General features: G+C 66.4%; 95 protein-coding genes and 2 pseudogenes (2 of these 97 only partly in view). 49 read left to right on the top strand and 48 right to left on the bottom strand.

The window, feature by feature from the left end; translation table 11 throughout:
- From E0H92_RS26945 to E0H92_RS26930, 4 genes are all read left to right on the top strand, one after another.
- Positions 1-1,414: the 3' portion of an ABC transporter ATP-binding protein gene (locus tag E0H92_RS26945; RefSeq protein ID WP_131498118.1), read on the top strand. The gene continues 473 nt to the left of window position 1, outside the view; 1,414 of the gene's 1,887 nt are visible here — the last part of the coding sequence; its start codon lies beyond the left edge, outside the window; it ends in the stop codon at positions 1,412-1,414.
- Positions 1,411-3,183, top strand: a complete 1,773-nt coding sequence (locus tag E0H92_RS26940) for an ABC transporter ATP-binding protein (RefSeq protein ID WP_131498117.1) — start codon at positions 1,411-1,413, stop codon at positions 3,181-3,183. Before E0H92_RS26945 ends, E0H92_RS26940 begins: the two co-directional genes overlap by 4 nt.
- Before the next feature lie 187 nt (positions 3,184-3,370).
- Positions 3,371-4,123 (top strand): class I SAM-dependent methyltransferase, encoded by a 753-nt coding sequence (locus E0H92_RS26935; RefSeq protein WP_165550018.1) that lies wholly within the window; start codon positions 3,371-3,373, stop codon positions 4,121-4,123.
- Positions 4,124-4,199: 76 nt separating this feature from the next.
- On the top strand, positions 4,200-4,922 hold the full coding sequence (locus E0H92_RS26930) for a nucleotidyltransferase domain-containing protein (RefSeq protein WP_165550016.1): 723 nt from the start codon (positions 4,200-4,202) through the stop codon (positions 4,920-4,922).
- A gap of 89 nt (positions 4,923-5,011) precedes the next feature.
- Here the strand turns inward: E0H92_RS26930 and E0H92_RS26925 are convergent, their stop codons facing one another.
- The 3 genes from E0H92_RS26925 to E0H92_RS26915 are packed head-to-tail and all read right to left on the bottom strand — an operon-like array spanning position 5,012 to position 8,378.
- Complete coding sequence (locus E0H92_RS26925) at positions 5,012-5,743, bottom strand: LmbU family transcriptional regulator (protein WP_131498114.1); 732 nt, start codon at positions 5,741-5,743, stop codon at positions 5,012-5,014.
- Between the two features lie 47 nt (positions 5,744-5,790).
- Positions 5,791-7,161: a condensation domain-containing protein gene (locus E0H92_RS26920; protein ID WP_165550014.1), complete on the bottom strand. Its 1,371-nt coding sequence runs from the start codon at positions 7,159-7,161 to the stop codon at positions 5,791-5,793.
- Positions 7,162-7,220: 59 nt separating this feature from the next.
- A complete protein-coding gene (locus E0H92_RS26915) occupies positions 7,221-8,378 on the bottom strand; it encodes a hypothetical protein (protein ID WP_131498112.1) in 1,158 nt (385 codons plus the stop codon).
- Positions 8,379-8,719: 341 nt separating this feature from the next.
- Between E0H92_RS26915 and E0H92_RS26910 the strand changes: the two genes are divergently transcribed.
- The 3 genes from E0H92_RS26910 (at position 8,720) to E0H92_RS26900 (ending at position 11,082) form a co-directional block, all read left to right on the top strand.
- On the top strand, positions 8,720-9,532 hold the full coding sequence (locus tag E0H92_RS26910) for a hypothetical protein (RefSeq protein ID WP_131498111.1): 813 nt from the start codon (positions 8,720-8,722) through the stop codon (positions 9,530-9,532).
- An 86-nt stretch (positions 9,533-9,618) separates the two neighbouring features.
- The gene (locus E0H92_RS26905; RefSeq protein WP_165550012.1) at positions 9,619-10,539 is read left to right on the top strand and encodes an FkbM family methyltransferase; all 921 of its coding nucleotides are present in this window, start codon (positions 9,619-9,621) and stop codon (positions 10,537-10,539) included.
- 198 nt (positions 10,540-10,737) lie between these two features.
- Positions 10,738-11,082 carry a hypothetical protein gene (locus tag E0H92_RS26900; RefSeq protein WP_131498109.1) on the top strand — a complete coding sequence of 115 codons (345 nt, stop codon included), beginning with the start codon at positions 10,738-10,740 and terminating at the stop codon, positions 11,080-11,082.
- Positions 11,083-11,279: 197 nt separating this feature from the next.
- Here the strand turns inward: E0H92_RS26900 and E0H92_RS45230 are convergent.
- The 4 genes and pseudogenes from E0H92_RS45230 to E0H92_RS26880 all read right to left on the bottom strand — a co-directional run.
- A pseudogene (locus tag E0H92_RS45230) lies at positions 11,280-11,618 on the bottom strand (transposase); the annotation flags it as partial.
- Positions 11,619-11,950: 332 nt separating this feature from the next.
- Complete coding sequence (locus E0H92_RS44745) at positions 11,951-12,682, bottom strand: LmbU family transcriptional regulator (RefSeq protein WP_202873829.1); 732 nt, start codon at positions 12,680-12,682, stop codon at positions 11,951-11,953.
- A 448-nt stretch (positions 12,683-13,130) separates the two neighbouring features.
- Positions 13,131-14,447, bottom strand: coding sequence for a condensation domain-containing protein (locus tag E0H92_RS26885; protein WP_131498107.1), 1,317 nt, complete (start codon positions 14,445-14,447; stop codon positions 13,131-13,133).
- A gap of 79 nt (positions 14,448-14,526) precedes the next feature.
- Entirely contained in the window at positions 14,527-16,137 is a 1,611-nt protein-coding gene (locus E0H92_RS26880) for a carbamoyltransferase C-terminal domain-containing protein (RefSeq protein ID WP_131498106.1), read from the bottom strand.
- A 741-nt stretch (positions 16,138-16,878) separates the two neighbouring features.
- Here E0H92_RS26880 and E0H92_RS45225 point away from each other — a divergent pair.
- Positions 16,879-17,554, top strand: a pseudogene (locus E0H92_RS45225) (IS3 family transposase); the annotation flags it as partial.
- Positions 17,555-18,060: 506 nt separating this feature from the next.
- A complete protein-coding gene (locus E0H92_RS26870) occupies positions 18,061-19,437 on the top strand; it encodes a helix-turn-helix domain-containing protein (RefSeq protein ID WP_165550008.1) in 1,377 nt (458 codons plus the stop codon).
- A gap of 234 nt (positions 19,438-19,671) precedes the next feature.
- Here the strand turns inward: E0H92_RS26870 and E0H92_RS26865 are convergent, their stop codons facing one another.
- From E0H92_RS26865 to E0H92_RS26855, 3 genes are all read right to left on the bottom strand, one after another.
- Positions 19,672-20,571 (bottom strand): nucleotidyl transferase AbiEii/AbiGii toxin family protein, encoded by a 900-nt coding sequence (locus tag E0H92_RS26865; protein ID WP_131498103.1) that lies wholly within the window; start codon positions 20,569-20,571, stop codon positions 19,672-19,674.
- Positions 20,568-21,149, bottom strand: a complete 582-nt coding sequence (locus tag E0H92_RS26860) for a type IV toxin-antitoxin system AbiEi family antitoxin domain-containing protein (RefSeq protein WP_131498102.1) — start codon at positions 21,147-21,149, stop codon at positions 20,568-20,570. Before E0H92_RS26860 ends, E0H92_RS26865 begins: the two co-directional genes overlap by 4 nt.
- A 514-nt stretch (positions 21,150-21,663) precedes the next feature.
- Complete coding sequence (locus tag E0H92_RS26855) at positions 21,664-23,232, bottom strand: hypothetical protein (protein WP_131498101.1); 1,569 nt, start codon at positions 23,230-23,232, stop codon at positions 21,664-21,666.
- A gap of 257 nt (positions 23,233-23,489) precedes the next feature.
- Between E0H92_RS26855 and E0H92_RS26850 the strand changes: the two genes are divergently transcribed.
- The 3 genes from E0H92_RS26850 (at position 23,490) to E0H92_RS26840 (ending at position 30,536) form a co-directional block, all read left to right on the top strand.
- Positions 23,490-24,602, top strand: a complete 1,113-nt coding sequence (locus E0H92_RS26850; RefSeq protein WP_131498100.1) for a restriction endonuclease-related protein — start codon at positions 23,490-23,492, stop codon at positions 24,600-24,602.
- Between the two features lie 77 nt (positions 24,603-24,679).
- Positions 24,680-27,937, top strand: a complete 3,258-nt coding sequence (locus tag E0H92_RS26845) for a pPIWI_RE_Z domain-containing protein (protein WP_202873828.1) — start codon at positions 24,680-24,682, stop codon at positions 27,935-27,937.
- Position 27,938: 1 nt separating this feature from the next.
- The gene (locus E0H92_RS26840; RefSeq protein WP_131498098.1) at positions 27,939-30,536 is read left to right on the top strand and encodes a pPIWI_RE module domain-containing protein; all 2,598 of its coding nucleotides are present in this window, start codon (positions 27,939-27,941) and stop codon (positions 30,534-30,536) included.
- 545 nt (positions 30,537-31,081) lie between these two features.
- Here E0H92_RS26840 and E0H92_RS26835 read toward each other — a convergent pair.
- Both E0H92_RS26835 and E0H92_RS26830 read right to left on the bottom strand, forming a co-directional pair.
- A complete protein-coding gene (locus E0H92_RS26835; protein ID WP_131498097.1) occupies positions 31,082-31,384 on the bottom strand; it encodes a hypothetical protein in 303 nt (100 codons plus the stop codon).
- Positions 31,385-31,915: 531 nt separating this feature from the next.
- The gene (locus E0H92_RS26830) at positions 31,916-34,315 is read right to left on the bottom strand and encodes a DEAD/DEAH box helicase (RefSeq protein WP_202873827.1); all 2,400 of its coding nucleotides are present in this window, start codon (positions 34,313-34,315) and stop codon (positions 31,916-31,918) included.
- Positions 34,316-34,964: 649 nt separating this feature from the next.
- On the opposite strand from E0H92_RS26830, the gene E0H92_RS26825 reads away from it, so the two are divergent.
- The 3 genes from E0H92_RS26825 to E0H92_RS44740 all read left to right on the top strand — a co-directional run bounded on the left by E0H92_RS26825 (position 34,965) and on the right by E0H92_RS44740 (position 36,161).
- Entirely contained in the window at positions 34,965-35,354 is a 390-nt protein-coding gene (locus tag E0H92_RS26825) for a hypothetical protein (protein WP_131498096.1), read from the top strand.
- A gap of 171 nt (positions 35,355-35,525) precedes the next feature.
- A complete protein-coding gene (locus E0H92_RS26820; RefSeq protein WP_131498095.1) occupies positions 35,526-35,756 on the top strand; it encodes a hypothetical protein in 231 nt (76 codons plus the stop codon).
- 171 nt (positions 35,757-35,927) lie between these two features.
- Entirely contained in the window at positions 35,928-36,161 is a 234-nt protein-coding gene (locus E0H92_RS44740; protein WP_202873826.1) for a hypothetical protein, read from the top strand.
- A 278-nt stretch (positions 36,162-36,439) separates the two neighbouring features.
- Here the strand turns inward: E0H92_RS44740 and E0H92_RS26810 are convergent, their stop codons facing one another.
- Positions 36,440-37,039, bottom strand: a complete 600-nt coding sequence (locus E0H92_RS26810) for a hypothetical protein (protein ID WP_131498094.1) — start codon at positions 37,037-37,039, stop codon at positions 36,440-36,442.
- A 185-nt stretch (positions 37,040-37,224) separates the two neighbouring features.
- On the opposite strand from E0H92_RS26810, the gene E0H92_RS26805 reads away from it, so the two are divergent.
- The 6 genes from E0H92_RS26805 (at position 37,225) to E0H92_RS26785 (ending at position 44,577) form a co-directional block, all read left to right on the top strand.
- Complete coding sequence (locus E0H92_RS26805; protein WP_131498093.1) at positions 37,225-38,220, top strand: expansin EXLX1 family cellulose-binding protein; 996 nt, start codon at positions 37,225-37,227, stop codon at positions 38,218-38,220.
- Positions 38,221-38,279: 59 nt separating this feature from the next.
- Positions 38,280-38,810, top strand: a complete 531-nt coding sequence (locus E0H92_RS26800) for a SigE family RNA polymerase sigma factor (RefSeq protein WP_131498092.1) — start codon at positions 38,280-38,282, stop codon at positions 38,808-38,810.
- On the top strand, positions 38,807-39,595 hold the full coding sequence (locus E0H92_RS26795; RefSeq protein WP_131498091.1) for a hypothetical protein: 789 nt from the start codon (positions 38,807-38,809) through the stop codon (positions 39,593-39,595). The genes E0H92_RS26800 and E0H92_RS26795 overlap by 4 nt, the downstream gene beginning before the upstream one ends.
- A 134-nt stretch (positions 39,596-39,729) precedes the next feature.
- The gene (locus E0H92_RS44735) at positions 39,730-40,752 is read left to right on the top strand and encodes an RICIN domain-containing protein (protein ID WP_202873825.1); all 1,023 of its coding nucleotides are present in this window, start codon (positions 39,730-39,732) and stop codon (positions 40,750-40,752) included.
- 18 nt (positions 40,753-40,770) lie between these two features.
- Positions 40,771-42,342: a WD40/YVTN/BNR-like repeat-containing protein gene (locus E0H92_RS44730; protein WP_202873824.1), complete on the top strand. Its 1,572-nt coding sequence runs from the start codon at positions 40,771-40,773 to the stop codon at positions 42,340-42,342.
- Positions 42,343-42,423: 81 nt separating this feature from the next.
- Positions 42,424-44,577 carry a hypothetical protein gene (locus tag E0H92_RS26785; RefSeq protein WP_202873823.1) on the top strand — a complete coding sequence of 718 codons (2,154 nt, stop codon included), beginning with the start codon at positions 42,424-42,426 and terminating at the stop codon, positions 44,575-44,577.
- On the opposite strand, the gene E0H92_RS45780 is transcribed toward E0H92_RS26785, so the two are convergent.
- Positions 44,474-44,974, bottom strand: a complete 501-nt coding sequence (locus tag E0H92_RS45780; protein ID WP_202873822.1) for a type I glutamate--ammonia ligase — start codon at positions 44,972-44,974, stop codon at positions 44,474-44,476. The two genes, E0H92_RS26785 and E0H92_RS45780, sit on opposite strands and share 104 nt — an antisense overlap.
- Positions 44,975-45,043: 69 nt before the next feature.
- Here E0H92_RS45780 and E0H92_RS26775 point away from each other — a divergent pair, with 69 nt between their 5' ends.
- On the top strand, positions 45,044-46,513 hold the full coding sequence (locus tag E0H92_RS26775; RefSeq protein WP_131498090.1) for a molybdopterin dinucleotide binding domain-containing protein: 1,470 nt from the start codon (positions 45,044-45,046) through the stop codon (positions 46,511-46,513).
- 22 nt (positions 46,514-46,535) lie between these two features.
- Here E0H92_RS26775 and E0H92_RS26770 read toward each other — a convergent pair whose 3' ends face one another.
- The 4 genes from E0H92_RS26770 to E0H92_RS26755 all read right to left on the bottom strand — a co-directional run bounded on the left by E0H92_RS26770 (position 46,536) and on the right by E0H92_RS26755 (position 48,771).
- Positions 46,536-46,757, bottom strand: a complete 222-nt coding sequence (locus tag E0H92_RS26770; protein ID WP_131498089.1) for a hypothetical protein — start codon at positions 46,755-46,757, stop codon at positions 46,536-46,538.
- A gap of 386 nt (positions 46,758-47,143) precedes the next feature.
- Positions 47,144-47,560 (bottom strand): CBS domain-containing protein, encoded by a 417-nt coding sequence (locus E0H92_RS26765; protein ID WP_131498088.1) that lies wholly within the window; start codon positions 47,558-47,560, stop codon positions 47,144-47,146.
- 148 nt (positions 47,561-47,708) lie between these two features.
- The gene (locus E0H92_RS26760) at positions 47,709-48,074 is read right to left on the bottom strand and encodes a PRC-barrel domain-containing protein (RefSeq protein ID WP_131498087.1); all 366 of its coding nucleotides are present in this window, start codon (positions 48,072-48,074) and stop codon (positions 47,709-47,711) included.
- A 385-nt stretch (positions 48,075-48,459) separates the two neighbouring features.
- The gene (locus E0H92_RS26755) at positions 48,460-48,771 is read right to left on the bottom strand and encodes a hypothetical protein (protein WP_131498086.1); all 312 of its coding nucleotides are present in this window, start codon (positions 48,769-48,771) and stop codon (positions 48,460-48,462) included.
- Between the two features lie 270 nt (positions 48,772-49,041).
- On the opposite strand from E0H92_RS26755, the gene E0H92_RS26750 reads away from it, so the two are divergent.
- On the top strand, positions 49,042-50,769 hold the full coding sequence (locus E0H92_RS26750) for a DUF2207 domain-containing protein (protein WP_165550006.1): 1,728 nt from the start codon (positions 49,042-49,044) through the stop codon (positions 50,767-50,769).
- A gap of 168 nt (positions 50,770-50,937) precedes the next feature.
- On the opposite strand, the gene E0H92_RS26745 is transcribed toward E0H92_RS26750, so the two are convergent.
- Positions 50,938-51,234 carry a hypothetical protein gene (locus E0H92_RS26745; RefSeq protein ID WP_131498084.1) on the bottom strand — a complete coding sequence of 99 codons (297 nt, stop codon included), beginning with the start codon at positions 51,232-51,234 and terminating at the stop codon, positions 50,938-50,940.
- Positions 51,235-51,413: 179 nt separating this feature from the next.
- Positions 51,414-52,760 carry a sulfatase family protein gene (locus E0H92_RS26740; RefSeq protein ID WP_131498083.1) on the bottom strand — a complete coding sequence of 449 codons (1,347 nt, stop codon included), beginning with the start codon at positions 52,758-52,760 and terminating at the stop codon, positions 51,414-51,416.
- A 177-nt stretch (positions 52,761-52,937) separates the two neighbouring features.
- On the opposite strand from E0H92_RS26740, the gene E0H92_RS26735 reads away from it, so the two are divergent.
- From E0H92_RS26735 to E0H92_RS26705, 7 genes are read left to right on the top strand one after another with little or no spacing between them, the layout of a single operon-like run.
- A complete protein-coding gene (locus tag E0H92_RS26735; protein ID WP_131498082.1) occupies positions 52,938-53,936 on the top strand; it encodes a carbohydrate ABC transporter permease in 999 nt (332 codons plus the stop codon).
- On the top strand, positions 53,929-54,756 hold the full coding sequence (locus E0H92_RS26730; RefSeq protein WP_131498081.1) for a carbohydrate ABC transporter permease: 828 nt from the start codon (positions 53,929-53,931) through the stop codon (positions 54,754-54,756). The genes E0H92_RS26735 and E0H92_RS26730 overlap by 8 nt, the downstream gene beginning before the upstream one ends.
- The gene (locus E0H92_RS26725; protein WP_131498080.1) at positions 54,753-56,114 is read left to right on the top strand and encodes an ABC transporter substrate-binding protein; all 1,362 of its coding nucleotides are present in this window, start codon (positions 54,753-54,755) and stop codon (positions 56,112-56,114) included. The genes E0H92_RS26730 and E0H92_RS26725 overlap by 4 nt, the downstream gene beginning before the upstream one ends.
- A complete protein-coding gene (locus E0H92_RS26720; RefSeq protein ID WP_131498079.1) occupies positions 56,111-57,460 on the top strand; it encodes a sulfatase family protein in 1,350 nt (449 codons plus the stop codon). Before E0H92_RS26725 ends, E0H92_RS26720 begins: the two co-directional genes overlap by 4 nt.
- A 50-nt stretch (positions 57,461-57,510) precedes the next feature.
- Positions 57,511-59,718 (top strand): arylsulfatase, encoded by a 2,208-nt coding sequence (locus E0H92_RS26715; RefSeq protein WP_131498078.1) that lies wholly within the window; start codon positions 57,511-57,513, stop codon positions 59,716-59,718.
- The gene (locus E0H92_RS26710) at positions 59,715-60,680 is read left to right on the top strand and encodes a nucleoside hydrolase (protein WP_131498077.1); all 966 of its coding nucleotides are present in this window, start codon (positions 59,715-59,717) and stop codon (positions 60,678-60,680) included. Before E0H92_RS26715 ends, E0H92_RS26710 begins: the two co-directional genes overlap by 4 nt.
- On the top strand, positions 60,681-61,496 hold the full coding sequence (locus E0H92_RS26705; RefSeq protein ID WP_131498076.1) for a ribokinase: 816 nt from the start codon (positions 60,681-60,683) through the stop codon (positions 61,494-61,496). It abuts the gene before it with no gap.
- On the opposite strand, the gene E0H92_RS26700 is transcribed toward E0H92_RS26705, so the two are convergent.
- A complete protein-coding gene (locus E0H92_RS26700; protein ID WP_131498075.1) occupies positions 61,485-62,489 on the bottom strand; it encodes a LacI family DNA-binding transcriptional regulator in 1,005 nt (334 codons plus the stop codon). The two genes, E0H92_RS26705 and E0H92_RS26700, sit on opposite strands and share 12 nt — an antisense overlap.
- 496 nt (positions 62,490-62,985) lie before the next feature.
- Here E0H92_RS26700 and E0H92_RS26695 point away from each other — a divergent pair, with 496 nt between their 5' ends.
- The 4 genes from E0H92_RS26695 to E0H92_RS26680 all read left to right on the top strand — a co-directional run bounded on the left by E0H92_RS26695 (position 62,986) and on the right by E0H92_RS26680 (position 66,218).
- Entirely contained in the window at positions 62,986-63,924 is a 939-nt protein-coding gene (locus E0H92_RS26695; protein ID WP_238173600.1) for a hypothetical protein, read from the top strand.
- Positions 63,925-64,009: 85 nt separating this feature from the next.
- Positions 64,010-64,741, top strand: coding sequence for a hypothetical protein (locus tag E0H92_RS26690; RefSeq protein WP_131498074.1), 732 nt, complete (start codon positions 64,010-64,012; stop codon positions 64,739-64,741).
- 92 nt (positions 64,742-64,833) lie between these two features.
- Complete coding sequence (locus E0H92_RS26685; protein WP_238173599.1) at positions 64,834-65,754, top strand: hypothetical protein; 921 nt, start codon at positions 64,834-64,836, stop codon at positions 65,752-65,754.
- 143 nt (positions 65,755-65,897) lie between these two features.
- Positions 65,898-66,218 carry an SIMPL domain-containing protein gene (locus E0H92_RS26680; RefSeq protein ID WP_238173598.1) on the top strand — a complete coding sequence of 107 codons (321 nt, stop codon included), beginning with the start codon at positions 65,898-65,900 and terminating at the stop codon, positions 66,216-66,218.
- Here the strand turns inward: E0H92_RS26680 and E0H92_RS45220 are convergent.
- Complete coding sequence (locus tag E0H92_RS45220) at positions 66,205-66,384, bottom strand: TraR/DksA family transcriptional regulator (protein WP_238173630.1); 180 nt, start codon at positions 66,382-66,384, stop codon at positions 66,205-66,207. The two genes, E0H92_RS26680 and E0H92_RS45220, sit on opposite strands and share 14 nt — an antisense overlap.
- Before the next feature lie 101 nt (positions 66,385-66,485).
- On the bottom strand, positions 66,486-66,656 hold the full coding sequence (locus tag E0H92_RS45215; protein WP_238173636.1) for a hypothetical protein: 171 nt from the start codon (positions 66,654-66,656) through the stop codon (positions 66,486-66,488).
- Positions 66,657-66,720: 64 nt separating this feature from the next.
- On the opposite strand from E0H92_RS45215, the gene E0H92_RS26670 reads away from it, so the two are divergent.
- A complete protein-coding gene (locus E0H92_RS26670; protein ID WP_131498071.1) occupies positions 66,721-67,251 on the top strand; it encodes a hypothetical protein in 531 nt (176 codons plus the stop codon).
- 117 nt (positions 67,252-67,368) lie between these two features.
- Here the strand turns inward: E0H92_RS26670 and E0H92_RS26665 are convergent, their stop codons facing one another.
- Positions 67,369-67,953 (bottom strand): TetR/AcrR family transcriptional regulator, encoded by a 585-nt coding sequence (locus E0H92_RS26665; RefSeq protein WP_131498070.1) that lies wholly within the window; start codon positions 67,951-67,953, stop codon positions 67,369-67,371.
- A gap of 61 nt (positions 67,954-68,014) precedes the next feature.
- On the opposite strand from E0H92_RS26665, the gene E0H92_RS26660 reads away from it, so the two are divergent.
- From E0H92_RS26660 to E0H92_RS26645, 4 genes are all read left to right on the top strand, one after another.
- Positions 68,015-68,884: an alpha/beta fold hydrolase gene (locus E0H92_RS26660; RefSeq protein WP_131498069.1), complete on the top strand. Its 870-nt coding sequence runs from the start codon at positions 68,015-68,017 to the stop codon at positions 68,882-68,884.
- 275 nt (positions 68,885-69,159) lie between these two features.
- Positions 69,160-70,206, top strand: coding sequence for a hypothetical protein (locus E0H92_RS26655; protein ID WP_131498068.1), 1,047 nt, complete (start codon positions 69,160-69,162; stop codon positions 70,204-70,206).
- Between the two features lie 145 nt (positions 70,207-70,351).
- Complete coding sequence (locus E0H92_RS26650; protein WP_131498067.1) at positions 70,352-71,356, top strand: TerC family protein; 1,005 nt, start codon at positions 70,352-70,354, stop codon at positions 71,354-71,356.
- 153 nt (positions 71,357-71,509) lie between these two features.
- Positions 71,510-71,899 carry a hypothetical protein gene (locus E0H92_RS26645; RefSeq protein ID WP_131459561.1) on the top strand — a complete coding sequence of 130 codons (390 nt, stop codon included), beginning with the start codon at positions 71,510-71,512 and terminating at the stop codon, positions 71,897-71,899.
- A 32-nt stretch (positions 71,900-71,931) separates the two neighbouring features.
- Here E0H92_RS26645 and E0H92_RS26640 read toward each other — a convergent pair whose 3' ends face one another.
- Complete coding sequence (locus E0H92_RS26640; protein WP_165550004.1) at positions 71,932-74,712, bottom strand: heparinase II/III family protein; 2,781 nt, start codon at positions 74,710-74,712, stop codon at positions 71,932-71,934.
- Positions 74,713-74,842: 130 nt separating this feature from the next.
- Between E0H92_RS26640 and E0H92_RS26635 the strand changes: the two genes are divergently transcribed.
- Together E0H92_RS26635 and E0H92_RS26630 are read left to right on the top strand one after the other, a co-directional pair.
- The gene (locus tag E0H92_RS26635) at positions 74,843-75,253 is read left to right on the top strand and encodes a hypothetical protein (RefSeq protein WP_131459563.1); all 411 of its coding nucleotides are present in this window, start codon (positions 74,843-74,845) and stop codon (positions 75,251-75,253) included.
- A 133-nt stretch (positions 75,254-75,386) separates the two neighbouring features.
- Positions 75,387-78,611, top strand: coding sequence for an AfsR/SARP family transcriptional regulator (locus E0H92_RS26630; RefSeq protein ID WP_238173597.1), 3,225 nt, complete (start codon positions 75,387-75,389; stop codon positions 78,609-78,611).
- 319 nt (positions 78,612-78,930) lie between these two features.
- Here the strand turns inward: E0H92_RS26630 and E0H92_RS26625 are convergent, their stop codons facing one another.
- On the bottom strand, positions 78,931-79,263 hold the full coding sequence (locus tag E0H92_RS26625; protein WP_131459564.1) for a hypothetical protein: 333 nt from the start codon (positions 79,261-79,263) through the stop codon (positions 78,931-78,933).
- Between the two features lie 23 nt (positions 79,264-79,286).
- Positions 79,287-80,258, bottom strand: a complete 972-nt coding sequence (locus E0H92_RS26620; RefSeq protein WP_131498065.1) for a helix-turn-helix transcriptional regulator — start codon at positions 80,256-80,258, stop codon at positions 79,287-79,289.
- A gap of 64 nt (positions 80,259-80,322) precedes the next feature.
- Here E0H92_RS26620 and E0H92_RS26615 point away from each other — a divergent pair, with 64 nt between their 5' ends.
- Positions 80,323-81,051 (top strand): 4a-hydroxytetrahydrobiopterin dehydratase, encoded by a 729-nt coding sequence (locus tag E0H92_RS26615; protein WP_131498064.1) that lies wholly within the window; start codon positions 80,323-80,325, stop codon positions 81,049-81,051.
- Here E0H92_RS26615 and E0H92_RS26610 read toward each other — a convergent pair.
- Genes E0H92_RS26610 through E0H92_RS26590 form a run of 5 tightly spaced genes read right to left on the bottom strand, consistent with a single transcriptional unit; the run spans position 81,048 to position 88,438 of the window.
- Positions 81,048-82,367: an alpha-L-fucosidase gene (locus E0H92_RS26610; protein WP_202873821.1), complete on the bottom strand. Its 1,320-nt coding sequence runs from the start codon at positions 82,365-82,367 to the stop codon at positions 81,048-81,050. The genes E0H92_RS26615 and E0H92_RS26610 overlap by 4 nt on opposite strands.
- Before the next feature lie 12 nt (positions 82,368-82,379).
- Positions 82,380-84,068 carry a type 2 periplasmic-binding domain-containing protein gene (locus E0H92_RS26605; protein WP_131459568.1) on the bottom strand — a complete coding sequence of 563 codons (1,689 nt, stop codon included), beginning with the start codon at positions 84,066-84,068 and terminating at the stop codon, positions 82,380-82,382.
- 44 nt (positions 84,069-84,112) lie between these two features.
- Complete coding sequence (locus E0H92_RS26600; protein WP_238152458.1) at positions 84,113-85,063, bottom strand: carbohydrate ABC transporter permease; 951 nt, start codon at positions 85,061-85,063, stop codon at positions 84,113-84,115.
- Positions 85,060-86,052 carry an ABC transporter permease gene (locus tag E0H92_RS26595; protein WP_131498062.1) on the bottom strand — a complete coding sequence of 331 codons (993 nt, stop codon included), beginning with the start codon at positions 86,050-86,052 and terminating at the stop codon, positions 85,060-85,062. The genes E0H92_RS26600 and E0H92_RS26595 overlap by 4 nt, the downstream gene beginning before the upstream one ends.
- A 25-nt stretch (positions 86,053-86,077) precedes the next feature.
- Positions 86,078-88,438 (bottom strand): glycoside hydrolase family 95 protein, encoded by a 2,361-nt coding sequence (locus E0H92_RS26590; protein ID WP_131498061.1) that lies wholly within the window; start codon positions 88,436-88,438, stop codon positions 86,078-86,080.
- 132 nt (positions 88,439-88,570) lie between these two features.
- Here E0H92_RS26590 and E0H92_RS26585 point away from each other — a divergent pair, with 132 nt between their 5' ends.
- From E0H92_RS26585 to E0H92_RS26575, 3 genes are read left to right on the top strand one after another with little or no spacing between them, the layout of a single operon-like run.
- Positions 88,571-89,887, top strand: a complete 1,317-nt coding sequence (locus E0H92_RS26585; RefSeq protein ID WP_131459571.1) for an L-fuconate dehydratase — start codon at positions 88,571-88,573, stop codon at positions 89,885-89,887.
- Positions 89,884-90,621, top strand: coding sequence for a FadR/GntR family transcriptional regulator (locus E0H92_RS26580; RefSeq protein ID WP_131459572.1), 738 nt, complete (start codon positions 89,884-89,886; stop codon positions 90,619-90,621). Before E0H92_RS26585 ends, E0H92_RS26580 begins: the two co-directional genes overlap by 4 nt.
- A 6-nt stretch (positions 90,622-90,627) precedes the next feature.
- Positions 90,628-92,679, top strand: a complete 2,052-nt coding sequence (locus tag E0H92_RS26575; RefSeq protein WP_131459573.1) for a glycoside hydrolase family 36 protein — start codon at positions 90,628-90,630, stop codon at positions 92,677-92,679.
- Here E0H92_RS26575 and E0H92_RS26570 read toward each other — a convergent pair.
- A complete protein-coding gene (locus E0H92_RS26570) occupies positions 92,637-95,186 on the bottom strand; it encodes a glycosyl hydrolase (protein WP_131459574.1) in 2,550 nt (849 codons plus the stop codon). The two genes, E0H92_RS26575 and E0H92_RS26570, sit on opposite strands and share 43 nt — an antisense overlap.
- A 4-nt stretch (positions 95,187-95,190) precedes the next feature.
- On the bottom strand, positions 95,191-97,953 hold the full coding sequence (locus E0H92_RS26565; RefSeq protein WP_131459575.1) for a GH39 family glycosyl hydrolase: 2,763 nt from the start codon (positions 97,951-97,953) through the stop codon (positions 95,191-95,193).
- Positions 97,954-98,055: 102 nt separating this feature from the next.
- Between E0H92_RS26565 and E0H92_RS26560 the strand changes: the two genes are divergently transcribed.
- Entirely contained in the window at positions 98,056-99,051 is a 996-nt protein-coding gene (locus tag E0H92_RS26560; RefSeq protein ID WP_131459576.1) for a LacI family DNA-binding transcriptional regulator, read from the top strand.
- Here the strand turns inward: E0H92_RS26560 and E0H92_RS26555 are convergent.
- The 5 genes from E0H92_RS26555 to E0H92_RS26535 form a co-directional block, all read right to left on the bottom strand.
- A complete protein-coding gene (locus tag E0H92_RS26555; protein WP_131459577.1) occupies positions 99,024-99,896 on the bottom strand; it encodes an NAD-dependent epimerase/dehydratase family protein in 873 nt (290 codons plus the stop codon). The genes E0H92_RS26560 and E0H92_RS26555 overlap by 28 nt on opposite strands.
- Positions 99,893-100,765: a carbohydrate ABC transporter permease gene (locus E0H92_RS26550; RefSeq protein WP_202873820.1), complete on the bottom strand. Its 873-nt coding sequence runs from the start codon at positions 100,763-100,765 to the stop codon at positions 99,893-99,895. The genes E0H92_RS26555 and E0H92_RS26550 overlap by 4 nt, the downstream gene beginning before the upstream one ends.
- A complete protein-coding gene (locus E0H92_RS26545; protein WP_238173596.1) occupies positions 100,762-101,604 on the bottom strand; it encodes a carbohydrate ABC transporter permease in 843 nt (280 codons plus the stop codon). Before E0H92_RS26545 ends, E0H92_RS26550 begins: the two co-directional genes overlap by 4 nt.
- 34 nt (positions 101,605-101,638) lie before the next feature.
- Positions 101,639-103,015: an extracellular solute-binding protein gene (locus tag E0H92_RS26540; RefSeq protein WP_131498058.1), complete on the bottom strand. Its 1,377-nt coding sequence runs from the start codon at positions 103,013-103,015 to the stop codon at positions 101,639-101,641.
- An 85-nt stretch (positions 103,016-103,100) separates the two neighbouring features.
- Positions 103,101-103,826, bottom strand: coding sequence for a helix-turn-helix transcriptional regulator (locus tag E0H92_RS26535; RefSeq protein WP_165550002.1), 726 nt, complete (start codon positions 103,824-103,826; stop codon positions 103,101-103,103).
- Positions 103,827-103,898: 72 nt separating this feature from the next.
- Here E0H92_RS26535 and E0H92_RS26530 point away from each other — a divergent pair, with 72 nt between their 5' ends.
- The 3 genes from E0H92_RS26530 to E0H92_RS26520 all read left to right on the top strand — a co-directional run bounded on the left by E0H92_RS26530 (position 103,899) and on the right by E0H92_RS26520 (position 107,536).
- Positions 103,899-105,422, top strand: coding sequence for an FAD-dependent oxidoreductase (locus tag E0H92_RS26530; RefSeq protein ID WP_131498056.1), 1,524 nt, complete (start codon positions 103,899-103,901; stop codon positions 105,420-105,422).
- A complete protein-coding gene (locus E0H92_RS26525; RefSeq protein WP_165550000.1) occupies positions 105,410-106,426 on the top strand; it encodes a glycoside hydrolase 5 family protein in 1,017 nt (338 codons plus the stop codon). The genes E0H92_RS26530 and E0H92_RS26525 overlap by 13 nt, the downstream gene beginning before the upstream one ends.
- A gap of 90 nt (positions 106,427-106,516) precedes the next feature.
- A complete protein-coding gene (locus E0H92_RS26520; RefSeq protein WP_131498054.1) occupies positions 106,517-107,536 on the top strand; it encodes a hypothetical protein in 1,020 nt (339 codons plus the stop codon).
- Between the two features lie 54 nt (positions 107,537-107,590).
- Here E0H92_RS26520 and legP read toward each other — a convergent pair whose 3' ends face one another.
- The 9 genes from legP to E0H92_RS26475 all read right to left on the bottom strand — a co-directional run.
- The gene (gene legP / locus E0H92_RS26515; protein WP_131498053.1) at positions 107,591-109,276 is read right to left on the bottom strand and encodes a Dot/Icm T4SS effector Zinc-dependent metalloprotease LegP; all 1,686 of its coding nucleotides are present in this window, start codon (positions 109,274-109,276) and stop codon (positions 107,591-107,593) included.
- A gap of 27 nt (positions 109,277-109,303) precedes the next feature.
- A complete protein-coding gene (locus tag E0H92_RS26510) occupies positions 109,304-109,603 on the bottom strand; it encodes a YbaY family lipoprotein (RefSeq protein WP_165549998.1) in 300 nt (99 codons plus the stop codon).
- 202 nt (positions 109,604-109,805) lie between these two features.
- Complete coding sequence (locus E0H92_RS26505) at positions 109,806-110,027, bottom strand: ANTAR domain-containing protein (RefSeq protein WP_165549996.1); 222 nt, start codon at positions 110,025-110,027, stop codon at positions 109,806-109,808.
- A 51-nt stretch (positions 110,028-110,078) separates the two neighbouring features.
- A complete protein-coding gene (locus E0H92_RS26500) occupies positions 110,079-110,855 on the bottom strand; it encodes a glycerophosphodiester phosphodiesterase (protein ID WP_131498050.1) in 777 nt (258 codons plus the stop codon).
- The gene (locus tag E0H92_RS26495; protein WP_131498049.1) at positions 110,852-111,664 is read right to left on the bottom strand and encodes an inositol monophosphatase family protein; all 813 of its coding nucleotides are present in this window, start codon (positions 111,662-111,664) and stop codon (positions 110,852-110,854) included. The genes E0H92_RS26500 and E0H92_RS26495 overlap by 4 nt, the downstream gene beginning before the upstream one ends.
- A gap of 114 nt (positions 111,665-111,778) precedes the next feature.
- Complete coding sequence (locus E0H92_RS26490) at positions 111,779-112,840, bottom strand: LacI family DNA-binding transcriptional regulator (protein ID WP_165549994.1); 1,062 nt, start codon at positions 112,838-112,840, stop codon at positions 111,779-111,781.
- Between the two features lie 65 nt (positions 112,841-112,905).
- Entirely contained in the window at positions 112,906-113,727 is an 822-nt protein-coding gene (locus E0H92_RS26485; protein WP_131498047.1) for a carbohydrate ABC transporter permease, read from the bottom strand.
- On the bottom strand, positions 113,727-114,620 hold the full coding sequence (locus tag E0H92_RS26480; protein WP_131498046.1) for a carbohydrate ABC transporter permease: 894 nt from the start codon (positions 114,618-114,620) through the stop codon (positions 113,727-113,729). The genes E0H92_RS26485 and E0H92_RS26480 overlap by 1 nt, the downstream gene beginning before the upstream one ends.
- Positions 114,617-115,343 carry the 3' portion of an ABC transporter substrate-binding protein gene (locus E0H92_RS26475; RefSeq protein ID WP_131498045.1) on the bottom strand. The gene runs 572 nt beyond the window's last position, so only the last 727 of its 1,299 coding nucleotides appear in the window; its start codon lies off the right edge, out of view; the stop codon is at positions 114,617-114,619. The genes E0H92_RS26480 and E0H92_RS26475 overlap by 4 nt, the downstream gene beginning before the upstream one ends.

The raw sequence follows: 115,343 nt of genomic DNA, 5'->3' as shown, positions 1-115,343 counted from the left end.
GGCGTTGGGGCTGATTCAACTGGCTGCCCAGATGATCGGCGCACTGATGGCGGCCGGCGTCCTCGCCCTGCACTTTCCGGTACTGGCAGCGGGGCTGCTGGGGGCGAGCCTGCTCGTCCGGGCAGTCGTCCGCCGCCAGTGGATGCAACTCGCCCGGGTGGAGGAATCGCTGGCCCGGGACGGCCGACGGGTGCAGTACTGGACGAGCCTGGCCGCAGGAATGGAGACGGCCAAGGAGATACGGATGTTCGGACTGGCCGACTGGGTGGTCCACGGATGGCTGAGGGTTCGCTTGGACACCGCGTCCAAGGTATGGGCCATTCATCGGCGGATGCTTCGCCGCCAGGCCGTGCCTGTCCTGCTCGGAGGGGGATCCGCGCTGGCGGCGCTGCTGGTGCCGGGACTGGCAGCGGCCGATGGCTCCCTCTCCGTGGGAGCATTGGCCACGTGTCTGGTCGCCGCATGGGCGATCTTCACAGCCGCGGACTTCGGCGAATCCGTCGACATCGAACGCGGAACACGCTCGATGCGTGCCTTGGAGCGGCTGACCGCCGGCTACGGCCCCGTTCGCCCGCTGAGCGTCGTTCGCACCGCCGAACCCGCTCGCGAAAGCGCTGCCCCGACGGTCGTTTTCGACGACGTGCAATTTCGTTACCAGGGTAGTAGCGATCGACCAGTGCTGAACGGTCTGAACCTGCGGATCGAACCCGGCCGGGTGCTGGCCGTCGTGGGCCGGAACGGAGTCGGCAAGACCACCTTGACCAAGGTGCTGGCCGGGTTGTACGTGCCGACGGCAGGCCGGGTGCTGGTGAACGGTGCCGGCCTGCCGGACCTGGATATCGCGGCCTGGCGGCGTCAGGTGAGCGTGATCTTTCAGGACTTCGTGCGCTATCCCGCTTCGGTACGCGACAACATCACCTTGTCGGTTCCGGAACGGCCGATCGATCACGGCCTGGTTGAGCAGTCGCTGCTCCAGGCCGGCGCGCACGAGGTAGTCGATCGGCTCCCCCGCGGACTCGACACACCGCTGTGGCGGGGCGGCGACCACGGGCGCGATCTGTCGGGCGGCCAGTGGCAAAAACTGGCGATCGCCCGCGTGCTGTACGCAGTCGCGCAAGGGCGCCAGTTGATCGTCCTGGACGAGCCCACCGCCCATCTCGACGTACGGGCTGAAGCGACCTTCTACCAAGACGTGGTGGCCGCTGCCAAAGGGGTGTCGGTGGTCTTGATCTCGCACCGGCTCTCCACCGTGCGGCACGCGGATCACATCGTCCTCCTGGCCGAGGGTCGCGTGTCGGAGTCCGGTACACACGAGGAGCTGCTCGCGCGCGGCGGCCGGTATGCCGACTTGTTCAGGTTGCAGGCCGCCCGCTTCGGCAGCGATGAGTCCGATGATGCGGCGGTATCGGAATGACCCGCCGGATCCGCACCACCTGGCATACGCTGGTTCTGACCTTCCGCGCGGATCCCGTGCTGGCGATCGTCACAACCTCCTTGGTCGTGCTGGCCGCCGGCACCGTTGCGGGGACAGCGGTGAGCCAGCGGTGGCTGATCGACGCTGCCGGTCTCGGCGATGTCGCAGGCGTGGTGGCCGCCGTGCTGGTCGGCGTGTTGGCTTACACGATTTCCGCCGCACTCAGCCGGGTGCAGATGAACCTGCGCCCCTATCTGGCTGACCGGGTCTCGGTACTCGTGCAGCAGGAAGTCCTCCGCGTCGCAGCACACATCCCTACGGTCGAACACCTGGAACGCGCCGAGTACCTCGACCGGTTGACGACGCTGCGGCGCGGTACGTTCGCCTTGTCGGCACTGTGCTGGACGGTTGTCGAGACACTTGCTGCCGTGGTGAGCCTGGGTCTGAGCCTTTGGCTGCTGGCTGCAGTCCACCCCTCGCTGTTTGTTCTCGCGCTGTGCGTCGTGCCGGTACTCGTCGCCAACAGCAAGGCCGAACGCCTCAAACGCACCGCCCGAGACGCGGTCGCACAGACTGTCCGGCGCGAAGAGGCCATTCACGCACTGTGTCTGCAGTCCGACTCAGCCAAAGAAGTGCAGATCGCCGGCAATGGCCCCGAGCTCAACCGCCGGGCCGAGCAACTGTGGGAGGAGATCACCAGGCAGCAACGGACCGCCCTGATGAAAGGAATCGCGTGGACGACGCTCGGCTGGGCATGCTTCTTCGCCGGCCTCGCTGGCGCACTGGCCCTGGTGGTCCACTTGGTGATGGAAGGTCGGGCCAGCGTCGGGGACGTCGTACTGGTCATGTCCCTGGCCGAGCGGCTGCGTCAACAGGTGTGGGGCAGCGTCACCGGAGCCGGCGCGATCGCCCAGGCAGGGCATATCGCGGACCACTACCACTGGCTGCGCGACTATGCCGCCACCCTTCCCAAGGGCAGAACCGCCGCACCCGATTCACTCACCAGGGGCATCGCGCTGCACGGGGTCACGTTCTCCTACCCTGGCGCAGAGACACCGTGCCTCAAGAACATCAACCTGCAGTTGCCAGCCGGCTCAACAGTCGGTCTAGTCGGTGTCAACGGAGCGGGCAAGACCACTCTGGTCAAGCTGCTCACCGGAATGTACCGACCCGGCCAGGGCAGGATCGACGTCGACGGCCTGCCGCTGACCGACATCGAAGCCGCTCAATGGGCAACTCGCTGCACCGGCGCCTTTCAGGACTTCGCCAAGCTCCAGCTCCGCGCTGGGCATGTGGTGGGTGTCGGCGACCTGAGGCATCTCGACGACCGGGACGCAGTCGAGAACGCCGTGGACCAAGCCGGGGCCCGGCATACCGTCGACCTCCTCCCCAACGGCCTGGATACCCAGCTCGGGACGGTCTTCGGTGGCGTCGATCTGTCCCATGGGCAGTGGCAGAAGCTTGCGCTAGGGCGCGCAATGATGCGTCGTTCACCTTTGTTGCTGATCCTCGACGAGCCCACCGCCGCGCTCGACCCCCAGGCAGAGCACGAGCTGTTCGAGAGCTTCTCCCGGCAGGCGCGAACGACCCGGCACCGTGGCGCGATCACCATCTTGGTGTCACACCGTTTCTCCACCGTCCGGGCGGCCGACCTCATCATCGTCCTTTCCGATGGACAGATCGTCGAGAACGGCAGCCATACCGAGTTGCTCGCTCTCGGCGGTCACTACGCCGAGTTGTACACCGCCCAAGTCGAGGCTCACAGGTGATGGATGCCCTGGCCTCCACCCTGTCGTCCGCTCGCTCGTACGATTGATCGGGAGATATCGCGTGGCAGAACACGGAGATGGTTCGAAGCTGTCGTGGAGCACCCTGGGCCGCGACCCGATGGGTTTGGTACGGGACCACAACGCCGTTGGCGCCTCGTCGCTGTTCCCGCGCGGGAGGTTGACCAGGATGGCTCGTTCGCTTCTGCGCAGGCTCGCCGGTCCCAGAGAACTCGACCTGCGGTGGACCTCGGCAAGGCTCGACCCGATCGCCGCGCCCGAGTCGTACATCAGCGCGATCCTGCGAGATGACCACTGCGATGGGTCCCAGTTGCGTCCGCTCGTCTCGCTGGCAAACCAGGTGGTCGAGCGAGCGATCGATCAGCCCCTGCGCCTGCTGCGTGAACGTCATGCAGCGGACTCGGTGTTCGTCTGGCCAGGTCAGCACTATCGGCTGCTGGCCTCGATCGTTGAAGTACTGAAACCCCGGACGATTATCGAGATCGGCACCTTCAACGGTGCCAGCGCGCTGGCTCTCCTGGAGAACCTCCCGGCGGCCGGGCATCTGGTGACGTTCGACATCGTGCCGTGTTTCCAGGTGGATCGGACTTTGCTCCGGGCCGAGGACCTGGACGGCGAACGACTGATCCCCGTCACCGCTGACCTGCATCGCGGTGAGGTGTTCGAGGCGTACGCCGACCTGTTGCGCACGGCTGATCTCATATTCATCGACGGTCCCAAGGACGGGCAGTTCGAGTCCGGGCTGATGTCAGGCCTCGGCAGGCTGGGGCTGGCAGCGGGAACGCCGCTGGTCTTCGACGACATCCGGCTGTGGAACATGCTGCACTTCTGGCACACGCTCGATCTGCCCAAGCTCGACCTGACTGGTTTCGGCCACTTCACCGGAACCGGCCTGGCCCTGTGGCAGGAGCAACACAGCTAGCAGCGTCCACAATCATTGCGCCGGCAACTCAGCCGATATGGAGGACCGGGCAGCCGCCAGGCTAGAGTCTGCCGCGATGAATACCAAAAGCGATGGACCCTCGGCTCCCCGCCTCGCCGCAATCCGAGCCCACTGGTTGAGCACCGCGACCGCGGCGCTCAACGATGATCTGTCAGTAGTCGGCGCTGCCCTGGTCGGCTCTTTGGGCGCCGGCCGCGCCGATGACTGGAGTGACATCGACCTCCTGATCGTTGTCGAGGACGCACACCTCGACGACTACTCGATCCCGGGTCGGCTGCCGCACGGTGCCGGTCTGCCGGCCTTCGCCATCGACGCCCGCCACAACGGTCCTCGCGGCACCAGAGCGGTCAGCGCTCAATACGTCGTCGATGGGCTTCCGCTGTGGGTCGACTGGTACGTTCACCCTCGTTCTCTGGCAGCCTGGCCTTCCGACTGCACGGTGATCTTTGAGCGGCAGGACGTCGGCCGAACTTCAGCCACCTTTTCGGAGTACCTCACGCGCGGCGAGTCCGAGGCCCCGACGTCGAAGAGCCCCGAGGAGCTACAGGCCATGCGGCTCGCGCTCGTCCCAATCGCAGGAAAGCAGCTGGTCCGCCGATCAGCGGAGACGGGCCGCACGATCGAGTTTCTCGGCGGTCCCGCTACACCTCCCGGCGACCGGACAGACCAGCTTGCAGCCCTGCGTCAAGTGCTCGGCCAATTCGCGGCGCTCGAGCGTCCGGACAGCCACGCAGCTGGCCACGCCTACCTCGAGTTGGTAGACGACATCATCGACTGACGGCAACGACCCGGCCGGTCTAGCGATCGAATCTCTGCACGGGCATCGACGGCCAGCTGACTCGGGTCCTCGCCGCGGTTGCCGCGACATCACACCTGGGCGTCCCCTTGATCGATGGTCGCGACATCGAGGCGATTGTTGGCCACGAAATCGAGAACCAGGACCACCCATTCCTCCAGGCTCAGACCATGCGAATTCGCTGCCAGGGTCAGACGATTCAACTGCTCACGAGGGAGCTTGAAGTTCACGGCTTCGACGTTGTCCATCGTTGCGGACGTCCGGCCGCCCGCGGGAACAGGCGTCACCTCCACAGAATCCTCGTCGGTGTCCGGCTTCGACTGGGCAAGCCGCCGTTCACGGAGGCTGGCCCGCACTTCCATGCGCAACTTGTTTCGTGACCAAGTGAACTCTTCGGCCTTACGCAGCCAATAGTCCTGTTCGGGCGGATCGAGCGCAGCCACCTCGGCATGGTGGCCAAAACTGAGATGGTCCCGTCGCCGCGGCAGCGCGAACTGCCGGGCGACCCAAACGTAGTTGCGCAGGGTTTGATAACTGAGCGAGGTCTTCCGCACCGCCTCCTGGTAGCGGTCTTGGAACGTGGATTCTCCGTAGGCGAGCCAATCGGCAATCCACCAGGCGGACGAATTCGCCGCCCGGAGCAGCTCCATTCCAACGAGCTCCCAGATACGAAAATTCGGGTCCCCCGGAAAGATCAGGCCGGACTTCTGCAGGCGGACCGGAGTTTCTTTCGACACCGACCCCTGAATTCGAATACGGATTCCATCACTGTGCGGCGACTCCCCACACGCTTGCGCAGACATGAAGTTGGATCACCTTTCGTCATCGTTTCAGGCGCACACGCCGGCTCCTACGTCACTTCTGAGGACAGCGGCTCATCCAGGATCGTGGGCAGCCGCAGCATCAGTCGCGCGATTCTTGTTGCGACCAGGGCGGCGGGAGCCGCGGCCAGCACCTCACTGTTGTAACGGATCACCCCACCGCCCAGGCCCGGCTGGTGGCCGGCCAGAGCGATCATCTCCAGGACCCGACCGTCCCAGCACTCCATCACGGGACTGTCCCTGATCGACCACAACCAGCGGACGAACGCCGGCGGCAACTGGGTCGCAGGTCCGGCATTGCGTTGCGGAATCACGTTGACCGCCACCTCCCACAGCGGAGAACCACCGCCCACAACGGCGCGGCCGAAGCCGAGCGACAGTGCCACTTCTTCCATCGGCACCTCGCCATAGGCGTAGCCTTCGAGCGATACGGCCCGAACTCGGCCGATCAGATCCCGGATCGTCGAAACGCCGGCCAGGCTGATCCGCAAAGGCAACACGTTGAATAGCAGCCCGACCACGCCCCGATCCGGCTCCGTGCTGCGGTTGCAGTACACATTCCCGATCACGACTTCGCCGACACTGAACTCGGCCAAGCTGGCCGCCAGGACGGCAATGTAAAGCATCGTGGGCGAGGCGCCGGTCGTACGCCGCGCCTGATACATGACGTCGTTCCACGAATGCGAGCGCAGCTCGATCGGAACATCCCGCAACGCCTCTCGATGCACATCCGCCTTGTTCCGGGCAGTCGGGAGAGAAAGTTCGGGCCGTACGCCGGCCAGCTTCTCCACCCAGTAATCGTGTTGTTTGGCGATGACCGGGTTCTCCAGCGATCGCTCGGCGACGACCTTCCGAAACTGCTTCACCGGACCGAGGTCCTTTCGCGCTCCCTGCTGCTCGGCTTCCAGCAGTTCGGACAACTCGTGCTGGACGATGCCGAACGACCAGCCGTCGATGATCGAGTGGTTCGTCACGACCAGAACGAACCGCTCGACTGATCGGGTGAAGGAGACCAGCACCACGCGGAGGATTGGCGCGCGGCCGAGATCGAACGACTCATCCATCGTCGACCGCAGCAGTTCGGTCTCGCCTGCTGCGGCAGCGACGTGCTGAGGAGTGCCATCCAGAGTGACCTCGTCGACCATTCTGTCCGCGGCGACCTCGACCACCTGCAGAAGGTCGTCACCGGTGAGTACGAATCTGGTGCGGAGGACCTCGTGCCGCCGGGTCAGCTGGGACACGGCAGCCCCGACGCCGCGCCGGGTCACCCCGTCCGGAACGGACAGCACCGCGAGCAGGTTGTCGGCGTTGGTCGCCGGATCAAGCTGGTGGACCTCCCAGAACTTTCGCTGTGCCGGCGACGCAGGTGCCGTGATGTCACGCCAAGTGCTACCGGCCATCATCTTCACCCCGTCCTCACTCGTGCGTTGTGAGTGCATCAATAGCGAATCGACCCGTTTCACTTCAGGTGAGCCGGGCCAGGAGCCTTTCGAGGACCAGCGCTTCTTCGGCCTTCAGGTCGGCGAGCTGCCCGTCCTGCTCGGCGGGGAACCGGGCTGCCGATCTGATTGAATACATCAGACTGCCTAGTCGCAGGCGTTCGGCCTTGGCGACGACCGACGAGTACGCGGACATGTCCGGGTCTCGTCCCGCGACGGCGACCAGCCGCAGCCGCAGCCGCAGCCAGCATCAGCCGCTTGTGCTCGGCAGGGATGTGGAAGACCTGATACCGGTACCTCTCTGCCCCTGCCCGCACGCGGTGCAGATGACGTCGCGCGTCTTCGTGGACATCCGGGCCGACGCGCACCGTTTCGCCGGACAGCACGTCTTCACGCCGCGAGTACCACCAGTAGCCGTCGAAGAGATCGAACGGGGTCGGCGGCATCGAGGCCGCGTAGCGATCCAGTCGCCCGAGGATCAGCCTGGGGTCCGGCTCCGCTGTGCGCTCACCTGGATTCAGCTCTTGGGCCACCGCGGTCATCTTCTGCCAGCGCGGCGAGTTCCGAATCTGGTCGAGGCCGCTGCGGACGGCCCGTTCGACGTCGTCGAACGGGAAGGCCATCTCGGCCTGCAACTGGTTGCCGTCGAAGCCCGCGGCCACGAAGCCTCGCCGATCCGGGTCGAACCCGTAGAAGAGCAACTCGTGGACGAAGGGACTGTTGTGGTGCCGCAGGTGCCCGTCGTCCACGAACAGCGTCACGTAGACCCCGTCGATCATCGCGACCAGATAGTCGCAGACCGAACCGATCTCCTCCGCCGCGGCCGACTCCACCTCGTGGGTGCCGATGACCTCACGGTAGGCATAGGTGTCCATGACGTCGATCCACGTCACACCGCTGTCGGCTGCGAGGTGGTACGAGTGGAGTTCGATGTAGTGCTCCGTGAACCAGGCGTCGAGGCCGTTACCCCGAACGACGCACAGCGGCAGGGCGCCGCTGAGGTAGTTGTTGAAATCTCGTTGGAGTGAAATCGGCAACTTGATCACAGTCACGAGATCGATCACCTGTCCTGCGGCGCGATCACAAATTTCTCGGCGCGAAGATTCATCGACGGCCTCCCCAGAACGACGCACAATTGTGGGCGGTTGTCGCACCTGCGATATCGCTGCGAAATACATTGGGCCGCCGGTCGACACCGACCGGAGCACTCAATTCCTGCCGAGAAGACTACGAGTGGCTCCCGGGAGCGTCAACCTCTACACATTGCACTAACCTGCAGGTTTACGATGCCCGAACAACGGACAGTCCGCCGGCACCCAGGGTTCCGACACGCTTCAAGTGGCCATTTTTCCGACGCTGAGTTATTGTCCCCGAGCAACGGCTTGACGGCCGCTCTCCAGGCGCATCAAGGTGTAGAGCCCGCCGTGCCATCTACCCTCCGGCCCGCCCGATCCTGACAATTCCGATCCGGCGTGATCATTAACGCCGATCCTGCCGCACCGACATTGAAGGGGATCATATGGAGATCGACAGGACGCGGGCAGGTCTCTACTCGCAGATCGGTGAACTCACCAGTCGATGGGCCAAGGTCTCCGGTGGACGTGGCGAGACACCACACTGGCTGGATCTCGCGCCGTATGAATACCGACTCTTCTCGCAAAACGGCGAGGACGGCGTTCTATGCGAAATCTTCCGCCGCATCGGCACCACTACCGAAACTTTCGTGGAGTTCGGCGTCGAACGCGGCCAAGAAGGTAACTGCATCTTCCTCGCAGACGTCCTTGGATGGCAGGGACTCTTCATGGAATCACATCCAGGCGAGTACAGGATTCTCGAGTCGAAATATCTGCCCAGCAGAGAAGTCATGACGATCGAGGCCGATGTGACACCCGATTCTGTCGACGATCTGGTCGCACGGACCCCCCTGCCGGCTGACCTCGACCTCATGTCAATCGATATAGACGGCCAGGATCTGTGGGTGTGGCGTGGTGTCCGCCGGTACCGGCCACGCGTCGTGGTCGTTGAATACAATTCCGCCATCAACCAGGAACTCCCGCTCACACAGAGCGCGGGCGACCGGGCGACCTGGGACTACAGCAACTTCTTCGGCGCCTCCCTTGCCGCCTTCGAGATCCTAGGCCGGGAAAAGGGATACCGGCTTGTGCATTGTGATCTGGCCGGCGTGAATCTCTTCTTCGTCCGAGCCGACATCGAAGCCGAGTTCCTCGATCCCGAGGCTGTACGACGACGTGGGCCGAACTACTACTTCACTTCGGAAGGTCATAGCGCCGACGACCGGGGGCGCCGATACACCAGCTACAACGGCGGATGAGAGCATTGCTTCCGTCTCAGCGAGGACTGTTCGAGCGTTGCCGCCTCGCCCGCACTGCGGGGCTATTTCGCCGATACGCCGCAGGCTTGAGCGAGGCACACCATCACCTCGCCGAACGCAGATTCATCAAAATGTTTCAACGAACCGCAGCGACTCCTGCCCACCTTCGAACAGGTCCTGATGAGGTGGTCGCCAGGTTGTTCACGGGCCAAAAGATCTACGTCGCTACGCAGGACATCTCTGTCGCCCCGCACCTGATACTCGACGGCATTTGGGAGCCGCCGATCACGCGCGCGTGGCTGTCCGTCACCGGTTCAGCGTCAACCGTATTCGACATCGGCGCGAACTTCGGCTACTACGGGCTGATAGCGGCCGCCCGTCCCGGCCGGACGCCGCCTACCATTCGTCTCTTCGAACCAAATGCCGGACTGTTGCCCTATCTGCGGCGCACATTATCCGTCAACTGGCTGAACGAGATTATCAGAATCGAGAACGTCGCGGTTTCGGACCGCATCGGGACCGCTCGCCTGCACATCCTGAAGGACTATGTTGGCTGTTCTTCGCTGCACACGATCGAACATTTGAATTCCTACCTGGAGGAGCAGATGGAGGTGGTTCTCGATCGAGAAACAACCGTTGACACCACCACCGTCGACGCCTATTGCGATGCCGAGGGCATCGAGCAGGTGGACCTGATCAAGCTCGATGTCGAGGGTTTCGAGGAGGCTGCTTACGACGGGATGACGAGCACCGTCCGAAGGAGCCCACGCCTCGTGCTCTTCGTCGAGTTCACCTGGCAGAGCTATCGCCAACCCGAGCAGCTCTTCGACCGGATGCTGCACGACTTCGGGCATATCGCGACGATCGATGAAGCTGGCCGGTTCGTCCAACACCGTCTGCCGCGATACCACGACGTCATCTCCCAGCACGACGACTGGACCATGGTGGTGTTCTCCAAACAGCCACTGACGAAGGTCCGCCGAGCGGCTGCACGTCCGTGGAGCTGACACCGAGGGCATCCGGTCGGCGATGGCCGAGAAATGCGCAGTGCCAGACCGTGAAAGTTGGGACAACGATTCACGAACGCAGGGCGGATTGGTCGGCGCGGTCAGGTTTACGAGCTCGTAGAGGCTGAGGGCGCCGACTGGTTCGAAGCCCATTCGGGTGTAGGGCGGGATGCTCGGTTCGGTTGCTTGGAGCTGGCGATGGGCAGGCTTAGTCGCGGCCCGCTCCCCAGCGCGGTGGTGGTCAGTGCGGTGGCGATTCCGCGGCGGCGGCCGTCGGCGGTCGCGACGACGAAGATGCCGACGATTCCGTGCGCGGCATACATCATCGCGGTGCCGACGCCCTGGCCGTCGATCCGTCCGATGAGACGGACGATGCGGTCGGCGTCGGCCCGGCCGGCCTGGACGCGGGCGGCATTGTCGTTCTCGCTCGAGGGGCGGTGGAAGACGGTCCATAGGTTGCACCCACTCATTGACGCCGGCGCGGTTGGTAACCGTTTCGACCTTGATCTCGGCGAACGCCTCACGTTGACGCTTGAAGTGTGAAGCCGCGATCAGATGCGCGGTCACGTTGCTCGCCTCGATCGTCTCAATCACCTTGTTTTGCGGGGGATTGCCCTGCCTCGCGCGCAGTGCTGCGGCTTGAGGCGATGGCACGGTCGACAAACAAGGCGTGCTTGGACGCCGACCACTCACTTCCAGCCGACGATCCGTCCGGGGAAGGCATCGATGACGAAGGCCGCGTCGGCGAACTCGGCGATGAACCGGCAGACCAACGTGGTCGCGGGTCGCTCTCCCGCACGAAGAAACTCGTCGCCTTAAGGATCTCGATCGTGCGTCCCACGTCCGCGCTCTTACGCGTCAACTCCCGGTCTTCATGAGTGAGCTGCGAGGACGCACCCTCGGCCTCGCCAGCGTCGACCGCGGCCTGGCGAACCCACCGGCGCAGCGTCTCCGGCGTCATCCCCAGCCGGTCCTCGACCATACTGATCGCCTCCCACTCAAAGGGCATAGTCGGCACGGTGCTCGGTCACCAATCGGACTGCCTTGGCCCTGGTCTGCTCGTCGTACCTCCTCGGCATGAGTGCCACATTCCCCACAAAGGAGGTGTACATCAAACCCCGGGGTGGTTCACCTTGATGTTCGGAGGCGGTGATGGCGAGGAAGCGCGCCTCCTACATGTGCGGTGTACGACGTCGACAGCAGGAATACGGCCTACCTGTTCTGCGCCGCCAGGGTGGTGGTCGCACGTTCGCCGACCGGGCTCAACTTGACGGCGTTGTGCCTGCATTCTGCCTTGACTCACTCCCTCGCGGACCATGCTCCGATCTATTTCGCTAATAGTGAACCACCGGACATGTGATGAGATCCTCTTCTCAGTCAACATGCCCACTCCTAACACGGCACCGCAACCTTAGTTGCGGTTGATCGCTCGCGCCATCGTCTCAGCCTGGACTGTATTGCTGGATACGAAGTTGAGAACCTGGATTACCCATTCCTCAAGACTGAACCCATGGGAGCTCGCAACGAAAGTCAAGCGACTAAGCTCCTTTTGCGAAATCTTGATTCTCAGGTCTTCGATGTTGTCGGCTGCCGAGGGTGCCCCGGTGCTTACGGAGATGCGCGTCGGTTCGGCTGACGCCTCGCCGACGTTAACCGTTGACTTCGGGCCTTGTCGCTCTCTGAGGCTGGCCCGCACCTCGGCGCGCAACTTGTTTCGTGACCACGCGAACTCCTCGGCGTTGCGTAGCCAATAGTCTTGCTCGGGAGGATCGAGAGCGGCCACCTCTGCATGGTGGCCAAAGCTGAGATTGTCTCGTCGTCGTGGCAACGCGAACTGTCGGGCAACCCAAGCATAATTGCGCAGCGTTTGGTAACTGAGCGATGTCTTCCGTACAGCCTCCTGGTAACGGTCTTGGAACGTAGACTCCCCGTAGGCGAGCCAGTCGGCTATCCACCATGCGGAAGAATTGGCCGCTCGGAGGAGCTCCAGACCCACGACCTCCCATACGCGAAAGGTGGGACTACCCGAAAAGACGAGACCAGATCTCCGGAGACAAATCGGGGCCTTCTTCGATATTGTTCCACGGATTCGACTGCCGATTTCCTCATTGTGCGGCAACTCCCCAGATATTCCCGCGTACATCAAAGTTACCCTATCCTTTCTCGTTGTGGAGAACTTCGTCGTGGCGCGGGCCGGCCGCCGACACCTCGCTCGGCCATGCGCCGTACCCGCATCACTAGCGCCGACTGCGCAATCTCTAGCCTCTGACGACCGCGACTGACCAACACCGCTGCGCACCGACTGTGGCCGCGACCCGTGAGAGTCCCCCGCGCAGATCTGAAAATGCGGTTCGTCGACCAGTTCCCGCTCGACACGGCCTCGACGCCTTCGCCCAGCGAAGCTTCGCCAACAGATCGGCCACCGCCAGGGCGCCCGTCGCTCGACGCTACTGACGGTCCCAGGCGAATAGCCGCCTCGATAAGGCTCGCCCGACCGTTCGCCGCCCACACTTCCACGCTTGCCCTTTCGACTACCCTCGCTCGGATCAATCGCCCAAACCCGCTTCCTCGGGGAATTCATCGAGCGGGCCTCAGACCCCGGTCGAAAGCTGTCTGGCGCGCATGAGTAATTCTTCGCCAACTGCGGCGGCAATATCACGAACGTCACCGGCGCTGATTACCGCAGCGCTCCCTCCGACCTCAACCTTGACGAAGTTGCGGCCGACTACAATGTTCGACTCGATACTCGCCGCCTGGAGAATCATGCGGTCCAGGATATGGATGGGCGACTTTGCCGGCGTCACCACATATGGCACATCGTCACTGAGCGCGCTTTCGAGGTCAGACCTGAACCGGCCGATAACATTGCATGCTCCAGCGACGGCGAACTCGCGACGCTGGTGCGATTCTCGCTGCTGCCGGCGCCAGGCCAACAACGCAGGATAGTGGTAGGACGCACGGGACATCGATGAGATTATGGAGCGGCTCATCTGCTGAACGAAATCGTCAAATCGAATGGCCTGAGGCACTGGAATCACGATCTCATTCGCGAGACATGCCACCACGCGGCCCTCCATCGCGGTCGACCTGTTTAGCACTACCGCCTGCATCAGCAACGGAGCCTGCCCCCAATAGGTGCGCAGGACGTGCGTCAGCGTCGCCTGGAGGAGCATTGGCACCGAGATGCGTAATCTACGCGCGCAGACTGCGAGGGACGAGCAAAGGGATGGCGCACATTGCACGCTTGCGCCGAACTGGCTGTCGTATTGATTGTCTTGTAGCCCAGGTGGAAGGCCAGACGCCGCGACGTGGCGCTCCATCAGACTCTTCCAGTACGTCAGATTAACTCGCTCAGCCTCAAGGCGGTCAGGAGACAAGAAGTCACTGAGTTGCGGAGCAGTGGCCGTTGGCTGTGCGCGGCCGTTGAGAATGTTCGTCAATTCAGCGACGAGCATCCGGCGCGAGTACTCGTCGCAGTACATGTGATGTACCGCGACGGCCAGGAACCGCTGATCGTCCGCCACGACGAAGCAGCCGCGGACAGCTCCCATGTCGAGTCGCATCGCTCTCGACAGATGCCGGCGAAGCCAGCTAGGAAAGCCGTCACGACCGATGTGCGTGTCGAGCCGGATCTCTTCGTAGTTCGCCTGGTGAACAAGAGCACGAGCATTGAGGACCTCCTGAGCGACTGTCCCGTCGTCAAGCGTAACCACGCGGCATCGGAGCGCCTCATGTCGGGTGACGATCCGATCGAAGGCCTCACGGACTTCGGATCGCGTGCATTGAGGCGGAACATCACACATGACAACGAGGACACGCCTCAGGTTGTCCGGATGATGAGCGACTAGTTTCCAATGCTTGCGTTGAATAGCAGTCAGGGGGAATATCGACGATACTGTGGCGGCCAAATCGTTTCGACCTCATTTCTGCGGCCCTAGGTTTCTGGCGATCGCCCGTAATCAGTTCGAAGCTACATGTGGCTGCTGATCACATGAGCGAATCATCGAGATCTTCTGGACGGGCGATCCCGGCAGCGCGGGACCCTTGGTCCGTGCGTGAATACATGATCTCACCAACGACCATTCGATCGACACCTCGAACGCTGCAATAATCCTCGAGATCTGACATTCTGTTGATGAATCCACGGCCGCTGAAGTTCAGACTGGTGTTGCAGAGGACGCCAGCACCAGAGACTTCACGAAACTCGCTCAGCAGGCGGTGGAGGGGAGGATTCGACGTCGAACTGACAGTCTGGAGCCTGGCCGATCCGTCAGCATGAATGACCGCACCGAGGGATCTGTTCTTGACTTGCCGAAAATACAACATATATGGATCTTCGAAGTCGGTTTCGAAATGTTCGCCAATATCCTCCGTTCGGCACACAGGGGCGATCGGACGATAGGCCTCGCGATTCTTGATCGCATTCAGCCTATCGCGGGTCCGGACCTCAAACGGTGCCGCAACAAGCGATCGGTTGCCCAGCGCCCGAGGCCCGACTTCTGACCGTCCTTGAACCCAGGCGCTCACTTCCCCGGCCTGAAGGCCAAGCGCCACCTTGCGAATATCAAGGCGCTCCTTCACCCACAATTTCCGATCAGGTTGACGATCCATTTCGAACTCAAGACCGCTGTACACACTCCATTCGATATGGGGATCACCAGTCAAGGCGAACAAAGCATCGATGCCCGTGCCCAGAGATGATCCTGAATCGTTTGGACACGGCGGCACGAATACGCTCGAGAATTGATCGTCCGATTGCCACATCCTGTTCCACTCGCAATTCAGCGCGCAGCCTCCTGCAATATGAAGCGGAATGCCATGCGGAAGAGAGTTCCGCGCGGCGGTTCGAAATACATTGAAGATCTTCCGTGTCAAGAGCGCGGCAGCTCCTCTGAACACGTCATTAGTGAGTCCGATGTTGTACAGGACAGAGTCCTGAAACCCGGCTTTTGACTGCCCGGTGACTCGCCTCATGGACATTATTCGGTCAACTGTCTCAACAGCGGGGCCGGGGACTGAACCAGGGTCCCCGTAGCCGGCGAGTGCCATGAGTTTGCCGGCTTGCTCCAGGCGCAGGCAGTCGCTGTCTGGCGTACCTGGATCACCGAGTCCGAACAGGAACTGGTAACGCCACCCAGGCTCACGCAGAACTGGGATCCGCTTGAGGATGCGATGTTCCTCATCCAATAGATAGAAGCAGCCGACGAGGCCTTCCCACACTAAAACGGCGCGCCGCGTCGAGAACGGTCCTCGGGGCGCCATCCCGACCGCGGCCATGATGTGCGACCGCTCGTGGGATGACGAGAAATAGCGGACACCAGCACCGAAGAAGCTAGACCGTTCGAGGGTCTGCGTGTCGCCCTCGTAGCCTGCCGCTACGTCGTTGATTTTGTGGCCAACGCGCCGCAACCATCCGCCGAGTGCAACAACGTCGGGAGGACGATGGACCATGGCGCTTATCCGGAGCAGAGCCTCAGGCGTGAACTTGGCATATCGCGGATACGAGTCCATTTCTGATGCAAGGCAATAGACAAGTTTGCGATCCTCGATAACTGTTACCGCGCTATCGTGACCGGGATTGAAGGCAAGGATCAGCATAGATTCTCCGGCCTGAGCGAAGGGTCGCGGATTGGCATCAAGACCTCCAGTGGCCTCATCGAGGGCTACGGCCGAACTACCGAGCGGTGTCATTGCTGGCGCTCGAGCGTCGCGAAGTTCAGTTGCGCGCTGACGGGACCTCGCCGTGCTCGCGAGTCTCCTGTGCAACGCGGCCCTCGCGGCTGGCCCACGATGCTTCATCGACTCCGCGGAGATCGATCGCCTACCAGATGATAGGCGTCCAGGGCGTCGATTCGTCAAGCTGCAATCGATTGCATGGCGTGCGCGGTCGGACGCCATCTCGTTGCTGGAGGCGCATCTAAATAGTCCGCGAGGTGTCGACTGAGCACGAGCTTCCAGTGATCCTGTGCTCCGGTGGCAAGGGTTCAATCCCATGCCGCTAGGTGGACCCGAACGGCTCCGCACCGGTCGGGATCCCCTCTCACGCTGCTGCATGTCGCCGCGCCGGGCTGGTCCCTCAAGTCCTCAACAGCCCTTCGACACTCCCGCCACTTGGGCTATGGCGGGAGATACCCAGCCTCGACGATTCGCGCCGTCGAGCGCCGACACGCGAGCGCTCCGATGACGCGCGCGAACCCATTGTGGATCCTCGCGTTCCACGTCGCCGTCAACGGCGCGAGCGTCGACGTGGTGACAGGGCGGACACCGCTAGGGACTGCCTCCGGTTCGGTTGACCCCTGATCTGTGTGGACTTGGGTCCTTGCTGGAAGGATGTCTGTTCTGCCGAACGCGTTTCCTGGCGAGTTCCGTCGTGACGCGGTCGCGGTCGCGGTCGCCCGTAAGGGTGAGACGCCGACCGGGCAGGTCGCGAAGGATTTCGGGATCTCTGTGTGGTGTCTGGCCGTTGGCCGAAGCTGAGGACGGCAACCGGCCTGGTGCTATTCGGGAGGAGCCGGCCGAGTTGCGCGAACTGAAGAAGGCGTAATCACCAGTTGGAGCAGGAGAACGAGATCCAGCGCCCGCGCGGCCGCCTACTTCGCCCGCGACATCAAACCAATTGCTATACCCGCTGGTCATTGATCTGGCCGCCGACGGTATCGCTGTCGCGCTGACCTACCGGGTGCTCGGCTTCACCAAGCAAGCCTTTTACAATTGGCGTAGAAACCCCGGCACACGACGCGATTGGGATGACGCACACCTGAGCGACGCGGCTCGTGACATCCACGGCGACGACCCGACGTTCGGGTACCGGTTGGTCGCCGACGAGCTCGCCGCCGAAGGCGTCGCAGTGGGTGAGAACCGGGTCGCGAGATTGTGCGGCCAGGAGCGGACCTGGTCGATCCACACCAAGAAGCGCGGCCTGCACCGCAAGGCCGACCCGTCGGTGCACGACGAACACGTCCGGCGGGTCTTCACCGCTCCGGCGCCGGAGCGGGTCTGGCTGACCGACATCACCACGCGTGGGGCAGGCTCTACCCGTGCGCGGTTCCGCAAGCCAGCCAGGCGGCGCGGCAGACCTCTTTACGCACCTCAATGGACGCGAGACGATGGTTGCCGATGAGAACTTTCGCGCAGCCGGCAGTCCCGAAGCCCCTGACCTGTAAGAGCTTTCGCGCACCATCGACAAACCCTGATCATCCTCAGTTGGAATTCAGCGGGTTCGGGGTTCGAGTCCCTGGCGGCGCACATAAGCCCAGGTCACGAGAGTGTCCTGGGTTTCTTCGTGCCCGCAGGACACCTTTTATTCGACGCTTTCAGCCACGAATCCCTCGCAGTGGCCCAACCCTGCGCCCTCAACCGACAATGACTGTGCGTCACATCACACAGGCAGCGTCATCACCGAACTAACCGATCCTCTACACCGGCGTGCGTTGAACAGGTAACGCTCACACCGGTTGGAGGCAACACATGCCGAGGACACCGCTGCCCATCGGAACCTGGGGAGAGATCTCCATCAGGACCATGAAGACCACCAAGAACGGCAAGCCTGCCAAGCATCTGGCACACGCCAGGTTCCGCGACCACGACGGCAAAGTCCGGGCCGTCACCGCCACCGGCACAACCAAGACCGCCGCCCGAACCACGCTGCTCCTCAAGCTGCAGAACCGCGCCAAGACCAACCACTCCGGCGATCTCACCGCCGCCCACAAGGTCAACCACCTCCTCGACCTCTGGGAGCGACGGTTCGAAGGACTGGTCGCCGACGGCACGCGATCGCCTACCTCCCTCGCCACCTACCGGCGCGCCCTCACCAACCATGTCCGTCCCGCCATCGGCGAACTCCACATCGGCGAAGCCACCACCCAGCGCCTCGACACCGTCCTCACCAACATCAAGCACCACGCCGGCGCCCCCACCGCCAGAACCTGCCGCGCCGTCATCTCCGGCGCGATGAAACTCGCCGTCCGCTACGGCGCCATCACCATCAACCCCGCTCGCGAAGTCGACGCCATCGAAGCCAAGCCGAAGAAGCCGCCCAGAGCCCTCACCACCGAAGAAGTCACTCTTTTGAACAGAAGTCTGACCGCTGACGAGCACGCCGTCCTCGCAGATCTCCCCGACCTCGTCACGTTCATGCTCGGCACCGGCGTCCGGATCGGCGAGGCTCTCGCCGTCCTCTGGAACCAAGTCGACCTCGAAGCTGGCACAGTCGAAATCACCCACACCATCGCGCGGCTCCCGGGCGAAGGATTGATCCGCAAGACCACCAAATCCAGAACCGGCGAACGCGTCCTCAGCCTCCCGACCTGGGCCGCCACAAGCCTCCGTGCCCGCCGCACCGCCGACATCCGCCCCGCTACCCCAGTCTTCCCCGACGCAATCGGCGGCTTCCGCGATCCCTCCAACACCCGCCACTCCCTCCGCACCGCCCTATCTCCTGTCGCCAGCAACGCCCGACGCGAGTTGGGGCAGACCATCCGCGCCCTTCGTCGCCAGAATCGCCTCAGCCGCAAGCAAGTCGCACAGACCCTGGGCTGGCCTCAAACCAGGCTCGAACTCATCGAAACCGGCCGCATCAAACCCAACCACCAACTGGTCTCCAGCCTCACCAAGACCTACAACATCGACCTCGACAACACACCTGATCTGCTCGCCCAACTCAAGGAGGCCGCCCTACCGGCCGAATCGGACAAGCTCGCCTGGATCCGCTGCCATGCCCTCCGCAAGACCACTGCCACCGCCCTCGACCGGGCCGGCCACACCGCCCGCCAAATCGCCGACCAACTAGGCCAAGCCAAAGTCTCCATCACCCAAGACACCTATCTCGCCCGTCAACCCGCCAACCCCGCCGCCGCCCAAGCCCTCGAACACGCCTTCGACGACCCACACCTCGTCTGACGAGACAGCGGTTCGCCGAACCATCCAGGACGTCGCGACTGGTGCGCATATCCGTGGACAGGACCGGGGACCGTCGACCAGACGAATGCAGCCAAGCCTGGTCGCGAAGGAGGACTCCACTGGCCGCGACATCGATCGCTGCCTGGAGTTCTCCGTCCCTACCGGACCCTGCCGCAGAGGCAATCAGCTACTCCCCCGGACCGGAATGCTCGCGATCTGTTAGCTAATGTCGGATCAGCTCTGCCAGCTCCCGGTGTCTGGATCCCAGGCCAGTTCGTTGACCTCTGCGCGGAGCGGTTGATCGGCGAACCGCAGGACACCGTCGAGCACCTCGACGAACTGCTCCGGCAGGTGATCCGCACCAATGCGACGCCGCCAAGCCGCCCACTTGGTCTGGGCGAACTCGGGGTATCCATCGAGAACCTCCGCAAGCGGCGCGAGGGCTACACCGCGAGCCTTGGCGACTTCGAGGATCGCGCGCTGAAGGTCGGAGCCAGCGATCGGATGCCGCCGGGCGAGGGTCCAGATATCGCCGAAATCTCGCCACCGGGTGTTGGCAATGCCTCGCTGGACAGCCGTGACGATCTTCTCGGCGTGAACCATGTGCATTGGATAGCCGGACAGGCGGATGGGCTCACCACCACGAAGCCGCGGGACCGCGACAGTTGCCGGCTCAGGCCAGATCGGGTCGCCGACATTGACGTCGACATGGAACGTCAGTCGCGCACTGGCCAACTGAGCCTCGGCATGAACCCGTACGCCTGAGTACTGCTCCTCGTCCCGGATGACGCCCGCGGTAGCGGTCTCGGGAAAGAACACGATGCCGTCATCGTCGGCGACCGAAACACGAAGTACGGTTTGAACGAGGTCCAGGACGGTCTCGGTAGAGTTGACCAGTTTGATGCCGGCAAGATCGACGTCCTTCGTCGGGCGACGCGTATCGAACGCGGCAAGCAACACACCACCCTTGAGCACGAAGCTGTCGCGCAGGTCGCTGGCAGCCAGCCGGGCCAGGAACCCTTCAAGGACATAGAGCTGAAGCAGCTCCTGGGTGGTCCGCCCTGTCCGCTGCGCCTGATTCTTGAGGTCGAGGTAGGCGTCCCCGGCGGGCGTTCCCCGAGAGATTCGGCTCAAAGAAGTATCTCCAATGTCTGCCGCAACGGCGTGATCGTGCGCGGAAACGCCTTCGCCACCCGCAACAGTTCCGACGGCTGACCTCCGCGGCGCAGCCAACGCTTGAGTGCCTCGTTGGCCATGTCAGCGCCATCGAGATGGCGCAGCCGATAGGCATCAACGATGCTCCGCTCGGCGGAGTAGATTCCGATACTACGGCCACCGCCGGTGTCCAGCCGTTCCCGACCGATAGAGAACGTGGCCGGATCGAAGCTCCGCCAGCGAACCGGGGCCATCGTCTCCGGCATCCATGATCCACGTGGGACCGCAATGTCCAACTCGGCCGGAATATCGTCGATCAGATCATGCCTGGCCAGGGCCGAACGCAAGCAGATGGTGGCCTGCGGCGACTTGGCGGCGATCTCGATCAAGCCGTCGTCGCCCAACCAATCACTCTTTCGGTACAGGCCACGCGACACGGTCGCGATCCGACCATCTGCGAGCAGTCTGCGAAGCTGGCGCTCGCTGATCTGCTCCAACGCCTCGGAGTAGCGGAAGGTGTCGGGCAACTCAGCCAGCAGCTCGTCGATCGTCGGCATCGCAGTAACACACCTCCCATGCAGGAAAACCTAAACACCAACATCTCAAGTGTAGAGGAATTCCGACCGAAGTCCTGTGTTCTCTCTCGAGTTGAGGCGGTCGCCGACTTAGCAAGCTGCTGCCGGTCCGAATGCGAGGGGCTGGCCAGGATCCGAACTGACGTCAAGCCGGTCTCGCCGTCTGGTTCGTTCTGGTGCCGGGCGGTGCGGACGGCTGAGCAACGGCTCTGACCGCGAGGACACTCAAGCGCTCCGCGCCCGCGGTTGCATCCCTGAGGTGGTGTAAGTCGGGAGCCTGCTCGGTGTAGGTGACCACGCATGCCGAGGCCACTAGATGAAGGTCAGCGAGGCCAGGCCGGTTAGACAGTGATGCCGTGACATGCGAAATCATGGGAGGAAGCCACTGTCTGCTCCGTGCAAGGACCTTCGCCGTCACCACTGTCCCCAGCGCCGCTGGTCTGTGAACGGCGGCATGGCCCGGCCGCAGTGCCGATCCGCTCCTCCTGCCTACGGCTCAGAGGTCGCGGAAGTCGAAGCTTCGAAGGTCGTGCACACGCGCCAGCAGATCCTCGATTCTGCGAGAATGCTCGACAGCATCGAGCAATGTAATCTGCTCGCGAAATCCCTCGGCGAGCCCCTCGTCGACGCCCATGAGCCGTTCAGAAACCTCGAACGCAAGCAGGTACGCCGTGGAGTCCAACGCGTGCCCGCGTGCCTTGTATGGTCTCTCGCTCTCGGCCACGTCTTCCGCCTGAATCGCCCCGAGCAACCGTCTGGCGCCGAAGACGGCCGCTCTTAGGTCGACGTGCGAGAACTCACCCAACGCCTGTCCCAGCACCTTCGCGCGCCTCCAGCCGGAAGCTTCGATCCAGCGCGCAGACGACGTCACCGTGCCTTTCAGTTCGCTGATGCGCTTCGCTCGCTGCGGCTTGGTTCTCCAGGCTCGCGCCTGACATGTCTGTTCGAGCAGGACGCGCACACACGCCATCGCGATATCTGTGTCTTCGAGCCACAGGTAGAAGGCGCTTCGCAGGGCACCCGCCGCAAGGCGCAGGCATGCTGCCTCTTCGGGTGATGACCAGTCGCTGATCACCTCGGCGGCTTCGGAGATGGCGACGTACCGAAACAGCCGAGCTTCCAAGGTGCCTGGCTGGTAGTCATCTCCGAGTACGCGGATCTCACGTTCCATGCTCATCCGGAAGCGGTCGATCGCCCTCCCTCTACGTTCGAGTACCGCGCCCATGACGTGCGAGGTCGGCAGGTCGAGGAGCGTGCCGTTCTGCCCGGCTGCCGTTACGACCAGTCGGTATCCGCGCGCGGCGCTCGTTGCGTTGTCGGCCCAACTGCTGTAGGCGTAGGCCGGATCCAGGGGCATGATCGCCACACGCCCAGGCTCCAGAAGGTCAGGGACTTCCCGGACTGAATAGTTGGACAACATTGCCATTGCCCAAGAGTCTCGCCCGGCCTGCTGAGCCAGGGTCCGCACGCCGCCGCGGACCTGTGTGAACACGGTACCGGCGATGTCAGCCATCCGTTGGTTCAGATCCAGCGTGGCTTGCGGGACCTGGATGGTGGCTGTGCGGACGTCGCCCGCAGCGGCCTCCCACGACTGCGCGGCGCCCATCGAGCCGCGACCGTGTAGGCACTCGGACAGTTCCGCCCAGGCCTGACCGATGTCCGCACGGAGCCATGGGTACTCGGCCCACACACGAGTGAAGTAGACGACCTTGTTCTCATCCTCGGCAGGTTCGACGCCGAAGTGCTGAGCGACGTTCAGCGTCCAGCGCTCCAACTGTCGCCGGACCATCGCCAACGCCGCGACCATCCGCCCCGCACGGAGGTGCCGAACAGTCTCCACCAGTTGGTCGGCGCCCCATTGAAGATGCGCCGGCCACGAATCCTCCGAGTGGTACCCGTCAGGATGCAGGGACCAGACGGATCCGAGCGTCGAGGTGATGGCATCGATCCGAGGAACGTGGATGAGGGCTTCGTACATCTGTTTCGGCAGCAGCTCACCGTGTTTCTCGGCCTGTTGCATCCGATGGACATGGCGAGCCATCGCGAGCGCCGCCCAGAAGGTCATCGGCGCCCGACGGTAGGCAGCCACAACACTCGTCGGCTCGGAGAACCGAATCCTCCCGAGCCGCCGCTGCGCCAGCTCAAACTCACGGGCCTGCTCAGGCGTGAACCCACCACCAAGACCGGCCAAGTCGCCATCGCGGTGCATGTGGCAGAGATTCCCACATCTGCAACGTCGCTTCCGAATGAGGCGCGCCGAATTGTCGGCGGTCTGATCCAGAATGCCGTCTACTGGATCTGGCCTCACAGAGAGCGACGAGCATGACCACAGCGGTACAGGCACCTTCGTGGTTGCCTGATGTGCGCATCACCCTGGCACAGCTTGCCTCCGGGATCCTCGAGTACGCCGAGGGCTTCACCGGCGGCACGTCCTTTCGGCTCCCCTATCCAGCGAACCTCCAGCTGGCCTTGGATCGGCTGACCTTACTGGCCTGGCATCAGAGTGTGCCGCCACCGGGCAGCGTCGTCGAGCTGCTGCAACTCGCACACACGCCGTTCGCGGAGTGGTCGCTGGTTCTGACAGATGCCGACGTAGACCCGGAGGAAAGCCTTCTCGCGTATGGCCGCCCGACGGTGACCTGCGAAGAGCTGGGGAAGCTGCGCGGCGACGTCGAGGCCGAGCTCCGTGAGAACGCGCTGATGCACGGGGTGCTGGACAAGTCGCAAGCACACGATGCACCGGAGTCCTATGTGGCTTTCCGGAAGCTGCTTATCAGCAGGCCTGCGATCACGGCGTTCGACCTCGACGCCAGGCTCGCCGATCCGCACCTGGCTCTCTTGGCAGAAGAAGTACGGCAGGCATACGCCGATGCGCCGCCGGAAGCGATCGCCGACGGCATCGTCCGTACCTGCGAGGGCTGCCACGGACTTCGCCTGCCACTCGACGATGACCGCACCTGGGCGTGCGTGGACGACTCGTGTCCGGATCCGAGTAGGGCCGGCCCGAACCATCGTGCTGCCGACGGCGTCCAATGGCTGCGCCGGGAGCTCCGGACCTTCATCGCCGGCCCTGGCCGTGCCGAGCTACGGATCGCTGAAGCCGTGTCCGAGCTGGGCGTGAGCGCACGCCTCTGGCCCGACTTCGACGCCTATGATCTGTCGGCCTTCGACCAGAAGCCCTGGGTCGCCGACATCAAGGCCTGGCGGAGCCCGACGCGGCTGGCTCGCCGCCTGCGGCAGGGCCTCTTCGCAATACCCGACGACGCGGATCGGGCGTTCATCGTGATAGCGCGCGAGCAGGTAAGAGCTCATCCCCGATACCTCGATCGGTTGCAGAGGGCCTGCCCGGCCGTCGGCCGCGGTCAACGAATCGTTGCCGTCTCCGAGGACCAGTTCCTCAGTGCGGTCAGCCGGCGTGCGGAGGCAGCGCGATGAGACATATCCGAGCCGCCCGCACCTGGTTCCACCGTGAGCTCGAAGGTCATTATCGTCCGACTCCGGATCAGCCGTCGGTGACCGAGCTGATGCATACCGAGCTGTGTCTGTACCTCTTGAACTCGGTTGCCAACGGGCAAGCAGCCGAGGGCGTACCCGCGCTCCTTGACGGTTACCGAGCCGTCTGGGATGCCGTGGACACCGTTCCCGCCGATGCCGAAGTACGGCTGGCAAATGCAAGGGCCATTCTGTGGCGGACCCAGCGACCGTACGGTTGGGAAGCGACCCTCCGCGCGTACCTCACGGCGCCGGAGGAAGTACGCGGGTACTCCCTCGACGAGGAGGGTCGACCAGTCGATCGGTCATGTCGCGTAGCTGTGGATCGGTGGCAATTATACGAACGGCTGCTCACCGAACCCTTGGCCTTCGAGTCGACCGCAGTGAAGTTCGCTGAGCCAGGCGACTATCGGATGAGCTCCACAGCGCGGGGAATCGGGATCCCCATCCCGGACGATCTGCCCGAGGCACCAATCCCGGCACACCACGACCTGTCCGTACGCCGCAGAGAAGTCGTGGAGGTTCCTTGGCAAGATCTAGTTGAGACCGCGAGCGGCATGGACGAAGAAGACCGGCGAGCCGGCCGACCGAACAGCCATTGGGCCGAGCGCCTGGACGATGTCACGTTGCAGGTGCGGATGTCCGACGACACCTTCAGCGACGACGTCGGCGTACTGCGCATCGATCGAATCCTGCATCTCGTCGGCCTGGTCAGCGTTGGCAAAAGCACGCTGGTGATGGTTCTGGCTGTCTGGGCGGCGCAGCACGACCGCCGCGTGACGATTGTCGCCGGGGACAATTCGGCCGCCATGCGGATGGCGCACCACCTGTCCGGGTACGACGCGGTGAAAGCCGCGCCGGTCATGGGACAGAACCGGACACGCCACACCGAGCGCCTGCACAGGCTGCAGCCGCCGCCATCTGGGCGTTTGATTCCGGTCGATGCCTTCGGCTTCGATCTGGTCAGCACGGCCTGTGCATTGGATGCAGTCCGCGGCGGCCCACAGCCACTGGCGGTCCGGGAAGCCCCGTGCCAGCACCTCATCGAGACAGATCCCGAGGCTCCGGTGGACGGCTGGCGGGACAAGCCGCGACGAACGTGCCCACTCTGGTACGGCTGCCAACGGCACGAGGCCTCCAGACAACTCGTGGAGGCGAACGTCTGGATCGCGACGCCTTGGAGCCTCGTTCACACCCCGGTCCCGGGGCCGCTGGCCGACGACACCATGCGGTACCTGGAGGCCGCATGGCGACGGAGTGATCTCGTGCTGGTCGACGAAGCGGATCAGGTACAGGCGAACCTCGACGAGATGTTCGCCGGCGCCCAGGTTCTGCTTGGCCCCAGCGACGATGCCTGGATCGACGAACTCAATGAACGGGTCAGCGAAAGGCTGCGGGCATCGGGTCGCGCGCAGGTCCGTTCGCATCAGGTCCGTCGGTTCACACTCGCACTCGGCCATGCCCGCACGGCGGCCGACGTCATCTATCAGTTGCTCCAACGCGACCGTGGGCGGGCAGGCAAACCGGTCCTGCGCTGGATGGACCCGGATTACTTCACAGCTTGGGGACTGTTCGACGACCTCGCCCAGGACTGGGCCGGGTATGGTCGGCCCAGCGGGGGCAAACCCAAACCGGGCTGGGACAGCGACCCGCTCTACGTGCGGCTCCGGGAACAATTCGACCTGTTCATCGACAATCCGTCCGGCGCGTCCGGAGACGTCGCGAGCGGGCTGACCCAGCTGGCAGAGGCGGCACTGTCGATCACCGAGGAGGATGTCCGGGAGCAGGCAGTCCGGCAATGGCTGACCAATCTGAGCGACCAGGAACTGGTCGCCGGCCGGAAGATCTCGCCCTCCACCTTCGACTGGACAGTCTGGCGACTCGAGCTCGCGATCGCGGTGGCGGTCGTCGCGGATCGGCTCAACCTGATGCTCGCGATCTGGCCGCAGGTGGCCGGCGAGCTCGACATGTACGACGCGCTGCCGACAGAGGCACGGCGCCCGCCCAGTGACCTCGCCGTTGCCGTCCCCGAGTCGCCGATGGGCAACGTGCTCGGATTCCAGTACATCGAGGACGAGACGAGATCGCGTGACGGAGAGCTCGGCGAGTTCCGGTTCTTCCGGTACGCCGGTGTCGGCCGCGCCCTGCTGACGGGGCTGCCGGACCTGTTTCCCGCCGATGGCCCCGGGCCGCAGGTGTTGTTGCTGTCCGGAACAAGCTGGGCCGGTACGTCGCCGAGGTACCACATCGACGTACCAGTCGGAGCAATCCTCAGCCCACCACGCGACAAGCTCACCGCGATCTCCAAGACAACCTTCGACCTCGACATTCAGCACACCGGCGAACGAACGACTCCGATCTGGGTCTCCGGTCGCTACGGAGCTGGCCGCACCGCGGCGCTGCGAGACATGGTGAAGGCCTTGACCAGGCCGGGTGCGGGACCGGGCAGACCCAACCGGCTCGAACGCGAACGCGACAGCTTGCCGCACGGACGCAGTAAGGTCCTCCTCCTCGTCGGCAGCTATCACGAGGCACGCTACGTCTACGAAGAGCTGCTGCGGCAGAAGTCTTCGTGGCAAGGCCAGGTGCGCTGCCTGATCCCGGACGACGAGCTCCAGACCGGCTGGGACGACGGTCACCTTCTCCGTCGAGGCGATGTCGCCGACTTCGGCACAGACTCCGGCTGGTTGCTGATCGCACCGATTCTGGCGGTGGAGCGCGGACACAACATCCTCAACACGGATGGTGTCGCAGCGATCGGCGCGGCCTTCTTCCTCGTCCGTCCACATCCGCGCCCCAAAGACCTCGCATACGTCACCCAACGCATCAACCAGTACGCCCTCGAGCAGCTTCGCCCACACCTGGTCGATGACGAATGGCCTGAGTACGAACGTCTGTCGCGCGCGGGGCAGCAGCGACGACGAGCCGCTCAGCGCCAGTGGCGCCGGCTGCTGCACGCCCTGGTCGCCTACAGCCAGCTGAGCAATGACGAGCGCGACCGGGTCGCGTGGACCCAGCTCGTGACGATCTGGCAGGTCGTCGGTCGACTCCTGCGCGGCGGCCAGGCGGCAAGGATCTACTTCTGCGATGCGGCTTTCGCGCCGAACACGGCCCTTCGCAACGACGATCTCGACGACGCGAGCACCAGCCTGCTGCACGGTATGCGCGGTGTTCTCGCCCCCTACTTCGACGACACCAGCACCGACACCGACCGACACCTCGTCCAGGCGCTCTACGAACCGCTGTACCAGGCGTTGACCACCATGGGAGATCGCTGACATGGCCCCCAAGTATGACGAACTCGCTGTCACCGTGATGCGTCTGAACCCGGACGCACCGATCGAGCGTGGGTACCACCTCATGCACTTCCCTGGACAGTGGAAAGAACCCCTGCGGCGGTTGGCAGCGACCAGGCGTGGCGGTGACTTCGCCAGCATCCCGATCCGGTCACTCAACGCCGCGATCACCGCTCTCGTTCCGGACTGCGTCGTGACACTGGAGTACGCCGGTCGCGGCGACGGCGATCAGGAATGGCTGCTCGCCCATCGCGACGTCAATCCTGCGGCCATCTTCAACATCGTCGCCGCGTGGGTACGGTCGCAGAAGGCGGCTCCGGATCAGATCGCACAGACGCTGTCCCAACTCCGCGCTTCCGACCTCGTCTGGGTGCCGGTGGAAATCAACCTGGCTGCTCTGGACCAGATCAGGCGCGCGATGCGGCTCTTACCGATGGACATTGCAGCCACACTTTCCCGGCCCGAGGCCCACTGCGAATACAACAATCTGCGCTTTCTGCGCTGCCCGACCGACACCGGTGCAGAGCTGATCTCGTGGCCACCGGAACAGATCGAAGACCAGACACCGTTCTCCGTCATGATCGGAATCACCGCGCAAACGCTGCCAACCAGCGGCGAGGTGCTGATCTATACGTCGTACGGCGTCCGTCGTTGGGTACCTGTGCGCCCGATGCTCTCCCTGTCCAACGCTCACTCCGTCTACATCGCCCCCACAGTCCCGTACTTGAGCGATGCCGGGAACTCGCGGCACTTCGGAATCGCCAAGATCCGGGCGTCCAGGATGAAGGGCGACGGCGGCGAGATGACGTACCCACCGCGGTGGGACGACAACCTCGCGGAGGTGCTCCGCCAGCTCGGCTGCCTGGACCGGCTGCCTGATCCACAGCAGCTGATCGACAAGCCGTTGGACTATCTTCAGCGCACCGGTGATGCGGCGGCTCTCGTGTTCCGGACGGGCATGCTGGGCTCAGAGCGGGTCAGTCCCGGTTTGTCCCTCGCGGATCGCGAGCCCCTGGTGGAGTGGGTCGCATCCGAGTTGAAGCCACACCTGGAGTTGGTCGCACCCCTTCCGCGGGAGAAAATCGTGGTCTACAAGGGCCTGAGCGGAATCAGTGACGGTGCGATCTCGCCGGAGTACCTTGGCAAGGTCGTCGGTCCCCGGCTGACCATCGAACTGCTCACCGACTTGGACAACGCCACCAGCTACGCGCTCGAACGGCTGTCGACCAGACTCGGGGTGGCTCTGCCTGAGGCCAAGGACCTCGGCGAAACCGAAACGCTGATCGCATTCGGACCGGTGACCGTCGGGCTTCGAAAGTTGAACCGGCCAACGATTGTCGCGGACCTCGACCGGTCCAGGAGCCAAGGCAAGCAGTCTGCGATCGAGCAGCGCGTCGACCATATCGCAGGCACCCTTGGCGACGTCGCGCATCCGACGGTCACCCTCGTCGAGATCGCGCCGGCGGAGGCGTACAAGAACGCGAAGCGTGGCAGCGATCCGAAGTGGGCCATCCGGCACGGGTTGGTCCGGACCGGCCGACTCAGCCAGTTCGTCAATCCAGTAGCAACGCCCAAGAAGCCTGGCCGTATGCGCCCGGACGGCACCACGTCGGACGCGAATCGAGAGCGTTTCGCCGCAGCAGTCGACGAACTGTTCCGTCACCTCGGCATCCGGCCGGCCCCACTGCCGGCTCCGCGATCCGGAACCCTCGCGCGGCAGCCCGCACTGCTCGCCTTGTGGATGATCAGGAAGAACAAGACCCGCCTCTGGGGCTTGGCCCGGCAGGTCCCAGTGGCAGTCCTTGTCGACCCGACTGGCCAGCACATCCAGGTTACGGCGCCAGGGATCGGCTGGCAGCCGTTGCACGAAGGGCTCGTCGAGATCGGCAAGCGCTACATCAACGAGATGCTGCAATGCGGACCCGAAGACGTGGTGCGGTTCGTCAAGGAGACCATCGGCGAGGCAACTGCGGCGTACCCGGACACCTTACTCCTGACGCATGCGCAGAACCTCCGGAGTGTGTGGGACCAACTCGGCAACAACCGTATCCGCCTCGACACCATCGCGTTCGGCGCCGCCGAAGCGATGCCGATCAGCAAGTTGCCGGGTCTGCGGCATGTGCGTGTCCGCGGCTCGGACGGCGGTGAAACACCAGAGTGCTACGGCGTCAACGAAGACGGCAGCGGTCAGCCGAAGGGGCTGTGGCGCTTCCTAAGGTCGCGAACCTTTGGCAGCACCAGCGGCAAGCCCAGTACACATTCGGGCGCGCTCATGGGAGTGTCGAAGCTCATCCCGATGGAGTACAAGGACAAGCGAACCGCCCCGAGGCCGAAGGCTCAGGTGTGGAACCCGCAGTTCATCGAACTGTTCGTCGCTGGCTTGCAGGACGGCGACCAGGCCGAGCACTGGGCCGCACTTGCCCACGACCTACGCGACGCCGCGCCGTACGTCCGCGACACCACGGCCCTCCCTTGGCCACTACATCTCGCTAGCAAGATCGAGGAATATCTCCTACCAAACCGAATCACCGTTGTCGGCGAGACCGCCCGGCCGGAGACGGACGAGGAAGGAGCCAGCTGACCTCGTGTGGTCGCCTCGCCGTCATGACGCACGAGGTCGAACCCCAGCGAATCTTTCTGCTCGACCCGTGACAGCTGGCCGGCAGGGATCGGCGCGAGCAGCGCAACCGCTCGTCGGCTGCGTAGCCAGAGCGGCACGCCACCGAGGCCCGCGAGCACGAAGAGCGCGACTCCGACGGCCACCTTGTGCGATGACGGCGCATTTCGCACCAGCAAATCGCCGAAGTACTCGCTCGCGCAGCCCAGCTACCGGGCCCAGGATGACGACTAGGGCAGCAGCAGCCGCCTGGTGACCCTGATGTTTCGCGAATAACAGAGGCGCTCTGACCAGCGCTTCCCTGGTCAGAGCGCCTCTGCCAGGAGCGGGGCAGGTGTTGTGGGGCAGGGATTTGAATCTGCGACTCCGGGCCCCTGCAACGTGGCAGTGATTTCCCCCGATCGGACCGTCGTGTCACCTGGTCACAAGGCAGCTTGATCACCACTCCGGATCGCTGCTCCTGAGCTGAGATTCCTGTTCTGACCGTAGTCTTGACCGTGGATTCCACATCATCTGCGGTGGCGCGGTTGGCCGCGATCCCACCAATCGATCGCCTCGCCGTCCTCAGCCATGCGCTGGATGATGTGAGCGGTGAATTCAGCCTGGCTGCCGGTGGTCTGGCAGAACGTCCACAGGTGCCGCGCGGCACGCTGATACTGGAAGATCACTTCGTCGACTTCGAAGACGTCCAGTTCACCGCCGCGGTGCCGATCGATCGCCGCAGCGACCCGCTGAACCAGAGCCGCTAGTTGAACCTCGTGATACGTGGCGACCTGCTGACGCGCAGCCTGACGCTCAGCCTTCGTGCTCACGGGCCCAACGTTACCCTCCATCCTTCATCCGGCGGTGGGGTACAAGGCATGGGTGGCTGTGCGTTTGTGATCGGTGGTTTAGGTGTGTCGGGGTCAACGAGAAGGCCCGGTTTGGTCCTGGGACCGCGTTGTCTACTTGGGGTTTCTGGTGTCCCGCTCTGGTTTGTGGGCGAGCAGAGACTGTCGTTCAGGTGCTGTCGCCTGGATCCGGACACGGCTGCCTGTGGTGGTGATCATGACGGGGATGTGCAGCACGCGGTCTCGGAAGCTCTGCGGGCTGGTTCGGGATCTCCCGGGTTGTCGGCGAATCCGAGACGTTTGGTCAACCCGCCGGTGGTCGAGCGCGATCTCGGCACCAGGAACGTGATCAGCTATTTCTCGACCGAGCCCGCCGAGCAACTGTTCGCGGGAACGGTCGTCGATCCACGTCGGCAGCGGTTTCATGAGCGGCACGGAGGGCCTGGCACATCGGCCAGCGCTGATGTGATGGTCTTGCGCATGACGACTGGCACCCTGTGCCGAAAGGCCTCATCAGGCCCGGTCGAATTGCAGCCGCTTGTACCCGGGCATGCGGCGCCGGAGCGAGGCTGCCAGCAGCGGGACGAGCGGGTCGTGGTAGTCGTGCACCTCGGCGATGCTCTTGCCTGGTGCGGGGCGGACGACTCGTCCGGCGCACTGGACCAGGAGTCCGTCGAAGGAGATCGGCGCCGCGAGGAACAGGGTGTCCAGGGCCGGTGCGTCGAACCCTTCGCCGACGAACGGTGTGGTGCCCAAGACCAGGACGCCGTCGCCAGCCTTGGCGTCGGTGAGTCGTTCGACGACGGCACGTCGGTCCTTGGCAGGCATACCCCCTTGGAGCACAAGCGGTTCATGGCCACGACCGGCCAGGAGCGAGGTGATCGTTTCGAGGTGGGCGACCCGGCGGGTCAGGACCAGGCAGTTGCGCCCTTGGCTGAGAGCGGCGTGGACATCGTCGAGGATCTGCTCATTACGGTCTTTGTCGGCGGTGAGCGCCCGGTGTGCCTCGGCGATCGGTGACGGGGCGTCCTGATCGATGTCTGCCGCGGTGAACGTGGTCTCATGCAGGTGCAGCAATCGTGCCGGTCCTGCGCTGGTGTCGGCTGCTTCGGCCAGCGTCCCGGGTATCGCGTCGGTCATCGTGTGCCGGACCGGTCCGAGCTGCCAGCGCAGGAGCTCGCCAAGGCCGTCGCGGCGCTCGGGGGTGGCGGTGAGGCCGAGCCAGTACCGGGCGGCGATCTTCTTGACCGAGTGGTCGTACGCGGCTGCGGCGATGTGGTGTGCCTCATCGACGATGACCTGCCCGTATCCGGCGGTCAGGTTCGCGACGTCGTCGTGTCTGGCAAGGGTGGGCAGCATGGCGACGTCGACGATCCCGGTCAGTTTGCTCCGCCCGCCGCCGACCTGTCCCGGTTTGACGCCGAGGAACTCGGTCAGTCGGGTGCGCCACTGGTCGGCGAGGGCCTTGCGGTCGACCAGGATCAGTGTGGACACCGCCCGTTCGGCGATGATTGCGCACGCCATGACGGTCTTGCCCGATCCTGGCGGGGCGACCAGGACGCCGTCATCGTGCGCGAGCAGCTCACCGACTGCCGCGGTCTGCCGGTCGGTCAGCTCGCCGATAAGCGCGACGTCGATCTCCGTGCCGGCGGTCCGGTTGTCGGTCACGTCGAGGCGGGCACCGCTGCGCTCCATGATGCCTGTCACCAAGTGCCGCAGTCCGCGAGGCAGGACGAGCTTCTCGTCCAGAGCCAGGTCGTAGCCAGTGACGAACCGTGGGGTGTCCCAGGTGGACTTACGCAACCGCTGCAGCTCGTAGAACTTCGGGTTCGCCATCGAGGCGGCGTGCTTGAAGGTCGCCAGAGCAGCAGGCGGGAGGGCGGTCGCGTCCAGGACCAGGCCGGCAGCGAGTTCGGCACGCACGACCGGTGGCATGGGCGGGTGCACCTTGGTGGACTCGGCGCGCGCCAGGGCCGTCACGTCGTTGCCGACGGCGGCGCGCGACGACTTACGGGCGAGCCGGGCGGCGTCACCGGGCGTTAGCCGGTCCAGCGTCGAGAGGAAGACCCACTGGTCGTCGTGGGGCTCCAGCGTGGCCGGGTCGAGGAACAGCGTGAGCCCGTCCTTACGGCGGTTGCCGTGGAGCGGTGCAGCGATCTGGTTGCCCGGGCCAGAGCCGGGCAATACGTCCTGGCTTGGGAACAGACGGTCGTAGGAACCCAGGTTCATGGCACCACGCTGCAGGATGGCCTCGTGAATCAGCGCGGTCCCCACCGCGCGTGCCGTCTGCGCAGGGATCGCCTCGGTGAAGAAGATCCACGCATGCGCCCCGGCGCCGGACTGTGAGATCTCCAGCGCAGCAGGGACGCCGGCAGTTCGGGCCGCCTTGACGTACGCCAGGGCGTCGAGCATCGCGGTCTTGCCGTCGAAGTCGGCAGCCAGCCACCAGCACGTGTTGTCCGGGAGCATCGGGTACAGGCCGATGAACAGGTCCTGCCGCGACCTCGCGCCCAGGTGCTCGGCGACGACATCCGGCGTCAGCGGGAGCAGGCGGGCGGTCGCGCGGGTCATGCCCTTGCGCCACCCACCCGCCGCCGCGGGCATCCACCCCTTCTTGCCCGTCCGCGGGTCCTCCCAGCGCCTGGCGTAGGTATCGGTCCTGGCACGAAACAGGTCCAGGTAGAGAGCGAGCTTCTGCTGCGGCGTCGAGCCCGCCATCGACACCAGCCCGCCAGGACCCACGGGCGCCGCGAGCTGCTCAGCCGCAGGCGTGGTGTCCTCGCCCCGCAGCTCCAGCAGACGGGACAGGCGCGCATTCTCGGCCCGCAGCCGATCCCGCTCGGCCCGCAACTCGGACAACTCACGGCGCAGATCCAGGCTGCCGCCGCCATTGCGATCGTCACGAAGACTCACGCGACCATCCTGCCAGGACGCAAGACCGCCATGCCCATCAACGCCAGCGTTGAGCTGCGGGATGGCATCTCCCGGCACTCGACCTCCCGTCAATTTGATCCATTGACCCAGCCCCACTCGGGCGCGACCCCTGCGCTTCTAGGGCGCGCGGTGATGTGCGATTCGCAGTCCGGTCAGAAGCCGACTTCGTGCTCCCGCGGACGGCTCCTACGCACCTCTTTACGCACCTCAATCAGCGCGAGAGGATGGTCAGCGATGAGAACCGATGCGAACGCAACCACCCGCGAGTCCCTTACCAGTAAGGGCTTTCGCGCACCATCGACAAACCGTGAGCAGCCTCAGCTGGAATTCAGCGGGTTCGGGGTTCGAGTCCCTGGCGGCGCACAAAAGCCCAGGTCACCAAGGTGCCCTGGGTTTCTTCATGCCTGCCGCGCACCACTTACGCACCACTTTCCCGGATCGCCGCACCGAGCTGATCAGCCGGCGCTCACCACTTCGCCTCCCTCCGAGGGTCGAGCCAGCCCGCGCGGCCTCCATGTGATCGTGACTGTGCGTCACATCACATCGGTTCGCATCGTCGCCGACTTCTCTGATTCTCGGTGCCGACAAACGTTGAGCATCCAGCCGTCGTACCGGTTGGAGGACTGACATGGCGAGAGCACCACTGCCCATCGGAACCTGGGGCGCGATCTCGACCTGGGTCGTGCAGACAGACGCCAAGGGCAAGCCGATCAGCACAAGTCGCAGGCAGCGCAGTACCAACCGCGACTGGGACGACCCGTCCGACGGTTTCAACGTAGAAACTGTCCACACAATTGCCGCTTATCCGGGTAACCCCGCGTCATCCAGAGCGCAGGACCGCCAGGACGCAGAGAGCTACGTCGTGTTCGTGCAGACGCCGCAGAGCCCTGCCGGACCCATGAAAGGCATCGGCAACGAGCCGACGCAGCCAAGGCTCAGCCTCGTCGGACAACAGATGGACGAGTGTGCCGAGCTGTTCCGCTCGGTCGACATGGACGCTGATACGGCAGCGGGCTGATCGGTCGCACCACTGAGATGCACGCCTGCGGGACACGTTCCACGGCCGCACCGCGGACGGCGCCTACGCACTCGACCCTGACACGAACTTCGCCATGCGCTGCATGGACTGGCGCCGCCAGACGCCCGAAGAAAACACCGCGCTCGCCCGCAAGGTCGGGAAGTAGCGCCGATGTTCGACCTCGACGTCTTCACGGCAGCTGACTACCACAGCGAATGCGCGGCGTGGCCCGCGCCGCCCACGGGCAAGGAACCGTGGCTCGCCGAGGTCGAGGACCTCCTCAAGACGCTCGTCGTCTCGGATTCAGTACCGTGGCGCGGCATCCCCGATGCCGCTTTTCACCGTCGATGCGCTGACCTCACCTGGCCGCGGCGGTACCGCAATGCGCCCCCGGTCCCGTAGCGGCGCGAGTCCGTCGGGCCTGCCCACATGATCATCACCAGCTTGCACGTGTCCACGGCGACGGCTCGAACAGTTCCTTCCCGCAGCTCATCCTCGACGGCCGCACGAACCGCCGACGCCACGCAGATCCAACTCCTCGGAGCCCACGGCGACATCCTCTTGGCGACAGCCGTGAAACAAGCTCCTGCGGACGCCGAAGCGCTGTGGCGGCCGGACATGCTGGATCCGGTGGTGCTGTCGGCGCTGATCGACAACGACGAGAGTCTCGGCGTACTCGACGAACTGACGGTCGTCCGGGCGAGCCTCGAGGCGGCGATGGCCGGTCTCGCTGATCATGCGGAACCAGCCGCCGAGGCTCGAGCCCTCCTCGCCGGGTCGGGTCCTGCAAGACCCCGTCGAGGGTGACATTGCTCGCCAGATCCAAGGGCGCCGAACTCGTCTTCGGGCCGGTCGATACCGACTACGGGATGCGATCAGCCGTCTTCAAGGGACCAGGCATGCTCCTCGTCGACGTCTGCTCATACGGCCGCGCCGAACAGATTGATGGCTAGTCCCCTCGCTGTGTGGGACCTGGTTGGTCAGGACTGCGGCTGGGTCTTCAGCATGATTCGCAGGTTCGCCTTCGGCTGGTGCAGGCTTCGCCGCCCTCCAGCATGATCAGGCCGGCGTCCTGGTTCTCACCATCAGCTGAGTGCTGCGAAGAGGGGCTGGATCAGGACTGCGTTCGGGTGGCCCAGGGGTACGGCGAGGACGGGCTGGTCGGAGTCGGTCGCGTAGATGTAGATGAAGCCGGCCTCTGACTCGGTTGGGTGGATCGAGTTCCAGTCCAGGGACAGCTTGGGACGCTGACAGCTGATGCCGTCCTGGTTCACCTTGATGCTGCCGCCGATCGTCACGGTCTCGCCATGGCGGACTCGGTTGACCAGGTCGGTGAGCAGGCGTGGTTCGACGACCTGCGTTGACAGGTTCACCAGGAACGTCCACCAGTCAGGCAGCTCGTCCCGGCGGCCCATCCGCGAGTCGGTCACCGTGACCGCCGGCGCCGCCTTGTGCGGGTACTTGCCGGCCTCGAAGTGCCAGTACGTCGTGTACGTGGTCGGGAACATGAAGCGTTTCTCGGTGACCTGCTCGACCCAGTAGCCGACCCACTCGATCTCGTCGAGCGGCATCGACCGTCGGCCGTAACTGATCTGCTGCCCGTCGGCGTGGAGCGAACTCCAGCCGACCTTGGTGTCGAGTACTGGGACCTGGCCAGGCTGCGGTTGCCGGTCGTGCTCGCTCACGCGATGAGCCTTTCGGGTCGGTAGGGCTGATCGCGCGTAAGACGCACACCGGGTACGTCTGGTTCCGAGGACCGCTGCCAGCTGACCGGTAGCACCTGCGCCCCTGGTCATACGGCTGGCAACCTTTTTGGGTTCGGCGGCAACTGGGGTGTGGAACGCGGTCTGGATCTACCGAACGGATGGACATGAGGACAACGAGGCATGGCGCGGCGGAGCCGTTGCGCCAGCGCTGGCGGGTTATCGGCATTCCAGTGGCGCTGCTGTCCGTCGGCGTTGTGGTCTGCTTGGCCGCAGCGCTCCTCATCGGTGGCGACGCTGATACCCGGCGTACGGCAACAGAGTCCGTTGCGGATGCACCGGCGAGCGTCCCGGCCGATTCCGGCTCACCGACCGCACCGGCCCTCGCCACGATGGCACCGACGCGCACGCCGGTCACGAGCCGGCCGCCATCGCCCCGCCGTGCCCCAACGCCGTCGGCCGCCGGCAGGCCGCGCACGCCTGCCAACAGCCCGCGCTCGCCTTCCAGCACCCCGCACCCCGAATCCGCGGCGTCGACAGCGCCTCTGGCCGGGCGGATCAAGCCCGGCATTCGTTACCGGGGCGTCGCGACCGCCTATGAGGCGGGCGACGGGAACGGTGCCTGCCTCTACGGACCTGCTGGCGACCTCATGATCGCGGCGATGAACCATACCGACTACGAGTCAGCCAAGGCATGCGGAGCGTACGTGCGGGTCCGCGCCGCCAATGGGGCCTCCATCACGGTGCGGATTGTCAACGAGTGCCCGCTGCCCTGCGCCCCCGGGCAACTCGACCTCAGCCAGCAGGCGTTCTCCAGACTCGCCAACCTCGCCGTCGGCCGACTCTCGATCACCTGGACGCTGCTGAGCCCCGCCGCCCCTGGCACGCTCTCGATCCGGTACAAGACCGGGTCCAGTCAGTGGTGGTGCGGCATCCAGGTGATCGGGCACCGTAACCCAGTGGCGACGCTCGAGGTCCGGACGGCCAACGGCTGGCGGAAGCTGCAGCGCACCGGTTACAACTACTTCCTCGCCCCCGATGGCAACGGATGCGGCAGAGCGATCAGGGTCACGGACATTTACGGTGAGCGGCTGACGATCGACGGGATCGTCCTGAAACCGGATGTCGCGCAGCCGGCCCGAGTCCAGTTCGCCCGACATTGACCGTTACGCTCGGCCCGATCGTCAACACGCACGTCGCAAGGAGAGGTCAACCGCGGGAGATGCTGGTCGACGACGCGTCCGCGGAGTTCCACGACTTCTTCGAACGCCACTACGCCGAACTGGCGCGTCTCGCCCACCTCCTGACCGGTGAGAAGGACGTGGCCGACGACCTCGCCGCCGATGCGCTGGTCGCTCTGTGGCACCGCTGGGACAGGCTGCGGGCAGCGCAACACCCGGTCGCTTACGCCCGCGGTGTCGTGGCCAATCTGGCGCGGGAATGGATCCGGAGCAGGGTCCGCGAGCGACGGCGAGTAGCACTGTTCTGGTCCCGCAGTACGGAGGTGGTGAACGGGCCGGACGTTGCGGCAGTACTCGATGTCCGGGCCGCGCTCACCCGGCTGCCGTTCCGTAAGCGGGCGTGCGTGGTCCTGCGGCACGCCTTCGATCTGTCGGAGAAGGACACCGCCGCAGCCCTGGGTATCTCGGTCGGTACGGTGAAAAGCCAGACCTCGAAGGGGATGGCGGAGCTGGAATCGTTACTCGGCGCGGAAGCGGTCGGCGAACTAGCGGCAGGAAGGAGGAACCGGTGAACGAGGAGATCAAACGACAGCTGCAAGAGGCCGCCGAGGCTCACGAGCCCAACCGCGCAAGGATTCTGGCGCGCGTGGAGCGCGGCGTGGCCGACCCCAGCCTGCGGCACCGCACACCTTCGGTCGCGAGGTCATGGCCCCGGGCGGCAGTCGTCGCTGTCATCGCCGCCGCCATCCTTGCGACCGGTGGTCTCGCCGCCGCTGTCGCCGCCATGGGCGGAGCTCCGACGCCGCCGGCCACCGCGCCCAAACACACAGTCCCGTCCCCGACAGTCCCGTCCCGGACTGTCACGTCCGCTCCGACGCCATCAACCCGCACCACCACTACCGGTCCGGCCCCGACCACCACCTCGCACAGCACGCGACCGACTCCGCCGGCCGACAGCCGGATCAAGGACGGGCCGTTGTGGTCCGAAGGGTCGCTGGACGTGCACAGCACGATCTATTGGGCCCAGAGCAACCTGACCCTCAAGACCACCGAGCCGCTCACCTCACTCACCGTCGAACTGCGCATCGCCCAGACCGGCGACGTACGGAGCACCGGTAACTGGCAGACCCTGCCGAGCGACGACTTCACCGTCACCGTTCAGGAGTCCGACGGTGCGCTGCTCTACCGCTGGGTCCTCAAGCCGGGCCGCACTGTGCCGGCCGCACAGCACGTATTCGCCGGCCAGTACAACCACGCCACCGGCGTCCGCAAGGTCAAGCAAGACAGCTACCACGTCCACGCCGAGAGCTCAGGCCGTTCCGCCGCGGTCTGGGGAGGGTTCGCCCCGACCCGGTGAGGACGGGCGCGAAAAGATCCCGGCCCGCGGCAACCTTTGCCGTGTCTGTGACCACTAGGGGGCGCGGGTCCAGGCCACCCCGTTGCCTGGACCCGCCTTCCTCCGGTGAATGACACGCAAGGAGTACACCCCCCATGGACAACCCCACGCGCCGCGGGCGTTACCGCGGCCGCTGGACCGCTGCCGGTCTGCTGGTCGGCGTGCCCGCCATCGCCGTACCGTGCCTCCTGTTCGCGCAGCAGGACTCGCAGGCCGCGACGATCGACGCCAACGCCTACTATCAGCTGGTTTCCGTTCGCAGTGCCAAGGTGCTCGACGTCAACGGCTTCTCCACCGCCGACGGCGCCCGTATCCAGCAGTGGACCGACCAGCACACCGTCAACCAGCAGTGGAAGCTGAGGGCCACCGGCGACGGCTACTACGAACTGGTGAACCGCAACAGCGGCAAAGTGCTTGGCATAGCGGGCGGTTCGACCGCCAACGCCGCGGCCACCGAGCAGCAGACCGACAGCTCGTCCACCTCCCAGGAGTGGAAGATCAACGAGGTGAGCAGTTCCGACGCCGTCACCTTCGCCAACCGCAAGAGCAGCCAACTCCTGGACGTCAACGCAAACTCCACCGCCCAGGGCGCGGCAATCATCCAGTTTCCGGCTACAGGCGGCGCCAACCAGCAATGGAAGCTGGTGAAGTCGGACCAGCCCGAGACGCCCGGGTCCGGCCCGTACGCCTGGAAGAACGCCCAGGTCGTGGGCGGCGGATACGTCACCGGTCTGGTGTTCAACCCGCGCGAGAAGGGCCTGCTGTACGCGCGTACCGACATGGGCGGCGCCTACCGCTGGGACACCGCGGCCGAGCAGTGGATCCCGCTGACCGACTGGGCCGGCGAGAAGGACTGGAACCTGCTGGGCATCGATGCGGTGGCCACCGACCCCGTCGATCCCGCCCGGCTCTACCTCGCGGCAGGGACCTACACCAACGACTGGGCCGGCAACGGCGCGCTCTTGCGCTCCACCGACCGGGGCCGAACGTTCCAACGCACCGATCTGCCCTTCAAACTGGGCTCCAACGAGCCCGGCCGCGGCGCGGGCGAACGGCTCGTGATCGACCCCGCGAACCACGGCACCCTGCTCCTGGGCACCCGCAAGAACGGCCTGTGACGCAGCACCGACTACGGCGTGACCTGGAGTCAGGTCTCCTCGTTCCCCGTCAAGGACGGGGCGAGCACCAGCGCGGGCATCTCCTTCGTGACGTACGGCCCGTCCGGCAGCAAGACGGTCTACGTCGGGGTCAACGACAAGTCCACCTCTCTGTACCGCTCTACCGACGGCGGCAACAGCTGGCAGGCGGTCTCCGGGCGGCCCACCGGCGAGATGCCGCAGCACGGTGTGGTCTCCGGTGACGGTTCGCTGTACCTGACGTACAGCAACAGCATCGGCCCCATGGACGCGACGACGGGCTCGGTGTGGAAGTACACCCCGTCGGGCGGGGTGTGGAAGAACATCTCCCCGTCGCAGGGCAGTTACGGGTTCTCCGGTCTGTCCGTCGACGCGCAGAAGCCGTCCACGGTGATGGTCACCACCCTCGACCGGTGGTGGCCCGAGGACGAGGTGTACCGGACCACTGACGGCGGCACGACCTGGAAGGCGCTGGCGGACAAGTCGCAGCGCGATGCCTCCGGCGCTCCGTACGTCGGCACCAGCACCGGGCACTGGATGACCGCGCTGGCCATCGATCCTTTCGACTCCGGGCACGTGCTGTACGGCACCGGCAACGGTATCTGGCGCAGCAAGGACGCGAACGCCTCCGACAGCGGCGCGACCAGCCACTGGACCGCCGGCGCCCGGGGGCTGGAAGAGACCTCGCTGGCGGACGCGATCGCCCCTCCCGGCGGTGCCACCGTCATCACCTCGATGGGCGACCAAGGCGGCTTCCGCCACGACTCACTGACCGAGGTTCCCGCCGGACGGCTGAAGAACCCGCTGATGAGCAGCAGCACCGACATCGATTTCGCCCAGTCGGCCCCCGCGATGATGGTCCGCGTCGGCACCGGCGGCGCGCAGGACGGCGCCTACTCCACCGACGGCGGCAGCAACTGGAACGGCTTCACGGCAGAGCCGGTGGGCAGCGCGAACAGCGGCCATGTCGCACTCGCGGACGGCTCCACCATCGTATGGACCGAGGCCGGCCAAGCGCCGTACCGCTCGACCGACAAGGGAGCGAGCTGGTCGAAGGTCAGCGGCCTGGGCACCGACGCCGTGGTTGTCGCCGACCGCTCCTCGGCCGGCACGTTCTACTCACTCACGGGCGGCACGCTCTACGCCAGCACCGACCGCGGCGCGACCTTCACCGCCCGCGCAAGCAACCTGCCCGCCGGCCGGCTCACGGCCGTCCCCGGCATCGCAGGAGACCTGTGGATCGCCGGCGGCGGCAGGGGCCTGCTGCACTCCACTGACGGGGGCCGCAACTTCACCGCACTCGCCTCGGTGCAGTCCGCCTCCGCCCTCGGCTTCGGCAAAGCCGCGCCAGGCACGACGTACCAGGCCCTTTACCTGATCGGCACTGTCCAGAACGTCACCGGTGTCTTCCGCTCCACCGACCAGGGCACCACCTGGGTCCGCATCAACGACGACGCTCACCAGTGGGGCAGCATCAGCGGACCTGGCGTCATCACCGGCGACCCCGACACCTACGGCCGCGTCTACATCGGCACCAACGGACGCGGTCTGCTGTACGGCGATCCGTCCTGACCCCCTCCCCCTGAGCTCCGGGTCGGCGAGCAGGCTGACCCGGAGCTCACTAAAGTGATCGCCGGATTCGAGGAGGACGATGTGGGACGCCTGATCGGGGCTTTGGTCTTACTCGCCGTTGTGGGGCTGCGCCCCGTGCCGGCGGCCGCCGCGGGGAACGGCGACATCACGCCCGACATCCTGGCGAACCGAAACGTCACCCTGACAGGTGACGCGGTGGTGAACCTGCCCGCCGGCACCACGACGTACGACGGGGTGATCCGCGGCGAAGGAACGCTGCGGATCGCGGGCAGCGGCACCTTGATCCTCACCAAGGACAGCGACTTCTCGTTGCCCAAGGCAAGGCAACGGCAGGCGGTCCGGATCCTCGGCGGCAACCATCCGTACGTCGTGGTCACGCACCCCGACCCGCCGGCGATCGTCGTCGACAAGGGCGCGACTCTGCAGTACGGCAACGGCGGCGGCACCGGACTGATCGGAAGATTCCCGTACGGCACGCCCGGCTACCAGCTCAACCAGGACAACATCGAGGTGAACGGCACCCTGCGGTTGTCGCTCGTCCGGTCCGTCAACCTCGGCACGATCAGCGGATCCGGGCTGATCAGCCAGCCACGGTTCCTCTGGGGCGCCCTTGATCTGGCCGGTACCAATCCGTTCTCGGGCGTGATCGACAACGGTACCCAGGCGTCCGCCGGCAAACCGGAGACCACGGTCGCGCTGCCGAACGCCCGGGCCATCCTCAACCAAGGCACCTGGACGATCGACACCCCGCTGGACCAGACCGTCACCATCCGGCAGAACTTCTACCAACGCGAGTACGGCAGCGACATCAACGTCCAGTCCCGCCCCGGCAGCACAGTGATCCTGACCGGCCAGTACAGCTACTCGAACCGTGGTGGCGACACCGATCCGTCACTGAGCGACCCCGCGATCAACTGGCGGAAGATCCCGCACAACCTGAACAAGCGCGGCACCAACATCAAGGGCGCCAACGTGCAGTGGGGTGACGGCAGCACGAACAAGATCTTCATGCCCGGCACCGCGGACACCGTCTACATCAACCTGCTGGCCGCACGATCCCGCTCCAAACTCACCTTCGCCTACAACGGCCCGGTCACGCTCGGCGCCCCGATCGGAGGCGGCGTGTTCCACGACACGCTGAAGTCGCCCGGCGCCGGTGACGTCGTGATCAAAGGGGTCCGTGGCAACGATGTGACGTTCGCCGCCGACCAGTACTACGACGGCTCGACGACGATCGAGAAGGGTGCGACGCTTCGCCTCGGAAGTGGACGGCCAGGAGGTGACGGCAGCCTGTTGACGAAGGCCGCGTTGTTCCGGATCGTCAACGAGGGTTCGCTGGTGGTTCGCAACGCCGGCAAGGCGATCACGCTGTCGAAGATCAGCGGGACCGGTTCGCTGACCCAGGCCGGCGCGGCGACGACTCGCCTCGCCGGGACACTGACCTACACCGGCACCACCACGATCTCGCGCGGAGCTCTGGCGCTCACCGGCGGCAGCCTGACAGCCAGCAGCGCCGTTACGCTCACCAAGTCCGGCGCCATGCTGGATCTGACCAAGGCGGGCAACCAGACCCTCCGAAACCTCAGCCAGGCCTCCGGTTCCACCGTCCTGTACGGCGATCGCGCGGTACTCACGCTGAACCGCCGGTCGAAGCTCTTCGGCACCTTCCACGGCGGCCGACTGGTCAATGCCGGCACCGCCGGCGGGGCGTTCACTGTCAAGGGCGATTTCGAGCAGACTCCCGACGGTCGACTGTCCACCCGAGCGGATGGTACGCCGGTCCGCGTGTTCGGCCGGGTATCGCTGGCCGGAAAGCTCGACGTCACCCCGCGAACCACGCTCACCAACGAAACCGTGCTGATCGCCAACGACGGCACCGACCCGATCACCGGCGCCTTCACCAACCTCCCCGAAGGCACCCGGGTCGCGGGCTACCAACTCACCTACAAGGGCGGCGACGGCAACGACGTCATACTGAAACCGCTCAAGGCGAAAGCAGCCCTCGATCAGCCCACCACGCACAACACGCCCCCAGCAACCACCACCCCTGCGGCCAACGACTCCTCCCTCCCGGCCGCCTTCGCAGCCGCAGCCGTCGCACTCCTCGCCATCATCTTGATCGTGCTCCGCCGCCGTCGCACCTTTCACCGTCAATCCGCCGATGCGCACCCGCACCGACGAGGACATCGGCGAGGACACGGTACCGACACGTGAGCTGCGCAGGCTCCGGCATACCGGGCAGCAGGCGGGAGCCCGCCCGGTCCGATCCCTGAACGACCTTGCGTGCGAGCTTGCTCTCAGCAAAAGCCACGATGGCCTCCGCAAGCGAACTGCGGAGCAACGAGTCGGTGTTCTCATAGGCGTTCCCAACGACCGCGGCAGGAAGTTCCAGCTCGGCCTCAAGGCCATGGACGGCGTCGGCCACGCATGCTGCCAGCGCGAGGTAGGGATTGGCATCCGCACCAGGAAGACGATTCTCCATGCGGCAGGCGGACTCTTCGCCGGCGATGATCCGCAACGCGGCGGTCCGGTTGTCGCCGCCCCACGCGGCCGAGACCGGGGACCACGAGCCAGTCACCAGTCGCTTGTAGGAGTTGACGGTCGGCAGCACAGAACGGAGAACTCCTACATCGGGTCGACCTGACCAGCGAGGACCATCGTTCCGCACGAGATCGTCGACATGGCCCTGTTCAAGTCCACCCCGACGAGCACGCTCAATCTCCAGGTGCGACCCGGCGGCGACCTCGCCCTGCTCCGCGGAATGGCGAAGGCCGTGCTGGAGGAGCACCGAACCGATCCGAAGGCGCTCGACGAGGTCTTTCTCGAGCGCTACACGCACGGCTTCGAAAAGTACCGCGAGCTGTGCGAGGCAACGGAATGGAGCGACCTCGAGCGCCAGTCCGGCCTGTCCGAGACCGACATCCGGCGCGCGGCCGAGATCTACTCCCGATCGAAACGCACTCTGATCAGCTGGTGCCTCGGCATCACCCAGCACGAGCACGGCGTCAACACCGTCCGCGAAATCCTCAACCTCCTGCTGCTGCGCGGAAACCTCGGTCGAGAAGGCGCCGGACCGTCGCCGGTCCGAGGGCACAGCAACGTCCAGGGCAACCGGACCTGCGGGATCGACCATCGCCCCACGCCGGAGTTCCTCGACCGGCTCGCCGAGGCCTGCCAGATCGAACCATCCCGCGCACACGGACTCGACACAGTCGACGTGGTCGCGGCCATGAACACCGGAACGGTCAAGGTCTTCGTCGGCATGGGCGGAAACTTCGCCCTCGCCGCACCGGACACGGCCTTCACCGCCCAGGGCTTACGTCAGTGCGACCTGACGGTCCACGTCAGCACCAAGCTCAACCGCAGCCACCTGACCCACGGGCGGCAGGCGCTCATCCTCCCGTGCCTCGGGCGAACCGAACTCGACCTCCAGCGCGGCGGACCGCAATCCACCTCGGTCGAGGACTCGATGAGCATGGTGCATCTCTCGACGGGCAAGAAGCGACCCGCCTCGCCGTACCTGCTGTCCGAACCCGCGATCATCGCCGGGGTGGCGCACGCGACATTGCCGGAGAGCTCGACGCCCTGGGCGTGGTACGTCGACGACTACGACCGGATCCGCGACGTGATGGCCAAGGCACTCGACGGATTCGAGGACTTCAACCGCAGAGTCCGCCGGGCGCTCGGTTTCCGACTCCGCCAACCCGCACGGGAACTCGTCTTCCACACCCCGTCAGGACGAGCCGAATTCTCCACCGCCGACCTGCCCGACGTGATCCCCGAGGCGGACGAGGTACTGGTGCTGCAGACGATGCGCTCGCACGACCAGTGGAACACCACGATCTACTCCGACAACGACCGCTACCGCGGCGTGAAGAACCTCCGCACCCTGATCTTCATGAACGCCGACGACATGCGCGCCCGCGGCATCAGCGAAGGCGATCTGGTCGACATCACCGCGACCGCACGGGACGGAACAACGCGCTCGCTGCGCGAATACCGAGCACTGACGTACGACGTACCTCGCGGCAGCGCCGCCGGCTACATGCCCGAGATGAACGTGCTGGTCGCACACAACGACTACAGCCAGCAGAGCGACCAGCCCTTGATGAAGAACATCAAGGTCCGCGTCACCCCGTCGCATCAGTGAGCACGGCGAAACCGCCTTTGGATCAGTCGCCTTCCAACACCTCTGCGGCACTCTTCAGGTTCTGCAGATCCGACTCGAGTGCTGTCGTCGCGGTCGGATCGAACGACTGCTCTTCGGACTCGACATCGAGCGCGTCGTCAGGCTCGCTGGCCATCGCGACACCGAGTTCGTAGTTCGCGTCGTCGGCCACGACACTCGGGTCGGTGGTGACGGCCTTGACCTCGTTGCTCGGATCCCTGGTCATGTTCTCAGGCTAACCGAGGACAACGTTGCGCACAGCAAGTTTCCGATCGATCCGATTGTGCCCCCGAACAACGCGGTCTGTTCGTCCGAACAGTCATCGTCTGAACGGCCACGTACTCGTAACGCCCGCTGCTGGAAGTCGTTTTGAACAGCGACGGGGAAGCTCGTCAGGGGCGGGATCAAGCGGGGGCCCGCCTCTGACGTTCTCCGGCTCGCGTGAACGTACTCTTCCCGCACCAGATCAGAACGTCTCGAGCGCGTACACCGAAGCCCCGATGGCCTTGGCATGCGGCTGAATCGTTCGGCGCGGTGACGTAGATCGTCATGACTGCATCCTGGTGTACAGGGCCAGCGAGTCCAGATCACCGCGTTCGATATCTGCTGCGGTCAGCGTGGTTCGGAGATTTCGCTCACCGTACGGCCGGCCCGGCCCGGTGTCGCTCGGACCACGTCCGCCTGCGCGAGCATCCCGACCAGTTCGTGACCGTCGATGACCGGAAGCCGACGTACCTGATGAGACTCCATCGTCCGCAGCGCCTCCTCGATGGAGTCGTCCGCGCCGATCGTCACCGGCTTTCCCTGGCCGAATGCGCCAGCCGTGGTCTTCGACGGGTCACCGCCGTCAGCGATGCACTTCACGACGATGTCCCGATCGGTCAGCATGCCTTTCAACCGGTTGTTCTCGCCGCAGACCGGGAGCGCACCGACGTTCAGCTCCCGCATCTTCCGCGCAGCTTCGACCAGGCTCTCCGCCTCGCCCACACACTCGGCACCCGGCGTCATGAGGTCTCGTGCGGTCTTCACGTCATCACCCTCCTCGGGAGTTCGCCGACACGGTCAGCCGGTGCCCACCCACGCCCGCGAGAAACACCAATGCCGCCGAGAGCTAGTCGCCCGCTCCAACCGCCAGCCGGCAGTCCGCGTGGCGCCAGGCGCGTCCGAGAGACGGTGGCTACAGACCGCGGTCGTAGTACTCGCCGTAGTAGCTGCCCAAGCGCTCGCGGTACTCGCGGTCGTCATAGTCGCCAGTACTGGGGTCGTACTCCGGGGAGTCCTTGATCTGATCCTTCGTGCGGTCGACGTAGACCTTCTCGTCCTCGGTGTCTACGCGCTGAACGACGCCGGCCGGCAGGAGGACCTTGCGGCCGAGGATCCACGGGCCGGTGTCGACCACAAGCGAGGCCGCGCCGACGTCGTACGTCGCTTCGTCCACCTTGCCGATGTCCCCGTCGACCGCGGCGATCTTGTACCCGGTGATGTCCGTGCCCTCGCTGTAGCCGGAATCCTTCCGGTAGTTCCACGGATCGAACATGCTCATGATCCTGTTCCTTCCACGCAGGGGTCCGGCCAAGCGGCCGGACCCCTGCTGTACCCGCGGATCCGCCGCCGAAGCGCGCTGCGGCTGCCTGACTTCAGGGCCGTCGCTCACGGGCAGCGTGACGTTGCAAGACCTAGTCTCCGGTTGCGAGCTGTGGCCGGAGGTCACCGACCGAGCGGGCGAAGACGAAGCAGACGACCGATCGAACTGACTGTCCTTGGCCGGGTAGTTCGGCGCCGCCGCGGTCAGTCCCGGTCGACCGCCGCGGCCGGCTTGATGGATGAAGTATCTGGCCGGATCTCCTGTGGCAACAAGCAGCGCGGTCCCTGGTACGCCGCGACGTACGGCGACATCGTGGTCTGACGAAGCCGTCGGCAGGGCGACCTTAGTCAGCAGTCGATCGCTGGAGGTTCCAGGCTGACCGCAGGGCGGACGTGACCAGATCGGGCTCGGCGTCCGACAGGCGCAGGACCACCTTCATGTGCGCGTCGAACCGCGGCGGAACGGAACACACGTCCGGATGCTCCGCCACCAGGCGCTCTCGTTCGCTGAACCGCATCCGCACCACAATCGACACAGAGTCGTACTGACGGGCCACGAGCCGACCACCAAGCGTCCACTGCAGCAGTCCCTTGACCCTCGACTCCTTCACCCCGTCGAGAGCAGCCGCGAGCCGGCTGACATCTGCCATCTCCACCCATCCAGCATCCCACCAACGCGATCGACCCACCGGCGCGCGAGCGGTACGCGGTTTCGTCAGCAGGCGTAGGACTTGGCCCAGCGGTAGGCGTCGCCGGCCTTGGTGTCGTGGCCCCAGAACGCGCGACCCAGTCGAGGCTAGGAGCCGCCGCTGTCGCCGCTCTGCCCGTACGGCGCCCGTACCGATGTGCTGGCGTGATGGGCCCCTGGGACTGGAAGGATGGTGGACGGTCCGTGCCACCGGGGGGTCACGAGAGGACGTACGACGATGGCAGGTTCGCTCGCTAGGCGCAGGAAGAAGGACGCCCTCTGGCTGGTCGCGGGTGTCCTGCTGATCGGCCTGGTCGGGCTGCTGGTCGGGCTCCTCGCACAGACGGGAGAGCAGGTCGCGCGGATGTGGGTCGGGGCCGAGGTGCACCCGGACGGAAGCGCGCGGATCACCGAGGTCATCGACTACGACTTCGCCGGCAAGGACAAGCACGGGATCTACCGGACCGTGCCACTGGACAAGCGCGGCGATCTGCGGGACGTCTCGATCACGATGGACGGCGCGGAGGTCCCGTTCCGGCTCAACGGGTCCCTCGTCACCGAGATGGTGATCGGCGACCCGGCTGCAACCGTGACAGGGACACATCGATACCGGATCGAGTACACCCTGCGGACGCTGGGAAACCTCGAGCGGTTGGCCTGGGATGCCGTGGGCACCGAGTGGGAGGTGCCGATCAGGCAGGTGGAGGTGCACGTCGCCACGCCGTACGCGCTGCGGTCGGTGCAGTGCAACGCCGGTTCGTACGCTTCGGGAGATCCCTGCGCGACGATGCGACAACCCTCGCCGGGACAGGTGGATGCCGCCCACGGCGGCCTGGACAAGGGACAGGGCTTGACCGTGTACGGCACATTCACGGAGGCCAGCGGTGGCGGTGCCACCCTGCCCGAGCCGCCGACCGGACTGGCACCCGCCGAACCCGAGGGGCACCTCGTACAGGGCTGGTTGTGGATCACCGGGATCGCCTTCCTCGCCGCCCTGGTGATCGCAGAACTCCTCCGGCTTGCGGGACGTCAGCGTGTCCGGGGCAACCGCCGGATGGACCTGGGCAAGCTGGCGCGGACTGTTCGGCCCTCCTCGGTCCCGCCGGCGGAGCTCGGCCCTGCCCAAGGCGGCATACTCCTGACCGGACAGGTTGGCAAGAACCATCTGGTCGCGTGGCTGCTCGGCGCCGCACTGGACGGCCACCTGCGCATCACCGGGGCGACCCGACCGGTACTGCGCAAAGCCCTCGAGGGGCCCGGCAACGCCGACGAACTGACCGAGCGAGTCGTCGGCACGCTGTTCGCCAGGAATCCGGACGTCTCGCTGCGCAAGTACAACAAGAACTTCGCCGAGGCCTGGCGCGAGTTGAAAAGTGGACTGAACGATTGGCGGCTGTCCGATGCCATGGAGCTGTGGGTGCCAGGTGCGGAGCGAGCGCGCCGCGTGGCTCTGATCGCCGGTGTGCTGGCCGCCGTCGCCGGTGTGATCGTCTTGATCTTGACCGCCGACGGTGCACTGGACTCGGGCACGGCCTGGCGCACGCCGACCGCCGTCGGCGCGGCACTGGCTGGTGGCGGTCTCGCGGCAGTGCTGAGGTCCTGGGAGCTGAGGGCCCGTACGGCGCGCGGCTCGGAGCTGTGGTGCCAGGCCGAGGCGTACCGCCTCTACCTTGCCGGCCTTGAGGGCTGGGACGGCCGCGACGAGGACCTGCTCACTGCCTGGGCGGCCGGACTCGGTGAAACCACCTCCTGGTCCATCGAAGCCGAGCGCGCCACGAAGCAGGGCGGTTCGGCCCAGTACCACCATGACCGCTGGAAGTTGGGCCTGTACCTGCCGATGGCCACCGACAGCGCCAGGTCAGCCTCCGGCGGCTCCAGTGGGTCGTCCTCCAGCAGCAGCTACAGCGGAAGCTCCAGCAGCGGTGTCGGCGGCGGCTCCGGCGGCGGAGGCGGCGGCTCCTGGTGACACAGGGCCTCCGCGCACGCCGAACGTGTGTACGCCGGGGAGCTCGACAGCCTCCTCGACCTCGCGACCGACACGGCGTCGAGGTTCAGCCAGACACCACAGGCTGACCCGGTCCGCCTGCTGACCCAGCCCCGAACCGGTAGAGGGCTGAAGCCGGGTTGCGTGAGGTCAGTCGGTCTCGCGGATGCCGACGGCCCGATCCTGGTCGACGTTCCGCCCAGCCTCTGGATCACCCGGCGCGGTCGCGGGGACGGAGACGATCGTGTCCTCGACCCGGATGGGCTCGGGCAGCGTGCGGACCCGGTTGTCCCGGGACTCGTTGCTGTCTGGTTCGACGACCAGGCCCTTCCGCGGCTGGCCGCGCACATCACGGTCACCGAGCAGGTCGAGGAGGTCGCGGCGATGAACGCCCTGGTGAACGTCGCCAAGCGCGCCGGCGACGACCCCACGGGCCGCGGGTGGCAACCTCTGGCTCCGGCTGCTTCCAGCATGATTCCAAGAGCACTACATCCCGTTGCGACTGGCAACGAGTGCACATTCGAAGTGTGCGCTGTTCGTCGATTGCGCGCTGAGCGCAGCTATCCACAGCTTGCGGCGATCCGTCTCATCACTGATCGTCACGACGACAGTCTCTCCGGCGAGTGCTACTTGGAGGTGGCCGCATCGTTCCAAAGAGCGTTGTCGCTGACGAGGGTGGAGTGGCCCCAGTTCCGGAAGTCGTCGGACTCGTAGTAGTCGAGGTCGCGGCCGCCGGTGGATTCCCACCACTCGTCGACCCGGAGGCGCAGGTCACGACGGGTGCCGGCGAGGTCCTCGCGATCGATCACGTTGTGCAGCTCACCTGGATCCGCGGCGAGATCGTAGAGCTCTTCCCACAGTGTGTCACCGAAGTGGCGTACGTACTTCCAGTCCCGTGTCCTGGCGACCCGGAACGGATGCAGGCCCCAGTAAGCCGCATAGTGCTCGAAGAACACGCACTCGTCCTCCGGTGGCGACACATGCGAGGCCCGATCAAGCACCGACCCGCCCGTCATCTCCGCCGGCACTGGTAGACCGGCTGATGCCAGCAGCGTCCCTGGTTGCGCCACGTTCACACAAAGGTCGTCGACGACCGCCCGCTCGGCCGGCGGCCCAGGAACCTTCAGGACAAAGGGGATCCGGTACAACTCGTCGTACGGCAGCACACCCTTCAGCCGGAATCCGTGCGCGCCCATCATGTCGCCGTGGTCGGATGTGAACAGCACGACCGCGTCGTCCCACATCCCACGCTCCTCCAGCGCGCGCCGTACCTGACCGACCAGCGAGTCGACGTGGCCGATCATGCTGTAGTAGCAACTCAGCTCCTCCTGGAGCCTGTCCACCTCGACCCCGCCGTGCGGCATCGCGCGACGCTTCGCCTGGTACGGCGGTTTGCCGACGAGGTCGTCGCCGTACGTCGATGGGATCGGCATCTCGTCCGGCGGGAAGTACTCGTCGAACGGGGCGACGTGCTCGAACGCCGGATGCGGCTCGTGCCACGAAACCGTCAGGAACAACGGCTGCGCGGCTTCGTGGTCGCCGATGAAGCGGACCGCGTCGGCAGTCACCGCACGATCGACGGACGAGAGCGGAGAGCCGACGCCGCGCTCCAGGGAGTGGTCGTAGCCGAGTGCGTCGAGATGGTGCCCGAGATGGCTCTTGCCGAAGTACGCCGTCGTCCAGCCGGCGTCACGGAACACCTTGCCGACCGTGAGCCGGTCCGGGCTGAGATGCCCGGTGTGCCCGCGGAAACCGTAGATCGCCAGGACACCTGCCTCATGCGGGTACAGACCGGTCTGCATCGAGACCCGCGACGGGGTGCACTGCGGGTTGGAGCAGAACATGTTCGTGTAGTTCACACCTTCCGCGGCCAGCTGGTCGAGATGCGGCGTCCGCGACACCGGGTCGACAGTACCGAGGCGCTGGTACTGGAACTGGTCGGCGATCAGCAGAACGACGTGGCGGGGTGACATCCGGTAACCCTTCGACTGGCGATTTGGTATCGATTTCAACCCTGTAGGCGAAGGAAGTCAAGGGTTTGGCGTGATCCCTTGACCCGGCAGCCAGGGAGGCCCTACGGTCGATTTGGTATCGATTTCAAATCGTCCACGCAAACCCGCCATCAGCAAGGGAGGCGCAGGGTGTCGATCATGTCCCCGCCCAAGTCGTCGCCGAGGGCAACCGCCGTCGAGAAGGTGCCGGAACGATCGCGGCGACGCCGCAGGCAGAGCGCGATCGGTCTGCTGTTCGCCCTTCCCGCCTTGGTGTTGCTCGGTGTGTTCCACATCTGGGCGAGCCTGTTCAACATCGCGATGTCGTTGACCGACTGGTCCCTCGGTGGGGCGTCGTTCGTCGGCCTGCGCAACTACGTGGAACTGCTCACCGGCCCGGAGTTCCGCAATTCGCTGGTCGTCACGCTGTTCTTCGTCCTCGGCACGGTGCCGCTGACGATCCTGATCGGCCTGCCGATCGCGTACGCGTTGCAGTACCGGCTGGCCCGTTTCCGTCTCTACCGGGTGCTCGTGTTCACGCCGTACGTCGTGCCCACGGTGGCGTCGGCGATGATCTGGGGCGTCATCTTCGGCTCGAACCCGAGCAGCCTGGCGAACTGGGTGCTGTCCTGGTTCGGCGCCGAGCCGCGGCAGTGGCTTGTCGACGGAACCGGTGTGCTGAACGTGTTGCTGCACCCGATCGGCGTGCACCTGCCCGGCATTCTCGGAGGGCCCAGCGTCGCGCTCTCGATCACGATGGTCGCCCAGATCTGGCACCTGCTCGGCTTCACGGTGATCGTGCTGCTGTCCGGGCTGACCGGTATCGGCGAGGACGTGCGGGAGGCCGCCCGGGTCGACGGTGCCGGCGAGTTCCGGGTGCTGCGAAGTGTCGTGGTGCCGCTGCTGTCGCCGACCATCTTGTTCCTCGCGGTGATCTCGCTGATCTTCGCGGTCCGTGAGTTCAACATCATCTACGTGCTCACCGGCGGCGGGCCGCAGGGCAGCTCGGAGACGCTGTCGATGCTGATGGTCCGGCAGTTCTACGAGGACAACGAGCTCGGCCGGGGCGCGACCACCGGCACCTTCCTGGCACTGACCGTCGCTGTGCTGACGCTGGCCCAGTTCTGGATCTCCCGGAGGCGAGTCCACTATGAGTGAGCCGAGACGTCACCTGAAGGCGCTCCCCGCGCACCTCGCGCTGATCGTGACCTGCTTGATCCTGATGGTGCCGCTGTACTGGATGGTCATCACGGCGGTGAAACCGCTGCAGGAGGCCCTCGCCTCACCGCCGACCCTGTGGCCGCACGACCTCGCCTTCTCGAACTTCGCGGAGGCGCTGCGGCAGGCGCCGTTCGCCCGGTACATCGCGAACACGGTGCTCACCGCCGGCCTGACCGCGATCGGCAACGTCGTGATCGGTTCACTCGCCGGCTACGCCCTGGCCCGTGGCCGCTTCCGGGGCCGAGGCGCGCTGCTCGCGTTCGTCCTGGCCAGCGTGATGGTGCCGGGCGAGGCGACGTTCATCCCGAACTACGTGACGATCCGGAACCTCGGCTGGTACGACAGCTACCTCGCGCTGGTGGCTCCGTGGCTGGTGGGCGCGTTCAGCGTCTTCCTGTTCCGGCAGGCCTTCCGGTCGCTACCCGAGACCCTCTTCGAGGCGGCCCGGCTGGACGGTTGCTCGGAGTTGCGGGTCTTCCGCGCGGTCGCCTTCCCGCTGGTCCGGGCGACGTCACTGACGGTGTTCGTGCTGAGTTTCGTGTGGACCTGGAACGCGTTCCTGTGGCCGCTGCTGGTCACCTCCCGCCCGGAGTTGCGTGTCCTTCAGCTGGGCCTCACCGCCTTCCAGACCGAGGGCGGCGTCTACGTCAACCTGCTGATGGCGGCGACAGTGCTGTCGGTGGTGCCGGTGCTCGTGCTGTTCGCGACCACCCAGCGCCTGGTCATCAGCGGCATCGGAGAAGGAGCTCTCAAATGAACGCACTACCGCACCGCCGATCGCTGGCCGCGTTGCTGGTTGCCGGTACGGCGTTGCTCGCCGGTGCCTGCGGCTTCAGCGGACCGACCACGCCGGCGTCCGGCAACCACGCCGCGATCCCGGACAAGGTCAGCAAGCCGACCAAGATCTCGTTCTGGCACGTCTACACCGGAGGCGACGGCGCCACAATCGACGCCCTGGTGAGGAAGTTCGAGGCCGCGACCCCGGACGTGACCGTCCAGGCGCAGTACGTCGGCGGCTTCAACGACCTGAACAAGAAGGTCGTGTCGTCGCTGCAGGCCGGCTCGCCGCCGGACGTCACGATCGCCTACCCGCCGAACGTCCTGGAGTACGTCAAGTCGAAACGGGTGCTGGACCTGACGCCGTACGTCGACAAATCGGGCGTCGGCCTGTCCAGGCAGGACCTGGCGGACATCCTCCCGAACGAGCTGCGCCGGAATCGGTACAGCACCCAGGACGGCGCCTACCTGAGCTTCCCGTTCGCGGTCAACGTAGCGGTCATGTACTACAACGCCGACCTGCTGAAGAAGGCCGGCATCAGCAGCCCGCCGAAAACCTGGCCGGACTTCGAGCGCGCCTGCAACGCGGTCAAGGCACTCGGCAAGACGTGCTACTCGGCGAACGCGAACGCCTCGACCTTGAACGCGATCGGATACTCCTTCGGAGCGTCTCCGGTGACCGCGGACGGGAAAGCGTCCTTCGACGCACCGAAATGGAAGGACACGTTCGATCTCCTCGGCCGGCTGGTCGGCTCGGGTGCGACGCGACTGGCGAGCAGCGGCGATGCCCAGACGGTCGACCAGAACGAATTCGTCTCCGGTCAGGCCGCGTTCATCATCCGGTCGAGTCGCGCAGCGCCGTTCCTGAGCAAGGCGGTCGGCGACCAGTTCACGTGGAACGCCGCCGCGTTGCCGCAGGCAACGAATACCGATAGGCCAACCACCGCACTGTACGGCCCGGGGCTGGCCGCGTTCACCTCGGACGCCGACCGGCAGCTCGCATCCTGGCAGCTGATCAAGTTCCTCTCATCTGCCGAGTCACAGGCCACCTGGGCGAAGAGCACCGGCAACCTGCCGATCCGGCAGAGCGTGGCGACCGATCCGGCGTACTCCGCCTACCAGAAGGAGCACCCGGCGACGGCCATTTCCGCGCGGTTGGTCGCCGGTGCGCAATGGGAGGGAGCGCTCGGTGATGAGGGCATCGTCGCCTTCCTGCCGCAGAAGCTGCGCAACTCGATGGAGGACCTGGAAGCCGGGGTACTGAGCGGCGCGATCAAGCCCGACGTGGTGCAGTCCCAACTGCAGGCCCAGGCGACCCAGATGATGGCGGCCAGATGATCCGGCCGAACATCGTCGTCTTCCTGAGCGACGACCACGCGGAGTGGGCGCTAGGGTGCTCCGGCAACTCCGAGATCCGCACCCCAGCTCTCGACCACCTGGCACACACCGGCATCCGGATGCGGAACGCATTCACGCCCAGCCCGGTGTGCTCACCGGCCCGCGCTTCGTTCTGGACCGGCCTGTTCCCGTCCCAGCACGGCGTCCACGACTTCCTCGGCCTGCAGGATCCCGAGGTGGCCGCGACGCCGTGGCTGGCCGGCGAACGGCTGCTCGGCGAGCTGCTGCAGGGCTCCGGGTACGAGACGGCGATGGTCGGCAAATGGCACCTCGGCCAGACCGGGCAACCCCGGATCGGATTCGACTACTGGGCACCGCACGACTACCTGGACACCGCTCCCGACCGCCAGGTCGTCACGGACGACGCCGTTCGGTTCCTGCAGGAGCGTGACGCCGACCGTCCGTTCTTCCTGTACGTCGGTCACTTCGCGACCCACAGCCCGTGGCAGGACCGCCCTGAGCGGCTGGTCCATCAGTACCGGACCGCGACCTTCAGCGACATCCCCGACGACCCGGTCTACCCGTACGGACGGATGGCGGGAGAAGCGCTGTTCACCACTCGGGACGAACCGCGGGAAGCACTGGCGCAGTACTACGCGGCGGTGTCCGAGATCGACGAGGGAGTCGGGCGCGTCCTGGACGAACTCGAGGCGCAGCACCTGACTGACGAGACCCTGATCGTCTACACCTCGGACCACGGCCTCATGACCGGCCACCACGGACTCTGGGGCAAGGGCAACGCGACCGTGCCCTACAACATGCTCGACGAATCGATCCGGGTGCCGATGATCCTCCGCCAGCCCGGCGTCCTGCTCGGCGGGCAGACCAGAGACGAGTTCGTGAACCACTGCGACCTCTTCGAGCTGTTGCTCGAGCACGCGAGCGCCGACGTACCCGACCGGCAGCATCACTACCCGGGACGGTCCTTCCGCGAGCTGTGCCGCGGCGGCTACCTCGGAGACTGGCCGGACGAGGTCTTCGCCGAGTACGGCGACACGCGCATGATCCGGACCCGCACCGAGAAGCTCGTCTGGCAACCAGGCGTCGACCGGACCATGCTTTTCGACCTGGTCGCCGATCCGCGGGAGTCCACCGACCTGGCCGGCGCCCGCCCCGGATCTGTCGCCGACCTGACGAAACGCCTCGGCGAGTGGTTCGCACAGTACGACGAACCCGGCACCAGCGGACTCCGCGTCGCCGAGCTGCCACGACACAACAAGCGGGAGGCCTGGCGGGACCACGGGCGACACGATGTCGTCGCCCAGCCGCCGTGGATCGCGCGCTGACGTTTCCGACACCCGAGATCGATCGACCTCCAGAAAGTGGGGAGATTGCTATGTCACGCCCTGAAACGGCCTTCCGCGGCCGGATCGGGACCACCGTCGCCGACTCCGAGCCGTGGTGGCCCGAGAACGATGCCTCCAGCAACCACCGGCCGAACGTCGTCACCGTGGTCCTGGACGACACCGGCTGGTCCGACCTCGGCTGCTACGGCTCGGAGATCGCGACACCGACGATCGACAAGCTCGCGGCCGGCGGCTTGCGCTACACGAACTTCCACGTCACGCCGCTGTGCTCACCGACCCGGGCCAGCCTGCTGACCGGCCGCAACCATCACCGGGTCGGTATGCGCTTTCTCGCCGACACCGACACCGGCTTTCCGAACGCGCGCGGACGCATCGATGCCGACGTACCGACCCTCCCCCAGTTGCTGCGCGACCAGGGCTATGGGACGTACCTCGCCGGGAAATGGCACCTGGCACCGCTGCACGAGATCACCCCCGCCGGACCGTTCCACAACTGGCCGCTCGGCAAGGGTTTCGATCGCTTCTACGGCTTCCTCGGCGGATGCACGGACCAGTACGCACCGGAGCTCTTCCAGGACAACGCGCCGATCGAGCCTCCAGCCGGGGACGGCTACCACCTGAGCGGGGACCTGGTGGATCAGGCGATCCGCTTCGTCACCGATCACGTCGCGTTCCGGACCGATCAGCCGTTCTACCTCCACCTGGCCTTCGGTGCGACGCACGCACCGTTCCAGGCCCCACGGGAGTACGTCGACAAGTACGTCGAGACCTTCGCCAAGGGCTGGGACCGGACGCGCGCCGATCGCTTCGCGCGGCAGCTCGAACTGGGTCTGGTACCACCGGGATCGGAGCTGTCCGAGCGCGCACCCGGCGTGCCTGCGTGGGACGACCTCGACGACGACCACCGGGAGCTCTTCACCCATCTGCAGGCGGCGTTCGCCGGCTTCCTGGAGCACACGGACACGCAGCTCGGAGTGTTCGTCGCCGCACTGGAGCGACTCGGGCTGCTCGACGACACGATCATCGTCGTCTGCGCGGACAATGGTGCGAGCCGGGAGGGCGGGCCGCAGGGCGCGGTCAACGTCGCGGCGCCGTACAACGGGCTGGCGCGCTCGGTGACAACCGAGTTGAGTGAGCTCGACCGGCTCGCCGGACCCGACGGCCCCGCCTTCTACCCCGAGGGTTGGGCCAACGCGGGCAACACACCGTTCCAGCTGTACAAGCAGTACGTCGACCTGGGTGGCGTCCGATCGAGTCTGGTGGTGCACTGGCCGCGCGGCGTGACGAACCGCGGCGAGGTGCGCCGGCAGTTCGTGCACGTCGTGGACCTCGCACCGACGCTGCTGGAACTCGCCGGCGGCACGGAGAACGCGGAGTTCGACGGCGCCTCGATCGCGCCGACGTTCGACGACACCGGCGACGGCCGCGATACGCAGTACTGGGAAATGCTCGGCCACCGGGCGATCTGGCACCGCGGGTGGAAGGCCGTCACCTGTCATGAACCGGGAGTGCCGTTCGAGTCCGACTCCTGGCGCCTGTACGACACGACCAGCGATTTCAGTGAGTGCCGAGACGTGGCCGACCAGGAGCCAGGTGTACTCGCGGATCTCCAGGAGCTGTGGTGGCGGGAGGCCAAGGCGAACGACGTACTCCCGCTGGACGACCGCCGGTTGAAGGACCTGCTGCGGTTCCGTCCGCCATTGGGGATCGCGGCGCGGCGATCGTTGCGGCTCCACGCTGGCCAGAGCCACCTCGCGACCACGAGCACCCTGTGCGGGCTCGACCGATCCATGCGAGTGCGAGCCCCGTTGACCGAAGTGGCCGACGGGGTCGTGCTGGCCAGTGGCGGCTCGTACGGCGGTTATGTGCTGTACGTGAAGAGCGATGTCCTCACCTTCGAGTACCACTTCCTCGACTGGCGCGGAACGGCCAGATCACCGCAGTTGCCGCCCGGGGAGGCCGAGGTCGGGTTCGACGTGGACCGCCGAGACGATCGGTCGGCACGGCTGCGGCTCGTCGTGTCCGGGCAGACCGTGGACGAGATCGAGCTGCCGGTGGCTGCCACGTTGCTGTCGTTCTGGGGTCTCGATGTCGGTCATGATCCGGTCTCGCAGGTGTCGACGGCGTACGACGGTCCTTTCCCCCTGCCGAGCGGCGCCCTGAGCTACGTGGCGATCGACTTCCTCGAGGAGCACTCAGCAGCCGCGGTTGCCGACGCGATCGAGGCGACCGAATGAGCCGGCCGGTGCTGCTCGACGTCGACACCGGCATCGACGACGCGTTCGCACTGATCCTCGCCCTCCGCCATCCCGACCTGGACGTCCGGGCGGTGACCTGTGTGGCCGGCAACACCTCGGTCGACCAGGTCGTGCGCAACACGCTGACCGTCGTGGACGCGGCCGGCGGTCCGCAGATCCCGGTCGCCCGCGGCGCCGAGCGGCCGCTGCTCGCCGCGAGCCGGGACGCCAGTCACGTCCACGGCCATGACGGCCTGGGCGACCTCGGACTCCCCACCTCGGTGCGGCCGCCGATCGAGGCGCACGCCGTCGAGGTGATGCGGCAGCAACTGCTCGGCAGCACGACGCCGATGACCCTGATCGCGCTGGCTCCGCTGACCAACGTGGCCCTGCTGTTGCGCACCTATCCGGAGGCTGCCGCCAAGCTGGAGCGGATCGTCGTGATGGGCGGTTCGGCGTCGGTCGGCAACGCCACACCTGTTGCCGAGTTCAACGTCTGGCACGATCCGGAAGCGGCCGCGATGGTCTTCGCTTCGGGTCTGCCGGTGACGATGTACGGGCTGGACGTCTTCTACCAGGTCGGCATCCGCGAGGACGAGGCCGCGAAGCTCGCGGTCAGCTCGGATGCCGCGACGAGCCTCGTCGGCCGGCTCATCGCCGGACAGATCGGCAAGGTTCGCGATGAAGAACGAATTCCGGCCGGTACGGCAACGATCGGTGACGCCGGCGCCGTATGTGCCGTTGCGGATCCAGGCGGACTCACGACGGCATCGCTGCCCGTCCGAGTCTGCCTGGAAGGCGGTGACACCCGGGGCCAGACCGTCGTCGACCGTCGGACCCGGCCTGGCGAGGCGGATCTGCTCGGCCGGGCCGCCACGCCGCGAATCGACGTCGCGCTCGACGTGGACGCCGAACGCTACCGGCGGCTGTTCCTGGACGTCGCCTGCCTTGGCGAGGCCTGAATGAGCGGCGTTGTCTGTGTGGTCGGCTCGCTCAACGTCGATCTCGTGACCCGGGTCCGGCGGCATCCACGGCCCGGCGAGACGGTCGTCGGGGACCGGACCCGCACGTTTCCCGGCGGCAAGGGCGCGAACCAGGCCCTCGCCGCCGCCCGCGCCGGTGCCCGGACACGGCTCGTCGGCCGGGTTGGTGCCGACAGCAACGGTACGGCGTACCTCGCAGGGCTCGGCGATCGTGGCGTCGACTGCTCGGCGGTGCTCGTCACCCCGGGCGAAGCGACCGGCTCGGCGATCGTTGTGGTCGACGAGCCCGGCGAGAACAGCATCATCGTCTCCCCCGGTGCGAACGGGTTCGTGAGACCGGCCGACGTCGATGCGGCCGCCGTACGGAGTGCCGACGTACTGCTGCTGCAGCTCGAACTGCCGCCGGCTGTGGTGCGGCACGCAGCCGAACTGGCCGCTCAGGCCGGCATCAAGGTCGTGCTCAACGCCTCGCCTTGGTCGGCAGCGGCGGCGGAGCTGGTTGACCTGGCCGACGTAGTGATTGTCAACGAGCACGAGGCTGCCGCGCTCGGACCGGTGCGCGGCTCGGTCTGCGAGACGCTGGGCTCCCGCGGGGCGCGGTGGCTCGGGGCCGAGCGACCGGCGCCGGTGATCGAGGCCGTCGACACAACCGGCGCGGGCGACGCCTTCGCCGGGACCTTTGCAGCTCACCTCGCCATGGCAGCCAGTCCCGACCGAGCGCTCCGGTCGGCGATCGCGGCCGGTGCGGCCGCCTGTGGCCATGCCGGCGCGCAGGGCTGGGCACTAACTCGATGAACCCCGCACCACGAGTTCGTGTGGGATCAGGGTCCTCGCCGGCACCTCGCCGCCGGCGACGGCCGTGATCAGTACGTTGACGATCCGGCGACCGTAGTCGGCCATGTCGGTCCGGATCGAACTCAACGGCGGTTGCAGGTACTCGCCGAGCGGCACGTCCTCGCACGACACCATCGCGACATCCGCCGGGATCGTCAGGCCGCGCGCCGCGAGCGCACGAGCAGCGCCGAGCGCCATCGGCGTGTTGTCCGCGACAACACCCTGCGGCCGGACCCCGGAGTCGAGCAGCTCTGCAAAGCTCTTCTCCGCGGCCTCCGCACGATAGTCGCCGTCCACGGTGTGCAACTCGTCAACGGTCCGGCCGGCGGCGCGGCAGGCCTGCTCGTACCCCTTTGAGGCTTCACGGGTCAACGCAGTCCCGGCCCCGCCGCCGAGGAAGACGACGGGCCACCGCCCCTGCTCGAGCAGGTGTGCGGTGGCGTCCCGCGCGACCGCGACCCGGTTCGTGAGCAGAGCCGGAATGTCCAGCGACCGGATGCTCTGCGATCCGCACACCGCGGCGACGCCTTGGCTGAGCAGTTCGCCGAGCGCGCCGCGCACCGGCTGGACGTTCACGTTGTCGGCCGTGGCGATGATGATGCCATCGACGCCGCGCTTGGGCAGTGAGTGCAGCAGGCTGATCAGCCGTTCGCGGCTGTGGTCGAGGTCGCACAGAAGAACGCTGTACCCGTGCTCGTCGGCGGCCCGCTGCACAGACTTCGCCAACGACGCATGAAAGGGCTGAGAGATGTCACCGACCAGCAACGCCAACGTGTCGAAGGACCCACGCCGCAGGTTGCGCGCCGCCGAGCTCGGCCGGTAGTCGAGCTCCGCGATCGCCGCCTGCACACGATCCCGCTTCGCCGCGATGACCGCCTCCGGCTGATTGAGCACCCGCGACACCGTGCTCGCCGAAACCCCGGCCCGCCGAGCCACATCGCTGATGGTCGCCATAACTCCCTCCACGTCTGCCGTCCGCCAACCACTGTACGCCAAATCTGAAATCGATTTCAAGAACGCATGGCGCGACGGCCCTCGTCGCGGCGGGCGATCGCGAGTCGACGAGCGGCCGGAGAGGGGTCTTGAGTCCTCGTCCAAGCCAACGTCGCGGCCGACGGCACCCTCGCGAATTCCTGCAGCTGAACGTCGACTGGCAAACGTCCGTCACCTCGGTCAGCGAACGGCGTCGGCGCTGAGGGATGGCTCCCGTCCGACTCGCCCATCACATCTGCGCGGCCTACGCACTCGCTCACGGCCGTCGGTGTTCGTCGCATACCTGGACTTGGCCCGATCGACCTGTTCCCGATCCTGTCGGACAAGAGCCGGCCATGGCCGATACGACAACCATCAGAGAACTCTCTCCCGGCGATCGAGCAACTTTCTGTCGCCGCTCGGTATCTAGTGATTGAGAGCGTCCTGTGTCGCCGAAGGGCGCGGGGAGGGCCGGGACATGAAGCGACGCATGGTGGGGTGGGTCGGGGGTGCTGGGCTGGCGGTCGCCGCGCTCGCGCCGGCCGCGGCCCAGGGCAGTGGGACGTCGGAGACGACCGGGCAGCGCGCTGCCGCGGCCTGCGCCATTTGGCAGGGTTCGGTCACCGCAGCCGGGCAGCACACGTCCTCGGACGTCACTGCGACCACGCCGCCGGCGGTTCTGGACAAGCGGACCATCAACGGCTCGTTCAGCCCCGGACAGATCCGGCTGAGCGCGCGCACCACGAACGAGCCGGACATCAGCGGCCCGAACCTCTACGGGTACGTCGTGATCGGTGACGCGCTCTACTGGAGCAACTACTTCATCGACGCCACTACCGGTCAGATCGACCCCAACCATCAGCACCTGCTGCGGCGAGTCGGTGGCGGCTGGACTCCGTTCACGATGCTGGAGACGTCGACGTACGAGACGCTCGACGGCGACTTCAGCCGGTCGGTCGCGTATGCGATGCGCGAGAACGGCGTGCTGTACCGCTGGAAGATCGTCAACGGCACCTGGGTGAGCAACGGCTCGTTCGCCGGGTTCGCCGCGGTCAAGTCGATGACGCTCATCGCCAGGACGGCGACGTACGACACCTTCCTCGCGAACACCCGCGGCGGCGGGCTGTACACGATCCGGATCCCGTCGTCGTTCCCGCTGCAGCCGGTCGTGAAACAGGTACGGACCCGCACCTGGCAGGGCTTCGAGGTGCTGTCGGCGATGGCCTGCGGCCGTAACAGCACGCTCCTGCTCGGCATCGACAAGGACACCAAGACGGGCTACCTGTACGCCGTCGGCCACGCGAACGGCCTGTCCACTCTCATCGAGTCCCGAGGGAAGGTGACCGGGACGTTCGACGATCCGGTGTACTTCCGTTGGGTCCCGATCGCTCCTTACGACGTCGCCAATGGCGACTAAGCCCGCAAGTCGATCGCCGTGGCGAGTGCGGCCGGCCTGGCGCTGACCGTCGGGCCGGACCGCGACCGCACCACCGACCGAAGACGTGGTGCTCAGCACGCCGAACATCTACCAGTCGCCTTTCGGCCTCGGCAGCACGCCGACCACGTTCTCGGAGACTCCGATGACGGGCGGCCGGACGGCCCGGGTCGGGAAGCTGGTCATCGGCGGGTACCTGTACGACAGCTCGGCCATCGTCCGTTCCGACGGTTCGCTGGTGCGGGGATCGAACGTGCTGAAGAAGTACGGCGGTGGCTGGAGCGGGAAGCGTTTCCTGGTCCAGGCGCGCTACAAAGCCTCGGCAGCGAGCAAGCCGTCGCGTACGACGCTGTACGCGCAGGACACGTCCGGCCGGTTCGGGCGCTGGACCGATCTCGGTACGGGCTTCCGCAACACCGGGTACGTCGGCGGACTCAGCACGATGAAGGCGTTCGCACTGATCGCCACGACGGCGACGTACGACCTGTTCCTGGTGAACAACCGGGCCGGCGGCCTGTACACGCTGAAGGTCCCGGCCACCAGCCCGCTCAAGCCGGTGGCGACGCCGGTCCGCACGACGAGCTGGCAGAGATTCGAGAAGATGACCGCGGCCCCGTGCGGAACCGGCTCGATCGTCCTCGCGCAGGACCACGACAACGGCAGCTACTACGTGTACGCCGTGGGCCACGCGAACGGCACCAGCACCGCGATCAGGAACCTCGGCAAGGTCACCCTCAACTGGGGCGACTTCGACCGCTTCCGCTTCGCCCCTGCCTACGACCCCCTCAACGGCGGCTGATTCCTGGGCGGCCGGCGTTGCGCAACTCCCACTCTGGTTCAAGGATCGAGGTAGGAGGGGGATCGACGCCGGCCGACTGAGGGGAGCGGGAGATGTGGCGACAAGCAACGAGTGTGGGAACTGGGGTCGTCCTGGCCCTGGCAGTGCTCACGCCGGCCGCAGAGGCGGTCCGCACGGACGCGGGAGCCACGACAGCGGCGTGCAACATCCAACTGGGGTCGGTCACGGCGGCCGGCGGCCATACCCAGACCACCGTGGTGGCGACCACGCCGCCGGTCGTGCTGAAGACGCTCACGACGCCTGCGGTGTACGGCGCCGGGAAGGCGCGGCTGTCGGACAGCTTCGCCAACGAGCAGACCGTCAACGTCAACCGGCACCGCTACGGCCTCGTCGTGATCGACCAGGTGCTGTACAGCTCGTCCTACCACATCAACGGTGCCGGTCAGATCGACACCACCAAGCCGCGGGACCTTGTCCGGATCGGATCCGGCTGGTCGCCGTACGGGACGTTGGAGAAGGCGCCGTACGCCCGGCTCGGTGGTGGTGTGGTCGAGCGGACGACGCACTACGCGATGCGGACCGACGGGACGCTGTTCCGCTGGAACGCCCGCTGGCAGCTCAGTGGGACGTTCTTCGGGTTCGCGTCAGTCAAGGCTCTGGCGCTGATCAGCAAGACGGCGACCTACGACACCTTCCTCGCCACCACGCGGGGTGGTCGGCTCTACACGATCCGGATCCCGCTGACGGTTCCGGCCCGCCCGGTCGTCACCGTGGTGCGGACGGCCACCTGGCAGCGGTTCGACGCGCTGGTCGCGAGCAGGTGCGGGCAGTACGGCACTCTGCTGCTGGCCATCGACCGGGACACGACGTCGGCGTTCATGTACGCGGTCGGGCACACGAACGGTACGGCGACCGTGATCAAAGGGCTCGGTCAGGCGCCGGCGAAGTTCGTCGATCCGATCTACTTCCGGTGGACACCCGGGCCGAGCTCCGATCAGCTGAACGGCGACTAGATCACGAGGTGGAGCGTGACCGGGGCGACGCCGACTTCGAGGCGTCATCGAAGTTCTGTAGCCAGTGGCACACTGCCGAGATGGACGCAGGGATAACAGTTGTGGGATCGGGGCAGGCCAGTGCGCCGCCCGATGTGTTGCGGATGTCGTTGGCGGTTGGATACCAGGCCGGCGACGTGGCGACCGCTGTCTCCGAGGTCCGGTTCGACGTCGGCGACAAGGCCGCGTTGTTGACGAAGGCTCGGGCGTTGGCCTTTCGGCAGGCGCGGGAGAAGGCCGAGGAGTTGGCCGAACTGGCCGGGCGCACCCTCGGCGCGGTCTCCGGGCTCTCGGAGACCTACGGCCATCACGGCTTCCATGAACAGGCCACGGGAGCCCGGGCCGGGTTCGAGTCCGAAATCCACATCACGCCCGGGGACACGAAACTCGAGGTCTCCCTTGAGGTTCACTTCACGTGGTCCTGAGCTGGGCACAGGTGATGCAGGTGCGGGCTGCGGGTCTGGCTTGTAGGCGGGGTGGCGGGATGGGTTGGGCGCAGTGTTCGCACGTGCCGTAGGTGCCGGCTGACAGTCGGTCGAATGCTGCCTCGATCTCCGCCAACTGCTTCTGGACCTGTTGCACAAGCGACATGACCTGGGATCTTTCGAAGGCGATCGTCGCGCCCTCGGGGTCGTGTTCGTCGTCGGCGTTGGAGTCTCGTGAGGCGGCGACCACCCCGTGAAAGTCGCCCCTCAGACTCGCCAGCCGCTGGAGCGCTTGTCGTCGTTGCGCCTCCAGCAGGTCGCGAGCTTCATCCACCTATCCATCGTGGCACTGTGCGTATCAACACCGACGATCGACAAGCCCTTCAGATAGCCGCGAATGACCCCGGCGTCGTCACAGTGAGTCAGAATTTCCGCCATACAACCTATATCCAATTGCACACAGTGAGCGCATACTCAGGGCACCTAGTGGTGGGGGGACCTGATGACAGACGAAGTTCAGCCTGGGGATGGTGGCCGGGCCGCCGAGCGCACGGGGCTCGAGAAGTTCCTGAAGGAAGCTGGGTGGGCGTCGTACGTCGTCACGCTCCTCGGCTCAACCACGCTGACGGGGTTCATCAGCAATGCGACGACGAGGCCAGGACGGGCCGGCCTCAGCGAATTCACGACGCTCGTCACGGCTGGGCTGGCTGCGCTGGCGTTGACGCTCGGCGTCGCGATCTTCGTCGCCGTCTATCAGCAGAGCGATCCGAAGCCGATCGGTTTCCCGCTGGCGGTTTTGGCGATCTGCTGCATCGGAGGCGGGACGCTGGCGGCAAACGTGGTCGGCTACATGACCGTCGGCTTCGACGAGCTGGAACGGGCGCTCAGCACTGGCCCCAGCGGGAATCCGGTGGTGACGGTTGCCGTCCTCCTGGGCGCCTTCATCGTTGCCTACGGGTGGATCGTTGCTGCTCAGGGCGCGGTGGTCGGCTACTTGCTGGGTCGATGGGCAGCGATTCTCGCGGCTGACTGAGCCCAGCCCGATGCCAGTGCTTCGAGGACCATGCGGGGCCTGTTGTTCGATGGTTCGGCGGCTGGCGCAGGTCTGCCGTTGGCGGCGTCATCGTGTGCCAGGAGCTGTCGAGGGTTCTTATCGGCGTGCTTTCCGTGCCAGTTGGCTGAGTGCATCGGCCACGACTGTGGTTGCGTCATCGATGCTCAGCCCTGCTGCCCGGAGGGCCCTGAAGGTGGCTGGGTGGATGAGGCCGGAGGTGGTCTTGGCGAGGACCGCGGAGTCGGTGCCGGCGAGAGCTTCGGCGTACAGCGGCTGGATGGACCGCCAGAAGTCAGCCTCCGCCTTTGCCAGTACCGGGCTCTCGGTGAGCTCGGCGCCGAGGAGGTCGAACCACTGCGCGGTCCGCTCGTAGAACGTGAACATCGCCGTGGCCAGCGCCCGGATACGGCCGGTGACAGATCTGGTGCCGGCGAAGATGCCCGGATCGGGGACCCGGATCTCGGCAGTCAGCCGGGCCACCACGGCCTGCAGGAGCACGTCGGGCGTGGCGAAATGGTTGGTGACCGTCGCCGGCGACACATCCGCCGCCCGGGCCACCGCGGTCATGGTCGTTGCCTGCACACCCCGCTCGGCGAACAGTTCGACCGCCGCGTCGACGACTCGCTCACGGGTTTGCGCGGCCAGCTTGGCCCGTTCCTGCATCGAGTAGGCCCGCGGCATCGACACACCAATCTTTTGGCTGAATGCTCGATTCAATGAAATTGTAGCATCGGGAGGGACGATGGCCCGTCACCCAGAACCGTCGGGCAGTACTGTGACCACGCGACTCGGGCCGCTGAACGTCCGGGTGACGGGCGACGGCCCACCCGCCCTGCTGTGGCACAGCCTGTTCGTGGACTCCACCACGTGGACCCGGCTCGAGCAGCCGCTGACGGCCGAGCGCCGACTGATCCTCATCGACGGGCCCTGCCACGGTACGAATCCTCGGATCACGCAGCCGTTCGGACTGCATGACTGTGTGGGCGTCGCGAGCGATGTCCTCGACCACTTCGGTGTCGACCGGCCGGTCGACTGGCTGGGCAACGCGTGGGGAGGCCATGTTGGCATCCTGTTCGCCGCCGCGCATCCCGACCGCTGCCGCAGCCTCATCGCGATCGGCGCACCAGTACACTCCCTGTCCCGCGCCGACCGACGGCAAACCGTGCTGCTTGCCGCGGTGTACCGAGCTGCCGGACCGCGGGTAGTGGTCAAACCTCTCGTCGATGCGCTGCTCGGGCCGCGCGCCCGGACCGAAGATCCCGAGGGCGCCGCGATCGTCGCCGACGCGTTCTCCCGGGCCGACCGTCGCAACATGTACAACGCGGTGCGGTGGCTCAGCCTCAGGCGGCCTGACCTGACCCCCGTGCTGGATCGCCTCGACACCCCCACGCTGCTCACCACCGGCGTCGACGATCCGATGTGGACCCTCCCCAACGCCAGCGCCGCCGCCACCCACCTGGCCCACGGCGCCCTGGCCACCCTGCCCGCCGCAGGCCACATCGGCCCACTCCTGCAGCACACGCCGACCACAGCCGAACTGATCACCACATTCTGGCGAGACCCCGAGCGCACCGTGGCATCTCACCGCGGCACCACCACATCACCCACGTAAGCCGACCGCCGCGCCCTGGTGGTGAATAACAAACGCCACAGGTCGCGGCATCTAGGTGAGCAAGGGGGACGTCATAACGGCGAACGTGGCGCGTGCTCGACCAACCACAGCCGATATCGCGGCCCGAAGAGACGCGAGGTCTGGGGCTCCCGCGAACGCTGTGCAGGAAGGGTAAGGACATGCTGCATGTTTCATCGACGCCGGCGCCACACCGCGGTGCACCAGAGCCACCACCGCCAACGGTGTTCACCGCTGGCCGGGTCGTCCGGCGAGTCATGGCGGTGCTTCTCACCGCGCTACTGGTCGGGCTGTTGCTCGCAGCGATGCCCTCGGCTCAGGCGGCACCGGATCCGAGGCTGACCATCACCGAAGTCAGCCTGGACCGCACCGCGGTTGCGGTCTCGGGGCTCAACACAGTGGCCGTGCAGGTTCGGGTCAAGGGCGGCTACGACTCCGCCGATCCGAACGACGCGAACCTGCCCCTGAATGTCTGGCTCCAACGGACGTCCGGCAGCGGCTTCCCGATCATCCTTTTGTCGACCGATCTGCCGCGGGTGTCCGGCACCACGCAGAACGGCGAATGGGCCGGGCCGGTGTACGTTCCGTCCACGGCCAACGGGAAATTCACCGTGATCGGCGTGACGACAGGGCCGCATGCCGTGTACGAGACCGGACCGATGCCGCCCGATCCGACGCCGGTCGCCGCGCCGCCGATCCTGACGGTGACCGGCTATCACCTGCCGAAGATCACCGCGAAGGTGACTCCGGCGATCGTGCCCTTCGGATCCGGTTTCAGCATCACCTGGGCGGTGATCGACTCGGCGACCGGAAAGCCTTACGCGACCCGGTTCCGGGTACTGGTGGGCGTCGACAGCCAGTGCGACCAGGACGTCGGTGGCGACCTTCCGCTCACCAGCCCGAGCGGGACCGTCGTGAAGACGTATCCGGCGTCGGCCGCGAACGCCCTCGTCTGCCTCCGGATCCCCGGCCGCGGAGGGGACATCGCCAGTCTGAAGTTCTTCGTCGCCCGGCCCGGGATCGTCTCGGCCGTGCCGTCCAAGACCAGCGCCCCGGTCGGCACGGTCGTGCCGGTCAACGGTTCGGTCGCCGGCGCCCCGCAAAGCTGCAAGGTCTGGCTGCAGCGGCTCTACGGTGCGACTCAATGGCGGTCGGTGAGCTCCGGTGCGGTCAGAGCAAGCGGGCGGTTCACGGTGAACGCGCAGCCGGCGTACAAGGGCCTTATCCCCTACCGGGCCTACTTCCCGACCTGCTACCACTACCAGGCGGGCCTCAGCAAGGTCTTCTACATCCGCGGCCTCTGACCCAGAGGTACGTGGTCGGCGTCTGGATGGCGCCAAGGTGAGCCAGTTGTTGATCGAGGCAACGGCTTGGATGACTGGCGAAAGAGGATGCAGCCGGTACGCTCGAGGCACGCCATGCCCGTTGCCTTGAACAACTGGAGACGCCGTGCTCGACATCGATGGCACGACCTGGGCTGTCACGATCGGATTGATCGTCGTACTGCTTGCCGCCGACCTGCTGATCGCCGCGCTGCGACCGCATCGCGTCGGATTCGGCGAAGCCGCCGCCTGGTCGGTTTTCTACGTGCTGGTCGCGGTCGCGTTCGGCGTCTGGTTCGCCGGCGCGCACGGCGGCGACTTCGGCGCGCAGTACTTCGCCGGCTACATCGTCGAGAAGAGCCTCTCGGTCGACAACCTGTTCGTGTTCGTGATCATCATGACCACGTTCGCCGTACCCGAGGAGCATCAGCACAAGGTGCTGACCTTCGGGATCGTGCTGGCCTTGATCATGCGCGCGATCTTCATCGCCGTGGGCGCCACGCTGCTGTCGCTGTTCTCCTTCATGTTCCTGATCTTCGGCCTGCTCCTGCTCTACACCGCGATCCAGCTCTTCCGGCACCGCAACGAAGACCCGGACGTCGAGAACAACGTGATCGTGAAGACGGCACGCCGAGTCCTGCCGATCAGTGAGGAGTACGTCGGGGGTCGCCTGACCGCTCGCGTCGACGGTCGGAAGGTCGTCACGCCGCTGTTCGTCGTACTCGTCGCCATCGGTGGCGTTGATCTGCTCTTCGCGCTGGACTCGATCCCCGCGGTGTTCGGCGTCACGTCCGAGGCCTACATCGTGTTCACCGCCAACGCCTTCGCGCTGCTGGGCCTGCGAGCGCTGTTCTTCCTGGTGAAGGGGCTACTGGACCGGCTGGTGTACCTGTCTGCCGGGCTGGCGATCATCCTCGCCTTCATCGGCGTGAAGCTGATCCTGCACTGGGGCCACGTCGACATCCACAAGAACATCCCCGAGGTGTCCACACCCGTCAGCCTCGGAGTGATCATCGGCATCCTGGCAATCGTCGTCATCGCAAGCCTCCTCAAGACCCGCAACGACCCCACAGCGAAAGCCCACGCCGGCTCACTACGCGGCCACAGCTCGGCGGACACATCGTCCGAGTAACCGCGGAAACCTCGCCGAAGTCCTGCGCTGCAGGAGCATCTGTGTGATGGGTTGGGTTCGCTGTGTGTATGAAGTCGACCGATTCGGCGCGGCACTTGCCAGCTGGTGATTCCCCCTGATACCTGGTTGAGCAGAGCCTCCGGGGAGCATCCAATGAGTTTGGCCAGTTCGCGCACGGTGTTCGTCATCGCGATCCGGCTTGCGCCCGGGCGGGAAGACGCGTGCGGTATCACGGCGGTGCGCTGGTGTCCCGACGGCGGGCGGTCCGAAGAGACCTCGGCGGCCGACCTCGGGCTCTGGCTGACGAAGGGCCGAACGCGCGCGTTCGTCAGGTGGCCGGACGGCCGGACAGGGCCCGAGTTGCGCGCCGTCCGCTGCCCGGACCTCTGCCTCGCGTGCGGCCCTGACGCGCAGGACGATCCGCTGCTCACGCTGCCACGCTTCGGTTCCCGGTGGCGTCGCGGCCGACCCCGCCGCCACGAGTCGCACATGCAACCACCAGCCGGCGTCCTCACCGCCACCTTCACGCTACGGTCCGGCTGACAGACCTGGGCCGCGGAACCGAGTCGTTCTGCTCAGGCGGGCGCGGCGGCGTAGACGGTCGACCCGCTGCGGGTGAAGTTGACCCGGGTGCCGTTCAGGAGGACCTGGGTTGCGTTCGGCGCGGTGATGGCGATCGCCTTGCCCGGGTCGGTGGCGGCGGTCAGGTTGTGGCCGTCGATGCGGATCGTGGAGCCGTCAGCGGAGTACGTGACCGCCACGTCCTTGACGGCTGTCGGCGACTTGAGCAGGACGGTCCCGGCGCGTTGGACCGTCGAGCCGTCGTACAACAGGATCGACTGGAGCTGCCCATTGGCAGTGTCCTTTGCGTAGAGCAGCGTCCCGTCGAAGGCGTATGTCCCGAAGGTGCGGGCGGACTTTGCGGTCCAGGACTTGTAGTACGTCGCCCTGCTGCCGTCGCCGGACCGGATGTCCAGTGCGGTCGCCAGATCCGGCGTCAGCGTTCCGACCGGCAGCCTGTTGATCCGGACGGCGCCGTCCGCCGCGGCCGGCGACGGAAGCAGCAAGGTGTCGAACGTCGTCTGGCCCGCGAGCTGCTTCACGTACGACGAGTACTTCGCGTCACTGACCCGGTAGAGCACCGGCGAGTAGTACCCGTTGCGCACCGAGGCAGTGAGCTTCGCCGGATCCGCGGGCACGACGGTGAGGTTCGCGCCCGACCCGAACGCCGTGGTCGCCGCCTTGGACGTGCTGTTCAGCGCGAGGTTCGCATCCGGCAGGAAGTGCCAGTTCTGTTCATAGCGATGGATAGCGGTGTCCCGCGGCTTGAGCAGGTCCGAGACCAGCCACCCGCCGGTGGGCAACGACAGAACAGACCTGGCATGCCAAGCACCTGTGGAGCCTTCGGTGTTGCCGCTGATCAGATCGAACGCCGGGTTGTCGACGAAATGGGTGACAGCGCCGGCAGCCGTGGAGTCCTGCGGCTTGTCGTCGATCTCGATGGTGTTCTGTGCCTCGGTGCTCTTCCGCAACCACATTGACCGGGCATCCGAGCTGTAGCTGAAGGTACCCGTGTGCGGCAGCAGTTCGCGGCCGTGCGCGTATGCGGTGAGCGACAGCTCGTCCGGATGGCTGTGCGGACCCCGGTCGAGGTTGTACCGCAGGTAGGAGTCGCCCGCACTCCAGCCCGACCGGCTGACGGCCACTCTAGTGTCCGGGTAGTGCGCAGAACGATGCGCCGGCTCGGTGCCGGCGGCGCCGGAGGTTCCGACGTACGTCAGCTCGGTGTCGCCGACCAGCTCCCCCAATCGGCGCAGGGTGGACCGCTGGTCCTCGCTGCCGCCGTCGCCGTAGTTCGCGCCGTACCCGTTCGGGAGCGTCTGGTCCATCACGAAGTGGCCGAGCTTGCGGAGCTTGTCCTTCGCCGGGAAAGCGATGCCGTGCGCCTCCATGAACTCCACGATGTCGACGTACTGCGAGACGTAGGCGCGGGTGTAGGAGCTGGTGGCCTCCTTGTACCCGCCATCGGCGTACGTCGAGTCGGTGAGCTGCTGGGCGAGATAGTCCGTGGCGTTGTCGCGGGCGCTTCGCGCGGCGGTGAACTCCGGCAGGTAGACGGCGGCGCGGAGCAGGGCGAGCTTCTGGGTCTGCATCCAGTTCGGGCTGGCGTTGACGTTCTCCCGCAGGAAGAGGCCCGACCGGTACATGGTCTTCAGGATCCGGAAGTTCTCGTCGGCGTCCAGCGAGGGGCTGGTGCGCAGGACCTCGTATGCCGCTGCCCAGTTCTCCAGCCGCCGTGCGGTGTCGAGGCTGCGTGGGTACGAGCCTGCGCCGTACGGCGAGTTGTACCCGTCCGCATCGCTGATGAAGTCCGTCATCAGGCCGATCAGTGCGTCGGCGTACCTCTCGTCGTGAGAGCTGCCGTACGCCCGCGCAAGCGGTCCGGCGAAGTAGAAGCGGGTCAGCTGCCAGTTGTACTCGTTGTCGGCACCGGTCGGCGGCGTCCAGGAGAAGCCTCCCGGGTCGCCCTGCCACGACAGCGTGTTCTGCACGGTGTTGTTCCACGTCCTGGTGCTCTCGCCGAACACCTCGGCGTTGCTGAACACCATGACGTCCTTGGCCGCGTCCGCACGCCCAGTCAGGGACAGCTCCGCCTTCTGTACGCCGGAGGTGCCGCGCAGATCGAACTGGAGATAGGCCTTCCGGGTCTCGGCGGTGAACGGTCCGTTGCCCTGGTCCCGTACCTGCAACGGGTACTTGCTGCCGTACGCCGTACCCGCCTCACCGCCTGCCTTGATGTAGGTGTCCGCGGTCGGGCTGAGCGTGCGTACGGATCCGTCGTTCAGGGTCAACCGCAAGGCAGGCTTCCCCGAGCCGTTCTCCCGGCTGTTCACGTACGCCGTGACCGGCTCCTTGATCCGGCTCATCAGGAGAAACCCCGCGGTACTGCCCGCCACCGCGGCGGTGACGTCGACCGTGACCGTCGATACCTGCGTGCCGAATCGAACGGTGGCCCGGTAGACCTCGCCAGTGCCGAGGGTCCAGATGTGGTCCGGCGTCAGTGCGAGCGCCCCAGGCCAGTCCGAATGCGTGAACTTGCCGGCGTCGTTGGCCGGACGCATGCGGTAGTACGTGAGGAGCTCGCGCTTGGCCCGCGGGTAGTCCTTCGCGTCGACGGCCGCTTTGACACCTTTGAGCCCGGCCACGCCCGCGTAGTCGAGGAGCCCGAAGAACTCGGAGTCGGACGGATTCCCCGTATCCGACTCGGCGGACCCCACCCAGGGCCCAAGCACACCGACGAGCAGCACCACCGAGGTGATCGCCGCGAGAACCCCCGCACGCGCGTTCCTTTGCATGGCACCGGAGCGTAGAGACAGCGAGGACCACCGGGAGCCGCCCGGAAAGCAAGCAGAAAGCGGTCGGAAAGTAGCCGTGGCTAGCGTCGGGGGCTCGCGATGACAACTCATGACAAGGAGCGTTTTCACTATGCGCACCCTGAGCACCAGGCTCAAGGCGATTCTCGGCGTGCTGGCTCTGACCACCACGGCGTTCGTGGCCGTCGGCGTCACCCACCCGGGCAAGGCCCAGGCCGCGGAGTGTATCGACGGCGGCAACTACCAGGACGTCACGCTGCCGAGCGGCAGCCTCCGGTTCCCTGCCAGCGGCTACCTCAAAACGAGCAGCAGATGCCAGGACATCAACCTGAAGGGGAACCCCTGGTACGACCAGAACGTGCGTGCCATCAAGGTGTGCTTCAAGACCGCCGGCTGCCAGGGCCACTGGACGAACGTCCGAGGGTCCGACTGGTACGAGATCGCGACCAACGTGAAGGACAACACCGAGTATTACTTCAAGTTCTACAGCTACGGAAAGTGGTACGGCGTCGTCGCCGACTGACCTCCACCGCGCGAGAACTCCCGGAGATGGTCACCGCCCGGACCAGGAGGGGTGGTACCGGGCGAGGTGAGAGACGCCACTTGCGGGGTCGAGGGACCTCTTCATCACCGATGATGGGGGCTCGACTCCGGAGGTGGGCTTGCGTTTCGAGGTGCTCGGGGCGGTTCAGGCCGTCGTCGACGGTCAGGGGGTACGTCCGGTCTCGGAGCTGCGTCGGCGGCTGCTCGCCGTGCTGCTGGTCAGGGCCAACCGATCGGTTGCCGTCGACACCCTGGTGGAAGCCTTGTGGGGACCGGACGCACCGCAGCGACCCGGCAGCAATCTCCAGCTCCATGTGCACCGGCTGCGACAGGTGCTCGACCGTCCCGATCGCCTGCGCGGTGTGTCCGGCGGCTACCTTCTGGACGTCGCCCCGGATGAACTGGACGCTCTTGTCTTCGCAGATCGGCACTCCACGGGGCGCGCCGCCGCGGAGTCCGGCGAGCTGGACCGGGCCGCGACGACCTTCCGGGAGGCACTGGAGCTCTGGCGAGGCACGCCGTACGCCGATGTCGACGAGGCTCAGGTGGTGGGTCCGGAGGCGCGGCGGCTCGCCGAGGCCAGGCTGGTTGCCTGCGAGGAGCTGTACGACGCCGAGCTCGGACGTGGCCGGGCGCGGGAGATCGTGCCGGAGCTGACCGACCTCGTCGCCGGGTATCCGCTGCGGGAACGGCTCACCGGCCAGCTCATGCTCGCGTTGTACCGGTCGGGCCGGCAGTCGAAAGCCGAGGCGACGTACCGGGCCGCACACCGGCGACTCGCCCGCGACCTCAAGACCCAGCCCGGACGTGAGCTCCGCGAGCTGTACGCGTCGATCCGATCGGAAGACCCGAGCCTGGACGACCCGAAACCGGCGCGGGTCGCCGTGGCGACACCGGTCAGTGCGCCGAAACCCGCACAGCTTCCGCCGGCGCCCGGTGCGTTCTTCGGTCGCGCAGCCGAACGGGACGAGCTGGATCAGGCCGGAGATGCCGGCGGCCTGGTGGTGATCGCCGGCATGGCGGGTGTTGGGAAGACCGGGCTGGCAGTTCACTACGCACAGCAGGTCGTCGACCGGTACGGCGACGGCCAGCTCTATCTCGACCTGCGCGGGCATTCCTCGGTCCCTGCTCTCGAGCCGCTCGAGGCGTTGGGACATCTGCTGCGTGGATTGGGCGCGGATCCGAGCCGGGTCCCCGGCTCGGTCGAGGAGGCCACCGCCGAGTACCGATCCCTGATCGCCGGCCGGAAGATCCTTGTCCTGCTGGACAACGCGAGATCGGCCGAGCAGGTCCGTCCGTTGCTGCCGGCAACTCCCGGCTGCCTGACCTTGATCACCAGCCGGCACCGGCTGTCCGGACTCGTCGCCCGGGAGGGCGCGGAGCGGATCAGCCTGGGCACACTCGAACCCGAGGCTGCTCGCGCCGTCCTGGGCCGTCTGATCGGCAGGGAGCGAGCGACGGCCGAAGCCGAGCACGTCGCGGCCTTGGCACAGGTCTGCGCCGGCCTCCCCCTCGCGCTGCGGATCGCGGGCGCGCAGTTGGCCGACGAGCCGCGTCGCTCCGTGGCCGATTACGTCTCTGAACTCCACGATCAGGGCCTGACCGTCCTTGCTCTGGACGACGACGAGGAGTCCGCTGTCGCTGCGGCGTTCGACCTGTCCTACCAGCACCTCGAGCCCGGCGTACGACGGTTGTTCCGGTTGGCCGGACTGATTCCGGGCATCGACTTCACCGTCGACGCGCTCGCGTCCCTCGGCGGTACAACGATCACCGACGCGCGCACCGCCGTACGCGCGCTGTCCAACGCGCACCTGCTGGAGCAGCATGCACCAGGCCGGTTCCGATTCCATGACCTGGTGCGGGACTACGCGAAACAGCGTGCCCACGCGGATTCGGACGCGGATCGCGCGGACGCTCTGAACCGGCTCTGCACCTGGTACTACCTCGGCAAGGAGGCAGCGGCAGGGTTCCTGATCTCCTGGCGTCTCCAGGCGCCGCTCCCGCCGCTGCCCGACGTACCGCAGGTCAGCCTGTCGTCCGAACGCGAGGCGGTCGCCTGGCTGAAGGCCGAGTTCGACAACATCGCCGCGGCGATCCGGATGTGCGCGGACAACGGCCCGGCCCACTGGTGCTGGCATCTTGCGGTCGGCGTGATCGCGGACATGGAGCGGCGCGGACACATCCGCGAGGTGCTGTCGATCTTCGAGATCGTGGTCGCGACGGCGCGGGCGGCAGCCGACCAGCAGGCCATCGCTCTCGCCCTTGGCGAGACCGGCGGTCTGTGGAGTTCTCTGGGCCGGCCGATGCCGGGCGAACTGATCGGCGAAATGCTCACCGCCGCCGAGAACTCCGGCGACGCGGTCGTCGCAGGTTATGCGCGGTACATCGCTGGAGTCGTCCACCTGCGCAGCGACGACGCGGCAGCCGCAATCGAGTACCTGTCGCAGGCCAGGGACCGTCAGGAGCGGGCGGGCGACGCAACGGGACTGACGCTGACGCTCCTCCACCTCGGCAACGCGGCATTCGCACAGGGCGACCTCCATGGTTCGCTCCGCGCGTACGAGCGAATGGTCGAGACGTCTGGTGAGCGGACGCCGTCGCTGACCCTCGCCGGGCTGCTGAACGTCTGCCACGCCCGGATCACCATCGGCCAGGTGGAGGGGATCGACAGCCTCTTCGCACACGGTGAGCGATTGATCGAGCAGGTCCAGGACGGGGCCCGGCGCTGCGTCCTGGAGTACATGCGGGCCAGTTGGTACCGCGACTCAGGTCGTGTGGACGAGGCGATCAGCCTGCTCACCGCGGCCGCCCGGCGTGCGGAGGAGCTCGACCTGCTGCGGGTGCAGATCCACATCTGCAACGAACTGGGAATCTCGTACCTCGTGCTCGGGGACCACGCCGCAGCGAGGGATGAACTCGAGCAGTCGTTGGCGATGACCGCGTCGGGCCTGCTCCGCGAGTACCGCGCGCACGCGCTCCGCGGACTGGCCCTCCTCGCGCTCGCCGAGTCGTCGTTCGCGACCGCGGAGTCGCTGGCCCGCGAAGCGATCCGCGTCGCCGCCGGCGCGGATCGGCTGCAGGAGGGTGACGCGTTCACCGTCCTCGCCCGCGCCCAACTGGCCCTCGGCGACACCGCCGCATCCATCGAATCCGGCACGCAGGCGCTGACCATCCACCAGGAAACCAGCTCCTGTCTCGGTACGGCGCGCGCTCACCATGTACTGGGAGAGGCCCAGTCCGACAAGCACCACCTCACCGAGGCACTCACCCGCTTCGAGAGCGTCGGCTCCCCCGAAGCCACCGACGTACGCCGCCTGCTGGCCGCGCCAACCGCCTGAGGAACCGGGCTCAACCGCCCCGGCCTGCGGGCACCTCGTACCACAGGTGGGTCCGACGGCGACTCACAGCTCGACCCGCCAACCTGCGGCTCTTGTGCTGTCCGTGTGGGTGCGGTCTGGGTGGCCCGCGCGATCTGTCGTCCGGCAGGGCAGGATCGCTGCTCGGCATCGGCGCAGTACCCCAAGTGCGGGGAAACAAAGGTGCACGGAGCGACCATTTCTCTCCCCACCAGCCGACGCCTGACGTGCTTGCCGAGTCGGACCGGCCGTCGCGTCCTGACACACACCACGGAGGGCGCGACGGCCGGCGATCAGGGGGTTAAGAGCGGGTGAGCGAGAAGTCGTCGGCTCGGATCCAGTTGTTGGCGTTGGCGTCGGAGTAGATGCCGAGCTCGATGTGGCCGGTCGTTACGGTGAGGGCGGGGATGGATTGCCATAGCCGGGCCTTGTACGCGGCCGCGTTCCAGTGCTGCGCGCCCGCGGCCGCCGGACGATCGGCATCATCACCGGCCCGGTCGACACCCCCGGCGGAGTCGACCGGCTGGCCGGCTATCACGATGTGGTCGGTACGCCGGACGCGCGCCTGATCGCGCACGGCGACTACACCCAGGCCTCCGGCGCCGCGGCCATGGAAGAACACCGAGCTCATCATCCGCGACTCCGTCTGACGCCGGCTCACCATTTCGGGGTGTGGGTGGCGATCAGGCGGTGGCCGATGCGGACCAGTTCGGCGCGGACGGAGGCCGGTTCGAGGACTTGTACGCCGTCGCCGAGGTAGATCAGCTCGCAGGCCGCCTCGCGGACCGAGCTGAAGGTTGCCGTGAACCGGCGGGCCGGTCCGGTGTCGGTGTCGATCGGCCGGGGCTGGGCGTCCTCCGGAAGCACCGAGGTGACGCGACCGAGATCCTCCGGGCGAACCTGGAACACCACCTCGACGCGGTTGTACCAGCACGGGACATGGCGGCGATTGACGTCCTCCCAGGCCCGGACGAGGTCGAAGTCGTCGGGCCGTTCGACGGCTTTGGTGGTGGCTTCGGCGTTCACGATCCTGGAGACGCGAAACGTCCGCAGACCCGTGTCCGCGCCGGCGACAAGATGCCAGATACCGCTCTTGGACACCAAGCCGTACGGATGGACGCGGTGCACCGTCGCATCGACTCCCGGTGGGGCGTAGGTGAGGTCCACCTGGACTCCGGCGATGACGGCGTCCCGCAACGGCACCAGCGTGGCAGGCGCCGGTTGTGCGGTCCCGCCCCAGCGCGTGGGGTCGATGTGGATGGCCTGCCGGGTTCGGTCGGCCTGCTCGCGCGTGTCCGCCGGGAGCGCCGCGAGCAGCTTGCGGACCGCCGAGGTGACCCCCTGTTCCAGCCCGAGGCCGGCCAGCAGCTCCGGCCCGGTCACCAGGAACAGTGCCTGCGCTTCCTGCGCGGTGAGCGCCGACAGATTGATCGCAGGTCCGTCGAGCAATGCCCAACCACCTCCGCGACCGCGTTCGGAATACAGCGGCAGGCCGGACAGCAGCAACGCGTCCAGGTCACGCCGGATCGTCCGCTCGGACACATCGAGGCGTCGCGCCAGCTCGGGCGCGGTCAGCTTTCGGTGCGCTTGCAGCAGCAGCGCGATGGTCACCAGACGCTCGGCGCGCATCTTGCAAAATTAGCAGGAAAACAGGACATACGGCTGGCCGGTATTGTTGCGTACGGTCGCACCCATGACCACACAAGTGCTGACCGGCCAGCAGATCGCCGCTGCGGAACTCGACGGTTGGACCCTGCTGCTGTCGTTCGGGCAGGGCGGCCTGGAAACGCGCATCCACACCGAGAACTTCACTCAAGGGCTGCGGATCGTCGAGTCGATCGGGAAGGCTGCCGAGGAGCTCGGCCACCACGCCGACCTTGATCTGCGGGCCTTTCAGGTCGATGTCCGGCTGTCCAGCCGCGACGGCGGCGGCGTGACCGAAACCGACGTGACGCTGGCTCGTCAGGTCACCGACATCGTCGCGGCCGCGGGTGCCGAACTCGAATGCGGCAGCCTCACCCATATCGAACTCGGCCTGGACACGCCGGCCTACGCCAAGATCGCGCCGTTCTGGGCGGCCGTGTTCAACTCCGAGCATGTCATCGGCACCGAGGCCTGGGGCGACGTCGGTGACCCCCGCGGAGGACTGCCGATGATCTGGTTCCGGACCGCGGAGGCACGATCGGAACAGCGCGTCTGGCATCCCCACCTGTGGGTCGACCCGGCTCAGGTGCGGCCACGGATCGACGCGGCGTTGGCCGTCGGCGGCACCCTGGTCAGCGACCAGGGCGCGCCGTCGGTCTGGGTGCTGTCCGACCCCGACGGAAACCTCCTCTACCTGAACACCTGGCAGCCCGGCGACAGCTCCCTGTGCGATTCGCAGTACCGCCCCGGAGGCTCCAACTGGATCGACCGCAGCTAAATCTCGACAGCCAGACAGTTCGCGACGGCCACCGGAGCGGTCTCGGGCAGCCGGACGACCAAGACGCCTTCGGCCTGCTCGAAGGCGACCGGACCATGACCGAGCAGTCGTACTCCTGTCACTGATTCGTCCAGGAAGCTGCGGATCACGGCACGGCCGTCGGCGGGCCAGGCGAGCTGGAATGCGTAGACGGTGTTGTCCCGACGGGTGAAGCGGAAGTCGGAACTCGTCCACCGCACCCGGTCCTCGGTGAAGCCCTTGATCAGCACACTCGACGGTCCCTCGCCGAACACCCGGAAGGGCCGCGTGCCGTAGATGCCCTCGCCGCACACCGAGGTCCAGGCACCCAGCTCATCCAGGATGTGCGCGCATTCGGCGTCGATCGTGCCGTCCGGCAGCTGCGGCACATTGAGCAGGAGATTGCCGTTCTTGGACACGATGTCGACGAGCAACTCGACGACGTGGCCGGCCGTCTTGTAGACGTCGCGAACGTTGTAGAACCAGTCCCCGACCGAGGTATCGGTCTGCCACGGCGTGGGATGGATCCCGGGCGTCTGGCTGCGCTCGATGTCCATCAGCCCGACCGCGCTCACCTCGGGGCTCCGGTCCTTCTGCTGGTACACGGCCCGGTTCGTCCCGTGGATCCGCGCGCTGGTGTTGTACAGGTGGCTGACAGCCTGCAGCCCCGGCGCGTACGTCGCCTCGCCGAACGGCAACGGACCGTCGGAGTAGAGCAGATCCGGCTCGTACCGGTCGATCATCTCCGTGACCGCCTCGAGCCAGTACGCGTGCCAGCCGGGATCATCGGTGTACCACGGATCCGGTACGACACCGCCCTCGGTTGCCTTCATCCAAGTGAACGAGGCGCCGAGGTGCTCGGTGAGGCCGAACGGCAGACCGCGCTCCTCGGCGGCGGCCTTCCAGAGGCCGACGATGTCCTTGCCGGGACCGACCTTCACCGAGTTCCAGGGGTTCACGCTCGAGTCGTAGTTGAAGAAGTTGTCGTGATGCACGGCTTGCGCGACGAAGTAGCGGGCACCGGCCGCCGCGAAGCGGTCCATCAGGTCGTGCGGGTCGAACTTCTCGGCCTTCCACAGCGGTACGACGTCGTTCCAGCCGACCTCGGACGGGTGACCGTAGGTCCGCAGGTGATAGCGGTACTGATCGCTGCCCTCCCGGTACATGTTGCGCGCGTACCAGTCGCCGTACCGCGGCACCGATTGCGGACCCCAGTGCGACCAGATCCCGAGCTTCGCGTCCCGGAACCAGTCAGGGCATTCGAACGTGGTCAGGGACTCGAAGGTCGGTTCGAACATTGGTCGCTCCATCTACTTGTTGGGAACCTTGTCGTACGCGGTCTGCTGGATCTCCAGGTAGCGCTTGAGACCGAGGCCGTCGAGACCCTTGACGTAGCTGTCCCAGTCCGAGTCGAGGTTCTTGGACCCGGTGATGAACTGCAGGGCGTTCTGCTGCACGAAGTTCTCGATGTTGGTCTGCAGCGTCGCGACCTCGGTGGCCTGGGCCGGCTCGATCCACACCTTCCAGAACGGGTAGATCTGGGCCTTGTCCTCGTGGCCGGCATACAGCTTGGTCGCCTCGAACAGCTTCCGCTCGTACCCCGCCTGGGAGTAGATGTCCGTGCCGATGGCCTCGGAGTTCCGGAACTGGGCAGTGTTGTTGTACTGCGCGAGCGCCTGCCAGGCTGTGTTCCGCGGTGGCGTGCCGGGCTTCTGCGGGATCTGCTTGAACACGGGCTTCAGCGACTTGTCGAGCGCGACGTCGCCGGCGGCCGGCTTGGTCCAGCCCTTGCCTTCCAGCCCGAACTGGCCGTTGATCTGGCCCTCGTCGGTGAAGATGTAGTCCAGCAGCTTGATCGCCGCGATCTGCTGCTCGGGCGTCGCCTTGTTCGTCAGCACGAAGGTGCCGCCCGGCACGCTCGGGAAGCTGTAACCGGCGAAGTTCGCGCCCTGAGGTCCGGTCAGTGGCGGTACGGCGTCGTACTGCTTGTCCCTGCCGTCCGCCGAACCGGTGTTGACGAACTGACCCGGGTGCAGCACGGTCGAGGAACCGAGGACGACCGAGCCGCTGTGGTTGCCCTGCTGCAAGAGTGCATCCCCGTTCTGGGTGAAGGCGCCCTTGTCGATCAGGCCTTCCTTGTAGAGCGAGTTCAGGTACCGCAGGCCTTCACGCCACCCGTCCTTGTTCGCCTGGAGGTCGACCTTCCCGTTGTTCAGCACCAGCGTCGAGGCGTTGTTGGTGCCGGAACCTTGCGGGTTGTAGATGAAGGCGTTCATGAAGTACGGGAGCATGCTGTTGCCGACCGACGAGCTGAGCGGGATCTCGTCGGCCTTGCCGTTGCCGTTGGGGTCCTGGGTCTTGAACGCCTCCAGCACCTTGCGCATGTCCTCGGTCGTCTTCGGCTGCTGCAGCCCGAGCTTCTTCAGCCACGCCGAGTTCATCCAGAGCTTGCCCTGGTACGAGCAGTGGAAGCAGTCCACCCATTGCGGCATACCGTAGATCTTGCCGTCCGGCGCCGTCGCCATCGCCTTCCACTCCGGAGTGGCATCCAGAGCCTTCTTGATGTTCGGCGCGTACTGGTCGATCAACTGGTTCAGCGGCAGGACGACACCCTGGTTGCCGAGCTTGAGCAGCTCGACCGTGCTGAACTGGTCGACCCACGGGATCAGCAGGTACAACGCGGGATAGTCACCGCTGGCCAGCGAGATCTGCCGCTTCTCCTTGGCCGGTCCACCGTCGAACGTCGTGGTCTGCCACTTGATGGTCAGGTTGAACTTGTCCTTCACCAGCTTGGTGAAGTCGTTCGTGGCCAGGTTCCAGTCGGCCGCTTGCGGGGCGAAGACGCTCAACGTGGTCGCGGGATTCCCGGTGATCGTCGGCAACGGCTTGCTCGCCGGGTCGTCGTTCGATCCGCTGCCGGAGCAGGCCACGAGAGCGAGTGCCAGGAGGCTGGTGCCGACGATCGCGGCACGCCTCCGCGTACTGAGTTTTCCAGACATGACGTCCCTCACAGGGTTGAGGTGATACGGAGGTGGTACCGGGATCAGCCCTTGACGGCGCCGATCAGGATTCCCTTGGTGAAGTAGCGGGCGACGAACGGGTAGATGAGCAGCACCGGCACGCTGGCGACCACGATCAGCGAGTACTTGAGCAGATCGGCGAGTTCCCGGCGCTGGATCACGACGGAGGCGTCGACCGCCCCGCCGCCGGTGGTGTTCAGGATGAGGATGTTGCGCAGGACGAGCTGCAACGGGAACAGGTCCGGGTTCTTCAGGTAGATCAGGGCGTCGAAGTACGAGTTCCACTGCATGATCGCGTACATCAGCGCGACCACCGCGATCATTGGCTTGGCCAACGGGATGACCACCGACCACAGGAACCTGAGGTCGCCGCAGCCGTCCAGCTGGGAGGCCTCGACCAGTTCGTCGGGGATCGCCGTACGGAAGTAGGTGCGGGCGATGATGACCTGCCAGACACCGATCGCCTGCGGGATGATGAGCGCCCACCGGGTGTCCAGCAGACCGGCCGACTGCACCACCAGGTACGTCGGGATCAGGCCGCCGGTGAACAGCATCGTGAACAGGATCAGCGTCATCACGACATTGCGGCCGACGAGCGTCCGGCGCGACAGCGGGTACGCGATCGCGATCGTCATGGTGACGCTGACGATCGTGCCGACCACCGTGTAGAACAACGAGTTCAGGTACCCCTGGACGATCTGCGGATTCTCGAAGACCGCGTGGTATCCGCGCAACGAGAACTCCACCGGCCAGAACAGCACCCGCCCCGACGACACCGCCGCGGGACTGCTGAACGAGCTGGCCAGAACGTACAGCAGCGGCAGCAGCACCACCGCGAAGAACACCACCAGCAGCAGGTACACGCAGAACAAGAAGATTCGGTCCGTGCGCGGCTCGCGGATCCGGCGTGCGCGCGCCGCCCGCCGCTCGGCCCTCTTGCCCGGCATCGTTCTGGTTTCGCTCTGGACGCTCATGACCACAATCCGTTCCCGGTGACCCGTTTGGCGATCGTGTTGACCATCAGCAGCAGGACCAGGTTGATCACCGAGTTGAAAAGCCCGATGGCGGTCGCCCCGCTGAAGTCGGCGTTCAGCAGACCGGTCTTGTAGACGTACGTCGCGATGATCTCCGACTCGCTCAGGTTGAGCGGGTTCTGCAGCAGGAAGGCCTTCTCGAAGCCGATGGCCATGATGTTGCCGACAGCAAGAACGAGGATGATCACCGCGGTCGGCATGATGCCCGGCAGGTCCACGTGCCGGATCCGCTGCAACCGGGTGGCGCCGTCGATCCTGGCCGACTCGTGCAGCGCCGGGTCGATCCCGGACAGCGCGGCCAGATAGATCACCGCGGAGTACCCGGTGGTCTGCCACACGTCCGACCAGACGTAGATGTGCCGGAAGTAGTCGGGGTTCCCGAGGAAGTCGATCCCCGGGACGCCGAAGAACCCCAGACCTTCGTTGACGATGCCGAGCCGCGGCGACAGCACCAGGATCGTCATCGAGACCACGACCACGGTGGAGATGAAGTACGGCGCGTACGTGACCAGCTGCACGGTCCTCTTGAACAGACCGGTGCGGATCTCGTTCAGCGCCAAGGCGAGGATGATCGCGATCGGGAAGCTGGCCGCGACGGTGTAGACCGACAGCAGGAACGTGTTCTTCACCAGGGTCCAGAACACCGGGTTGTGGAAGAACAGCTCGAAGTTCTGCCAGCCGGCCCAAGGGCTTCCCCAGATGCCCTTGGTCACGTTGAAACTCTTGAATGCCAGAACCGCGTTCGACATCGGGATGTATTTGAAGACGGCGAACCAGATCAGCGGCACGACCATCAGCAGGTACATCGTCCAGTGCCGTCGAAGGCTACGCCGCAAGCCTTTGATTCCGGGGCGCTCCCGCCGGCGCCGTCTCTTCGGCCGGTTCGGCAGCTCACCCGCGGGCGGTCGGACTGTTGTCAGCGTTGCCATGGAACCTCCTCGTCCGTGCTCGTGGTCATGCCGTGTGCACGCGGTGCCCGATGCCGGCGGTCAGCCGGATCCGCACCTGGTCGTTGCCGTGCCGGACCGTGCGTTCCTGGTCCCGGTCGGCGGTCAGGACTGCTTCGGTCCCGTGGGGTGTCCACGCGATGTCGACGACCACGCCGCCGCGCGCCCGGAGGCCGGTGACCCGGCCGCTGCGCCAGGCCTGCGGCAGCGCGGGCAGCAGCTCGATCTCGCCGGTGTGGCTCTGCAGCAGCAGCTCGGCGATGCCAGCGGTCACGCCGAAGTTGCCGTCGATCTGGAACGGCGGATGCGCGCAGAACAGGTTCGGGTAGACACCCGCGCCGCTGCCGGGCCGACCGGTCGCCGAGTCGTCGGCGGGACGCAGGAACGCCTGGACCAGACGATGCGCCGCGGCGGCGTCGCGAAGCCGCGCGCGGAGACAGATCTTCCAGGCGAGCGACCATCCCGTCGCCTCGTCGCCGCGCAGGTCGAGAGTTCGTTGCGCCGCCGCGGCCAGCTCCGGCGTTCCGTCCGGAGTGATCGCCTCGCCCGGGTACAGGCCGACGAGATGCGACATGTGCCGGTGGTGCGGGTCCTCTTCGGGCAGGTCGGCGGCCCACTCCTGCAGCTGCCCTTCGGCGCCGATCGACGGATCGGGTAGCCGTTTCCGTGCGGTGGACAGGTCGGCGAGCAGCGGATCCACGACATCCAGCAGCTCCGCGGCGTCCTCGACCTGGCGGAACAGGTCGGAGATCAGCGCGAGGTCCATCGTCGACGACACGGTCACCGAGGCGGGCTGCCCGTCGGCCGCGAGGTAGTCGTTCTCCGGCGAGGTCGAGGGCGCCGTACCCAGGCTGCCGTCCGGTAGCTCGGTCAGCCAGTCGAGACAGAACTCCGCGGCACCTCTCAGCGCAGGCCAGGACTCACCGAGGAACGCGAGATCGCCGGTGAACTCGTAGTGGTCCCACACATGACGAACCAGCCAGGCGCCGGCCATCGGCCAGTTCGACCAGCGCGGATCCCCTTCCACCGGATTCGTCCAGCACCAGGCGTCGGTGTTGTGGTGCGCGGTCCAGCCGGCGCAGCCGTACCGTTCCTGGGCGGTTCGGCGCCCCGCCTCGGCAAGATGATCGATAAACCTGAGCAGGGGTTCGTGGCACTCCGGCAGCCCGGTTGTCTCCGCGGGCCAGTAGTTCATCTCGGTGTTGATGTTGACGGTGAAGTTCGAACTCCACGGCGGACGCAGGATCTCGTTCCAGATCCCCTGCAGGTTCGTCGGCAGTCCGCCGGGTCGTGAACTCGCGATCATCAGGTAGCGGCCGTAGTTGAACAGCAGCGCGGCCAACGCCGGATCGTCGGACTCGCTCGATCGCGCCACGCGCTCGTCGGTCGGCAGTTCGGCGGCGGCCGTCACGGGCAGCTCGAGCGACGACCGCCGGAACAGGCGGCGATGGTCCTGCTGATGCTCGGCCAGCAGGTCGGCGTACGGGCGTTCCGCAGCAGCGCGTGCCGTCTTGTCCGCGATCGTCCAGCATTCCTCGGCCGTGCGTACGGGTGCCTTGGACGGCCCGTCGTACCCCGTCCCGGTCGCGAGGAACAGTGTGAGCTCGGTGAAGTCGCGGGCGGTGACGGCGGCGTCGGTGGTGCTGATTTCACCGTCGCTCGTGGCCCGCACCGCGATGGCGGCCGCCATTCCGCGATCCGCGCCATCGGAGTACCGCACGGGCTCGGGTACGTCGCGGTGCGGTGGGGCGACGTCGGCGGGAGCCTGCAGCAGCAGACCGAGGTCGCCGTACGGCCTCGACCGTAGCTTCGACGTCAGCCGTCCGGTTAGCTCCAGTACAGGTTCGGAGACCGTCAGCCGCACGACCAGCACTCCGGCAGGCGCACTGACAAAGACGTTCTGGCGCACAGTGACACCGCCGACGTCGTACTCCGCTGTGGCGACCGCCGCGTCCAGGTCGAGCATCCTGCGGTACTGCGTCACGTCGCCCGCCGGCGTGCTGCCGTCGCGCGTCAGCTCGAGCAGCAGGTCACCGAGCGGGAGGTACGCCTGTGAGTAGCCGGAGTGAAAACCACGCGCCAGCTCGTGGGCGCGCCGCACCTCACCCGCAAACAGGGCGTCCCGCACGTCTTGAACGGCATCGGCTCCGGTCGCACCGAGCGGCGTCGACAGCAGTCGCGCGGTCTCCGGACCACCCGACCACAGCGTCTCGTCGTTCAGCCCGATCCGATCGGTTCCGGTACCGCCGAAGCACATCGCGCCGATCCGGCCGTTGCCGAGCGGCAACGCCTCGAGCCAGCTCGCCGCCGGACGGTCGTACACCAGCCACTGACCGCCGGCCGGATCAGCGCTCACCAGGTCGCTCATCAGCCCTCCGTCGTGATGACGAGGATTAATCCCATGAATTTCCGGGATCGTAGCGCTCGTGGGCGGAATGGTCCATACTGAACGGCATCGCAGTTCAGAAAAGATCCCATCTATTCATAGGATGAGGCCGCCATGCCCCGTATCACCTCGGTCGAGGCCGTCGATGTCCGCTTCCCGACCTCGCTGACCCAGGACGGGTCCGACGCGATGAACAAGGACGGCGACCACTCGGCGGCGTACGTCGTTCTGCACACCGACGCCGACGGCCTGGCCGGGCACGGGTTCACGTTCACGATCGGGCGCGGCACCGACCTGTGCGTCGCGGCGGCACTGCAGCGCGCGGAGCCGCTGATCGGGCGGGACGTCGGTGAGCTCTGCGACGACCTCGGTGCGGTGTACCGCGAGCTGCAGTCGGACACCCAGCTGCGGTGGCTCGGCCCGGACAAGGGCGTAGTACATCTCGCGCTCGCGGCGGTGATGAACGCCGTCTGGGATCTCGCCGCCCGTCGGGCCGGCGTTCCGCTGTGGCGGTTGCTGTCCGAGATGTCACCCGAGCAGTTGGTCGACGCCGCGGACCTGCGGTACCTGACCGACGCGCTGCCCCGCGAGCAGGCGATCACCCTGCTGGCTTCCCGGGAAAGTGGCCGTCGGCAACGGATCGCGGAACTCGAGGTCAGCGGTTATCCCTGCTACACCACGTCGGCCGGCTGGCTGGGGTACTCCGACGCCAAGCTCCGCAGGCTCTGCGAGGAAGCCGTTGCCGCCGGCTACAACTACGTCAAGCTGAAGGTCGGCGCCAGCCTCGACGACGACATCCGCCGCTGCCGGATCGCCCGCGAGGTGCTCGGACCGGACGTCCACCTGATGATCGACGCGAACCAGGTGTGGGACGTGCCGGAGGCGATCGAATGGGTGAAGGCGCTGGCCGCGTTCGATCCGCTGTGGATCGAGGAGCCGACCAGTCCCGACGACGTCCTCGGCCACGCCGCGATCCGCAAGGCGGTCGCGCCGATCGGCGTCGCGACCGGTGAGCACGGCATGAACCGGGTGCTGTTCAAGCAGATGTTCCAGGCCGGTGCGATCGACTACTGCCAGCTCGACGCCGCGCGCCTCGGCAGTGTCAACGAGATCCTCGCGGTGTACCTGCTCGCCGCGTGGTTCGACGTACCGGTCTGCCCGCATGCCGGCGGCGTCGGCCTGTGCGAGCTCGTCCAGCACCTCGCGATCTTCGACTACGTCGCGGTCTCCGGCTCACTCGACGGGCGGGTCACGGAGTACGTCGATCACCTGCACGAGCACTTCGTCGAACCCTGTGTGGTGCGGAACGGCGCGTACGTCCTGCCTGGGGCGCCCGGTTACAGTGCCGAGATGTACAGGCAGTCGCTCGAGACCTACCGCTTTCCTGACGGCAGCTACTGGACGGCACGTGCTGCCGGCGCGTCGACATGAGCACCGTCAAACCCGCCGTACCCGGGCGAGCCCCTGGTGCCTCGCAGACCGACGTCGTGGTGCAGAGCATCCGGGAGATGATCATCGACGGACGGCTCCGGCCCGGCGATCGGCTGCCGATCGAGAAGGATCTGGCGACCGCGCTCGGCGTCTCCCGGAACGCTCTGCGCGAAGGCGTCCGCGCGCTCTCGATCATGGGGGTACTGGAGACTCGGCAAGGTGACGGGACGTACGTCACGGCTCTGGACTCGTCGATGCTGCTCGCACCGATGGGGTTCGTGGTCGACCTGCAGCACGCGAGCGGGACGCACCACCTGCACGCGGTCCGGCGGATGCTCGAGACCGAGGCCGCCGCCCTGGCCGCGCGGCAGATCGACGTCGACGCGCTGGCCGCGGCGACCCAGCTCCTGGACCGCAACGAGATCGAGCTGACGCTGGCCGAACCCAACCACGAGGCCGTGATCGAGAACGACATCGCGTTCCATCGCATCATCGCCGAGGCGGCCGGAAACCCGGTGCTGTCCGCGCTCATCGACGCACTCGGCGGTCGCACGATGCGGGATCGGCTGCGCCGCTCGATCGCGCAGCCCGGAGCCGACGAGACCGCTCATCGAGAGCACCTGTCGATTCTCGCCGCGCTGACCACCGGCGACCCCGACCGGGCCCGGACCCGGATGGCCGCCCACCTTTTCACCGTCGAGGACTATCTCCTCGAACGCCGTACAACCGAGTGAGGCTCTGTGGACAACCTGCTGCACTGGAGTACGCCGGATCTGACGCTGACGTTCGTGCTCGACGACGGGCCGGTCCGCGTGACCATCGCCCCGGGCACGACCGACGTACCGACTCAGCCGCTCGTCGAGGTGGAGGCCGTGGGCTACGGCCGGTCGCCGAGCAGCAACCGGCACGTCGACACGGTTCTCGGTCAGCAGCTGCGCTACGTCAGGCACGAAGACACCGGGACCGCGCTGCGCATCGTTCAGGAAGAGCCGGGCACCGGTCTGCAGGTCACCAGCGTGTTCGAGGCAGGAGCCGGCGTACGGGCCTGGACCGAGGCGTCGATGACCGGCGACGGCGCGCTAGAACTCACGTTCGTGTCCTCACTCGTGGTCGCACTCCCGTCGGTCGACGCCGACTTGCACTCGGCCACGAACAGCTGGATGGCTGAGTCCCGCTGGTCGGTCCGATCGCTGCGCTCCGGCCACCTGGCGGACATCGTCAGCGACGCCCATCGGCACGTCGCCAGAAGCCGGTACGCCGCGACCAGTACGAACTCGTGGTCCACCGGAGAACGACTGCCCGTCGGCGTCCTCGTCGAGCAGAGCACGCCGTACGCGCTCGGCTGGCAGATCGAGCACAACGGCCCGTGGCACTACGAGATCGGTGAGAGCCGGCGCGGTGGCTACCTGCTGCTGAGCGGCCCGACCGATCAGGAGCACCAGTGGAGCACGCGGATCAACGCCGACACACCGTTCGTCACGGTGCCGGTGTCCCTGGTCACCGGCGCCGATCGGGACAGCGTCTTCGCCGCCCTGACCCGCCAGCGCCGCGCCGTACGACGCCGACGGCCGGCGGACGACCGGATGCCGGTGATCTTCAACGACTACATGAACACGCTGCTCGGTGATCCGACGACGGAGAAACTCCTGCCGCTCATCGACGCCGCCGCGGACGCCGGTGCGGACTACTTCTGCATCGACGCCGGCTGGTACGCGGAAGGCGACTGGTGGAACACCGTCGGCGCCTGGCAGCCGTCGACCACCCGCTTCCCCCACGGCCTCGCCGAGGTGATCGACCGGATTCACGACCGGGGCATGGTGCCCGGCCTCTGGCTGGAACCCGAAGTGATCGGCGTCCGCTCCCCCATCGCCGAAGTTCTTCCCGACGAGGCCTTCCTCACCCGGCACGGCCGCCGGGTGTCGGAGTCCGGCCGCTATCTTCTCGATCTGCGCAGTTCCGCGGCCCGCAAGCACCTCGACGAGACCGTCGACAGGCTGATCGCCGACTTCGGTGTCGGCTTCTTCAAGTTCGACAACAACACGATGACCGGACCAGGCACCGACAAGGACGGGACCTCCCTCGGTCAAGGCCTGCTGGAACATCAGCGGGCTTTGCTCAGCTGGCTCGACGACCTGCACGCGCGGCATCCCGAGCTGCTGATCGAGAACTGCGCGTCCGGCGCGATGCGGATGGACTACGCGATGCTGTCCCGGCTGCATCTGCAGTCGACGTCGGACCAGGAAGATCCGTTGCTCTACGCACCGATCGCCGCCGCGGCGCCGGCCGCCGTACTCCCCGAGCAGGCTGGCCACTGGGCCTACCCGATCACCGGTACGACCCAGGAGGCGTTCACCCTCGCACTGGTGAACGGCGTCCTCGGCCGCCTGTACCTGTCCGGCCACCTGAACCGGATGACCGCCGCGGAACTCGACCTCGTCCGATCGGCGGTCGCCGCGCACCGCGTCGTACTGGAGGATCTCGACACCCTCGTACCGACCTGGCCGCTGGGGCTTCCGGACTGGAACGACGAATGGGTCGCGCTGTGCCTTCAGGGTCGCGACGCCGCGTACCTGTCGATCTGGCACCGCGGTCCCGGTCCGGCCGAGATCACCCTCGACATTGCGCAGGCGGAGATCACACCGCACTTCCCCGCCGACGCCGGCGACTGGACCTGCACCTGGGCGGCGGACGGCAAGCTCACCGTCGCCACCCAGGTGCCCGAACCATCAGCCCGCGTCCTCCGCCTCGCTCATGGCGCCGTCACCGACGTGACGGTGGATCCGGTGACGTAGGTCGGCGAGACGCCGACCGTCAGGGAGATCTTCCCGTTCGCGTCCGGGGTGCGGGTCGTCGAGACCCCGTAGAGGTTGGTGACCTGGATCGGTCCGGTCGCGGTGACCGTGACGGTGGTGCCGGTGCCGGTGGCGGCCCAGATCGCGCGCAGTGGTGTGCCGTCGTTGGTCGCGAAGACCTGGTCGATCAGCCCGTTGCCCGGGAACTCCTTGCCGAGGAACGTCGCGCCGCGGAGCTGACGGGCGCCGGTGGCGTAGGCGACGTACGACGGTTTGGGTGTGTACGGGCCGAGGGCGTCGGCCGGGTTGTGGATGAGACCGAAGTTGTGCTCCTTGTTCGCGAGGTCGATGCCGTCGTTCATGAAGTCGTAGAGGTAGTACCGGTCGGCGCGACCGAGGGCGGCGAGCTGAGCGCGGGCGACGTACATCGCCTGGGTCGGCTCGCTGACATTGCTCTGGTAGGTGCCCGTGTACCAGCCGGACTCGGTGACCCAGATCGGCTTGTCGACACCGCCGTTGTACTGCCGGATCAGGGCGCGGACGCGGTCGATCGCGGCGCCGAGGCCCTCGGGTGCGTTCAGGAAGTTGTACGGGTGGATGGACACCACGTCGAGGTACTTCAGCCCGCCGAGTTGGCAGAACGCCTCGAACCAGGCCACCTGGGTCACGTCGGTGTCACCGCCGCCGACGATCGTCAGACCCGGGTGGTTGGCCTTCAGCTTCGGATACGTTGCCTTGAGCAACGCGAGGTAGCTCTCCGGTGTCTTGTTGGACGGGCCGGACGCGTTGACGTCCCATTCGTTCCAGATCGCCATGTTCTTGATCTGCGGGAACTGTGTCGCGAGTGTGTCGGCGTAGGTGGCGAACCCGGCGCGGCCCGCGTCGGTGAACGGTGCGTCGAAGTAGTCCCCCGCCACATCGTCGTACAACGGATTGCCGTAGTCGGCGATCAGGAGAGGGTCGATGCCGTTGGTTTGCAGGGCCGGAATGTAGTTGGTGACCTTCGCTGGGAAGGCGATCGTGCCACGGGCTGTTTCGGCCTGGTCCCAGCGGGCTTCGTCGCGGGCACCGCGGGCACCGGACTGAGCGACCAGCGGCAGCGGGGCCGCGTTCCACGCCTGACCGAAGTGCGTCCCTGCACCGAGCAACGTCGTGGCCGTCGTCGCTGTGACAGCGTCGATGTTGACCGTTGCCGTCGTACCGCCGTTGATGATCTCGCTACGGTCGAGTGTGAGCATGATCGACTTCGCCGGACCGTGCCAGATGCCGTCATCTGCGCCACCGAAGTGCAGGTAGCCGCTGCCGCCGTCGAAGCGGGTAACCGTCAACTGCTGCCATGAGGTCGAAACCGGAAGTCGTTGCTGGTGCACCTGTCCAGTGGCGTCGGTCAGCCGCAGCCCGAGGCCCGACAGCTGGCTTGATCTGACCGACAGACTGAGAGCGGACAGGTTGATCGGAACCATGGTGCGCTGGACGGCCACGTAGTTGCCTCCGCCGGAGAAGTTCGCCGAGAGCTTGGCCGACTGGGTCCCGGCGGCAGCCGTGGTGGCGTCGAGCGCCAGGCTGCCCGTCGCGCCCGGGAACTCGCTGCCTGGATAGAACGACCAGCCTTCGGCCGCGCTTTCGTAGTCGCCGAGCGGTGTGGTCGGCTTGCCGGCCGGTGCGTTCAGCGCAAGGTCGTCGAGGTTCAGGGTCGTGGTCGTCGCGCCGCTGATCGCGGCCTTGTCCACCACGACCTCGACCGCCTTGGCCGGGCCGTGCCAGACACCGTCGTCGGCGCCACCGAAGTGCACGTACTGCTTGCCGCCATCGAACCTCGTCACGGCCAGCGCCTGCCAATCGGTTGCCCCGGACAACGACAGGCGCTGCTGATGCACCTGGCCGGTGGAATCGGTCAGGCGGAACGTGAGGAACGACAGGTTCGGCGACTTCGCCCAGAAGCTGACGCTGGTGGCGTTGACCGACGGCAGCGACCGGTTGACACTGACGTACGCGCCGCCGGCGCCGAAGTTCGCGGACAGCTTCCCCGAACTCGAGCCGGAGTGGTTGTCGCTGGTGTCGAGCGCGAAACTGCCGGTGGCGCCGGGAAACTCGCTGCCAGGATAGAACGTCCAGCCCTCGGCGGTGTTCTCGAAGTCGCCGATCCGATTCGACGTGAGTCCGGCGATCGGCGACGTACTGACCGGACTGACGATGGCGAACGTCGTCTGCGCGGTCGTCGTACCGGCTTGCACCGTGAGCTTGTACCACCCGCGCGTGGTGACCGGGAGCTGCAAGGTACTGGCCGCGGCCTGACTGCCGCTGGCGACAACGGTGCCGTTGACATCGGCCGCCGACCAGGTGACCGAGGCCGCGTCCGTGTTGAGAGTGAACTTCACCGGCTGACCGTCGGTGAAGATGTTGCCGAGGGTGATCGGCGCGAGCGTCAGTACGGCGGCCTGTGCGGTGGCGACCGTACCGAAGCCGAGCAGGCAGACCGCGAGGGCGATGGCGAGTAGGCGTCTCATGGCATCACCGGGTCGCCGGGTCGAGGAACACGGGGTTGAACAGGGCCGGGTTCTTGGCCTCCGCCACACCCTTGCCCCAGGTCAGCCAGCCGCGCCGGCCGGTGCCGTCGTTCTCGTTGACCACCACGGTTGTCGACAGCAGCCGGTCCTTGGCCGCGAACCCGAGCGTGCTCCACGGGACAGCGATCTCGTACGTCGTGGTGTGCGCGGTCTCGTCCCGTACGACCTTGGCCTGGACGCCAGGCGGCGTACCGGTCTGGCTGGTCGGTGTCCAGCGCCACGTGTCCACCGGACCTGCGTCTGTCAGCGCGACACCGATCTCCTGGGTAGTGGTCGCCTCACCGGGCGCACCGGCCGTCATGCCGAGCTGGATCCCGTCACCGCCCCAGATGTTGCCAGCGCGGTTCGGCTGCGAGAACACGTCGTCGGTGACCTTGGCGGACAGGTACAGGTTCTGGTCGTCGTGGTTGAGCCAGAGCTTTCCGGACAGGTCGCTCGGACCACCCCAGCCGGTCACCGGCGGCGTACCGGTGCCTTCGAGTGCGATCGCGGGCTGTGCTGCCACTGACGGGTCGATCGCGCCGTCCAGCGTCACGGTGTGCCGTTTCGCAACAGTCACCCCACTCACCGGAACCAGCTTCCCCGAGGCCGTGATCCCCGCCTCCCCGGTACGCCGCAAGGTGGCCGTCCAGGTGGAGGGACCTGACAGGGTTATCGGCACGTCCACCTCTCGTGTGGCGTTCGCACCGATCGTGCAGCCGGCCAGCAACGTCCCGGACGACGTACCCGACGCCCAGTCGAGGCCTGCGACGGGGAGGTCATGGGATGAGGCGTTGGTGACGCGGAAGCGGAGCAGGTCCTTGCCTGCGCCGTTGACCACGTGCGAGGCGGTCACGGACAGCGGTGGCGTCGCTGTACCTGTGGCTGAAACCAGGGCAACCGCACGGCCGTCGACCGTCACTGTTGCCGAGTAGGTCCGCGGTCCGGTCGAGTCCTGCGCCGGGTAGGCAACGGGTGCTGTTGCCGTAGCGCCTGGAGCGACCGAACCACCGGTCTCGGCACCCCCTGCGGCGACGGTGAAGGCGTGCGTGACGGCATCGGGGTTGGTGAACGTCAGGGTCCCGGTCGCCGGGTCGCCGGCGATCTCCGGGGCGACCGACAGCGCGAAGCGACTCGACGGGAGCATCGGTCCGGTGATCGCGCCCTTCAGGTAGACAGGGTTCGGTCCGGCAGTCACCCAGACGTGTCCGCCCGCGTCTGCAGTCAGTGTGGTCTCCGCGCCGTACATGTCCGTGACCTGGACAGTCGAGCCGGCCGGAGCTGTCGCCGCCACCACTCCGGGTGTGGCCGACCAGACCGCGTGGACCGTCTGTCCACCACCGGCGTTGAACGTCACGTCGTACCCGTTGCTGCCGAAGCGGGTCTGGCCGACCAGCGGCAGCTCATCGATCTGCCGGGCGAGTACGGCGGTGGCGACGTACGACGGCTTCGGGACCAGCGCACCCCGTGAGTCGAGCCGGTTGCGCACCAGGCCGAACCGGTGCTCGATGTTCGACGGGTCCGTACCGGAGTCCATGAAGTTGTAGGAGCTGTAGCGCGCCACACCGTTGCCGTAGGCCAACAGATTGCCGCGTACCAGGTCGCGGGCCTGCGTCGGCTCCGACACCGCGCTGGGGTTCGTACCGGTCGCCCAGCCCTGCTCGGAGATGTAGATCGGCTTGGTCGAGCCATGCGCCGCCATGATGGTGCGGATCGTGTTGACGTACGTGACCGAGGCCTCCGGGTCCAGCGGCTGCACGTACGGGTGGATGGTCACCGCGTCCACGTAGTCCAGTCCACCGAGGTCGGCGAACTTGGTGAACCAGCTCTGCCAGTCGTTGATGACCGCCAGCGACGGACCTGTCAGCTTGACGTCCGGGTGCTTGGCCCGCACCGCGTCGCTCACCATCTTCAGCAGCGCGACGTAGTTCTCCGGGCTCGCCTTGGCGGCGCCGTTCGGGTCCCGCAGGTTCCACTCGTTCCACAGCTCGTACGTCGTGTGCTCGGTGCCCCACTCGTCGACGGCGGCCACGGCGTACCGGGTGAACGCCGCACGCTGCTCGTCGGTGGACGGTGCCTCGTCCGGGTAGTACAGCGTGTTCCCGTAGTCGAGGATGTTCAGGAAGTCGATGTTGTTGGCGTCCAGCGCCGCCTTGTAGTCCTTGTACCGCTGCGGGAACTGGATGACGCCCTTGGTGGTCTCCGCGGCCGACCAGAACGCCTCGTCACGGTCGGTGGAGATGCCGCCCTTGGCCATCAGCGGTACGGCTTCCAGACCAGGGTTGGCCGCGCCACCGAACGCCAGGGCGCCCGCGACACCGATCCGGGTGTCCGTTGACGTGGAGAAGTCGTGCGGCGTGAGTACGGCGAAGTCGGTGCCGCCGAGTGTCGTCGTACCGTCGGACCCGATCGCTGTCAGGTCGGTCTGGTACCAGCCGGGCGTACTGACCGGCAGAGCGAGCTGTCCGTTGAGTGTGGCGGCCGGTGCGGAGCCTTTGGCCACCTCCGTGCCGCTCGCGTTGCGGACTGTCCAGCCGACGGTGGTGGCGTCAGTGCTGAAGCCCAGCTTCACCTGCTCGCCGACGGTGAACGTGTTGCCGACCGTGCTCGGTGTGATGGTCAGAGTCGGCGCAGCCGTCGCGGCCGCGCGGGCGGGTGACTGAAGAACGGCGGCCAGCAACAGGCCGGCCGTGAGAAGACTGACTGCGCCGGAGCGGCGACGGGTCATTGGAGAGTTCTCCCCTCAAGGAAGCGAAAGCGGTTTCGCAAATCACACCTTGATACCCGGCGCGCCCCGTGTCAACGCCTCGAAGCTGACTACGATGAGGACATGGCCGACCAGGTGATCACGCTGTCCGATGTCGCCGCCGCGGCCGGGGTGTCGCTGTCGACGGCCTCGAAGGCGCTGAACGGCACCGATCGGATCTCGCAGGCGACCCGCGAGCACGTCCGCACGACCGCGGACCGGCTCGGGTTCCGGCACAACGCCCTCGCGCGCTCGTTCGCCCGCGGCCGCAGTCAGACCATCGGTGTCCTCACGCACCGCGCCTCGAACCCGTTCACCCGCGTGGTGCTGGCCACCGCCGCCACCGAGCTGGGCGCCAAGGAGCAGGCCATCCTGCTGTACGACGCGCGGATCGGCGACCGTGACGTCACCGAGAGCATCCTGCAGCTCCGGGCCCGCCGGATCGACGGCGTGATCGTGATCGGCACCGGTACCTCGTTCCCGAGCCCGTCGCTGACCAGCCGCTTCGACGTACCGGTGATCTACGCGTTCACGTTCACCGAGGACCCGGACGACGTCACGATCACCGCCGACGACGACGAGATCGGGCGGCTCGCCGTCCGGCACCTGCTGTCGAAGGGACGCCGGAAGATCGCCCACATCACCGCCGAGCCGCACGACAACGCCGCCCAGCGCCGGGCAGCCGGAGCACAGGAGGTCCTGGCGGACGCCGGGCTGGAGTGGGCGAGCCCGGTGCGGTTCGGCCGCTGGCGGGAGGGCTGGGGCGCGGAAGCGGCCGCCGAGCTGCTGGCCGAGGTTCCGGACGTCGACGCGATCTTCTGCGGCAGCGACGCGATCGCCCGCGGCGCCGAACGCGTCGTGCGCGCGTCCGGCCGGGAGGTGCCGGGCGACGTCGCGCTGATCGGCGTGGACAACTGGGAGCAGCTGATGCACGACCAGCGGGTCTCGCGGCACCTGACCACGATCGACGTCGGCCTCGAGGAGATCGGCCGCCAGGTCGCCGCCCATCTCCTCGAACCCGACCCGCAACCCGGCATCCGGTACGTCACTCCTCAGGTCGTGACCGCGGAGACCACCTGATCCTCCTCGTCGTGGATCGAGTAGCGCGGCTTGAACCCCAGCAGCTCCTGCGCTCGCGTGGTGTCCACCAGCCCGTCGCGTCCCCGCACCGGCCGCCGCAGCGGCACACCTGACGCGTACTCACGCAGCAGGTCGCTTGTCTGCCGGTCGATGAGGATGTCGTCGGCTGCCAGACCGACCACATGCGCCCCGGCCGCCGGTGACTCCAGTGCGGCGATGACAGCCCGGATGCCGTCCCGCAGGTCCAAGTAGGCCCATCCCTCGCGGGCCATCATGGACGGGTCGCGCTCAGCCATCGCAGCGAACCGGAACAGGTCCTCGCGAGTCTTCACGAGTGGGAACCGCAGGGCGATCACGTTGGTCCCCCAGCGTCGCCACGCCATCCGCGCGCTCTGTTCGTCAACACTCTTGGACAGTGAGTACGCATCGGCGATGTCGGCTTCCACGTCCTCGTCGAGCGGGTAGTACGCCGGCTCCACTTCGTTGACGTTCATCGGTACGCCGAACGCGTTGATGCTGCTCGCGATGACCACGCGGGCGATGCCTGCCTGTCCCGCCTGCGCCAGCACGTTGAACGTCGCCGCGACGTTGTTCTCGAACACCTCCTCCGGCGTACCCAGGCTGGGATGCGGTATCGCGGCCAGGTGCAGCACAGCGTCCACACCGTCGAGTGCCTCGGCCACATCCTTCGCCGACCGCGCGTCGCCGACCAGTGGGCGGTCCGCCGTACTGGTGTGGTCGTAGCGCAGCGACAGGCCGATGACGTCGTACCCGGCGGCCTGCAGACCGTGCACCGCGGCACGGCCGATCGAACCGTCCGCACCGGTCACGAGAACCCGCGTCACGCCTTGATGCCCCCAGACAGACCCACGCCACGCAGGAACGCCCGCTGGAAGACCAGGAACAGCAGCACCGGGATCAGCAGGGCCAGGAACAGACCCGCCAACTGGATGTTGAGCTCCGTCACCTTGGCGATCTTGGGCAACGCCACCGAGACCGGCTGCAGATCCGGATTCGTCAGCACCAGCAGGGGCCACAGGTAGTCCTTCCAGGAAGAGATGATGCTGAGCAGGACGACCACACCGAGGATCGGCCGCGACAGCGGGAGCACGAGCGAGGTGAACACGCGGATCGACCCGGCGCCGTCGATACGGGCCGCTTCGAAGTACTCGCGCGGGATGCTGTCGAAGAACCGCTTCACGATCAGCACGTTGAACGCACTGGCCGCAGGTGGCAGCCAGACCGCCCAGAACGTGTTGGTGAGGTTCGCGTGCACCACAGGGACTTTCAGCACGGTCAGGTACAGCGGGACGAGCGAGACGATGTGCGGTACGAAGAGCGTCGCCAGGATCGCGCCGGACAGCAGTGCGCCCCATTTCGGCCGGAGCACGCTCAGCACGTAGCCGGCCGTCGTACAGACGATCAGCGACGCAACCGCCGTACCTGCGGCGATCATGGCGGTGTTGCCGAGGTAGTACCCGATGTGGCCTTGCTGCCAGGCGGTGGCGAGGTTCCCCCACTGCACCTCGCCGGACGGGAACCAGGCGAGTGGCGACCGGATGCTGTCCTGCGTCGGCGAGATCGCTGCCTTGAGCAACCACAGCAGCGGTCCGAGCCCAGCGACGAGCAGTCCGATCAGTACGACGACCTGTCCGATGATGAAGGGCACGCGGATGCGGGTGAGCTTGCGGTCCGCATCCGACAGCACACTCACTCGGTGCTCCAACCACGTGTGGCCAGCTGGAAGACCGCCGACAGTACGGCGAGTGCCAGCGCCAGGAGCACGCTCAGCGCGGTAGCGGCACCGTAGTCACCGTTGACGAAGGCGTAGTTGTAGATGAGCAGCAGAATCGTCATCGTCGACCCCTGTGGTCCACCGCCGGTGAAGAGCAGCGGTTCGGTGAACAGTTGCATCGTTCCGATCACCTGCAGGAGCAGCATCAACAGCAGGACGCTGCGGAGGTGCGGCAACATCACGTGCCACACCCGACGTACTACTCCGGCACCGTCCAGTTCGGCCGCCTCGTAGAGGTCAGGGCGTACGGACGTCAGAGCGGCGAGGTAGATGATCACTGCGTTGCCCGCACCCGCCCACGTCGCCTCCAGCACGATCGACGGCATCGCCGACGACGGACTGTCCAGCCAGAGGTACGGTCCGAGTCCGACGTGGCCGAGGATCGTGTTGAACATCCCGCTCGGCGACGGGTCGTAGAAGAACCGCCACAGCAGGATGGCGACCACTGGCGGCGTGATCACCGGCAGGTAGGCCAGCGTGCTGTAGAACCAGCTCCGGCCGCGCAGCTCGGACAGGAACATCGCCAGCAGCACCGGAACCGGGAACCCGAACAGCAACGCCAGCAGCGTGAACCACAGCGTGTTCTGCGAGGCCTGTCCGACCGCCGGGTCGCTCAGCACGTACCGGAAGTTCTCCAGCCCGACCCACTTGACCGGGTCGATCAGGTTGGTCTGCTGAACGCTCATCACCAGGCCCTTGACGATCGGGCCCCACGAGAACACCAGGAAGACCAGGAGCACCGGCAGCGCGAACAGCACCGCCGGTACTCCGTTGCGTAGACGGCGGAGCAACTCAGCGCCCGAGCTTGGCATTGACGGTGCCGGCCGCCTTGGTCAGCAGTGCCGGGATGTCGGCCTTCGCGTTCCCCAGTACGGCTTGCACCACCGGGTCCAGAGCGGCGTACACCTCCTGAGCCTTCACCGGCGGCTCAGGGATGATCTTCTGGTCGGCCGCCACCTTGGTGTACGGCGCGAAGTTCTCCAGCGGCACGTTGACGTACGGCTTGATCCAGCCCTGGTACGTCGACCACTGGTCCGCGTTGACCACCGGCAGACCAGGGGTTCCGACCGGCAGCTTCGCCGCCACACCGTTCTTGGCACTCGTCACGGCGGCGTCCTGGTTCACGTACTTGTTCAGGTAGCAGAACTTGATCCACTTGATCGCCGCCGCCTTCTCGGCGTCCGTCGCGTTCGGGCTGACGATCTGGACGCTGCCACCGCTGAGCGTGCCGTGGTCACCGCCCTGCTGCGGCATCGGCCCGATCCCGAACGCCGACGCCTTCAGGCCGTTGGTGTTGACCAGTGTGCGGTACGCGTCCGGCGCCGACATGTACATGCCGATCTTCCCGGCCGCGAACGCCTTGGAGATGCCGTCGATGTCGTAGAGCACCGCCTGCCCCATCGACTTGTCGGTCCACTTCATGTCGTGCAGCAACTGCAGCGCGGCCTTGGACGGCGCGTCGTCGAACGTCGCCTTGCTGCCGTCCTCGTTCTCGATCGATCCGCCGAACGCGTAGCTCTGGGTGGTGAACATCCAGCCGCCGGTGTTGTTCGTGGTCATCTGCGCGTAGCCGGCCTGTCCGGTCTTCTGCGTGATCGTCTTCGCGGCCGCCCGCACCTCGTCCCAGGTCGCCGGCGGCTTGTCCGGGTCCAGACCGGCCTTCTTGAACAGGTCCCGGTTGTAGATCAGGCCGACCGAGTAGGCGGCGGTCGGTACGGCGTACACGTTGCCGGACTGGTCCTGGGCGATCTTGAGCACGTTCGGGTTGAGCTCGTCCAGCAGTCCGTCGTCCTTCAGCACCTTGGTCAGGTCGGCGACCTGCTTGCGGGCGATCAGGCCCTGCGGCTCGGTGAACGGCACATTCAGTACGTCGGGGAGCTGACCGCCGGCCGCCTGGGCCTGGAACGTGGTCGCGTCCCAGATCGTCTCGACCGGGTTCAGCTTGATGTCCGGATTGGCCTTCTCGAAGTCGGCCACCTTCTTGTCGAACGTCGCCCGGTTGGCCGGATCGGAGCTGGACGGACGGTCACCGACCGTGAGCGTCACCTGCCCGGACCCACCGGGCGCGGCCGAGGAGGACGAGGGGGCGCTGGAGCAGGCCACCAGCCCTGCCAGCAGGACCAGGGAGGTCGTGAGCGCTGCGGTGGAGCGAATCGGGGGTCGGTACATGCGAACTCCTCAGCGGGGATAGGGCGCGAGCGGCCGTTTCCGCAGAGTAGCGCAAGCGCTTTCGCAAATACTAGACCCAGCTTTGTCAGACCCGGCTGCCGGCGCGGTACCGAGAGGGAGATTGGCCTGTGTGCCGGCTGAAAACGCGGCTCAGGTAGAAGGCGCTGCGATAGCCGCAGTGCTCGGCGACGGCCTGCAGCGTGTCGTCCGTCTCGGCGAGGAGCTCGCGCGCCTTCCGCATCCGGAGCCGGCGGAGGTACAGGACCGGCGTGACGCCGTGGACCGCTTTGAACCGACGGGACAGCTGCGCGGGACTGATGCCGAGAGCAGTGGCCAAGGCGCCGAGTGAGAGGTCCGCTGCGGTGAATTTGTCGTGGATGGCCGCCGTTGCACGCTCCACCAGCTCATCCCCGGGTGCGTCGTTGCGCGCGCGCAAGGTCATCAGGACGAGATCTGTGACGACGTGCGCCGCTACCAGGTCCGGGTGCGCATCTGTTGCCTCGAGCATCTTCAGGTCGGCGCGGAGACGGTCGAGATCCCGCACTCGCCGGCAGCCTGCCGGCGGCTCCAGCTCGGTGCTGAAACGCGCATGGAAGAAGGACATCGGTGACCGCATCGTCCGTCGCAGCGTCCCGCCCGGCGGGCAGATGACGATGTCCCCGAACCTCGCCACCCCACGCGACACCCCCGGAATGTCGAAGGCGAAGGACCCGCTGCGTGGCAGCAGCAGACTCCAGGTCTCGTAGGTGTCGGACGCGAGACTGAAGCTCGCCCGGCGCGGAGCGAGCAGGTAGCCATCCAGGGTCAGCACGGCAAAAAAGTACATGCGCATGCCCAGATCTGCCATGGTCACGAGAGTTTGTGCGGCGTCACAGTGCATGTCATGGTCGATATCTGTATCTACGGAGGCACTCCCGCGGGGTGCGTCGCCGCGATGACCGCCCATCAGGAGGGCGCGTCCGTCGTCCTGATCGAGCCGAGCCGATGGCTCGGCGGCATGCTCGCCGCCGGGATCAAGCCGGCGCAGGACTGCCCGATCCCGGCGGCCGTCGGCGGCCTCACCAGCACCGCGGTCTTTGGGTTCGGCACCAACCCGCACGACGTCCAGCGCGCGTTCCAGGACTGGATCGCGGCGGCGGGGATCGAGGTGATCTTCGAGCACCGCGCCCGTTCGGTCACCCGCGACGGCAACCGCATCACCGCCATCCAGTTGGAGACCTCGGCACCAGACAAGTGGGGCGTTCCGCTACCGGCCTCGGAATCACTCCCGGCCGGCGAGGTACGCGCAGCAGTCTTCGTCGACGCGTCGTACGAAGGCGATCTGATGGCACTCGCCGGCGTCCCGTACCGCACCGGACGCGAGGCACGCGATGCCTACGGCGAAGACCTCGCCGGCGTCCAGCCGGTCACCAACTGGACGCCCATCGACCCGTACGTCGTACCCGGCGACAGCACCAGCGGACTACTCCCCCTCCTGGAGCCTGACCACGGTCTGCCCGCAGGCGCCGCGGACGACTACACGCAGGCCTACAACTACCGCTTCTACGTCACGACCGACCCCGCGCACCGTGCGGACCTCACTCCGCCCGACGGCTACTCTCCCGCCGACTACGAGCTGGTACGCCGGTATGTCGAGCACCTCGACCTCGAAGGACTCCGCGGGATCTTCCCCGGATGGATGAACTCGGGCGAGTACAACTACCAGCGCGCCTCCCTGATCACCAACGCCCCGCTCGGCGTGAGCCGTGCGTACCAGGACGGAGACTGGGACGAGCGGTCCCGGATCTGGCGCCACCACATCGACTACCTGCGCGGACTCCACCACTTCCTGTCGACCGATCCCGCCGTACCGGCAGAGTTCCAGGCCGAGACAGCGGCGTACGGGCTCGATGCGAGCGTCTTTCCGGAGACGGAGGGCTGGCCGCCGCAGCTGTACGTGCGGGCGGCGCGACGGCTCGACGGCGTCTGCACCGTCACGCACGCCGACGTGACCAACCAGACCGATCCCGGCGACAGCATCGGGCTGGCGCTCTTCGGCGTGGACGTCTATCCGGTACGGCGGATCCCGCACCGCGACCGGGAGACCGGACAACTCGGTGTCGCGACCGAAGGCGACATGTTCATCGGCGGCCACCTGGGGACAGGGCGCCCGTACCCCATCCCCTATCGGGCGATCACGCCGCGGCAGGACGATTGCGGCAACCTTCTGGTTCCGGTCTGCCTGTCGGCCTCCCACATCGGGTACGCCGCGACGCGGATGGAGCCCGTCTTCTGTGTCCTGGCCGAATCCGCCGCGGTCGCCGCGGTGCAGTCGCTCCGCGAGCAGACCGACGTACAGGAGATTGACGTCCGCACATTCCAGGACCGGCTCGTCGACCGAGGCCAGGTGATCACGTGGAACGTCTGAGCCCGGCGTTCGGGGTCAACTACGTGCCGCGCGAACAGTGGTGGAATGCCTGGCTGGACTTCGACGAGAAGTCGATCGCCGAGGACCTGACTGCGATCGCGGGCCTCGGCTGCGACCACATTCGCATCCAATGTCTGTGGCCGGTCTTCCAACCCTTCCCGACCTCCGTGTCGGCCAGCGCCATGACACGGCTGTCCATCGTCCTCGATCGCGCTCACGACGCCGGGCTGGATGTCTGGGTCACCGTCCTGAACGGTTTCCTCTCCGGCTGGGTCTTCCGTCCGCCGTGGCTGACGCGGCACAACCTCTTCACCGATCCACTCGCTCTCTCCGCCGCCGGGCTCCTGCTCCGCTCAGTCGCCGAGCTCGTTTCCGCACATCCAGCCGGCGCAGGCATCGACCTCGGCAACGAACCGAACATGCTGGTCGGTTACGAGCCACAGACCGTCACCCAAGAAGACCTGGACAGCTGGGCACGCACCCTGATCGGAACCGTACGATCCGCCACGCCCGACCTGCCTGTCGTCCTCGGCGCGGACCATCAGCCATGGATGACCGACCAGGTCGGCTTCAGCCCGGCCCTGCTCGCCAACGAACCCGACATCACTACCGTCCACGCCTGGCCCTACTTCAGCGGCTTCCTCGGCCGCTTCGGCGAAGAGAACGACCTCGCTTGGTCGATCGGCGCCTACCTCGCCCAGGTCGCGGCCGCACACCAGACCACCCCGCGGCCGATCTGGGTCCAGGAGATCGGCGTCGCCCCGGAGTGGGTCACCACCGTCAGCATCGAGGACGCGGTCGAACGATTGATCCGGCACGCCATGTCGGTCCCCGGAGTCGCCGGGCTGTCCTGGTGGGCGTCGCACGACATCCGATCCGACCACGGCGGCTTCGCGGAACTCGAGTACGGGCTCGGGTTGCTCGACGTACACAATCGGGTCAAACCCACCGGCCAACGCTTCGCCGACGTGATCGCCGAACTGCGAGCACAACAGGTTCGCTGATTTCGGAGTCTGAACTCCATCCGGATCGATGGCGTCCGACCTGTACGGCGACGCTAATGGGGGTGTCGCCTTCTTGTCTGGGGGAAAGACATGATGGGTCATTTGGCCGCTGTTGCGGCTACCGCCACGCTTCTGGTGACCGCGTTGCCCGCCGCGGCCGCGGGGACCGCAGAGCAGGCGAGCTGCGCGAAGCGCGTTCTCAAACTGCCGGCCGACTCCTTACCGGGGTCGAGCGCGGCACGCACCGGCGACTCGACCGGGCGCTACATCCTCGGGGAAGCGAACCGTGACGGGCGGATGCATCCGCACGCGTTGCTCTGGGTGAACGGCGTACCGCGCTGGCTGTCGTCGCAGTCCGAGGGTGAGTCGTTCGCGTATTCGGTGACGGACGACGGACACGTCCTCGGCAGCACGAGCAGCGCGGACGGAACCGACCACTGGATCTACTCGGCGAAGACCAACAAGTACCGGAGTCTCGAGGCACCAGCGGGATTCAGGTTCGGCCGGTTGACCGCGATGAACGCGAACCTCGACATCGCCGGTACGGCCGTGGACGAGGCGACCGGCGAGTCGGTCGCGCTGGTCTGGCCGGCCGGCGGTCAGCCGCAACTGCTCCCGGTGCCGAGCGGTCTGACCGTGTTCGCCGTGGACGACATCTCCGACGAGAGCCTGATCATCGGACGGGTCGACTCACCCGACGCTCCGCGGACCAGCTACCTGTGGAAGTCGTGGAGTGCCGAGCCGACCCGGCTCCCCGGCCTCGACGACGACGGCGTCTGGGCGCGGGACATCGAGGGCCGCTGGATCGCCGGCGGCCAGGACGGCATCGACGACGCCACCGGCCTGCTCTGGAACACCCGGACCAGCCGTGTCGTGGAACTCGAGGACAGCGTGGCCGACCTCAACAGCTCCCGTGACGCGGTCACCGCGGGCAGGTTCGGGCCCCTCGGCGACTGGCCGTCGGTGATCATCAGAAGCGACGGCACGAAGGTCACGTTCCCCGCGGGCACCCTGCTGTCGCATATCTTCGAGCGCAACGCCAAGTGGACCGCGGCCGGCTTCGACGTCAGCTCGGGCACCTTGGTACCGGTCGTCTACGCCTGCAGGTAGTGCATCCCGGCGGCGGCTGCCCGTACATCGGCAGCCACCGCCGTGTGCAGTTGATCAGGGGAACCAGAGTTCGTGGACGTGGCCGTCGGTGCCTCGGTAGACGACATGCTGGGTACGGTCCACGTCCCAGGTGTAGCCGGCCGGGTCACCGGCGGCGTTCGGCGCACTGGCCGCTGCTACCAGGTCATTGCGGTTCCAGGTGCCGTTGAACCACAGCTCGCGAATGTGTCCGTCGGCGGATCGGTAGACGACGTGCTGGGTGCCATCGACGTCCCAGGTGTAACCGGCTGGGTCGCCGGCGGCGGTCGGGGCACCGGCCGCTGCCACCAGATCGTTGTGGTTCCAGGTCCCGTTGAACCACAGCTCGTGAATGTGCCCGTCGGCCGCGCGATAGACAACATGCTGAGTGCGGTCAACGTCCCAGGTGTACCCGGCCACCAGGGCGACCGCGTTGGGCGCGCCGGCCGCTGCTACCAGGTCGTTGTGGTTCCAGGAGCCGTTGAACCACAACTCGTGAACGTGCCCGTCACCGCCGCGATAAACGACATGCTGAGTGTTGTCGACATCCCATGTATACCCAGCCGGATCCCCCACAGCACTCGGCGCACCCGCCGACGCCACCAGGTCGTTGTGGTTCCACGTCCCGTTGAACCACAGCTCGTGAATGTGCCCGTCCGCGCCGCGATAAACGACATGCTGAGTGTTGTCGACATCCCATGTATACCCAGCCGGATCCCCCACAGCACTCGGCGCACCCGCCGACGCCACCAGATCGTTGTGATGCCAGGCCCCGTTGAACCACAACTCGTGAATATGGCCATCACCACCGCGATAAACGACATGCTGAGTCTTGTCGACGGACCAGGTGTAACCGGCCGGTACGCCGGTCGCGTTCGGCGCACTCGCCGACGCGCTCAGGTCGTTGTGATGCCAACCGACCGTGGGGTACATGGCCAGCACGGCCGCGATGTCTCCCGTCGACAGCCCCGTTCGCTGTCCGATCTGCGCGTTCGGATCGACGGGCGTGATGGTCTCTCGCCCGTTACTGCTGAAGGCCGTCCTCGGGTAATGCATGATCGAGCCGTACTCGTAGCCGCCGAGGTCGTCGCCGTCGGTGATGTGCTGATCGAAGTTGTGCTCCATCCCCGCCTGGATGTTCGCCCAGTTGATCGTGACGAACCGGTCGCGGTCCTCCCGGCTCTGCTCGTGCCACAGCCCGACCGCATGGCCGATCTCGTGGATCGCGTTCCCTCGCGTACAGCCGGCCCCGAGGCTGATCGTCTGCGACCCGCCCTGCATCCCGACCGACGACCAGCAACCGCCGGCGTCCGCGAAATGCACGAAATTGGGGAAGTCGCCGGCGTTCGCCGCGGTGCGCTCCGGGAACCGGATCGGCGTGTTGGCCTCCCAATGCGCGATGGCGTCGCGGACCCGCTGCTGATTCGGCAAGTTCGGGTCGATGTCGAACGGGACCTGCGAACGCGGCCACCGGAAGCGCGCGCCCGTGATGCCGACGCCGGCCTGGACATCGCCGGCGATCCTGCCCTGTAGTTCGCTCATTCCCAGCTCGAGCTGGTCGACGGTCCCGAGCACGATGTCGCCCTCGAAGACGGCCAGGCCGTCCACCGCGCTGTACACCACCGGCGCGGACGAGAAGGTGACTCCCGAGATCACCGCCGTACCGCGCTCTCCGCCCCGGAACTCTCCCGCGTTCTGCCAAACTCCGTTGTCCTGTGTCACGTCCTGCTCCCCCTGGTAGCCGCGCCGTCAAACCCGACGTACCTCCACCGCCAGCTCACCCGCGTCGAACTCGACCGGGTACGACGTCGTGGAGATGAAATCCTCAGGGGTCACACTCGCGGTCCCGGAGACGTCGACATGCACACGCACCGAATACCGCAACCGTGGATCGATCGAGGTGGACCGTACGTCGATCGCGAACGGCAACGACCCGCGCTCGTCCCGCGGCAGGGCCACATGTTCCTGGACCTGCTCGGCGATGATCACGGCCGGCGCATCCGCGCGCGAAACCTCCTCGACCCGAGCCACCACCCGCGAGGCTTCCACAGGTCGATCCCCGGAAGGGAAAACGATCCGCCCGGTCAGCAACATGCCGAAACACCACTCCCCCGATCGCGCCGCAGCGCGCCCCCTTTGTCCGACCATGCGCCCGCCCCGCCGGACAGTCAAGATCCCCGGAAAACCCTTGGAAAGGCACACGTTTCAATCACGCCGGCGATTTCGGGGTGGGTGCCGACGTACGGGTGGGTCACAGCAGGGAGCGGGTGGCGACCAGCCATCGGGCCACCTCGATGACCTGCAGGCGGCGTGCCGCCGCGTGCCGGCGCAGGATCTGGGAGGCCACCTGCGAACTCACGTGGTGCCGCTCCATGAGCATTCCTGTCGCGATGTCGACGGCGTAACGCTCGTCGACCACTCCACGGCTGCTCGGCGGATCCACCACCAGCACCCAGTGCCCCACACCGACCATCCGCATGCACCCGGGCCTGCAGCAGTTGCCTAAGCCAACAGCGCGTTCCCATCACCTGCGGACGAAACCAGCTGCTGCGAAGTTCGGGAAGCGGGTTGTGAACTCGTCGGAGGATTTGAGGAGGTCGCGGGCGTAGCCGGGTGAGTTCGAGGCGGATGCGTCGACGTCGAGTTCGAGGATCGTGCGGACGTCGGCGGGGCCTTCGATCAGGGACGCTTCTACGCGGAGCCCGTCGTGGTGGATCTGGTCGACGAGGTCGCGGGTCAGTACCCGGAACGGCATCAGGACTGTTGATGCGCCGATCCTGTTGACCTCGTCGCGCCAGTCGGTGTCGAGGTCCGGAACGTGCAAACCGACTCCTCGCGCGAGGCCGGGGCTTGCCGCGACGAAGTCGGCGAGTGAGAGCGCACTGAAGCTTGTCACGATGCAGCGTGCCTGATCGCGCGCGTCGCGCCGACTCAGCAGTTCGGCGAGCGGCCTTGCCGCGGCCAGCGCTTTGATCTCGACCCTGAGCAGGACGGTCGTCGAATCGAGTACCTCGTCCAGCGTCGGGATCCGCTGGCCCTCGCCCAGGTCGACGCTTCGCACCTGTTCCAGTGTCAGCTGCTCGATGGGCGTCCGCAGATGGGGCGTCGAGATCGCCGCGGTGCGTTCGACCGTACGGTCGTGGAGGACGACCAGGGCACCGTCTCGGGTGAGCTGGACATCGAGCTCGATCTCGTCGACGCCGACGCTTTCCGCACTGGCGAACGAGAGCAGCGTGTTCTCCGGCGCAGCAGCCATGTTGCCGCGATGCCCGGCGAGAACGAAGGTGCGTGGTGTGGTCAACGTGTCTCCTTGGATCGGTGCTGCAGATGTGGCGTGATCGCGTCTGCGAGCAGCGGATGGGCGGCCAGCAGGAGTGGTGTTCGCGGTGAGTCCTTCCCGCCGTGAACTCGGGCGCCGGCCCTGGTGGCGATGAGAGCGGCGGCCGCGTAGTCCCAGATCGGGAGGTCCCAGATGAAGAACGCGTTGAGTCGTCCGTCGGCGACTCCGCAGATTTCCAGGGACGCCGCACCGTTGAGCCTGAAGTCGCGAACCTTCGGCGCGAGCCCAGCCATGGTGGCGAGAACGCGGTCACGCCTGGAGTGGTCATAGGGGAAGCCAGTCGCGACCAGCGCGTCGTCGAGCGTGACTTGGTCGTCTACGCGCAGTTCGCGTCCGTTGAGGAGTGCCGGCTGATCTTCGGTCGCGCAGTACTCGGCGTTGAGTTCGGGCGCGAAGACGCAGCCCGCCAAGGTGCGGCGTCGCCCGTCGGGCTCGCGGATCGTCGCGGCGATCGACACGGCGTAGTACGGCGACCCGTACAGGTAGTTCACCGTGCCGTCGATGGGATCGACGATCCAGGTGATCCCGGACGTCCCGTCGGCCGGATCGCCCTCCTCACCGAGGAACCCGTCGTCGGGACGAGCCGCCGCGAGGTGCTTGCGGATCTGCGATTCGACCGCGGTGTCGGCCTGGGTGACGATGTCCAGCCGATTCGATTTCGTCGACGCGACGCTGATTCCGTCAGCGCGCATCCCGGCGGCCAGCTCGCCGGCCCGTTGGGCACTGCTTCGAGCGATGTCCAGGAGATGTTGGGTATCGAAGGTCGTCAAGTCGGCCACCGTTTCTCAGGATGGATGGAGCAGGTCTGGTGAACTGATCGCGATCAGGCATGGCGATCTGCACGGTGCCGCGCGGTCACACGCCGGCACCTGACGCGAACGGGCCTAGCGTGTGGGCGCCGGTCCCGTCGTACGGCTCACCAGCAGGTCACCGGGCACGAACACGCCGCCGAGCTCCACGTCCTCGGAGCGGATCAGCTTGTGCACGAGATCCACTGCCGCCGCGGCCAAGCCGGCCGTTGGCACGCGGTACGTCGTCAGCCCGAGCGCCTCGTGATCGAACGGTGGGAGCCCGTCGAACCCCGCGACCGACAGATCACCTGGAACCGACAGCCCGAGGTGCGCGGCCGCGGCCAGGACGTCAAGCGCGACGAAGTCGTTGTTGCACAGCACCGCTGTCACCGCCGCCTGGTGCAGTCCGGCGACCAGGTCATCCAGGTTCGTCCCCGGTTCGACAGTGACGACGCGGTTGCGGATTCCCCGGGCTTCGAGGTGACTCCGCATCCTCTGGATCCGGACCCACTGCGTCGGAGACTGTTCCGGCGAGACGGCGGTCAAGGCCACGGCGGTATGTCCGAGAGACACCACGTGCTCGATGAGCACGACCCCGTCGTCGGGATCCGGCGCAACGAACGGTACGTCGGGATTTGACGCTTGGCCCATCTGCCCGACCAGCACCAGCGGGACGCGTGCTGCGACCCGCTGGATCGTCAGTGGGTCGACGACCGGCGAGGCGACAACGATCCCGGCGGCCCGAAGACCGGCGAGAACCATCAGCGACTGGTAGTTGGCGTCGTCCGGCTGATCGAACGAGGAGACCGACAACACCTCGTACCCACGCTCGCCGGCCTCACCGACGAATCCTTTGGCGAGGTGACCGTAGAACGGGTATTCCGCGTTGCGCAGGAAGAGACCCAGCGTGGCCGGCGACGGCACCGACAGACTGCGGGCAATCTGGTTCGGTACGAAGTCGAGCTGCTGGATTGCCCGCTGCACCTTTTCGAGGTTCGCCCGGCTGACGCCAGGCTGCCCCAGCAGGGCCCGGGAAGCGGTCGACTTCGACACCCCTGCTGCCAGGGCGACGTCTCGGATCGTGCTCGCCTTGCGCGCGTCTCCCTGAGAAACACCGTCCTGAGAAACGGCGTCCGGGGAGTCACTGCTGGGCATGGGGCTCATGGTATCGGCCCGTCGATCTGTGCGGACGTCATGGCGAGGTCCCTCCCTGTCATCGATCACTTCAGCCCGCTTCGGGCGACGCTGGCGATGAACCGCTTCTGGAGAACGAGGAAGATGACGATCATCGGCAGCGCGGCGAGCACACCGGCGGACATCAGGACGTTGTAATCGGTGGTGTAGGAGCCGCGCAGCAGCGCGATCCCCGGGCCCAGGGTCAGCTTGTCGATCGACCTGTTGACCACGATCGGCCACAGCAGTTCCTTCCACTCGGAGAGAACCGTCAGGATCGCGAGCGTGATGAGTCCGCCGCGGGCGATCGGTACGACGATCGTGATCATGATCCGCAGGTGTGATGCGCCGTCCATCCGCGCCGCCTCGACCAGCTCCCGCGGGACACCCCGGAAGAACTGATACAGCAGGAACACCCCGAACACGTCGAAGATCGACGGCAGGAACAAGGCCACGATGGTGTCGGTGAGACCGAACCTGGAGATGATCGCGAAGTTCGGGACGATGAAGATGTCACCGGGAACCATGATCAGGGCCAGGACCGTGACCAGGATGATCCGAGCTCCAGGCACTTTGACGACGGCGAGTGCATACGCGGCGAGGGTGCAGATGACCAGCGTTCCGATCACACGGCCGATCGAAGCGATGACCGTGTTCCCCAACAGTGTCAGGTACGGGATCCGGTCGAACACGCCCCGCGCGCCGTCGAGGGTCGCCGGGTCGGGGATCACCTTCGGCGGCACCAGGAGCGTCTGGCCCGGCGTCATCAGCGCCGTCGCGACCATCCATGCGAAAGGTACGAGAATCAGCAGCCCGGTAGCGGCGATGACGGCGAACGTCCACCAGCGGACGCGATACTGATGCAGCATCAGCCGTCCTCCCCGTAGTGGACGAAACGACGTTGCAGCCGGAACAAGGCGATCGAGACGGCGAGGATCAGCACGAACAGCAGCAGGGACACCGCCGAGGCGTATCCACGGTCACCGATGTTGAGGAACGCCAGTTGGTAGTAGTAATAAACGGCCGTCAGCCCGAAATTCACCGAGGCGGACTGCTCGGGCGGCAACAGGACGTAGGCCACGTCGAACAGTTTCAGCGTGCCGATCGTCGTGGTGAGGATGACGAAGAACAGCGACGGACTGAGGAGCGGCAACGTCAGCGAGACGAACCGGCGGGCGGGCCCGGCGCCGTCGAGGGTGGCCGACTCGTAGATGTCGGACGGGATCTCCTGCAGACCGGCGTACAGGATGATCGTGGGGACGCTGAAGGACAGGAAGACGACGATCAGCGTGATGACGACGGTGACGCCGGCCGGCGACCCGAACCAGCTGACCGATGAGCCGCCGACGGCTTGGATCACGGCGTTGATGAGGCCGTACCGCGTCTGGAACAGCCACCCGAACAGCAAGATGGCCGCCGTCGGCAGACACACCGCGGGCAGGAACACGATGACCCGGAAGACTGACTGCCCGCGGAACTTGTACTGCATCAGCGTGGCGCACAGCAGCGACACCACCACCACACCGGGTACGACGATCGCGGTGAACTTGAACGTGTTGACCAGCGCGATCCAGAGCTGGCTGTCGGACAGCAACCGCCGGTAGTTGTCGAGCCCGGTGAACCTCGCGTGGCCGAAGGCGCCGGCCTTGTTGAACGACAGCCACACGTTGTAGCCGAAACCGTAGAAGCGGAAGACCAGGAGTCCGGCCAGGAGGGGAAGCAGGAACAGGAAGCCGATCCGCGCGTCTCGCCGGCGGGTCATTGCTTCAAGGACCTGGTGATGATGGCGTCGGCCTTGCTCGCGGCCTCCGACGCGGACAGGGATCCGGCGTAGTACGGTCCCGCGACCGTACTCTCGATCTCCGGCATGACGGAACGGACCTTCGGGAATTCGGTGGTCGTGCGCAGGTAGTTCTGCTCGAGCGTCACATCGAACGCTTCCTGTATCCCCGCGATCTTGCTGTTGGCCTGGTAGTACGCGGCCTTGACACCGGCAGCGACGTTGGCCGGGAAGGAAGCGCCACCCTCGGCGTGCAACGTGGCGCCCTCGTCGGAGGTGAGGTACTTGATGAGTTTCCACGCCGCGTCCTTCTGGTGGGAGTTGGCGTTCATGACGTAGGACAGGCCGTTGGTGTCGGTCGCCCGCGATCCGTTCACGGAGGGCTGCGGGACCATGTGGAATGTGCCTGCCGGGACGTTGGCCTGCGCGAGCAGGGACAGCTCCCAGGAGGGAACCTTCGCCATCGCGATGCTGCCCGAGAGGAGTGACTGCGTCCCCTTGAAGTCCGCCGAGTCCTTGACCGGCGGGATCAGCGATTTGTCCTGCAGGTCCTTGATCATCTCGAACGCCTCGAGGCCCTGCGGCGAGGACACGGTGCCGTTGCCGTCCTTCACGACGGTGCCCCCGAGAGCGTGGATCAGGCTGCCCACGCCACGGTTGAAGTCGTAGTTGTAGTACATGGGCACGTCCGCGGACGAGGTCTGC

The organism is Kribbella speibonae, assembly GCF_004331375.1.
GTDB classification, from domain to species: Bacteria; Actinomycetota; Actinomycetes; order Propionibacteriales; family Kribbellaceae; genus Kribbella; species Kribbella sindirgiensis.
The sequence above is the reverse complement of the archived record's forward strand: the minus strand, read 5'-3'. Positions and strand labels throughout refer to the sequence as shown.

What these genes read in the sequence shown, in the direction of transcription:
- E0H92_RS26940 (WP_131498117.1), top strand. Translation starts at nt 1,411, where the DNA reads ATGACCCGCCGGATCCGCACCACCTGGCATACGCTGGTTCTGACCTTC.
- E0H92_RS26935 (WP_165550018.1), top strand. Translation starts at nt 3,371, where the DNA reads ATGGCTCGTTCGCTTCTGCGCAGGCTCGCCGGTCCCAGAGAACTCGAC.
- E0H92_RS26930 (WP_165550016.1), top strand. Translation starts at nt 4,200, where the DNA reads ATGAATACCAAAAGCGATGGACCCTCGGCTCCCCGCCTCGCCGCAATC.
- E0H92_RS26925 (WP_131498114.1), bottom strand. Translation starts at nt 5,743, where the DNA reads ATGTCTGCGCAAGCGTGTGGGGAGTCGCCGCACAGTGATGGAATCCGT.
- E0H92_RS26920 (WP_165550014.1), bottom strand. Translation starts at nt 7,161, where the DNA reads ATGGCCGGTAGCACTTGGCGTGACATCACGGCACCTGCGTCGCCGGCA.
- E0H92_RS26915 (WP_131498112.1), bottom strand. Translation starts at nt 8,378, where the DNA reads ATGTATTTCGCAGCGATATCGCAGGTGCGACAACCGCCCACAATTGTG.
- E0H92_RS26910 (WP_131498111.1), top strand. Translation starts at nt 8,720, where the DNA reads ATGGAGATCGACAGGACGCGGGCAGGTCTCTACTCGCAGATCGGTGAA.
- E0H92_RS26900 (WP_131498109.1), top strand. Translation starts at nt 10,738, where the DNA reads ATGGGCAGGCTTAGTCGCGGCCCGCTCCCCAGCGCGGTGGTGGTCAGT.
- E0H92_RS44745 (WP_202873829.1), bottom strand. Translation starts at nt 12,682, where the DNA reads ATGTACGCGGGAATATCTGGGGAGTTGCCGCACAATGAGGAAATCGGC.
- E0H92_RS26880 (WP_131498106.1), bottom strand. Translation starts at nt 16,137, where the DNA reads ATGCTGATCCTTGCCTTCAATCCCGGTCACGATAGCGCGGTAACAGTT.
- E0H92_RS26870 (WP_165550008.1), top strand. Translation starts at nt 18,061, where the DNA reads ATGAAGACCACCAAGAACGGCAAGCCTGCCAAGCATCTGGCACACGCC.
- E0H92_RS26860 (WP_131498102.1), bottom strand. Translation starts at nt 21,149, where the DNA reads ATGCCGACGATCGACGAGCTGCTGGCTGAGTTGCCCGACACCTTCCGC.
- E0H92_RS26855 (WP_131498101.1), bottom strand. Translation starts at nt 23,232, where the DNA reads ATGACCTTCTGGGCGGCGCTCGCGATGGCTCGCCATGTCCATCGGATG.
- E0H92_RS26850 (WP_131498100.1), top strand. Translation starts at nt 23,490, where the DNA reads ATGACCACAGCGGTACAGGCACCTTCGTGGTTGCCTGATGTGCGCATC.
- E0H92_RS26840 (WP_131498098.1), top strand. Translation starts at nt 27,939, where the DNA reads ATGGCCCCCAAGTATGACGAACTCGCTGTCACCGTGATGCGTCTGAAC.
- E0H92_RS26825 (WP_131498096.1), top strand. Translation starts at nt 34,965, where the DNA reads ATGGCGAGAGCACCACTGCCCATCGGAACCTGGGGCGCGATCTCGACC.
- E0H92_RS26820 (WP_131498095.1), top strand. Translation starts at nt 35,526, where the DNA reads ATGTTCGACCTCGACGTCTTCACGGCAGCTGACTACCACAGCGAATGC.
- E0H92_RS26805 (WP_131498093.1), top strand. Translation starts at nt 37,225, where the DNA reads ATGAGGACAACGAGGCATGGCGCGGCGGAGCCGTTGCGCCAGCGCTGG.
- E0H92_RS26800 (WP_131498092.1), top strand. Translation starts at nt 38,280, where the DNA reads ATGCTGGTCGACGACGCGTCCGCGGAGTTCCACGACTTCTTCGAACGC.
- E0H92_RS44735 (WP_202873825.1), top strand. Translation starts at nt 39,730, where the DNA reads ATGGACAACCCCACGCGCCGCGGGCGTTACCGCGGCCGCTGGACCGCT.
- E0H92_RS26775 (WP_131498090.1), top strand. Translation starts at nt 45,044, where the DNA reads ATGGCCCTGTTCAAGTCCACCCCGACGAGCACGCTCAATCTCCAGGTG.
- E0H92_RS26770 (WP_131498089.1), bottom strand. Translation starts at nt 46,757, where the DNA reads ATGACCAGGGATCCGAGCAACGAGGTCAAGGCCGTCACCACCGACCCG.
- E0H92_RS26760 (WP_131498087.1), bottom strand. Translation starts at nt 48,074, where the DNA reads ATGAGCATGTTCGATCCGTGGAACTACCGGAAGGATTCCGGCTACAGC.
- E0H92_RS26750 (WP_165550006.1), top strand. Translation starts at nt 49,042, where the DNA reads ATGGCAGGTTCGCTCGCTAGGCGCAGGAAGAAGGACGCCCTCTGGCTG.
- E0H92_RS26740 (WP_131498083.1), bottom strand. Translation starts at nt 52,760, where the DNA reads ATGTCACCCCGCCACGTCGTTCTGCTGATCGCCGACCAGTTCCAGTAC.
- E0H92_RS26735 (WP_131498082.1), top strand. Translation starts at nt 52,938, where the DNA reads ATGTCCCCGCCCAAGTCGTCGCCGAGGGCAACCGCCGTCGAGAAGGTG.
- E0H92_RS26730 (WP_131498081.1), top strand. Translation starts at nt 53,929, where the DNA reads ATGAGTGAGCCGAGACGTCACCTGAAGGCGCTCCCCGCGCACCTCGCG.
- E0H92_RS26725 (WP_131498080.1), top strand. Translation starts at nt 54,753, where the DNA reads ATGAACGCACTACCGCACCGCCGATCGCTGGCCGCGTTGCTGGTTGCC.
- E0H92_RS26720 (WP_131498079.1), top strand. Translation starts at nt 56,111, where the DNA reads ATGATCCGGCCGAACATCGTCGTCTTCCTGAGCGACGACCACGCGGAG.
- E0H92_RS26715 (WP_131498078.1), top strand. Translation starts at nt 57,511, where the DNA reads ATGTCACGCCCTGAAACGGCCTTCCGCGGCCGGATCGGGACCACCGTC.
- E0H92_RS26710 (WP_131498077.1), top strand. Translation starts at nt 59,715, where the DNA reads ATGAGCCGGCCGGTGCTGCTCGACGTCGACACCGGCATCGACGACGCG.
- E0H92_RS26705 (WP_131498076.1), top strand. Translation starts at nt 60,681, where the DNA reads ATGAGCGGCGTTGTCTGTGTGGTCGGCTCGCTCAACGTCGATCTCGTG.
- E0H92_RS26700 (WP_131498075.1), bottom strand. Translation starts at nt 62,489, where the DNA reads ATGGCGACCATCAGCGATGTGGCTCGGCGGGCCGGGGTTTCGGCGAGC.
- E0H92_RS26695 (WP_238173600.1), top strand. Translation starts at nt 62,986, where the DNA reads ATGAAGCGACGCATGGTGGGGTGGGTCGGGGGTGCTGGGCTGGCGGTC.
- E0H92_RS26685 (WP_238173599.1), top strand. Translation starts at nt 64,834, where the DNA reads ATGTGGCGACAAGCAACGAGTGTGGGAACTGGGGTCGTCCTGGCCCTG.
- E0H92_RS26680 (WP_238173598.1), top strand. Translation starts at nt 65,898, where the DNA reads ATGTCGTTGGCGGTTGGATACCAGGCCGGCGACGTGGCGACCGCTGTC.
- E0H92_RS45220 (WP_238173630.1), bottom strand. Translation starts at nt 66,384, where the DNA reads ATGTCGCTTGTGCAACAGGTCCAGAAGCAGTTGGCGGAGATCGAGGCA.
- E0H92_RS45215 (WP_238173636.1), bottom strand. Translation starts at nt 66,656, where the DNA reads ATGGCGGAAATTCTGACTCACTGTGACGACGCCGGGGTCATTCGCGGC.
- E0H92_RS26670 (WP_131498071.1), top strand. Translation starts at nt 66,721, where the DNA reads ATGACAGACGAAGTTCAGCCTGGGGATGGTGGCCGGGCCGCCGAGCGC.
- E0H92_RS26665 (WP_131498070.1), bottom strand. Translation starts at nt 67,953, where the DNA reads ATGCCGCGGGCCTACTCGATGCAGGAACGGGCCAAGCTGGCCGCGCAA.
- E0H92_RS26660 (WP_131498069.1), top strand. Translation starts at nt 68,015, where the DNA reads ATGGCCCGTCACCCAGAACCGTCGGGCAGTACTGTGACCACGCGACTC.
- E0H92_RS26655 (WP_131498068.1), top strand. Translation starts at nt 69,160, where the DNA reads ATGGCGGTGCTTCTCACCGCGCTACTGGTCGGGCTGTTGCTCGCAGCG.
- E0H92_RS26645 (WP_131459561.1), top strand. Translation starts at nt 71,510, where the DNA reads ATGAGTTTGGCCAGTTCGCGCACGGTGTTCGTCATCGCGATCCGGCTT.
- E0H92_RS26640 (WP_165550004.1), bottom strand. Translation starts at nt 74,712, where the DNA reads ATGCAAAGGAACGCGCGTGCGGGGGTTCTCGCGGCGATCACCTCGGTG.
- E0H92_RS26635 (WP_131459563.1), top strand. Translation starts at nt 74,843, where the DNA reads ATGCGCACCCTGAGCACCAGGCTCAAGGCGATTCTCGGCGTGCTGGCT.
- E0H92_RS26625 (WP_131459564.1), bottom strand. Translation starts at nt 79,263, where the DNA reads ATGATGAGCTCGGTGTTCTTCCATGGCCGCGGCGCCGGAGGCCTGGGT.
- E0H92_RS26620 (WP_131498065.1), bottom strand. Translation starts at nt 80,258, where the DNA reads ATGCGCGCCGAGCGTCTGGTGACCATCGCGCTGCTGCTGCAAGCGCAC.
- E0H92_RS26615 (WP_131498064.1), top strand. Translation starts at nt 80,323, where the DNA reads ATGACCACACAAGTGCTGACCGGCCAGCAGATCGCCGCTGCGGAACTC.
- E0H92_RS26610 (WP_202873821.1), bottom strand. Translation starts at nt 82,367, where the DNA reads ATGTTCGAACCGACCTTCGAGTCCCTGACCACGTTCGAATGCCCTGAC.
- E0H92_RS26605 (WP_131459568.1), bottom strand. Translation starts at nt 84,068, where the DNA reads ATGTCTGGAAAACTCAGTACGCGGAGGCGTGCCGCGATCGTCGGCACC.
- E0H92_RS26600 (WP_238152458.1), bottom strand. Translation starts at nt 85,063, where the DNA reads ATGAGCGTCCAGAGCGAAACCAGAACGATGCCGGGCAAGAGGGCCGAG.
- E0H92_RS26595 (WP_131498062.1), bottom strand. Translation starts at nt 86,052, where the DNA reads ATGGCAACGCTGACAACAGTCCGACCGCCCGCGGGTGAGCTGCCGAAC.
- E0H92_RS26590 (WP_131498061.1), bottom strand. Translation starts at nt 88,438, where the DNA reads ATGAGCGACCTGGTGAGCGCTGATCCGGCCGGCGGTCAGTGGCTGGTG.
- E0H92_RS26585 (WP_131459571.1), top strand. Translation starts at nt 88,571, where the DNA reads ATGCCCCGTATCACCTCGGTCGAGGCCGTCGATGTCCGCTTCCCGACC.
- E0H92_RS26580 (WP_131459572.1), top strand. Translation starts at nt 89,884, where the DNA reads ATGAGCACCGTCAAACCCGCCGTACCCGGGCGAGCCCCTGGTGCCTCG.
- E0H92_RS26570 (WP_131459574.1), bottom strand. Translation starts at nt 95,186, where the DNA reads ATGAGACGCCTACTCGCCATCGCCCTCGCGGTCTGCCTGCTCGGCTTC.
- E0H92_RS26565 (WP_131459575.1), bottom strand. Translation starts at nt 97,953, where the DNA reads ATGACCCGTCGCCGCTCCGGCGCAGTCAGTCTTCTCACGGCCGGCCTG.
- E0H92_RS26560 (WP_131459576.1), top strand. Translation starts at nt 98,056, where the DNA reads ATGGCCGACCAGGTGATCACGCTGTCCGATGTCGCCGCCGCGGCCGGG.
- E0H92_RS26540 (WP_131498058.1), bottom strand. Translation starts at nt 103,015, where the DNA reads ATGTACCGACCCCCGATTCGCTCCACCGCAGCGCTCACGACCTCCCTG.
- E0H92_RS26530 (WP_131498056.1), top strand. Translation starts at nt 103,899, where the DNA reads ATGGTCGATATCTGTATCTACGGAGGCACTCCCGCGGGGTGCGTCGCC.
- E0H92_RS26520 (WP_131498054.1), top strand. Translation starts at nt 106,517, where the DNA reads ATGATGGGTCATTTGGCCGCTGTTGCGGCTACCGCCACGCTTCTGGTG.
- E0H92_RS26505 (WP_165549996.1), bottom strand. Translation starts at nt 110,027, where the DNA reads ATGGTCGGTGTGGGGCACTGGGTGCTGGTGGTGGATCCGCCGAGCAGC.
- E0H92_RS26490 (WP_165549994.1), bottom strand. Translation starts at nt 112,840, where the DNA reads ATGCCCAGCAGTGACTCCCCGGACGCCGTTTCTCAGGACGGTGTTTCT.
- E0H92_RS26485 (WP_131498047.1), bottom strand. Translation starts at nt 113,727, where the DNA reads ATGCTGCATCAGTATCGCGTCCGCTGGTGGACGTTCGCCGTCATCGCC.
- E0H92_RS26480 (WP_131498046.1), bottom strand. Translation starts at nt 114,620, where the DNA reads ATGACCCGCCGGCGAGACGCGCGGATCGGCTTCCTGTTCCTGCTTCCC.